This is a genomic window from Nocardiopsis sp. NPDC055551, assembly GCF_053619415.1.
Map to the genome: position 1 here is coordinate 384,425 of NZ_JBSHJJ010000001.1, position 113,859 is coordinate 498,283.

General features: G+C 69.5%; 102 protein-coding genes and 1 pseudogene (2 of these 103 only partly in view). 60 read left to right on the top strand and 43 right to left on the bottom strand.

Annotated features, from left to right (window positions below):
- Together ACWGSK_RS01510 and ACWGSK_RS01515 are read right to left on the bottom strand one after the other, a co-directional pair.
- Positions 1–3,046, bottom strand: partial view of a WXG100-like domain-containing protein gene (locus ACWGSK_RS01510; protein ID WP_452454946.1) — the start only. The gene continues 8,687 nt to the left of window position 1, outside the view; the window shows 3,046 of its 11,733 coding nt (coding positions 1–3,046); its start codon is at positions 3,044–3,046; its stop codon lies beyond the left edge, outside the window.
- A 290-nt stretch (positions 3,047–3,336) separates the two neighbouring features.
- Positions 3,337–5,136 (bottom strand): BCCT family transporter, encoded by a 1,800-nt coding sequence (locus ACWGSK_RS01515; RefSeq protein ID WP_452454947.1) that lies wholly within the window; start codon positions 5,134–5,136, stop codon positions 3,337–3,339.
- 628 nt (positions 5,137–5,764) lie between these two features.
- Here ACWGSK_RS01515 and ACWGSK_RS01520 point away from each other — a divergent pair.
- Positions 5,765–6,004, top strand: coding sequence for a hypothetical protein (locus ACWGSK_RS01520; protein ID WP_358508027.1), 240 nt, complete (start codon positions 5,765–5,767; stop codon positions 6,002–6,004).
- Positions 6,005–6,267: 263 nt separating this feature from the next.
- Here ACWGSK_RS01520 and ACWGSK_RS01525 read toward each other — a convergent pair whose 3' ends face one another.
- On the bottom strand, positions 6,268–7,341 hold the full coding sequence (locus tag ACWGSK_RS01525; protein WP_358508029.1) for an FUSC family protein: 1,074 nt from the start codon (positions 7,339–7,341) through the stop codon (positions 6,268–6,270).
- Positions 7,342–7,426: 85 nt separating this feature from the next.
- Here ACWGSK_RS01525 and ACWGSK_RS01530 point away from each other — a divergent pair, with 85 nt between their 5' ends.
- Positions 7,427–8,293 (top strand): SMP-30/gluconolactonase/LRE family protein, encoded by an 867-nt coding sequence (locus ACWGSK_RS01530; protein WP_358508031.1) that lies wholly within the window; start codon positions 7,427–7,429, stop codon positions 8,291–8,293.
- Positions 8,294–8,506: 213 nt separating this feature from the next.
- Here the strand turns inward: ACWGSK_RS01530 and ACWGSK_RS01535 are convergent, their stop codons facing one another.
- Both ACWGSK_RS01535 and ACWGSK_RS01540 read right to left on the bottom strand, forming a co-directional pair.
- Positions 8,507–9,259, bottom strand: coding sequence for a helix-turn-helix domain-containing protein (locus tag ACWGSK_RS01535; RefSeq protein ID WP_358508033.1), 753 nt, complete (start codon positions 9,257–9,259; stop codon positions 8,507–8,509).
- A gap of 43 nt (positions 9,260–9,302) precedes the next feature.
- Complete coding sequence (locus ACWGSK_RS01540) at positions 9,303–9,710, bottom strand: MerR family transcriptional regulator (RefSeq protein ID WP_358508035.1); 408 nt, start codon at positions 9,708–9,710, stop codon at positions 9,303–9,305.
- Positions 9,711–9,859: 149 nt separating this feature from the next.
- On the opposite strand from ACWGSK_RS01540, the gene ACWGSK_RS01545 reads away from it, so the two are divergent.
- Positions 9,860–10,921: an esterase/lipase family protein gene (locus ACWGSK_RS01545; RefSeq protein ID WP_358508037.1), complete on the top strand. Its 1,062-nt coding sequence runs from the start codon at positions 9,860–9,862 to the stop codon at positions 10,919–10,921.
- A gap of 121 nt (positions 10,922–11,042) precedes the next feature.
- Complete coding sequence (locus ACWGSK_RS01550; RefSeq protein ID WP_358508039.1) at positions 11,043–11,510, top strand: MarR family winged helix-turn-helix transcriptional regulator; 468 nt, start codon at positions 11,043–11,045, stop codon at positions 11,508–11,510.
- Positions 11,511–11,567: 57 nt separating this feature from the next.
- Here the strand turns inward: ACWGSK_RS01550 and ACWGSK_RS01555 are convergent, their stop codons facing one another.
- Positions 11,568–11,768 carry a hypothetical protein gene (locus ACWGSK_RS01555; protein WP_358508041.1) on the bottom strand — a complete coding sequence of 67 codons (201 nt, stop codon included), beginning with the start codon at positions 11,766–11,768 and terminating at the stop codon, positions 11,568–11,570.
- A gap of 917 nt (positions 11,769–12,685) precedes the next feature.
- On the opposite strand from ACWGSK_RS01555, the gene ACWGSK_RS01560 reads away from it, so the two are divergent.
- Positions 12,686–13,987: an MFS transporter gene (locus tag ACWGSK_RS01560; protein WP_358508043.1), complete on the top strand. Its 1,302-nt coding sequence runs from the start codon at positions 12,686–12,688 to the stop codon at positions 13,985–13,987.
- Positions 13,988–14,226: 239 nt separating this feature from the next.
- On the opposite strand, the gene ACWGSK_RS01565 is transcribed toward ACWGSK_RS01560, so the two are convergent.
- The 5 genes from ACWGSK_RS01565 to ACWGSK_RS01585 all read right to left on the bottom strand — a co-directional run bounded on the left by ACWGSK_RS01565 (position 14,227) and on the right by ACWGSK_RS01585 (position 17,621).
- Complete coding sequence (locus tag ACWGSK_RS01565; protein WP_358508045.1) at positions 14,227–15,186, bottom strand: DUF5996 family protein; 960 nt, start codon at positions 15,184–15,186, stop codon at positions 14,227–14,229.
- 291 nt (positions 15,187–15,477) lie between these two features.
- Entirely contained in the window at positions 15,478–15,915 is a 438-nt protein-coding gene (locus ACWGSK_RS01570; protein WP_452454948.1) for a CoA-binding protein, read from the bottom strand.
- A 219-nt stretch (positions 15,916–16,134) separates the two neighbouring features.
- Positions 16,135–16,512 carry a hypothetical protein gene (locus ACWGSK_RS01575; protein WP_452454949.1) on the bottom strand — a complete coding sequence of 126 codons (378 nt, stop codon included), beginning with the start codon at positions 16,510–16,512 and terminating at the stop codon, positions 16,135–16,137.
- A gap of 65 nt (positions 16,513–16,577) precedes the next feature.
- Positions 16,578–17,129 carry an ATP-binding protein gene (locus ACWGSK_RS01580; RefSeq protein WP_304073965.1) on the bottom strand — a complete coding sequence of 184 codons (552 nt, stop codon included), beginning with the start codon at positions 17,127–17,129 and terminating at the stop codon, positions 16,578–16,580.
- A gap of 3 nt (positions 17,130–17,132) precedes the next feature.
- Positions 17,133–17,621 (bottom strand): hypothetical protein, encoded by a 489-nt coding sequence (locus tag ACWGSK_RS01585; protein WP_304073967.1) that lies wholly within the window; start codon positions 17,619–17,621, stop codon positions 17,133–17,135.
- 186 nt (positions 17,622–17,807) lie between these two features.
- Between ACWGSK_RS01585 and ACWGSK_RS01590 the strand changes: the two genes are divergently transcribed.
- From ACWGSK_RS01590 to ACWGSK_RS01600, 3 genes are all read left to right on the top strand, one after another.
- The gene (locus tag ACWGSK_RS01590) at positions 17,808–18,566 is read left to right on the top strand and encodes a Scr1 family TA system antitoxin-like transcriptional regulator (protein WP_452454950.1); all 759 of its coding nucleotides are present in this window, start codon (positions 17,808–17,810) and stop codon (positions 18,564–18,566) included.
- Positions 18,563–18,748 carry a DUF397 domain-containing protein gene (locus ACWGSK_RS01595; protein WP_452454951.1) on the top strand — a complete coding sequence of 62 codons (186 nt, stop codon included), beginning with the start codon at positions 18,563–18,565 and terminating at the stop codon, positions 18,746–18,748. Before ACWGSK_RS01590 ends, ACWGSK_RS01595 begins: the two co-directional genes overlap by 4 nt.
- An 86-nt stretch (positions 18,749–18,834) precedes the next feature.
- Positions 18,835–19,017 carry a DUF397 domain-containing protein gene (locus tag ACWGSK_RS01600; protein ID WP_452454952.1) on the top strand — a complete coding sequence of 61 codons (183 nt, stop codon included), beginning with the start codon at positions 18,835–18,837 and terminating at the stop codon, positions 19,015–19,017.
- A gap of 69 nt (positions 19,018–19,086) precedes the next feature.
- On the opposite strand, the gene ACWGSK_RS01605 is transcribed toward ACWGSK_RS01600, so the two are convergent.
- Together ACWGSK_RS01605 and ACWGSK_RS01610 are read right to left on the bottom strand one after the other, a co-directional pair.
- Positions 19,087–19,227 carry a hypothetical protein gene (locus ACWGSK_RS01605; protein WP_452454953.1) on the bottom strand — a complete coding sequence of 47 codons (141 nt, stop codon included), beginning with the start codon at positions 19,225–19,227 and terminating at the stop codon, positions 19,087–19,089.
- Between the two features lie 100 nt (positions 19,228–19,327).
- Complete coding sequence (locus ACWGSK_RS01610; RefSeq protein ID WP_452454954.1) at positions 19,328–19,750, bottom strand: VOC family protein; 423 nt, start codon at positions 19,748–19,750, stop codon at positions 19,328–19,330.
- 141 nt (positions 19,751–19,891) lie between these two features.
- Between ACWGSK_RS01610 and ACWGSK_RS01615 the strand changes: the two genes are divergently transcribed.
- Together ACWGSK_RS01615 and ACWGSK_RS01620 are read left to right on the top strand one after the other, a co-directional pair.
- The gene (locus ACWGSK_RS01615; RefSeq protein ID WP_452454955.1) at positions 19,892–20,902 is read left to right on the top strand and encodes a helix-turn-helix transcriptional regulator; all 1,011 of its coding nucleotides are present in this window, start codon (positions 19,892–19,894) and stop codon (positions 20,900–20,902) included.
- Positions 20,895–21,467, top strand: a complete 573-nt coding sequence (locus ACWGSK_RS01620; RefSeq protein ID WP_452454956.1) for a YdeI/OmpD-associated family protein — start codon at positions 20,895–20,897, stop codon at positions 21,465–21,467. The genes ACWGSK_RS01615 and ACWGSK_RS01620 overlap by 8 nt, the downstream gene beginning before the upstream one ends.
- Before the next feature lie 35 nt (positions 21,468–21,502).
- Here ACWGSK_RS01620 and ACWGSK_RS01625 read toward each other — a convergent pair whose 3' ends face one another.
- Positions 21,503–21,886, bottom strand: coding sequence for a hypothetical protein (locus tag ACWGSK_RS01625; RefSeq protein ID WP_452454957.1), 384 nt, complete (start codon positions 21,884–21,886; stop codon positions 21,503–21,505).
- 101 nt (positions 21,887–21,987) lie between these two features.
- The gene (locus ACWGSK_RS01630) at positions 21,988–22,908 is read right to left on the bottom strand and encodes an AraC family transcriptional regulator (protein ID WP_452454958.1); all 921 of its coding nucleotides are present in this window, start codon (positions 22,906–22,908) and stop codon (positions 21,988–21,990) included.
- 124 nt (positions 22,909–23,032) lie between these two features.
- Between ACWGSK_RS01630 and ACWGSK_RS01635 the strand changes: the two genes are divergently transcribed.
- The 3 genes from ACWGSK_RS01635 to ACWGSK_RS01645 all read left to right on the top strand — a co-directional run bounded on the left by ACWGSK_RS01635 (position 23,033) and on the right by ACWGSK_RS01645 (position 28,046).
- Positions 23,033–25,162: an alpha-L-rhamnosidase C-terminal domain-containing protein gene (locus ACWGSK_RS01635; RefSeq protein ID WP_452454959.1), complete on the top strand. Its 2,130-nt coding sequence runs from the start codon at positions 23,033–23,035 to the stop codon at positions 25,160–25,162.
- 332 nt (positions 25,163–25,494) lie between these two features.
- Entirely contained in the window at positions 25,495–26,805 is a 1,311-nt protein-coding gene (locus tag ACWGSK_RS01640) for an ABC transporter substrate-binding protein (RefSeq protein WP_452454960.1), read from the top strand.
- A gap of 92 nt (positions 26,806–26,897) precedes the next feature.
- Positions 26,898–28,046: an L-talarate/galactarate dehydratase gene (locus tag ACWGSK_RS01645; protein ID WP_358508073.1), complete on the top strand. Its 1,149-nt coding sequence runs from the start codon at positions 26,898–26,900 to the stop codon at positions 28,044–28,046.
- A 33-nt stretch (positions 28,047–28,079) separates the two neighbouring features.
- On the opposite strand, the gene ACWGSK_RS01650 is transcribed toward ACWGSK_RS01645, so the two are convergent.
- Positions 28,080–29,321, bottom strand: coding sequence for an MFS transporter (locus ACWGSK_RS01650; RefSeq protein WP_452454961.1), 1,242 nt, complete (start codon positions 29,319–29,321; stop codon positions 28,080–28,082).
- Between the two features lie 450 nt (positions 29,322–29,771).
- On the opposite strand from ACWGSK_RS01650, the gene ACWGSK_RS01655 reads away from it, so the two are divergent.
- The 4 genes from ACWGSK_RS01655 to ACWGSK_RS01670 are packed head-to-tail and all read left to right on the top strand — an operon-like array spanning position 29,772 to position 33,281.
- Entirely contained in the window at positions 29,772–30,548 is a 777-nt protein-coding gene (locus tag ACWGSK_RS01655; protein WP_358508077.1) for a class I SAM-dependent methyltransferase, read from the top strand.
- Positions 30,545–31,336: a Rossmann-like domain-containing protein gene (locus ACWGSK_RS01660; protein ID WP_358508079.1), complete on the top strand. Its 792-nt coding sequence runs from the start codon at positions 30,545–30,547 to the stop codon at positions 31,334–31,336. Before ACWGSK_RS01655 ends, ACWGSK_RS01660 begins: the two co-directional genes overlap by 4 nt.
- Positions 31,333–32,307 carry a GHMP family kinase ATP-binding protein gene (locus tag ACWGSK_RS01665; protein WP_358508081.1) on the top strand — a complete coding sequence of 325 codons (975 nt, stop codon included), beginning with the start codon at positions 31,333–31,335 and terminating at the stop codon, positions 32,305–32,307. Before ACWGSK_RS01660 ends, ACWGSK_RS01665 begins: the two co-directional genes overlap by 4 nt.
- A complete protein-coding gene (locus ACWGSK_RS01670) occupies positions 32,265–33,281 on the top strand; it encodes a pyridoxal-phosphate dependent enzyme (protein ID WP_358508083.1) in 1,017 nt (338 codons plus the stop codon). Before ACWGSK_RS01665 ends, ACWGSK_RS01670 begins: the two co-directional genes overlap by 43 nt.
- 47 nt (positions 33,282–33,328) lie before the next feature.
- On the opposite strand, the gene ACWGSK_RS01675 is transcribed toward ACWGSK_RS01670, so the two are convergent.
- Positions 33,329–35,266 (bottom strand): S9 family peptidase, encoded by a 1,938-nt coding sequence (locus tag ACWGSK_RS01675; protein WP_358508085.1) that lies wholly within the window; start codon positions 35,264–35,266, stop codon positions 33,329–33,331.
- A 167-nt stretch (positions 35,267–35,433) separates the two neighbouring features.
- On the opposite strand from ACWGSK_RS01675, the gene ACWGSK_RS01680 reads away from it, so the two are divergent.
- The gene (locus tag ACWGSK_RS01680; RefSeq protein ID WP_358508087.1) at positions 35,434–36,180 is read left to right on the top strand and encodes a helix-turn-helix domain-containing protein; all 747 of its coding nucleotides are present in this window, start codon (positions 35,434–35,436) and stop codon (positions 36,178–36,180) included.
- A 15-nt stretch (positions 36,181–36,195) separates the two neighbouring features.
- Here ACWGSK_RS01680 and ACWGSK_RS01685 read toward each other — a convergent pair whose 3' ends face one another.
- The 5 genes from ACWGSK_RS01685 to ACWGSK_RS01705 all read right to left on the bottom strand — a co-directional run bounded on the left by ACWGSK_RS01685 (position 36,196) and on the right by ACWGSK_RS01705 (position 41,939).
- Positions 36,196–37,515: a YjiH family protein gene (locus ACWGSK_RS01685; protein WP_452454962.1), complete on the bottom strand. Its 1,320-nt coding sequence runs from the start codon at positions 37,513–37,515 to the stop codon at positions 36,196–36,198.
- 131 nt (positions 37,516–37,646) lie between these two features.
- Positions 37,647–38,813 carry an RNA-guided endonuclease InsQ/TnpB family protein gene (locus tag ACWGSK_RS01690; protein WP_358508091.1) on the bottom strand — a complete coding sequence of 389 codons (1,167 nt, stop codon included), beginning with the start codon at positions 38,811–38,813 and terminating at the stop codon, positions 37,647–37,649.
- A 212-nt stretch (positions 38,814–39,025) separates the two neighbouring features.
- On the bottom strand, positions 39,026–40,027 hold the full coding sequence (locus ACWGSK_RS01695; protein ID WP_452454963.1) for an ABC transporter substrate-binding protein: 1,002 nt from the start codon (positions 40,025–40,027) through the stop codon (positions 39,026–39,028).
- Positions 40,024–40,806 carry an ABC transporter ATP-binding protein gene (locus tag ACWGSK_RS01700; RefSeq protein WP_358508105.1) on the bottom strand — a complete coding sequence of 261 codons (783 nt, stop codon included), beginning with the start codon at positions 40,804–40,806 and terminating at the stop codon, positions 40,024–40,026. The genes ACWGSK_RS01695 and ACWGSK_RS01700 overlap by 4 nt, the downstream gene beginning before the upstream one ends.
- A gap of 14 nt (positions 40,807–40,820) precedes the next feature.
- Complete coding sequence (locus ACWGSK_RS01705) at positions 40,821–41,939, bottom strand: FecCD family ABC transporter permease (protein WP_358508095.1); 1,119 nt, start codon at positions 41,937–41,939, stop codon at positions 40,821–40,823.
- Between the two features lie 109 nt (positions 41,940–42,048).
- Here ACWGSK_RS01705 and ACWGSK_RS01710 point away from each other — a divergent pair, with 109 nt between their 5' ends.
- A complete protein-coding gene (locus ACWGSK_RS01710) occupies positions 42,049–42,855 on the top strand; it encodes a helix-turn-helix domain-containing protein (RefSeq protein ID WP_452454964.1) in 807 nt (268 codons plus the stop codon).
- 404 nt (positions 42,856–43,259) lie between these two features.
- On the top strand, positions 43,260–43,871 hold the full coding sequence (locus ACWGSK_RS01715; protein WP_358508099.1) for a flavodoxin family protein: 612 nt from the start codon (positions 43,260–43,262) through the stop codon (positions 43,869–43,871).
- 112 nt (positions 43,872–43,983) lie between these two features.
- On the opposite strand, the gene ACWGSK_RS01720 is transcribed toward ACWGSK_RS01715, so the two are convergent.
- Complete coding sequence (locus ACWGSK_RS01720) at positions 43,984–44,595, bottom strand: TetR/AcrR family transcriptional regulator (RefSeq protein WP_452454965.1); 612 nt, start codon at positions 44,593–44,595, stop codon at positions 43,984–43,986.
- A gap of 139 nt (positions 44,596–44,734) precedes the next feature.
- Between ACWGSK_RS01720 and ACWGSK_RS01725 the strand changes: the two genes are divergently transcribed.
- The gene (locus tag ACWGSK_RS01725) at positions 44,735–45,631 is read left to right on the top strand and encodes an SDR family NAD(P)-dependent oxidoreductase (RefSeq protein WP_452454966.1); all 897 of its coding nucleotides are present in this window, start codon (positions 44,735–44,737) and stop codon (positions 45,629–45,631) included.
- Positions 45,632–45,889: 258 nt separating this feature from the next.
- Here the strand turns inward: ACWGSK_RS01725 and ACWGSK_RS01730 are convergent, their stop codons facing one another.
- Positions 45,890–46,081, bottom strand: a complete 192-nt coding sequence (locus ACWGSK_RS01730; protein ID WP_358509714.1) for a hypothetical protein — start codon at positions 46,079–46,081, stop codon at positions 45,890–45,892.
- A gap of 421 nt (positions 46,082–46,502) precedes the next feature.
- Between ACWGSK_RS01730 and ACWGSK_RS01735 the strand changes: the two genes are divergently transcribed.
- Entirely contained in the window at positions 46,503–47,627 is a 1,125-nt protein-coding gene (locus tag ACWGSK_RS01735) for a calcium:proton antiporter (RefSeq protein ID WP_452454967.1), read from the top strand.
- A gap of 7 nt (positions 47,628–47,634) precedes the next feature.
- Here ACWGSK_RS01735 and ACWGSK_RS01740 read toward each other — a convergent pair whose 3' ends face one another.
- Positions 47,635–48,483 carry an SGNH/GDSL hydrolase family protein gene (locus ACWGSK_RS01740; RefSeq protein ID WP_452454968.1) on the bottom strand — a complete coding sequence of 283 codons (849 nt, stop codon included), beginning with the start codon at positions 48,481–48,483 and terminating at the stop codon, positions 47,635–47,637.
- A 112-nt stretch (positions 48,484–48,595) separates the two neighbouring features.
- Between ACWGSK_RS01740 and ACWGSK_RS01745 the strand changes: the two genes are divergently transcribed.
- Genes ACWGSK_RS01745 through ACWGSK_RS01755 form a run of 3 tightly spaced genes read left to right on the top strand, consistent with a single transcriptional unit; the run spans position 48,596 to position 51,203 of the window.
- Positions 48,596–49,270 carry a response regulator gene (locus tag ACWGSK_RS01745; RefSeq protein WP_452454969.1) on the top strand — a complete coding sequence of 225 codons (675 nt, stop codon included), beginning with the start codon at positions 48,596–48,598 and terminating at the stop codon, positions 49,268–49,270.
- Positions 49,270–50,709, top strand: a complete 1,440-nt coding sequence (locus ACWGSK_RS01750) for an ATP-binding protein (protein ID WP_452454970.1) — start codon at positions 49,270–49,272, stop codon at positions 50,707–50,709. The genes ACWGSK_RS01745 and ACWGSK_RS01750 overlap by 1 nt, the downstream gene beginning before the upstream one ends.
- 20 nt (positions 50,710–50,729) lie before the next feature.
- Positions 50,730–51,203 carry a hypothetical protein gene (locus ACWGSK_RS01755; RefSeq protein ID WP_452454971.1) on the top strand — a complete coding sequence of 158 codons (474 nt, stop codon included), beginning with the start codon at positions 50,730–50,732 and terminating at the stop codon, positions 51,201–51,203.
- A 16-nt stretch (positions 51,204–51,219) separates the two neighbouring features.
- Here the strand turns inward: ACWGSK_RS01755 and ACWGSK_RS01760 are convergent, their stop codons facing one another.
- Positions 51,220–52,434: an acyltransferase family protein gene (locus tag ACWGSK_RS01760; RefSeq protein ID WP_452454972.1), complete on the bottom strand. Its 1,215-nt coding sequence runs from the start codon at positions 52,432–52,434 to the stop codon at positions 51,220–51,222.
- 251 nt (positions 52,435–52,685) lie between these two features.
- On the opposite strand from ACWGSK_RS01760, the gene mtr reads away from it, so the two are divergent.
- The 7 genes from mtr to ACWGSK_RS01795 all read left to right on the top strand — a co-directional run bounded on the left by mtr (position 52,686) and on the right by ACWGSK_RS01795 (position 63,421).
- Positions 52,686–54,095 carry a mycothione reductase gene (gene mtr / locus ACWGSK_RS01765; protein WP_358509549.1) on the top strand — a complete coding sequence of 470 codons (1,410 nt, stop codon included), beginning with the start codon at positions 52,686–52,688 and terminating at the stop codon, positions 54,093–54,095.
- A 271-nt stretch (positions 54,096–54,366) separates the two neighbouring features.
- Positions 54,367–57,798: a phosphodiester glycosidase family protein gene (locus ACWGSK_RS01770; protein ID WP_452454973.1), complete on the top strand. Its 3,432-nt coding sequence runs from the start codon at positions 54,367–54,369 to the stop codon at positions 57,796–57,798.
- Positions 57,799–58,007: 209 nt separating this feature from the next.
- A complete protein-coding gene (locus ACWGSK_RS01775) occupies positions 58,008–59,096 on the top strand; it encodes a hypothetical protein (RefSeq protein WP_452454974.1) in 1,089 nt (362 codons plus the stop codon).
- 398 nt (positions 59,097–59,494) lie between these two features.
- Positions 59,495–60,520, top strand: coding sequence for an iron-siderophore ABC transporter substrate-binding protein (locus ACWGSK_RS01780; protein WP_452454975.1), 1,026 nt, complete (start codon positions 59,495–59,497; stop codon positions 60,518–60,520).
- Entirely contained in the window at positions 60,517–61,563 is a 1,047-nt protein-coding gene (locus ACWGSK_RS01785; RefSeq protein ID WP_358509560.1) for a FecCD family ABC transporter permease, read from the top strand. Before ACWGSK_RS01780 ends, ACWGSK_RS01785 begins: the two co-directional genes overlap by 4 nt.
- On the top strand, positions 61,560–62,612 hold the full coding sequence (locus ACWGSK_RS01790) for a FecCD family ABC transporter permease (RefSeq protein WP_452454976.1): 1,053 nt from the start codon (positions 61,560–61,562) through the stop codon (positions 62,610–62,612). The genes ACWGSK_RS01785 and ACWGSK_RS01790 overlap by 4 nt, the downstream gene beginning before the upstream one ends.
- Entirely contained in the window at positions 62,609–63,421 is an 813-nt protein-coding gene (locus ACWGSK_RS01795) for an ABC transporter ATP-binding protein (RefSeq protein WP_452454977.1), read from the top strand. Before ACWGSK_RS01790 ends, ACWGSK_RS01795 begins: the two co-directional genes overlap by 4 nt.
- 70 nt (positions 63,422–63,491) lie before the next feature.
- Here the strand turns inward: ACWGSK_RS01795 and ACWGSK_RS01800 are convergent, their stop codons facing one another.
- From ACWGSK_RS01800 to ACWGSK_RS01810, 3 genes are all read right to left on the bottom strand, one after another.
- Positions 63,492–64,490, bottom strand: coding sequence for an iron-siderophore ABC transporter substrate-binding protein (locus ACWGSK_RS01800; protein WP_358509569.1), 999 nt, complete (start codon positions 64,488–64,490; stop codon positions 63,492–63,494).
- A gap of 102 nt (positions 64,491–64,592) precedes the next feature.
- Positions 64,593–65,387 (bottom strand): ABC transporter ATP-binding protein, encoded by a 795-nt coding sequence (locus tag ACWGSK_RS01805; RefSeq protein WP_452454978.1) that lies wholly within the window; start codon positions 65,385–65,387, stop codon positions 64,593–64,595.
- Between the two features lie 11 nt (positions 65,388–65,398).
- A complete protein-coding gene (locus ACWGSK_RS01810) occupies positions 65,399–67,801 on the bottom strand; it encodes an FtsX-like permease family protein (protein WP_452454979.1) in 2,403 nt (800 codons plus the stop codon).
- A gap of 374 nt (positions 67,802–68,175) precedes the next feature.
- On the opposite strand from ACWGSK_RS01810, the gene ACWGSK_RS01815 reads away from it, so the two are divergent.
- Positions 68,176–69,933 (top strand): ABC transporter transmembrane domain-containing protein, encoded by a 1,758-nt coding sequence (locus tag ACWGSK_RS01815; protein WP_452454980.1) that lies wholly within the window; start codon positions 68,176–68,178, stop codon positions 69,931–69,933.
- Positions 69,930–71,738, top strand: coding sequence for an ABC transporter ATP-binding protein (locus ACWGSK_RS01820; protein ID WP_452454981.1), 1,809 nt, complete (start codon positions 69,930–69,932; stop codon positions 71,736–71,738). Before ACWGSK_RS01815 ends, ACWGSK_RS01820 begins: the two co-directional genes overlap by 4 nt.
- Before the next feature lie 75 nt (positions 71,739–71,813).
- Here the strand turns inward: ACWGSK_RS01820 and ACWGSK_RS01825 are convergent, their stop codons facing one another.
- On the bottom strand, positions 71,814–72,113 hold the full coding sequence (locus ACWGSK_RS01825; RefSeq protein ID WP_358509580.1) for a WhiB family transcriptional regulator: 300 nt from the start codon (positions 72,111–72,113) through the stop codon (positions 71,814–71,816).
- A 360-nt stretch (positions 72,114–72,473) separates the two neighbouring features.
- The gene (locus ACWGSK_RS01830) at positions 72,474–73,136 is read right to left on the bottom strand and encodes a histidine phosphatase family protein (protein WP_452454982.1); all 663 of its coding nucleotides are present in this window, start codon (positions 73,134–73,136) and stop codon (positions 72,474–72,476) included.
- 141 nt (positions 73,137–73,277) lie between these two features.
- Here ACWGSK_RS01830 and ACWGSK_RS01835 point away from each other — a divergent pair, with 141 nt between their 5' ends.
- Together ACWGSK_RS01835 and ACWGSK_RS01840 are read left to right on the top strand one after the other, a co-directional pair.
- Positions 73,278–73,961, top strand: a complete 684-nt coding sequence (locus ACWGSK_RS01835) for a GntR family transcriptional regulator (protein WP_452454983.1) — start codon at positions 73,278–73,280, stop codon at positions 73,959–73,961.
- Between the two features lie 80 nt (positions 73,962–74,041).
- Entirely contained in the window at positions 74,042–75,352 is a 1,311-nt protein-coding gene (locus ACWGSK_RS01840) for an MFS transporter (RefSeq protein ID WP_452454984.1), read from the top strand.
- Positions 75,353–75,420: 68 nt separating this feature from the next.
- On the opposite strand, the gene ACWGSK_RS01845 is transcribed toward ACWGSK_RS01840, so the two are convergent.
- Entirely contained in the window at positions 75,421–76,515 is a 1,095-nt protein-coding gene (locus tag ACWGSK_RS01845; RefSeq protein ID WP_452454985.1) for a cytochrome P450 family protein, read from the bottom strand.
- Positions 76,497–77,822 carry a cytochrome P450 gene (locus ACWGSK_RS01850; protein WP_452454986.1) on the bottom strand — a complete coding sequence of 442 codons (1,326 nt, stop codon included), beginning with the start codon at positions 77,820–77,822 and terminating at the stop codon, positions 76,497–76,499. Before ACWGSK_RS01850 ends, ACWGSK_RS01845 begins: the two co-directional genes overlap by 19 nt.
- 209 nt (positions 77,823–78,031) lie before the next feature.
- On the opposite strand from ACWGSK_RS01850, the gene ACWGSK_RS01855 reads away from it, so the two are divergent.
- Positions 78,032–78,826, top strand: a complete 795-nt coding sequence (locus ACWGSK_RS01855) for an SAM-dependent methyltransferase (protein WP_452454987.1) — start codon at positions 78,032–78,034, stop codon at positions 78,824–78,826.
- Positions 78,827–78,995: 169 nt separating this feature from the next.
- Here ACWGSK_RS01855 and ACWGSK_RS01860 read toward each other — a convergent pair whose 3' ends face one another.
- Together ACWGSK_RS01860 and ACWGSK_RS01865 are read right to left on the bottom strand one after the other, a co-directional pair.
- The gene (locus ACWGSK_RS01860; RefSeq protein WP_452454988.1) at positions 78,996–79,253 is read right to left on the bottom strand and encodes a DUF397 domain-containing protein; all 258 of its coding nucleotides are present in this window, start codon (positions 79,251–79,253) and stop codon (positions 78,996–78,998) included.
- Positions 79,240–80,106 (bottom strand): helix-turn-helix domain-containing protein, encoded by an 867-nt coding sequence (locus ACWGSK_RS01865; RefSeq protein ID WP_452454989.1) that lies wholly within the window; start codon positions 80,104–80,106, stop codon positions 79,240–79,242. Before ACWGSK_RS01865 ends, ACWGSK_RS01860 begins: the two co-directional genes overlap by 14 nt.
- Positions 80,107–80,337: 231 nt before the next feature.
- Between ACWGSK_RS01865 and ACWGSK_RS01870 the strand changes: the two genes are divergently transcribed.
- Together ACWGSK_RS01870 and ACWGSK_RS01875 are read left to right on the top strand one after the other, a co-directional pair.
- A complete protein-coding gene (locus ACWGSK_RS01870; RefSeq protein WP_452454990.1) occupies positions 80,338–80,904 on the top strand; it encodes an ATP-binding protein in 567 nt (188 codons plus the stop codon).
- Positions 80,905–81,012: 108 nt separating this feature from the next.
- The gene (locus tag ACWGSK_RS01875; protein ID WP_452454991.1) at positions 81,013–81,453 is read left to right on the top strand and encodes a hypothetical protein; all 441 of its coding nucleotides are present in this window, start codon (positions 81,013–81,015) and stop codon (positions 81,451–81,453) included.
- A gap of 276 nt (positions 81,454–81,729) precedes the next feature.
- Here the strand turns inward: ACWGSK_RS01875 and ACWGSK_RS01880 are convergent.
- The 4 genes and pseudogenes from ACWGSK_RS01880 to ACWGSK_RS01895 all read right to left on the bottom strand — a co-directional run.
- Positions 81,730–81,930: pseudogene (locus ACWGSK_RS01880) on the bottom strand (hypothetical protein); the annotation flags it as partial.
- Positions 81,931–82,005: 75 nt separating this feature from the next.
- Entirely contained in the window at positions 82,006–83,970 is a 1,965-nt protein-coding gene (locus tag ACWGSK_RS01885; protein WP_452454992.1) for a caspase, EACC1-associated type, read from the bottom strand.
- Positions 83,967–84,359 carry an effector-associated constant component EACC1 gene (locus tag ACWGSK_RS01890; protein ID WP_358509611.1) on the bottom strand — a complete coding sequence of 131 codons (393 nt, stop codon included), beginning with the start codon at positions 84,357–84,359 and terminating at the stop codon, positions 83,967–83,969. Before ACWGSK_RS01890 ends, ACWGSK_RS01885 begins: the two co-directional genes overlap by 4 nt.
- 320 nt (positions 84,360–84,679) lie before the next feature.
- Positions 84,680–85,063 (bottom strand): winged helix-turn-helix transcriptional regulator, encoded by a 384-nt coding sequence (locus ACWGSK_RS01895; RefSeq protein WP_358509614.1) that lies wholly within the window; start codon positions 85,061–85,063, stop codon positions 84,680–84,682.
- Between the two features lie 113 nt (positions 85,064–85,176).
- Here ACWGSK_RS01895 and ACWGSK_RS01900 point away from each other — a divergent pair, with 113 nt between their 5' ends.
- Positions 85,177–86,034: an SDR family oxidoreductase gene (locus tag ACWGSK_RS01900; RefSeq protein ID WP_358509617.1), complete on the top strand. Its 858-nt coding sequence runs from the start codon at positions 85,177–85,179 to the stop codon at positions 86,032–86,034.
- Between the two features lie 57 nt (positions 86,035–86,091).
- Here the strand turns inward: ACWGSK_RS01900 and ACWGSK_RS01905 are convergent, their stop codons facing one another.
- Positions 86,092–89,469, bottom strand: coding sequence for a hypothetical protein (locus ACWGSK_RS01905; RefSeq protein ID WP_452454993.1), 3,378 nt, complete (start codon positions 89,467–89,469; stop codon positions 86,092–86,094).
- Between the two features lie 161 nt (positions 89,470–89,630).
- The gene (locus ACWGSK_RS01910; protein ID WP_358509622.1) at positions 89,631–90,152 is read right to left on the bottom strand and encodes a hypothetical protein; all 522 of its coding nucleotides are present in this window, start codon (positions 90,150–90,152) and stop codon (positions 89,631–89,633) included.
- Positions 90,153–90,620: 468 nt separating this feature from the next.
- Here ACWGSK_RS01910 and ACWGSK_RS01915 point away from each other — a divergent pair, with 468 nt between their 5' ends.
- The 19 genes from ACWGSK_RS01915 to ACWGSK_RS02005 all read left to right on the top strand — a co-directional run bounded on the left by ACWGSK_RS01915 (position 90,621) and on the right by ACWGSK_RS02005 (position 111,499).
- Positions 90,621–91,883 carry an ABC transporter substrate-binding protein gene (locus ACWGSK_RS01915; protein WP_358509625.1) on the top strand — a complete coding sequence of 421 codons (1,263 nt, stop codon included), beginning with the start codon at positions 90,621–90,623 and terminating at the stop codon, positions 91,881–91,883.
- Positions 91,880–92,863, top strand: a complete 984-nt coding sequence (locus ACWGSK_RS01920; RefSeq protein WP_358509628.1) for a carbohydrate ABC transporter permease — start codon at positions 91,880–91,882, stop codon at positions 92,861–92,863. The genes ACWGSK_RS01915 and ACWGSK_RS01920 overlap by 4 nt, the downstream gene beginning before the upstream one ends.
- Positions 92,860–93,729: a carbohydrate ABC transporter permease gene (locus ACWGSK_RS01925; RefSeq protein WP_358509631.1), complete on the top strand. Its 870-nt coding sequence runs from the start codon at positions 92,860–92,862 to the stop codon at positions 93,727–93,729. Before ACWGSK_RS01920 ends, ACWGSK_RS01925 begins: the two co-directional genes overlap by 4 nt.
- 261 nt (positions 93,730–93,990) lie before the next feature.
- On the top strand, positions 93,991–94,299 hold the full coding sequence (locus tag ACWGSK_RS01930; RefSeq protein ID WP_452454994.1) for a hypothetical protein: 309 nt from the start codon (positions 93,991–93,993) through the stop codon (positions 94,297–94,299).
- 232 nt (positions 94,300–94,531) lie between these two features.
- A complete protein-coding gene (locus tag ACWGSK_RS01935; protein WP_358509637.1) occupies positions 94,532–95,560 on the top strand; it encodes a Gfo/Idh/MocA family oxidoreductase in 1,029 nt (342 codons plus the stop codon).
- Positions 95,544–96,422 carry a sugar phosphate isomerase/epimerase family protein gene (locus ACWGSK_RS01940; protein ID WP_452454995.1) on the top strand — a complete coding sequence of 293 codons (879 nt, stop codon included), beginning with the start codon at positions 95,544–95,546 and terminating at the stop codon, positions 96,420–96,422. Before ACWGSK_RS01935 ends, ACWGSK_RS01940 begins: the two co-directional genes overlap by 17 nt.
- Positions 96,419–97,717, top strand: coding sequence for a M20/M25/M40 family metallo-hydrolase (locus tag ACWGSK_RS01945; RefSeq protein ID WP_452454996.1), 1,299 nt, complete (start codon positions 96,419–96,421; stop codon positions 97,715–97,717). Before ACWGSK_RS01940 ends, ACWGSK_RS01945 begins: the two co-directional genes overlap by 4 nt.
- Positions 97,714–98,850: an Ldh family oxidoreductase gene (locus ACWGSK_RS01950; protein ID WP_452454997.1), complete on the top strand. Its 1,137-nt coding sequence runs from the start codon at positions 97,714–97,716 to the stop codon at positions 98,848–98,850. The genes ACWGSK_RS01945 and ACWGSK_RS01950 overlap by 4 nt, the downstream gene beginning before the upstream one ends.
- Positions 98,847–99,767, top strand: coding sequence for a Gfo/Idh/MocA family protein (locus ACWGSK_RS01955; RefSeq protein WP_452454998.1), 921 nt, complete (start codon positions 98,847–98,849; stop codon positions 99,765–99,767). The genes ACWGSK_RS01950 and ACWGSK_RS01955 overlap by 4 nt, the downstream gene beginning before the upstream one ends.
- Positions 99,764–100,234, top strand: coding sequence for a DUF6917 domain-containing protein (locus ACWGSK_RS01960; protein ID WP_452454999.1), 471 nt, complete (start codon positions 99,764–99,766; stop codon positions 100,232–100,234). Before ACWGSK_RS01955 ends, ACWGSK_RS01960 begins: the two co-directional genes overlap by 4 nt.
- A 154-nt stretch (positions 100,235–100,388) precedes the next feature.
- Positions 100,389–100,919, top strand: coding sequence for an EF-hand domain-containing protein (locus tag ACWGSK_RS01965; protein ID WP_358509655.1), 531 nt, complete (start codon positions 100,389–100,391; stop codon positions 100,917–100,919).
- Positions 100,920–100,994: 75 nt separating this feature from the next.
- Complete coding sequence (locus ACWGSK_RS01970) at positions 100,995–102,200, top strand: DegT/DnrJ/EryC1/StrS family aminotransferase (RefSeq protein ID WP_452455000.1); 1,206 nt, start codon at positions 100,995–100,997, stop codon at positions 102,198–102,200.
- Complete coding sequence (locus ACWGSK_RS01975; protein WP_358509661.1) at positions 102,197–103,342, top strand: DegT/DnrJ/EryC1/StrS family aminotransferase; 1,146 nt, start codon at positions 102,197–102,199, stop codon at positions 103,340–103,342. The genes ACWGSK_RS01970 and ACWGSK_RS01975 overlap by 4 nt, the downstream gene beginning before the upstream one ends.
- A gap of 134 nt (positions 103,343–103,476) precedes the next feature.
- Positions 103,477–104,475, top strand: coding sequence for a UbiA family prenyltransferase (locus ACWGSK_RS01980; RefSeq protein WP_452455001.1), 999 nt, complete (start codon positions 103,477–103,479; stop codon positions 104,473–104,475).
- Positions 104,472–105,821, top strand: coding sequence for a protoporphyrinogen/coproporphyrinogen oxidase (locus tag ACWGSK_RS01985; RefSeq protein ID WP_452455002.1), 1,350 nt, complete (start codon positions 104,472–104,474; stop codon positions 105,819–105,821). The genes ACWGSK_RS01980 and ACWGSK_RS01985 overlap by 4 nt, the downstream gene beginning before the upstream one ends.
- Positions 105,818–107,428, top strand: coding sequence for a class I adenylate-forming enzyme family protein (locus ACWGSK_RS01990; protein WP_452455003.1), 1,611 nt, complete (start codon positions 105,818–105,820; stop codon positions 107,426–107,428). The genes ACWGSK_RS01985 and ACWGSK_RS01990 overlap by 4 nt, the downstream gene beginning before the upstream one ends.
- Positions 107,425–109,086 (top strand): CoA transferase, encoded by a 1,662-nt coding sequence (locus ACWGSK_RS01995; protein ID WP_452455004.1) that lies wholly within the window; start codon positions 107,425–107,427, stop codon positions 109,084–109,086. Before ACWGSK_RS01990 ends, ACWGSK_RS01995 begins: the two co-directional genes overlap by 4 nt.
- Positions 109,083–110,699: a class I adenylate-forming enzyme family protein gene (locus tag ACWGSK_RS02000; RefSeq protein ID WP_358509676.1), complete on the top strand. Its 1,617-nt coding sequence runs from the start codon at positions 109,083–109,085 to the stop codon at positions 110,697–110,699. The genes ACWGSK_RS01995 and ACWGSK_RS02000 overlap by 4 nt, the downstream gene beginning before the upstream one ends.
- Positions 110,696–111,499 (top strand): methyltransferase domain-containing protein, encoded by an 804-nt coding sequence (locus ACWGSK_RS02005; protein WP_452455005.1) that lies wholly within the window; start codon positions 110,696–110,698, stop codon positions 111,497–111,499. The genes ACWGSK_RS02000 and ACWGSK_RS02005 overlap by 4 nt, the downstream gene beginning before the upstream one ends.
- Positions 111,500–111,532: 33 nt before the next feature.
- Here the strand turns inward: ACWGSK_RS02005 and ACWGSK_RS02010 are convergent, their stop codons facing one another.
- Positions 111,533–111,979 (bottom strand): carboxymuconolactone decarboxylase family protein, encoded by a 447-nt coding sequence (locus ACWGSK_RS02010; protein WP_452455006.1) that lies wholly within the window; start codon positions 111,977–111,979, stop codon positions 111,533–111,535.
- Between the two features lie 72 nt (positions 111,980–112,051).
- Positions 112,052–112,996 carry a ketopantoate reductase family protein gene (locus ACWGSK_RS02015; RefSeq protein ID WP_452455007.1) on the bottom strand — a complete coding sequence of 315 codons (945 nt, stop codon included), beginning with the start codon at positions 112,994–112,996 and terminating at the stop codon, positions 112,052–112,054.
- Between the two features lie 238 nt (positions 112,997–113,234).
- Here ACWGSK_RS02015 and ACWGSK_RS02020 point away from each other — a divergent pair, with 238 nt between their 5' ends.
- Positions 113,235–113,859, top strand: partial view of a fatty acyl-CoA synthetase gene (locus ACWGSK_RS02020; protein ID WP_452455008.1) — the beginning only. Its footprint extends 896 nt past the window's final position; 625 of the gene's 1,521 nt are visible here — the first part of the coding sequence; the start codon lies at positions 113,235–113,237; the stop codon falls past the right edge of the window.

The window sequence follows — 113,859 nt, forward strand, 5'->3', positions numbered from 1 at the left end:
TCTCTTCTTGCCCGATGGGGTCGCCGTCCGGATCGACGGGGGAGGACTCCACGCCCCCCTCATCCTGCTCCTCCCGGATCGGGGTGAGCGGATCGCCGCCCTGCCGGGTGGGCGGTGCGCTCCGGTTCGCCACGTGCCCCTCTGGCCGTTCTCTCCCAAAGGACGGTGGCTCGGCCACGGGTGTGACAGGAGCCGGCGCCGGGGGAACGATCGTGCTCTCCGTTCGCGGCGTGGGCGTCTCGTGCGAGGTGTGCTCCGCCTCTCGTGACGTACCGACCGTCTCCGTGTCGACCGGACCGTCCACCACCTCGGGCGGGTCCGAAGGGGCGGACACGCCCTCGTCCGTCGGCGATTCGAAGCCATCCCTTTGTCCCGCTTCGTACACGCCTTCTCGGGAGGGGCCCGAGCCCGTACCCTCTTGCCGCCCTGACGAAGACGAAGACGCCGGCCCGGTCGCAGGGCCTGAACCGGACGGTTGCGGTACGGGAGCGGCCACCATCGGGGGTGGCACGGGAGCACCCTCGGTACCGCTCTCCTGTAGGTCGCCGTTCAGGGATCGGAAGAACTCCCCGGCGATGCCACCGGCCTCCGACCCGTGGGGTTCGGACCGACCGATCCCTTCGTTCGAAGTTGGAAATTCTCCTTCGGGGTCGGCTTCCGTGAACGTGTCTCGCCTCTCGCCGCCGCGTGATTCGCCTTCGGGCGAGGGTGAGGACGGAGCCTGGGGGGTGTGCTCCTCGAACCCCTCGGGCTCCCCGTGCTCAGGACCCGTGGGCGAAGTGATCGTCTCCGCCTCCGCCTCGGAACGTTCCAGGTCCCCACGAGGTGCCTGCCCGGAGTGCTCCTCGCCGGTCTCCTGCGCGGCGGGCGGTGGCTCCACCACGGTGGTCGGGGGTGCGGGCTCGGCCTCGTGGGTGGGTTCCCCACCCGTGGTGTCGCCTGTGGTGGTGTCGCCCGTGAAGGCATCCTCGTGGCCTGGTTCGGGCGCCGGGGCGGGTTGGGCGTCGGACCGTTCCCGACCGTCCCCGTCGGAGCCGCTCGTGTCGCCGGACCGTGCTGCGGAGTGCTCCCCGCCGCGTCCGACGGGATCGGAACCGGTCCCCGCACGAGGGGCCTCCGCCTCACGCCGGCCGGAGTTCTCGGCCGCCCCCGAACGTGTCTCGGAACCCTGCCCACCCTGGGACACCTCCCCGCCCCGCGAGGACTCCGCGTCACCCTGACGCGGTTCTTCCCCGCCCCGGGGGGCACCCTCCCCGCTTCCGGAGGATCCCCCTCCGCCCTCAGACGCCTCTTCCCCAGGCGGGGAGGGCGCCTCACCACCCCGAGACGATTCCTCCCCGCCCGCGCCGTCCTCCCCGCCAGGGTGGCCCGACAGGTCGATCGTCGTCGAGTCGTCGTCGCTCACGCCGTCACTCTCGAAGGACGAGAGACTCTCTCCACCGCCTCGCAGACGAGAGGGCCCGAAATCGGGCTCCAGGCCACGGTCCCCACCCCGCTCCGGGTCGGCCCCCGGCCCGGCACCACCGAACTCCGGTGCGGGCAGGTTGTTCAGGTCGCGCAGACCGTTGAGGGCGTCGATGCCCCTGAGACCGCCGCTCACGGCCAGGTCGTGGACCACCGAGCTGGAGGCCCCGGCGACCGCGGACATGCCCGACGCCTTCCACTCCTGCTCGGGCGAGAACCACAGGTTCGTGAGTCCCTCGCCCACGTAACCCTCGAACGCGCCGGAGGCGGCGCCGATGCCCAGGGACATGGCCCGGTCGCGCCAGCGGCTGCCGAAGTCGGCCACGGTACGGCCGAAGGCCTCCGGCACGTCCCGGGCCAGATGGTCCCGCGTGCTCTGGGGGAGCGGTGCGGAGCCCAACACCTCGTCCAGGGAGGACGTCATACGCGGCGTGTTCCACGTGCGCAGCATCGTCTCGGCGTAGTCGCGCCCCATGTTCCGGGCGGCGGTCTCGCCGATCGTCTCCCCGAAGTGCTTGGCGAACACGTCGCCGGACCTGTCCACGAACCGCCGGGCGTGGTCCATGCCCACGCTGGCGGTGTTGGGCCGCTGGGCCGCCCCGAGGAACTCGTTGGAGTTGCGCGCGAACAGGTTGACCAGGTCGCGGTTGAACTCCGGGGTGATGCTTCCGGGTGGCTGTGGGACGTGCCCCGGGGGCCCCTCGGGCCCGTCGCCGGGCTGGTCCCGAGGTGGCGGGGTCGGGGAGGCATCGGGGGTGTCCCGTGGCGTCGGGGTGGCGATCGAGTCGGGGTCCGGCCCCCGTACGGCCGGACCGGCCGGGGGATCGGGGACGATGTCACGGACGGGTGGTGGGGGCGTCGGCGGATCGGGAATGTTGTCGCCGAAGAGTTTGGCCAGCTGACCACTGAGGAACAGATCCGCGCCGAACGACAGACCCGCGCTGAGCAGACCTTCGACGAACGCGCCCGCGGCGGCCATTCGGGTGAGCTCCTTGTCCCACTCCTCCCGGTTGCCCTGGTCCATCTGGATCCGCTGGATGAGCAGGTCCATCGTCACGCCGAACATCTGCGCGATGAACAGGTGACTGAGCAGGTTCCACAGCAGTGAGTTGAGGATGCGCCGGATGACCACGTTCTTGATGAACTTGAACACCGGGATCATCTTCAGCGACGCGCCGAAGGTGAACTTGGCCGTCGCGATCGCCCAGGCGATCTCCAACGCCAACTGGATGAGCTGGCCGATGATCATCCACTTGGCGTACTCGACCTGGTTGGCCGCGTCCTTGGCGTACTGGCGGATCTCCCCGGCCAGCTTGGCGGACTCGCCGACGTAGTCGCGCTCTCCAGCGGTGAACTGGGCCAGGGAGTTCTCGAAGTACTCGGTGGTGCGGCTATCGAAGGTGCTCTGCACCTTGCGTCGCAGGACCACGATCAAATCGGGAAGTTCGGTGGCGAGGATGTACTCGACGGTCGCGTACGCGTCGGACATGTTCCGCAGACGGTCCTCGTCGACCTTGGGCCACTTGGTCCCGGTCAGCCCGTAGAAGAGATTGGCCAGATCGTCGGGGATCTCCATCCCCATGAGCGCCCTCGCGTCCTACCGCTCCGACTCGGTCAAAGGAACCGGGGGCGCACGGCCCACCGACGCGATGATCCTAGGGCCACAGACCGTTCACATCACCGGCCCCGAGCGTCCCTTCCCGAACTGTTCGCCGCCCGGTAACCACACCCGCACCGGCCCGTGACCGTCCGAGCCCCTGAGGCCCCAGACGTCACAACCCGGTGGAGGCGGCGGTCGGGGACCCCACCGGCGAGATCCCCGACCGCCGCCTCCACCCGGCCCGAGACCACCACGGTCCCGGAATGCTTCGCCTACTCGGAATCCTTCTCGGAATCCTTTCGGTCCTGGCGTCCGGACGGCGGCGGTTGATACCGCGGGTGGTCCTTGTGCCCGGTCGAACCGGTCCGCGCCGACAGTGTGCCGTGTGTTCCGGTGGTCCGGACCTGCTTGACGTAGGGGTCGCGCAGTACGGGCGGCTCATCGAGGGCTTCGGGCTCGACGACGGTTTCCGAGGTGTCGTGTTCGTCCTCGTCCTGGCGGCGTTCGTACTCTTCCGGTGGCAGGACCTTCTTCCACCTGCGCATCCGCACCTGCGGCAGCTCTCCGGCGTCCTCTCTCAGAGCTCGATACATCGCGTACATCTGGAAATAGCCCATGATGAAGAACGGCAGTCCGACGAGGACGATGATCTTCTCCAACGCCTCCAGACCGCCGGACCCGGAGAAGACCAGCAGGGTCGCGGTCACCACCGCGATGGAGATGGCCCAGAAGATCCGCTGCCCCAACGGGTTGAAGTCCTCGTGGCCATTGGCCATCGTGTCGGCGACCAGGGCCGCGGAGTCCACCGAGGTGATGAAGAAGACGACCACCAGGATGATGGCGATCACCGAGGTGACGCCGACAGCGGGGTAGTGCTCCAAGAACGCGAACAGGGCCCCGGGGACGTCCTCCTGTTCCACGACGCTTTCCACCAGTCCGCCGTCTCCGTGGAGTTCGATGTCGAAGGCGGAGAAACCGAAGACGCCGAACCACAGCACCGAGAAGCCGGCCGGAACGAGGAGCACCCCCGAGACGAATCCGCGAATGGTCCGTCCCCTGGAGATGCGGGAGATGAAGATGCCCACGAACGGGGACCAGCTGATCGTCCAGGCCCAGTAGAACACCGTCCAGTCGGCCTGCCATCCGGAATTGGCGAAGGTGTCGTTCCACAGGGCCAGTTCCGGCAGGTTCATCAGGTAACTGCCCAGTGACTCGATGGTGCCCTTGAGTACGAAGAGGGTGGAACCGGTGACCAGGATGAACACCAACATGGCGATGGCCATCCAGATGTTGACGTTGGACAGGATCTTGATTCCGCGGTCCAGACCCAACGCGACGGAGATCATCGCGACCCCGCCGACGACGCCGATGATGATCAATTGCCACATGGCGCTCTCGGGGATGCCGAACACCTGGTTGATCCCGCTATTGATCTGCAGGGCGCCCAAGCCGAGAGAGACCGCGATGCCGAAGACCGTTCCGACGATGGCGACGATGTCGATGAATCGGCCGATCGGTCCGTGGATCCCCTCACCGATGATCGGCTGGAAGATCGAGCTGACACGTGGTGGCAGGTTCCGTTTATGGATGAAGTAGGCGAAGCACAATGCCGGCAGCGTGAAGATGGCCCAGGTGTGCAGGGTGAAGTGATAGAACGTGAAGTTCATCGCGTCCGCCGCGGCACTCGGCGATTCCGGTTCGATGCCCAAAGAGGGTCCCCGCGGAGGGTCGCCGAAATGGCTGATGGGTTCGGCCACACCCCAGAACATCAGGATGCTACCGATGCCTGCGGCGAAGAGCATGGCGAACCACGCAGGTCCGGAGTGTTCGGGAGGCTCGTCGTGTGGTCCCAGTTTCACCCGGCCGAATCGACTCAGGGCGATAAAGATCAAAAATCCCAGAAACAGGGTGAGGCCGAGAATGTAGAACCAGCCGAGGTTGGCGTAAAGCCATTCCGAGGCGACGGTGACGGCCGCGTCGAGCGGCTCGGTGAAGACGATGGTTCCGACAACAAAGGCGATGATCACCGCGGCCGATCCGAAGAAGATCGGGGGTGAGGTACGCAGTCTCATGAAGTCGTGTAGACGGGTCAGCAAGTAATCTCCTCCTCATGCTTGACGCTGACTCAACGGGGTCATGGTCAGGTGACTCGGCCAGAGTACTGTTCCCGCCGACGTATTGCTCATATCAGCGAAACCATGGCGCCCTGTGTCCGTTTTTGGCGTTATGAGAATTACGTCCCGATAATGGTGTCGCGACGTGAAGATAGGAGTACGTCCGGGGGAGTGGCGGAGGGTGAGCACTCTCGCGGGACGTCCGCGGGCCGCCGGTCGGTGATCGACGATCGTTGGGCGCCACACTGAACTTTCGTTGCCCCACGGCGCGCGCACGTGAACGTTCGTCGGGGTCCGCTTCGTCCCCAAGGCGGAGGGTTCGCCGGTTTTCGTTTACTAGGTTGATCGGTGTCGGCGAGTAACCACTCGAACACACGCCGGTCGGAATCAGGGTGGTGGCCACGAGCAGGCTCTTCAGGACGGATCGGCCCGAGGGCCGACCTGGGCGACGACGTGTCCGATGACAGGACCTACCGGGCTCCCATCGGTGAGCCCGGGAAGAACCGACCGCCGCGAGCGGTCAGCACGGCCTCTCCCCGCCAAGCGCGGGGAGAGTAAACAGAAATCCACATTTTGGAGGAGACACATGTCCTTGTCGCAGCGCATCGCCACCGGACTCGCGATCGGAGCGGCGGCCCTGGCCCTCCCGCTCGCCGCGAGCCCCGCGCACGCGGCCGACTGGGAGGTCGTCGGTGGTGGCTTCGATATGCAGGCCGTCTGCCTCATCGATGCTTACAGCTACGTCGTCGAGGAGGACAACAACCACGACTTCACCGAGTACAAGTGCGTGTACAACGGCTCAACCTGGGACGTCTGGGTTCGCTGACCCCGGCCCGCCCCCTGACTCCCCCACACGGTGGTGCCGGATGATTCCGGCCATCCATCGTTGACATGGAGCTTCGCCCCACCGGAGACCCTCCGGTGGGGTCTTTCGCGTCGGGGCGTGAGTGTCGACCACCCGGGGAACGCCGACCCGCACGAACACCCCCGAACCGCCCAACGCCGCGGGCGGTCGACCATAGGGCCGCACTTCCTGGTGCCCCATCGGAGACGAACAGACCGGTAGGCGCCGCGAACCGGTGATGCGCCCTACTTCGCCGTTCGGCGAAGCGTGTCGCAGAGGATGTCGATGGCGCTGATCGCCGCGTCGGTCTCCGGACCCGAATCCTCCAGTCGCCTTCGGAGCCCGGGAAGGGTCTCGTGCAGCTCCTCGGCTCGCAGCGCCGCCGCGTCCCAGAAGGCCGCCGCCCCCCACGCGCCGTCGGTGGAACGGGCCTCGGCCACACGCGCGAACACGTCCGCGACCTCACGCACGACCGCGGCCAGGGCCGTCTGTGATTTCCCGGGGGCGGACAACACCGTCGTCGCCACGAGCGTGCACATCACGGCCACGCCCTCCAAGGGGCCGGCGGCCGCGACCCGCGTCCGGGTCCGTTGGCGCAGATACACCCCTCGGAGGGTGCGGTCAACGATGTCGAGAGCGGCTGATCGAGCCGATTCCAGGTCCGCGATGGCGGTGTGCGTCGAGACGAGCGCGTCCTGTACCTCGCTCTGCGCGTCGTCTCGCCGGTCGGCGACGTGAGCGGTCCTGACCAGCAGGCGGTGTAGATGGAAGACCAGCTCGTGCTCGGCCTGGGAGAGCAGGCGCAGCGGATGGGTGGGGAAGAGCAACTGGCTGAAGACCAGTGCCACGCCCGCGCCCAACGCGGCGTCGAACAGTCTTTGCGGTCCGCCATCCCCTCCGTAGGGGATGGTCACGGTGAGGATGGCGGCGGCCGCGGCCTGTGCGATGGTCACCCGGGCGGCGCCCACCGCGACGGCGACCAGCGTCGCGACCAGGGTCGCCACGACCAGCCCGAGACTGGGCGTGCTGATCAGCCACACCGCCGATGCGCCGACGATGATGCCGATCAGGGTGCCGGTGAGCAGGTTCACCGCCTGTACCCCGCGGACCCCGAAGCCGGTGTTGAGCGCGACCACGGCGGCGATCGGGGCGAAGAACGGATGATGGTCCCCCGCCACCAGCCACTCGGCCAGGATCCAGGCCAGTCCCGCGGCGGCCGACTGCTGGAGCACCGACCAGGCGTTGGTGCGCACCCGATTCCAGGCGGGACGCCAAAAGGACCTGGGTGTCGGACCTGACCGATCGGGTGCGGAACTCATGACCTCACGTATTGTAGACGATCTGATTACTGTGCGTGTTCATGTGGGAGATGTCGGCTACGATGCCTGGTCGGGGTCGGGTCGCATGACGAAGGGGGACGCGATCGTGAAGGTGGAACGGGTCACCGATCCGATCACCGAGCATGGCGAAGGGCCTTGCTGGTCACCGTCCTGGGGCGGGTTGCGCTGGGTCGACATGACCCGCGGTGACGTGTTGGGCCTGACACCCTCCGGCGACGTCTCCCGAAGGCACGTGGACGACGTCGCCGCGGTCGTGCGCCCTCGCGCCGGTGGGGGAACGATCGTGGGCGTGGAACGCGGGGTGGCGCTGTTCGACGATCAGGGCGAGGAACGGCGCCGGGTCGAGATCTGGACCGACCCGGGCATCCGCATGAACGAAGGCGGCTGCGCCCCGGACGGAACCTTCTACTGCGGATCGATGGCCTACGACAAGACACCGGGGACGGCCGCCCTCTACCGCCTCACGCCGGAGCTGGAGGTGACCACCGTGCTTCCCCACGTCACCGTCTCCAACGGCATCGACTGGTCGCCCGATGGCCGATTCGCCTACTACAACGACACCGACACCGGTTGCGTCGCCGTTTTCGACTGGGACTCCGACCGTGGCCTGACCGACCGCCGCGTCCTGGCCCGGATACGGGACGGTGGCCTGCCCGACGGCCTGGTCGTCGACGCGGAGGGCGGCATATGGACCGCGATCGTCAACGCCGGCCAGGTGCACCGCTACACCCCCGACGGTGACCTGGACGAGGTGATCTCGCTACCGGTCCAGAAGGTCACGGCGTGCACCTTCGGTGACGAGGACCTGGGCACCCTCTACATGACCACGTCCCGGGAAGACCTGGAACCGGACGAGGAACCGTTGTCCGGCTCGCTCTTCAAGATCCGCCCCGGCGTCCACGGCCGTCCGGTCCGGGCGTTCGCCGGATAGAGGGAGGTAGGCGACCCTGGTGCCGTCCGGGGAACAACACCGCCCGGCCGCGGGTGGGCGGGCCGAAGAACTCCTCGACGGCGATCGGCTTCGACGGGGCGGTCATGGTGGATCCCTCTGGTCGATGGACGCGAGCACGGTCCACTCAAAACTCCGACGCCGCTTCGGAGTCAAGGCCGTAGGGCATGGCCCGGACCACAGGGCTCGGTGGGGTCAGGACCCGGACGGTCGCCGTTCATGCTCCAACCGCTGTAGGACCTGGCGCAGCACCCGGTGCTGGACGGGTTCGAGGGACTGCTCGTACAGTTCGTCCAGCAGGGCCGAGGCCTTCGGGCCGGGCTCGGGCGTACCGGCCAGCCGCGCTGACAGTGGTTCCAGCCCGGTGACCCAGTCGTCGATCAAGGACACGACCTCGTCGTCCGGGGCGTCGGGGCCGAGGGCGTAGAACCGCGCCGTCAGCGGCTCCAGCCGCTCGATCATCTCCTTGTCCACCCCTGCGAGCAGGGTGGCGAGTCTCGCTGGGCCGTCCTCGCCGAGCAGGTGTCCGATCAGGACCAGCTGTTCGTGTTCGTGTCGGGCCATGTCCTCGGGCACCCCGGACTCGGGGGCGGAGCGCAGCATCGCCAGCTCCGGGGGAAGGTCGGGCGGGGAGCCGCTACTGCGCAGGGCGGCGATGTCGGCCCTTCGGGCGTTGAGTCGTGCGATCTCGGCGGCCGCCTGGCGGTCGAGCTCGTCCAGCAACTCCTCTACCCCCGCCGGATCATCCAGTACCGCCGGCAGTGCGGACAGGGGTACGCCCAGCGCGGTCGACCTCGTGATCCGCAGGAGCCGCACGAGGTCGCTCACGTCGTAGCGCCGGTAGCCACCGGTCGAGCGCGAGGGCTCGGGCAGCAAACCGATCTGGTGGTAATGGCGCAGCGTGCGGACGGTGACGCCGGCCAGTTCGGCGAGTTCACCACTGAGCATCGGATGACTCCTAGGAGTTCGGGCCGCGCGGCGCGCGGGACGATCACGTCCGGTGGACGGGAAGGTCGAGAGGTCGGCCCGCCTGGTTCCTCGGTAGCCGAGCGCGATGCTCCCGAGCGGTGTCCATCAGGGCGTCCAGGGCCTTTCGCGCCCGCAATAGATCCTCGATGTCGCTGGTGATGCGCAGGCGCTCCCGTGCCAGGCGTTCCATCGCACTGTCGAAGTTCTCCTCCAGGGGCGTGTCGAAGCAGGGCATCATCTCGGCGATGGCACGACTGGTCGCCCCCGCCGCGAGGAGCCGGCGCACGAACTCCACGCGTGGAACGGCGTCCTCCGTGAAGTGGCGCTGTCCGCCGGCGCTGCGGGTACTGCCGATCAGGCCCTTCTCTTCGTAGTAGCGCAGCAGCCGGACGCTCGCTCCGGTCCGTCGTGAGAGCTCCCCGATCCTCATCCCACCCCCTTGGTGAACTGCGACACATCGCTTGCCTCTCACATTGATGTGAGGTTTTAGCGTCGCCAACGTACCCGGTTCGGTCGCGATTCCGCGACCGTTCTCGACCGGGGCATCGTCACACCCACCACTGAGGAAGTTCTGTCGCCATGAACACCGAGGGACCGACCATCGACACGGAGCCTCTCCGTAAGAACCTGTTTCGGCGAGGGCGGATGAAGCGCGATCTCGCAGCGCTGCTGCTGGCGCTCGCCATTCCGCTGACGGGCTGTGCCGCGCTCGACATAGGCCAGGAAGCTTCATCGGACACCAGCGCCTCCGACAGCGGCCCGGAACTCACCGTGTCCGCCGATGAGCTCGCCGCGGCGTTCGCCTGCTTCGAAGGTCCAGGCGACGGCGAAGCGGCTCCCGTCCTGCTGATCCCGCCGACCCTGCTCACAGCGGACGAGACCTTCTCCTGGAACCACCTTCCCCGGCTGAACGAGTCCCGAACGGTCTGCACCATCGAGCCGCCCGAGAACTCCACCGCGGACATGCAGGTCTCGTCCGAGTACGTCACCCACGCCATCCGCGGCACCTACGAACAGCACGGTGAGGAGATCGACGTCCTCGGGTTCAGCCAGGGCGGGGTCCTCGGGCGCGCCGCCCTGCGTTTTTGGCCCGACACCAGGGACATGGTCGACGACCTGGTGACCCTGGGCTCGCCGCACCACGGCAGCACCGCGACCCACTGCACCACTGAGGTGGAGTGCCCGCCCGCGCTGTGGCAAATGGACCCGGAGGCGAGGTTCATCACCGAGCTCAACTCGCCGCGGGAGACCTTCGCCGAGGTCAGCACCACCAGCATCCTGAGCACGACCGACGACACCGTGCACCCGGCCACCACGGACGAGTCCGGGGCGTCCGTACTCGCCGGCGAGAACGTGCGCAACGTGGCCGTCCAGGAGCTGTGCGCGGACAACGAGTCCGACCACCTGATGCTCGGCACGACCGACCCCGTCGCCGCGGCCCTGGCCCTGGACGCCTTCGACAACCCGGGTCCGGCCGACCCCGAGAGGATCACCGACCAGGTGTGCGCCGCCGAAGTGCCCCAGGTCGACGCCGAGACCGCCGCCGAGGGTCTGGAACGGTTGGCGTCCGCCATCGGCGAGACCCTGACGGGAACGCCGACCGTGGCGGAGGAACCGCGGTTCGTCCTACCCACCGACTAGGACCGCTCGCGCGATGGTCGAGGCTCCGTGCGATCCACGGAGCCTCGACCTCCGGGGTTCATTGACGACGTCATGTGAGCTCTGATAGATGAAGTGTCAACAGTTTCGCTACACTGCGTCCATGTATGAGACACCGCGCAGGCTCGACCCGGACGAGCAGGCCGCCTGGGACGGTTTCATCCGCATGCAGGAAGTCCTCATAGGGCGGCTGACCCGTCTCGTTCGGGCCGACTCCGGGATATCCGCGTCCGATTACATCGTGCTCGCCAAACTCACCGAGGCCCCTGACGGGCAGATGCGCTTCCTGGAACTGGCCAAGCTCGTCGAGTGGGAGAAGAGCCGTATGTCCCACCAGGTCACGCGGATGGTGAAGCGCGGGCTCGTGGCCAAGAAGGAATGTCCCGAGGACGCGCGCGGAGCGTTCATCGTCGCCACTCCAGCCGGCTACGAGGCCATCCAGGACGCCGCGCCCGTGCACGCCGAGCACGTCCGCCGTCTCTTCATCGAGGCACTGACGCCGAACCAGCTCAACACGTTCGCCCGGCTCTCCCAGCGCGTCCTGGAGCACGCGGAGAAGCAGCCGGGCTGAACCGGCCACACGGCGTTCGTCCGGGCCGCCGGACCCTCCCAGGAGGATCACGGGTGATCAGCGATGTTCGGGATCGGCGTTGTCGGGACCACAACCGGCGTCCCAGGCCGCGCGCTGGTTTTCGTAGGCCGGGAAGCCGCCGGCGTGTCCGTAGTAGGCGTACCGGCCCTGCTCGTCGAGCACGCCGGAGCAGCCGTGGAGCCGGTCGATCACCCCTTGGGCGTGGCTGAGTTCCGGGGTCCGGCTAAACGGTCTCACCAGGGACGATGGTCGCGATAGTGACACCGCGTCATGTCCACACCCCTACGAACCTCATGCGGAGGAGTTGACGCGGCGGCACTCCCCGGCGAACGGCCCGACGGCTTGAATCGGAGTGCACCTGATCAGAGGCGACGCCGCGGAAGCAAGGACCGGAAAACATGGCACTCCCCAAGCTCCACACCATCGAGGACCTCTTCGGCTCTCCGCGGCGCCGGCGCGTCGATCTCTCCGGACGGCACCAGGATGGCGTTCCTCGGGCCCTGGAGGACCCGGCTCAACATCTGGGTCCGGGACCTCGAACCCGGATCCGAGCCCCGGCCCGTCACCGCCGACGAGACCCGCAGCGTACAGAGCTTCGAGTGGGCCGACGACCCGCGCCGGCTGCTCCACCTCCAAGATGACGGAGGGGAGCAGAGATGGTACCTGCACCGTGCCGACCTCGACACCCCGGGGTCGGAGGCGGTCGACCTCACCCCCTTCCCCGGAACCACGGTTCTGGGATTCGCCCCCTCCCCGGTCCGCCCGGGGAAGGTGACCCTGCTGCTCAACACTCGCGACCTCGGGACGTTCGACCCCCACGAACTCGACGCCCCGGTCCCGGCAAGGTCTGGGGCCAGGCCGGCGACGGTGCGTGGTCGTCGAGGGCGAGGGGCACGGGTTCGTGAACCCCGAGAACCAGATGGCCGTGTTCGAGGCCGCCGACCGCTTCATCGCCCAGTACCTGGGCGGACGGTCCGGGCAGAGCCGACCGCCGCACCACCAAGCGACTGGTCGCCTCGGACGGCCCCGCGACCGGTCCGCGGGGCTGACCGGTTCGTCCCGACGGCTCCGTACTTCACGGAGCCACCCCATCAGCTCGCGCGTGCCCGCCGTCCCGGGCACGCGCGACCGACTCCCTGAGGAGGTCGGCCACCGTGCGCCGCAGCCCGACGATCTACTTCACCTCCTACGCGCTGTCCTTGCTGGGAGCCGGGATCGCGAGCGTGGTGATCCCGCTCCTGGTACTCGACCGCACCGGAGACGTGCTCGCGGCGGGGATCATGGCGACCGTGGGTATGGCCGTGTCCGCGTTGACCGGGCTCTTCTCCGGGCTGCTCGTCGACCGGGTCGACCGGCGCGCGGTGTCGGTCATCGCCAACCTGCTCAACGCCCTGTCGATGGCGGCGCTGCTGTTCATCGACCTGACGTGGGGCCTGAACCTGGCCTGGTTCCTGGCCATGGCCGTGGTCGGGGCGTTCATCCGGGTTCCGGGGATGACCGCCCAGGAGACCATGCTGCCCACCCTGGCCCGCCTCGGTGAAGCCGAGCCGGGCCGGAACGGGCGCCCGGTCCGGCTGGACCGGCTGGTCGCGGTCCGCGAGACCGTGGGCAACATGCTCGTGCTGGCCGGCCCCGGCCTGGGCGGGCTGCTGGTCGCGCTGTTCGGCCTGTCCCCGGCGATCCTGCTCGCCGCCGCCGTGACCAGCCTGCTCGCCGCACTGAGCATGCTCGTTCTCGACCCGCGGGCCGGACGGATCCCGCCCCGGGACCCCGTCCCGGCCGATGCCGCGGGGGGCTCGCTGCGGCGGGCGGTGGCCGATCTGGCCGACGGGTGGCGGTTCCTGTTCCGCAACCGGCTGGTTCTCGGATCGACCCTGGTCACCGGGGTGTTCATCGCGGTTCTGAGCGTCCTACAGACCACCCTCATGCCCGCCTACTTCACCGAGCAGGACCTTCCCGAATTGACGGGTCTGACCCTGAGCGCGATCGCCGCGGGCAGTATCGGCGGCTCCGCGCTCTACGCCGCCTTCGCGCTCCGGGTCCGTCGACGGGTCTGGTTCGTGATCGGCATGCTGGGCGCGCTGATCGGGTTCGCCGCGGTGGGAAGTATGGCCTCCCCCTGGTTGGTGCTGGGCGGCGCGGCCCTGGCCGGGTTCCTCTTCGCTCCGGCCGGAGGCGTGCTCGGGGTGCTGACCATCGAGGCCACCCCGGACGCCATGCGCGGTCGTGTGCTGGGGGCGCAGAACACCGTGATGCTCTCCGCGCCCGCCCTGGCCGGCGCACCGCTCGCGGCGGTGGCCTCGATGGCCGGGTTGCCCGTGGCCGGGGCCGTGATCGCGGTCCTCGTCGGGGTCACCGCGTTGGCCGCCTTGGTCTCCCCGGCGTTCCGTGGGATCGACGACCTCGGCTCCGAGCCGGAGGAAGCGGACCCCGACCCTTCCGTCGTCGAAGCCTGACGTGAGGGTGCGCGAGCCGGGATCCTGTGTCACGTCACCGACGGTGAAGATCCCGAACTGCATCGCACCACCTCCATGTGGTTGTTGTGTCGACCGGCGTGGTGAACGAGATGCCGGGCCTGGTCACTCGCGTTCCTCGACATCGTCACCGTTCGATTGATGAATCGACTTCATGCTTGGGAAGTTCCTGTTGACCAGTCAACAGGATTTGCGCTTCCTCTCCGCCCGTGGCAGTCCGGTCAGGCCTCGCCGTTCCCCGGCGTCGCGGAGGTTCCGTGCCAGCGCAGAGGGTCGTCCTCCAGCGCGGGACGATCCCAGCGTCCGAGGTTCGCGGCGGCTTCGTAGGTGCTGTGCAAGAACTCGGCCACGGCGCGGTCGGGGTCGGGGGCGGTGCGGGCGACCTCATAGGGGAACAGGAACTGCTGGAACTCGGTGCTGTAGTGAGCGCCCTCGGGGCCGGGCGACTGCTCGGCGAAGCCCTCGGGTGCGGGGTAGGCGTAGGAGTAGAAGGCGCCTTCCTCGCCGCCGCCGGGCCAGAAGCCGCAGCTGGACAGTTCCCGGGAATAGCCCTCGACCATGACCCAGTCCCCGCAGTTGGGAACCCCGCCCGGGTGCTCGGGGGCCGGCCGCCCGGAGAAGCGGGTACAGGCCAGGTCCATCCCTCCCCAGAAGAAGTGCACCGGGCTGACCTTGCCGATGAAGTGCGACCGGAATTCACCGATCACCCGGTTGGCCTGTAGGAGCTGACGCCAGAACAGGGTGGCCGCCTCGCCATCGTAGGAGGCGTGCTCGTGGTCCTCGGCGAAGGGGATCGCCGGGTCGACCTCGTTGGGGATCGGCCGGATCGGCGCTGCGATCCCGAGTCGGCCGAGCAGGTCCAGGATCCGGGAGTAGAACGCGGCGACGGTCATGGGCCGCAGTGGGAAACCGTCCGTGTCGCCGTCACTGCTGCGGACCTCGATCCGGTGGCCGACGAAGTCGAACTCGATCTCGAAGGCCCCCGAACGGTAGGGGACGGTCGAGGTGGTCAGTCCGCGCGGGCTGACGTACAGGGGCACCTGCCACCAGTGGTTGACCAGTGGGGCGTGGGCCATGCGGATCTTGCCCACGATCTGGGTCCACATGTGCAGGGTGTCGCGGGTGTCCGTCCAGTCCGAGACCCGCAGGCTCGGCCAGTTCGTCGTCGAGGAGTCGCTCATCTGGTTCTCACTTCCTTTGTCGCGTCCCCGGAGAGGGAACGTGGCCTGGGGTGGAACCTCGCGTCCCCGTGCTCCCGGCTCGGCCCGGATCCCGGTGATGATCGATACGGCATCCAGATGGTAGATGATCAATCAACTTTATGGTGGGACCCGCCCTTGACCTGCGGTTCGAGGACTTCGAGGTCTACGCCGTCACCGACGTGTCGGAGGGTGTGTCGGTGACGGCGCACGAGATGGCCGTGCGGCGCATGCGTGATCCAGCCCGGGCGGCCCGGGCCTTCGAAACAGCGCTCAGGCGTCGCGCTTGCCCCACTCGATCGCGGGGCAGACGTCCATTACCATCGGCAGACCGGCATCCGTCGTACGCCGGAACGCCTCTTCGTCGACGACCCCCAGCGGGAACCAAACGCTGCCCGCTCCGATCGCGACGGCTTGGTCGGCGAACGCCCCGGCCGCATCTGAGCGGCGGAAGACGTCGACGACGTCGATGGTCCCGATCTCGGCGGCCGCCTCGGCGAGCGTCGCGTAGGCCTTTTCCCCGAGGACCTCCGCGCCCTCAGCGGCGGCCCCGGGGTGGATCGGAACGATCCTCTTGCCCTTGGCCTGCAACAACTGCGCGATCGGGTGGGCGGTACGCCCTGTGTCGTTCGACAACCCGACGATCGCCCAGGTCTCGGTGTCGTCGAGGAAGCGGTCGATGGTCTTCGGGTCCTGCCATGCCTTGGTCATGTCGGTGGAGAACAGCCCCGACGCACCGCCGATTCCCACTGTCGCGCGGACAGGGTGCCAGGGGAGCGGAACACGCCTCGCACACTCCGCCCGCCCGCGTCCCCATGTACGTCGGCGAAGGCCCTGGGCGCCCCAGCTCTGCGCGGACCGGTGTTCGGTCCCTCGTATGGGCGAAACCGCACGGCCTGGTCCCGGCGGAACTCGGCCCCGCGAAGGCTTTCAGTGGTGGGTCCACAGGTGGGTGAGTAGATCGTCGAGGGTTCGGGCCTCGACCATCCCCGAGGTCGAGGCCACCCAGAACGACTGAGTGGCTTCCCCGAAGAAGATCATCAGATGCGGGTTTGGATCAAGGCTGCGCCGAAGGTGTCCGTTGAGGGTGGTGGTGGGCGACGGGTGGGCCTGCATCTGAGCGGCCTGACGGTGTTCCGGGACGAACTCGGTGCGGTGCCCACCCAGACGGGGGAGCGTTCGCGCCCGTCCGGCGCGGCAGGTGCGGTGCGCGCAGGAAGCGCAGATCGGGCCGGGCGGGCCGGCCCGGAAGGGGTTCTTCGGGCGAGGGTCCAACGGGCGTCGGGGCGCGGGGATGGGATACGACATCGATCCTGCTCTCGGTAGGTCTGTGATTCGGGGCCTGTCGGGTTCTCAGAAGCGCCGGGGTTTGTTCAGGGCACGTCGTTCCAGGGCGAATCGGTCAGGTCGTACGGGAGGAAGAACCAGACCCGGCGCCGGGACACGAACCCGTCGTCACCCCATTGGGGCGCGAGGTGATCGACCAGTGCGAGGCCTCGACCGCCGTCCGACTCCGAATCGAGCCCGTGAGGGGCAGGGCGTAGGTGGTCGTGGGGGGTGGGGGAGGTGCCGGGGGTGCCTTGGTCTCGGCAGGTCAGGTGGAGTCCGGTGCGGCGGCGTTCGCAACGCAGGGTGTAGTGGCCCAGGGGGCGGCCGGAACGGGTGTGCCGGAGGGCGTTGGAGGCAAGTTCGCTGCCCAGGAGGGTGAAGAGGTGGCGGAAGTCGGGGTCACGGTGCCCGGCGGCCGTGTTCAGAAACGCACGGACCAGTGGCATCCACTGAGGTGAGGAACCGAACTCGTAGCTGCGGACCCGGTAGGCGGCCCGGGTCGGGTCGGGCTGGAAGTAGTGCCGGTACCTGGCCGGGACCAGTTCACCCAGTGGGAGGGTGACCTCGGGCAGGCGTGGCGTCGCGATCGTGGTCATGGATCAGAGGGCCCTTCGGGAGTTCTGGTTAGTGGTGTCGAGGACGACCTGCATGGTCAGCGCGCGTATGCGGTGTCCGTCCCAGGTCCAGGAGAAGTCCCAGTACACGGAGAGCCGTTCGACGAGGGCGAGACCGCTGTGCGGGGCGTGGGTGAGGCGGTGCGGGTAGCTGATCAAGGGGTCGTCCGGGCGCGGTCCTTCATCGGTCACGTACAGGTGAGGCAAGAGGGGGAAGGTCTGGTCGAGTACGACACGGACGGTGCCGCCGGGTAGCCCTGAACTTGAGTGCTGGTGGGCGTTGTCGACCAGCGCTCGGGTGATCTGGATCAGCGGCGCGGCGTGGTGGGGGAGTGTGGTGCGACACCAGGTGAGTAGGGGAGCGGGGGCGAGGGTGTGCCCCAGGAGGATTCCGGACCGGCGCGAGTTCGGGAAATGGAGAAATCGCGGATAGGGCTCGTCCGGTGTGGGCGGTCGGGCCTGGGTATCTTGCATTCTTCTCACCTCGGGTAATTTGGGGCGATTCACCTGGCCTCAGGGCTCTTCTGTGTCAGGTGCTGCCCGAGAATGCCTCGGTCTTCGGTGAGTCCAGGTTCCAGGCGCGATCTGAGATCCCATAGCTACTGTGAATTACTCGGGATCTTTGGTGTCTTGATGGAATTATCTGGGTACCGAAGTGGTATGACCCCCAATCCTTTCAGCGAGGCGCTGGCCCGATTTCGAGACCTGGCAGGGCTTACGCAGAAGCAGCTTGCGCAAAAGACTCATATGGCACATAGCAGCATCAACCGATGGGAGAAGGGAGGAAGTCTTCCGAAACGGGATCGCGTGGAAGCTCTGGATAAAACCCTGGATCTGAATGGGAAGCTGATCGCTGCTTGGCGCGCGGCACGGGGTGGCAACGGGCTTCCTGAGTGGGCACGGGACCTTGATGCCATCGAACGAGCTGCCAGGTGCGTCACGCTGGTCAGCCCTTCGCTGGTTCCGGGCATGTTGCAGTGCAGGAGCTATGCCCGCAAGGTCTTCCGCGCCGGGCAACCGCTAGCTCCGAAGGAGCAGGTCGACCAGTTGGTCACACTTCGATACGAACGCCTTGAGGCGTTGTCGGAGTTACAGGTCACGGCGGTTTTTCCTGCCGCAGCGGTGTCCGGACTTCCAGATCCGGTCCGTCGTGAACAGGCCTCTCATCTGCTCGACTGGGTAGCAACCGAACGCGTGACCATGCACTTGGTCCCGGAGGGCACTGTGATGCTCGCACCCACGTCGCCCCTCATGGTGTACTCAATGAGAGAAAATGAAATCGTGGTCGCGAGTGATCACGCCCTCGGTACCGTGATACACGCCGACGCCCACAACCGCGCTGAAGTTTTCAGCAGCGCCGCCCTGGGGGCGGCCCTCCCGCCCACTCTGTCGATTGACCTTCTGGAGAGCCTGACATGAAGCAGCACATCCCTGGCGAGTGGCACAAGGCTACGTACAGCGCGAATGGGTCGCACTGTGTGGAAGTACGTGAGCACGCCAGAGGCGCAGACGTCCGAGACTCACAGAACCGTGAACTCGGAACACTCGACTTCGATGCTCATGAGTGGAATGCCCTCCTGGGGTCCCTTCCTCACCACTAGTCACTCTGGAGTTTCGGAAGCAGGTTTGGGTGGCTCCTTCGGTCGCTCGGATATTGGAGTGAACGCCCGTTGAGGAGGGCTAGACAATGCCGCTGACGGAAACCTGGCACAAGTCGTCGTACAGCAACGGCACCGGCGGGAACTGCGTGGAAGCTCGGGCCATAGGCCAGGGCGCTGCTGTTAGAGACACACAGAACCGTAACCTGGGGAAACTCGACTTCTCTGCCAAGGAGTGGGCCGCTCTCCAAAACTCCCTGCGAGCCGGCTGACTCCGTACGGAAACGGGCCCCGCCAGGCGTTTTGGCGGGGGCCGAATCACCTCACCAGGTTCGGTGAGTTCAGGTGCCCATCGGGGTCAGCACGGCGATCTTCCAGGCCCCATCCGACCGGACCAACTGGTAGACGAACCTCTCCGCCTCCGTCCCGTCGTGGAACCACCTGACATCCGCCCACACGCTGTGCTCGGTCTCGGCGATCACGTGAACCTCGACCCGGACACGTTCTCGTCCCATCTCCGGGCGGGTCGCATGGTGCGTTCGGCGGAGAGAACCGACCGAACGCACCATCGCCCGAGTTCGATCAGGCCGTGGGGTATTCGACGGCGACGTCCAGCACCCAGGTGACACCGAAACGGTCGGTGAGCTGTCCGTAGAGCGGCGCCCACGGGGACGGGCCGATGGGCTGCTTGACCTCCGCCCCGTCGACGAGCTTGTCCCAGTAACCCTGAATCTCCTCAGGGGCGTTACCGCGGACGGAGACGAAGAACGGGTCCTTCCCCCGCTCCCACTCCAGGTGGGGATACACGTCGTAGGCCATGACGCTGAACCCGTTGTCGGCGGTGACCTGGCCAAAGGTCACGTGATCGGCGGTGGCGGGGTCGGTGTTGCCCATGTCGGCGTAGCTCGCGATGATCAGCTCACCGCCGAACACCGTCTGGTAGAACTCCAGCGCATCGCGCGCGTCGCCACGGAAGTTCAAGTGCGGCGTGACGTTGATGGTCATGTCGATGACTCCTCGAATCCCTCTTTTTTTGATGGAGCGGGCGCGGTTTCCCGGCCGCAGGAGGAGCCTCACAGGGGTACCGGTCACGGGGTGTCCGCTTCTTCGCGCATGATGACTGACATGGCCGGATCATCATCGAGAATGTTGAAGCTGCTGTCGTTGCTGCAGACCCGGCGCGACTGGCCCGGTCGGGTGTTGTCCGAACGGCTGGAGGTCAGTGATCGCACACTGCGCCGCGACATCGACCATCTGCGTGAACTCGGCTATCGGATCACCACGTTCAAGGGCCCTGACGGCGGTTACCGGCTCGACGCGGGTTCGGAGCTGCCGCCGTTGCTGTTCGATGAAGATCAGGCCGTCGCCCTGGCCACCGCCCTTCAGGTCGCCGCGGCCTCGGGCGCGGCGGACGGTGAAGCGGCGCTGCGGGCACTGACGACGGTGCGGCAGGTGATGCCCTCACGGCTGCGCCACAGGGTCGACTCCGTGACGTTCTCGACGCTGCCGTCCGACACCGAAGTGGTGGCCGAACCCGAGGTGCTCCTCGCGGTGAGTGCGACGGTCCGGGCGTGCGAGGTACTGCGGTTCGGCTACGTGTCGGTGAGAGACGATCCGGATGCCGAGCCGTCGCGGCGGCGCGTCGAACCACACCACGTCGTGTTCGGGAACGGGCGTTGGTACCTCGTCGCCTGGGACCTGGACGTCGATGACTGGCGCGTCTACCGACTCGACCGGATGAGGCCCCGCATTCCCACCGGACCCCGCTTCATCCCCCGAACAGTGCCCGGCGGGGACGTCCGCGACTTCCTCGCCGGGCGGTTCAAGGGCTCGGTCGGTGAGAACACGTGGCCCTGTACCGGCGAGGTCGTGCTGCACCTGCCGGCCCAGGAGGTGATCCCGTTCGTCACAGAGGGGACCGTCGAGGACCTCGGCCCCGACCGATGCCGGCTCAGGGTCGGGTCCTGGTCGTGGGTAGCACTCGCCGCCTCGCTCGGTCGCTTCGACGCCGCCCTCACCGATGTGGCACCACCCGAACTCGCCGACGCGTTCGCCCTGCTCTCGCGACGCTTCGCGGGCACGTCTATCCGGCGGCTTGACGGAGCGGCCGGACATTCTCAGAACGAACCCGATAGTAGGAGGAACACCGATGGATGACGGGTCTTTGCTGCTCGCGGACGTGGCGGCGTGGCGAGCCTGGCTCGACGTGAACGAGAACGCTTCGGATGGCGTGTGGCTGGTGATGGCGAAGTCGAGAACGGTCGTGCCGACTTCACTGACGTATGCCCAGGCACTCGATGAGGCGTTGTGCAGTGGATGGATCGATGGTCAGCGAAGGAAACGTGACGGCACGACGTTCCTCCAACGGTTCACGCCCAGACGAGCGAGGTCGATCTGGTCGCAGCGCAATGTCGGACTGGTCGAGGCACTGATCGCACAGGGGCGTATGCGCTCGCGTGGGCGGGCGGAGATCGAACGCGCCCGGCTGGACGGTCGCTGGGCCCGTGCCTACCCCGGCTCGTCGGCCATGGACGTGCCCGAGGACGTGGCCACGGCGCTCGCGGCGTCACCGCTCGCGACGCAACGGTTCGCCGAGCTGGACTCGGGTCGGCGATACGCCCTTCTGCTGTCGATCATCACGGCCCCACCCGAGCTCCGTGGACGCCGCGTGGCGGCCATGATCCGAAGACTTGAGGCTCCGGATCCCTCCCCTTCCCGATGACCGGGGCACCTGGCCCGAGCACCCGACCTCGCCGTTCAGCCGAGGTCGGTGTACTTCCTCAGGGCGTCGGCCTCCCGTCGAAGCCGCTCCGCGGCCTCGCTTCGTCCGTGCGAGTCATAGCGTTCGGCTTCGTTGATCCGTTCCTGGACCTGCGCTCGCAGCAGCGAGCGCACCTCATCGACCGACAGTGTGCGTCGCCCGGTCTCGGTGGAACCGACCCCGACCCCGACACCGGCGACGTGCTCGCTCACCGACTCCATCGGGGCGTCCGGTACCTCGATGGCTTCGGCGTTGTCCACTGCTGCGATCGCGGTACGCAGGGCGGAGACCACCTCGGACCGCCGAGCCTTCATCGCGATGACCAGGTCGGCGCGGAGCTCGGCTCGCAGCTCGTGGACGGTCTCGGGGTTCATGGCCATGCGGCTCTCCAAGGTTCAGGGCATCGGTCGGCGGCTCCGACCCGATCAGAATACTCCCCATCGCTCCCTGTGTGTCCAGATAATTTCCCTGTTGGGGAAGTTTAGGGATCATCTGTTCGGCGGTAGCGCAGGGGAGGCTCCCCGAAGGTGCGGCGGAAAGCGTGAGAGAACGCGAAGGGCGACCCGTAACCCACCCGGGCGGCCACCTCCTCCACCGCCAGTTCGGTGTCGCGCAGTAGCCCCTTCGCCCGGTTCATCCGCCACCAGGTCACATACCCCATCGGTGGCAGACCGGTGAGCGCCGTGAACCGGCGGGCGAAGGTGGCCCGGGACATCCGGGCTGTCTCGGCCAGGGCCGTCACCGTCCAGGAACGCGCCGGATCCCGGTGCACCGAGGACAGGGCGGCACCGACCCCCGGATCGGTCAGCGCCCGGGCCCAGCCTTCCGCCCGACCACCGGCGGCCGGCTCCAGGCAGGCGCGCAGCACGTACAGCAGCAACGCGTCCAACAGCAGGGGCAGCAGGGCGTCGCCGCCGGGCCGCGACCCTTCCGTCTCCTCGCCGAGCCCCGCCAGAATCCGGGCCAGACCCAGGTCACCGGCTCGAACGTGGACGTGCTCGGGCAGTCCGGTGAGCAGCGGGTGTGCCCGCTCTCGATCCAGCCGGTACCCGCCGCAGACGAAGACCGCCGTTCGGCCGTCGTCGGGGTCGCCGTAGGTGTGGCGGCCGAACCCGCCTTCGCCGGGACGGGCCTCCTCCAAGGTCAGCTCGGGCCTGACCGGATGGTCGGCCAACCCGTATCCGTCGCCGTGCGGGGAGAACACCACGTCACCGGAGCCCACGTGCATCGGCTCGCCGTCCCCATCTGGGAACAGCCAACACGTGCCCTCCAGCACCGCCATGAACCCGGCGACCTCGGGATCGCCGGGCAGGTACCAGCCCCAGGTGCCGTGCATCTCGACCCGGGCGGCCCCTGGGATACCCGCGCGCATCGAGGTGACCACGTCGCTCAACAGGTCCATGCGGGGAGCCTAACCGGATCGTCCTTCGGGCTGAGCGTTCGGCGAAGGAAAAGCAGTGAAACAAACATGGATCGTCTCGCCGGTGCTTTCTAGGGTCGACGGTGCGACCCGAGAAGGAGACACCATGTCCACCGCCGAAGAACTCTCCCGCACACCGCTACCCGAAGACCACTCCTGGCGCGAGCTGGTGGTCCTGCCGGATACTCCGCTCATCGAACCGGCCACCGTCACCGTCGAGGGCGACCCCGCCGGGGCGCCCGATCCGGACCGCCTGGCCGTTTCCGAGGGCCCGTCCTTGGTCCTGCGCACCACCGAACGCCACGGCACCCGGGTGGTGGTGGATCTGGGGCAGCTGGCGATGGGTCACCTGGAGGTGCGGGTCGAACGGATCTCCGGGACGCCGCTACGGGTGGCGCACGCCCAGTTCCGCGATCAGCTCACCCCCGAGGGCGACGGCATCGAGGCCTTCTTCGGCACCGACGCCGCGCCCTGGTCCAGGGTCGACCTGTTCGATCCTCGGGAGGGCCCCGCCACCCTGGTGAGCGAGGGCAAACGCGAGACGCGCTACCTGCTGCTGACCCTTGATGGCCCGGGTGAGGCCGTCATCGGTCACGTCCGGCTGCGCTCCACCGTCTACCCGGTGACCCGCGACGGCCACTTCCTGTCCAACGATCCGTTGCTCAACCGAGCCTGGCACCACAGCGCCCACACCGGTGACCTGGCCTCCGTCAGCGAGGACAGCGACCTGCCGGGCGCTCCCGAGGGGCCCAGTCCGTGGATGCTCACCACTCCGTTCGACCGAGTGATCTTCATGGGCGACATGCACATGCAGGCCCTGGCCGGGTACCAGCAGAGCAGCGACTATCGGTGGCTGGTGCGCAATTCGCTGATGCGGTTCGGCTGGGTGCAAAACCCCGACGGTTCGTTTCCCATGGCCGCCTCCCACCTGGTCCACGGCGACCCCGAACACCCGAACGAGCCGGGGCCGCCCAACGGCTGGCGGGTACCGGAGAACGGTCCCGACCCCGACCAGGCCCTGGGGTTCGTGGGCGAGGACATCTCGCTGTTCCACGACGCCACCATCCACAGCTTCACGGCCTTCTGGGTCGCCGCCCTGGCCGACCACCACCTCTACACCGGTGACACCGGGTTCGTGCGCCCGTTGCTGCCGGTCGCGCGCCGGGCCGTCGCCTTCCTGGAGAGCCGCACCGACGCCGACGGTCTCTTCCGGGAGGAGCAGGACCGCCGCACCGACCCGGACGCGTCCTCGGCCCTGGTCGCCAACTGGTCACCGCTGGACCTGGCCGCCGGGGTCGACTCCCTCACCAACGCCGTCCTGTACGACGCCCTCAAGGGGCTGGCGGCGCTGGAGCGGGATATCGTCGGCGACCCCGACACCGCTCGGCGGTTGGAAGGGCGGGCCGAACACCTGCGCGAGGCGCTCCTGGCCCGGCTCTGGGACGAGGAGACCGGCGCGATGGTCCTCAACACCGATGACCCCACCGGTGACCACAGCGGGGACGCCAACGCCGGGAACCTGGTGTTCGCCACCCTGGACCCTGAGCGGGTCCGCCGGACGATGGACTTCCTGGGCACGAAGTTGGCGACGCCGTACGGCACCCGCTCCAGCGAGTTCGAGGAAAACCCTTACCGGGCCTCGGACATCCAGGGCTACATCCAGGCCCTGGAGGCCCTGGGTCGCGTGCGCAACGGCGACACCCAGGGTTCCCTCGACCTGATCCGGCGCTGGTGGGGTCACATGCTCGACCAGGGGCCGGGAACCGGATGGTTCGCCTGGGAGAACGACGGCAGCCGCCCGCGCGGCGCCATCGCCGGTACCCCGTGGACCACCGCCGTGCCCGCCTTGGGCGAGGGGGTGCTGGGCGTGCGGCCCACCGCACCCGGGTTCGAGAACTGGCGGGTCGCGCCGAGGACGGCGGACCTGGAGTGGGCCCAGGGGCGGGTGCCGACCCCGGGCGGGGGGCTGGCCGTGCGCTGGTCCCGAGACGCGGACTCCGACACCTTCGTCCTCACGGTGGAGCCCTCCGAAGGCGTGGGCGAGGTGGTGGTTCCGCTGCTGGGCCGGTCACGCCGGGTCTCGGTGGACGGGGTGCTCCGCTGGGACGGCGAACGTTCCGTGAACGGTGTCGGCGCGGGTCTTGGGGAGCCGCGCCTCAAGGGCGATGATCTGCTGTTCCCCCGCACCTCCGGCGCCCACACTTTCGCCTGGTCGGGGGACGATCGTGAGGAGTAAGCGCTTTCCGTATTTCGGCCGGATCATGGTCGGGGTTGGGGTCAGGCCGCGTGGGTGCACTTGTCGACGTTCGGGGGCGTGCGCCCGTCGCACATCTTGTTGAAAGCGGCTTTCAACTGGTGTTTCAGTCCAGGCGAGGGAGGGGTTTCATCGATTCGTTCGGTGATGACCTCACGAGGGGGCACCATTGACACCCGTGAAACCCGATGTTAAAAATGTCGGAATCCATCGCTTGGATAGCGCTTACCAGGAAGATGGGAAACGCTTTCTTCACGCAACTTCACACGCGAGGTGGGCCGAGTCCGCCCTCGCCCCCGAAGGGAAGTCCCGGCATGCGCCAACCCCCCGGCCGATTCCGAACCCGCCCCGGACCGACGGCCGGCACGGCCGCCGCGGTCACCGCACTGGTCCTGGCGGTCTCCGCCTGTGGGGGATCGGGTGACGACGGTACCGTCCAGCTGCGTTTCTCCTGGTGGGGATCGGACGAACGCCAGTCCACCATGAACGAGGTCATCTCGAACTTCGAGGCGGACAACCCCGGCATCACCATCACCGGGGAGAGCACCGACTGGGGTTCCTACTGGGACCGCCTGGCCACCAACACCGCGGCCAACGACGCCCCCGACATCGCCATGCAGGAGGAGCGTTACCTGCGCGAGTACGCCGAGCGAGGCGCCCTCCTGGACCTCAACGAACTGGACGGCCTGGACCAGTCCGGTCTGGACCCGCTCATCGCCGAGAGCGGAGACCTGGACGGCAGCACCTTCGGGATCGCCAGCGGGGTCAACGCCTACGCCATCCTCGCCGACCCCGAGGCCTTCGAGGCGGCGGGCGTGGACATGCCCGACGACCAGACCTGGACGTGGGAGGACTACGTCGAGATCTCCGCCGAGATCACCGAGGCCACCGACGGCGAGTACGTCGGCACCCAGAGCATGGCCTACAACGAGGCGGGCTTCCAGGTCTTCGCCCGCCAACACGGGGAGAACCTCTACGCCGAGGACGGCTCACTCGGCTTTTCGAAGGGCACCCTCGCCGCCTGGTTCCAGATCACCCAGGATCTGGCCGACAACGGCGGCCAGCCCGGCGCCTCGGAGAGCGTGGAGATCCAGGCGGGTGGTATCGACCAGTCGGTGGTCTCCACCAACCGCGGCGCCATGGCGCACTTTTGGACCAACCAGCTGGTCGGCGTGAGCGAGACCTCGGGGAGGGAGATCCAACTGCTGCGGTACCCGGGAGAGACCGAGTTCGACCGCACCGGCCTGTTCCTCAAACCCGCCATGTACTACACGGCCTCCGCCGGGACCGACCACCCCGAGGAGGTCGCGCTCTTCCTCGACCACATGATCAACGACCCGGCCGCCTCCGAACTGCTCCTGGCCGACCTCGGACTGCCCTCCAACCTGGAGGTGCGCGAGGCGATCCTGGGCGAGTTGTCCGAGGCCGATAGCCAGACCGCCGAGTTCATGGCAGAGGTCGAGGGCACCATCGTGGACGGCAACCCGCCCCCGCCGATCGGCGCCGGCGAGGTCGTGGAGATCAGCAGTCGGGCCACCGACAACCTCCTCTTCGGGGACCTCACCGCGCAAGAGGCCGCCGAGCAGTTCATCACCGAGGTCGAGACGGCCACCGGCGGCGGCTGATCGGGTCACCGAGAACCCACCTTCGAAACCCCCGCGTGGGAGGGCGGTCCCCTTCGCCCTCCCGCGCCCCCGGACCACAGAACGGACAGTGGATGTCGACCACCACGCCCGGAACGGCCACCCAGGACCGCGTCACCCGCGTCCGGATCTCCTCGGTGACCCTGCCCCTGGAAACCCCCATCAGCGACGCCAAGGTCCTCACCGGACGTCAGCGCCCCATGACCGAGGTGGCGATGCTCTTCGCCGAGATCGGCACCGAGGCCGGCCACGAGGGCATCGGGTTCGGGTACTCCAAGCGGGCCGGAGGCCCGGGTCAGTTCGCGCACGCCCGCGAGGTGGCCCCCGCGCTGTTGGGGGAGGACCCCAACGACATCGAACGGATCTGGGACAAGCTCGTCTGGGCGGGCGCCTCGGTGGGCCGTGGGGGACTGTCCACCCAGGCCATCGCGCCCTTCGACATCGCCCTGTGGGACCTCAAGGCCAAGCGGGCCGGGCTCCCGCTGGCCAAGCTTTTGGGCGCCCACCGCGACTCGGTGCGCTGTTACAACACCTCGGGCGGGTTCCTGCACGCCTCCACAGAGGAGGTCCTGGCCAACGCCACCGCGTCACTGGAAAGCGGTATCGGGGGGATCAAGATCAAGGTCGGTCACCCCGACCGTGCCCGGGACCTGGCCCGGGTGGCGGCGGTCCGCGATCACCTGGGGGATGACTTCCCGCTCATGGTCGACGCCAATCAGCAGTGGTCACGGGCCCAGGCGCGACGGATGTGCCGGGACCTGGAACCCTTCGACCTGGTGTGGATCGAGGAACCCCTCGACGCCCACGATTTCGCCGGGCACGGGCGCCTCGCGGAGGTCTTCGACACCCCCATTGCCACCGGCGAGATGTTGACCAGCGTGGCCGAGCACGCCGAGTTGATCCGGCATGGCGGAGCCGACATCGTCCAACCGGACGCGCCCCGTATCGGCGGTATCACCCAGTTCCTCAAGGTGCTGGCGATGGCCGACCGGAACCACCTCCACCTGGCGCCGCACTTCGCGATGGAGATCCACGTCCACCTGGCCGCCGCCTACCGGCACGAGCCGTGGGTGGAGCACTTCGAGTGGCTGGACCCGCTCTTCGAGGAACACCTGGAGATCGCGGACGGTCGTATGCACCTGTCCGGTCGCCCGGGGCTGGGGATCACCCCGAGTGAGCGGATGCGCGAGTGGACCGTGGACACCCACGAGGAAGCCCTGTGAGCCACGGGTAGTGGACCCTCGCCCGGCACGGGTTCAGCCACGCCCGTGCCGGGTCCGGAAGTCCCTCGCCCCGGGTGCCAGCGCCGCCAGTGCCGGGACGACCACGCACAGCGCGGCACAACCCAGCAGCACCGCCTCGGCGCCGAACGCCTGGGCCGCCGGGGCGATCAGCGCCAGCCCCACGGGTGCGAACCCGTAGGCGAACAGGAAGTCCAAGGACGAAACCCGCGCGAGCTTGTCGGGGGCGACCTCGCGCTGGGCGGCGGTGAACCACGGGACGTTGAACAGTTCCACGCCCAGCCCCACCACCGCGTAGGCGGCGAACACCACCACCGCGCCGACCGGGAACGCCAGACTCAGCGGGGCCAAGGCGTAGAGCCCCAGTCCGAACAGCGCCCACCAACCCTGCGCGCGGGGCTTCCAGCGGGACACCAGGACCGCGCCGACCAGGGCGCCCGCGGTGTAGGCGGTCAGGGCGCCGGCGAGCACGGCCTCGGTGCCGTAGTGGTCGCGGCTGGCCAGCGGAAGCAGCACGTTGGTGGCCGAGTAACCGAGGGCGATGACGGTGGTCAGGGCGGCCAGCCCGGCCAGGAACCAGGGGTGGCGGCGGGCCTCGGTGAGCCCTTCGACGAACTCCACGTGGAAGGGGGCGCGCTCGCGCGGGGAGCCGGGGACGGCGTCGGCGCCGCGCGGCAGCAGGGCGGCGGCCAACCACAACCCGGCGGTGACCAGGAGCAGGGTCGCGGGCCCGGTGACGGTGGCGGCCAGCGCGGTCAGGCCGGGGGCGAGCAGGGTGACCACGCGCACCGAGAAGGTCATGGCGGCATTGGCCTGTTGACGGTCCTCGACGGCGACGACCTCGGCGGTCAGGGCCTGGAAGGCCGGCCGGCAGGCGCCCTGGCCCACGCCCACGACGACGGCGGCCACGGCCATGAGAGTGGTGGAGGTGCCCAGCCCGGCGGCCAGGACCGGGGTGGCCACGGCGGCGGCGAGCCCGGACCACAGCACCACGGCGCGGCGTGAGTGACGGTCGGCGAGTAGCCCACCGAGGGGTACGGCGACGAGGAATCCGGCGGTTCGGGCGGCCAGCACCAGGCCCAGGCCGACGGCGCTCAGTGAGCCGTGCAGGACGGCGAGTCCGAGGATGAACGGCATGGCCCAGGTGGCCATGCCGGACGCGGTGGTGGCGCACCACAGGCGTACGAAGTCCGGGCGCAGCAGGGGGGAGGGGCGCCGGGGCCCGGTCGTGTTCGGCGGCGACGTCGTCGAGGACACGGGTGGTTCTCATCTCTGGTCGGTTCGAGTGTGGTCGCGCACTACTCTAGTGAAAACGATAATCAGTTGCGCGCATCTTCGTGTGTATCACCTCGCCCGGGTCGCCGGGGCTTGGTCTCAGGCGATGCCCCGGCCCGCCGGCTCGCCCCGAGATGCTCCCGGTTTCGATGCGTAGCGGCCTTTCGGTGGAGGTCGCGTGCGGCTGACCTCGGGTGGCGGAAGGCCCATGGTGACCGGGGTTCGACGCTCCGTGGTGGGGGGAACGACTCGTGGGGGCGCGCGGGCGCCCGGCGTCCGTGAGCCGGTCCGGCGAGCGGGCCGACCGACCGATCCACTCGCCGATTCCATCCATTTGCGTGACAACGATTTTCATTGTCGTTATAGTCGCTCCCCGGAAGCCGTGACCCCCGCCCCGCCCATGTCCGATCCAGCCCCACCGAAAGGATCCGGGTGAACCCCTCCCTCCTCGACCAGTTGCCCCCACCGCTGCCCGCCGAGCAGATCATCGCCCTCAACAAACCCAAGGCCGACCTGCACACCCACCGCGCCTACACCTGGAACGGCTGGGAGTTCGACGTCCCCCCGGGCGTCTTCATCCCCGGCGCCACCAGCCGGATGATCCACCAGCGCGTCCTCGACGACGACATCGACGTGCGCGGACGCGTCTACGCGGCCATGGGCGTCGGGCTCGGCGTGGAGGCGATCGTGGCGGGTCTGCGCGGCGCCGCCCGCGTGCACGCGCTGGACGTCCACCCCGCCAGCGTCGCCGCCACCGAGGCCGGTTACCACCGGATCGTCGGCACCGACGGCGCCACGGAGTTCCTGCCCCGGGTCGGCGACCTCTTCGAGGCTCTACCCGACGGCACACGCCTGGACACGGTCACCTTCAACCCGCCCGCCGTCAGCCGACCGGTCAGCGACGATCCCGACATCGTCCGCAACGTGTGCGCGGGCACCCCCGTCACCGATGCCTTCTTCACCCAACTCGCCGAACGCGACCTCCTCGCACCCGACGGCGAGGTGTACTTCGTCGCCTCCAACACCGCCGACCTGCGCCACATCATCGGCCACGCCGCCACCGTCGGCTTCACCGCGAACATCCACCACCTGCACGACTGGGACGACGGGGTCCTCACCTACCTGTTCCGTCTGGCCCGAGAGCCCGGCACGATCTCCGAAGCCGCCACGACCGCGGATCCCGGACCGAACGTGGAGGCCGTCCGATGAGAGACCTCGAAGAACTCCGACAGTCCGTCCTGGCCACCCCCGACCTCCCCGTCGCCACCAGCGTCTTCTGGGTCCACCACGGCACCCGCCTGGCCGGCGGCGACGTCACCTACCTCAACCAGTACGTCCTGGTCCGGATCGGCCGGGCCTTCGGCGCGTGCGCGTTCGAGGCCGGCGAACTCGACCCGGCGATCTGCGCCGACCTGTCCGGCCGTCCCCTCGTCGACCTCCTCCAAGGGCCCGCACCCGTCCGCCTCGCCGCCCTGGACGCCTACCTCGGCCAGGCCACACCCCACCGCGAGGACCCGCGCGCCGAAGCCGTCACCCTTCCGTACGGAACCCCCGAGGAACGCGCCGTGGCCCGCGACCGCGCCATCGCCGGCCTGCTGCCCGCCCCCGACAACAGACGCGTCGCCCTCATCGGCGTCGTCAACCCCCTCGTCGCCGCCATCCGCGAACGCGGCGGCGAGTGCCTTCCCTGCGACCTCAACCTGCGCCGCACCCAGTGGGGCGACGAGGTCCACACCGACATGGAGGACGTGCTGGCCAAGGCCGACGCCGTCGTCGCCACCGGCATGACCCTGGGCAACGGCAGTTTCGACCGCATCCTGGAACGCTGCCGCGAACGCGACCTCCCCTTCGTGGTCTACGCACAGAGCGGCAGCGCCGTCGCCCGAGCCTTCCTGGGCTTCGGCGTCACCGCGGTGTCCGCCGAACCCTTCCCGTTCTCCCAGTTCAGCGCAGAACCGACCACTCTCTACCGATATCGCGAGGAGGCCGAGGAGTGACCCTCGGAACCGGACAGGCCAGTTGCCACCACGGCGAGATACTCCAGGGGATCTTCCTGGACGGGCGGGGCGAACCCACCCGTGGCCTGGTCACCCTGCCCATGGCCGAACCCGCCACCCACGCGGTGTTCACCCCGTTCTCCACCCGCGCCCCCCGGCGCGTGGTGGTGGACCCGCCCGACCGCGCCAAGGCGGCGCGCGCCGCCGAACTGGCCGTCGCCGAGTGCGTCCGCCGGGGCGACGTCGCCCCGGTCGGCGGTTACCTGAGCGTGCGGGGCGGTGCCGAGCCCGGGCTCGGCATGGGTTCGTCCACCAGTGACGTGACCGCCGCCGTGCGCGCGGTCGCGGACGGGCTCGGGGTGGAGCTCGCACCGTCGATCGTGGCGAGGGTGGCGGTGGCCGCAGAGGGCGCCAGCGACCCGGTCATGTTCGGGGAGCGGCCGCTGCTGTTCGCGCAGCGTCGCGGCCGGGTGCTGGAGGAGTTGGGCGCGGCGTTGCCCGAACTCGCCGTGGTGGGCTGCCTGACCGGTTCCGGTCAACCCGTCGACACCCTCGCCCTGCGGGGTACCGCACGGTCGGGGGACATCGCCGTCTACGAGAGGCTGCGTGCCGCGCTGCGCACCGCTATCAACGAACACGACCCCGCCGGGGTGGGGCGGGTGTGCACCGAGAGCGCCATCCTCAACCAGCGGGTGCTGCCCAAAACCGAGCTCGGCGCCCTACGGGCCGCCGCCCGCTCCTGCGGGGCGCTCGGTATCCAGGTGGCGCACAGCGGCAACGTAGCCGGACTCCTCTTCGACGCCGCCGAACCCGGACCCGAACTGCGTGCCCGCATCGACGCGGCCGTCGACCGGCTCGGCTGGGAGGGGCTCACCCCCACCCGTGTCTTCTCCACCTCCACGAGAACCCTCAGCACCGGGGAGCGATCTTGGACCACCACGTTTCCGAAGCCATCGCCCGACCTGATCTGATCGACCTGGGCGGCGGCCTGGCCTGCCTGCGCTTCGAGTCGATGAAGGTGGCCTCCGCCCTCGCGGCGGTGCGCCACCTGCTGGAGTCCGGGGTCGTCCGCCCCGGAGACACCCTCATGGACAGCTCCAGCGGAATCTACGCCTACGGGTTGGCGCTGGCCGCCCACCGCTACGGGCTGCGTTGTCACATCATCGGATCCACCACCATCGACCAACCCCTGCGCCTGCAACTGGCCGTGCTCGGCGCGACCCTGGAACAGATGCCGCCCTCCGACGACCTGGGCCTGGACCAGAACCGGCGGGTCCAGCGGGTAAGGGAGGTATTGCGCGAGCACCCCGAGTACCACTGGATGCGCCAATACCACGACGTCATCCACGGGCTGGGATACCGGGCGGTGGCCGAACAGATCCGCAAGGACGTGGGAGAGGAGCCCCTGACCCTGGTCGGTGGGGTGGGGTCGGGGGCCTCCACCGGGGCGCTCGCCCGCTACCTGCGCGAGAGCGACCCCGCCACCCCACTGGTGGGGGTGCAACCGTTCGGCAGCGTCACCTTCGCCAGCGACCACGTCACCGACCCACAGATCATCATCGCCGGCATCGGCAGTTCCATCCCGTTCGGCAACGTCGACCACACCCTGTACGACACCCTGCACTGGACCGGGTTCGACGCGGCCCTGGCGGGCAGCGTGGACCTGCTGCGCCGGCACGCGATCTTCGCGGGGCTCTCGACCGGGGCCGCCTACCTGGTGGCTCGATGGGAGGCGCGCACGGGACGAAGACGGGTGGTGTTCGTGGCCGCCGACACCGGGCACCGGTACGTGGACTCGGTGTTCGCCCGACATGAGGAGGCCCGCCCGGTCGCCGATCTCTCCCCCCGGGAGATCGACGATCCGGACGGGCTGGAACCACCCTGGTGCCGGATGGACTGGGACCGCCGCCCGGCCCCCGAACAGGCCGTGCACAGGGAAGGCTGAGTCGGTCGGGCCCCGGAGGAGGGGTTCTCCTCCGGGGCCCGACCCGGTCACCCGTCGTCGGTCTCGGGTCGACCGGTGTGGCCCAAGTGCTCGGCGAAGTGCCGCTCGATGGCGTACTGGAGCCGGATCTCGTTCTCGGGGTTGGCGAAACCGTGTCCCTCGTCCTCGGCGACGAGGTACTCGACCGGCACCCCGCGCTCACGAAGGGAGTCGACGATGCCGTCGGACTCCGAACGCATCACGCGGGCGTCGTTGGCGCCATGGGCGACCAACAGCGGCGTGGTGATCCTGTCGACCATGGACAGGGGTGAGCGCGCCGAGATCTCGTCGGCCCGCGCGGGGTCCTCGGGGTCGCCCACGTACGCGAACCAGTTGTTCATCAGGTAGGGACGGCTGAACGGCGGCAGGTCGCGCATAAAGCTCGCCAGGTCGGCGATCCCGACGAAGTCGACGGCCGCCGCGAAACGGTCCGGGGTGGCGGTGACACCCACCAGAGCCGCGTAGCCACCGTAGGAGCCGCCCATGATGGCGATCCGGTCCGGGTCGGCGTACCCCTGGTCGATCGCCCACGAGACGGCGTCGAGCAGGTCGTCCTGCATCGCTCCGGCGAACTCGCCGATCCCGGCGACGGTGTGCCGCCGCCCGTACCCGGTGGAGCCGCGAAAGTTCACCTGGAGCACCGCGTAACCCCGGTTGGCCAGGATCTGCGCCTGAGGGCTGTAGCCCCAGGTGTCGTGTGCCCACGGCCCGCCGTGCACGTTCAGCACCAGCGGCAACCTCTTCGGGGCCAGACCCACCGGAAGGGTGAGGAACCCGTGCACCGGCAACCCGTCGCGTGCGGCGAACCCGATGGGTTCCATCGGCGCGAGGTCCGCCGGGTCCAGGTGCGGGAAGGGCCGGAACAGGCGACGGCTGTGGCCGGTGGCGTGGTCGTAGAACCAGGCCACGGCGGGGTCCCGGTCATGGATGAAGGTGACGATCCACCGCTGCCCCGAGTCGTCCGAGGACAACGTCCCCACAACGCCGTCGGACAGGGCCGACAGCCGCGCGTAGACCTCGGCGAACCGTTCGTCGAGCACCTCGATGCCCGGGCGCGGTCCCACGAACCGGGCGGCGAGGACCTCGCCGGTGCCGCGTCGGGTGAACACCGTCGGGGGCAGCACGCCCGGGGCCATGCCGCCCATGGTGTCCAGGCTCCGCCCCTCCTGCGCGGCGATGACGGTTGTCGCACCGGTCTCGCGGTCGATGCGCACCAGTCGCAGGTCGTCCGAGTCGAGGTAGGCGCCGATGACCAGTCCCGTGCCGTCCGGGGTCACCAGTTGTGGATGGACGCCCAACGGATACTCGGCCCCGCCCACGCGCCTCAGGAGTCGGTGTTCACCCGAGACCGGGTCGATGGCCGAGAACTCGATCGTGCCGTCCTCGGTGAGTCGGGAGGAGAACGCCGGTTCGCCCTCGTGGTCCAACAGCACGCTCTGCGTGGGTTCGGTCTGCTCGTGGTGCGGGGTCGTCTCACCCGTGGCCACGTCGATCCGGAACAGGTCCAGGGCCGTCGGCCGCTTGTTCATCGTCACGAGCACGCTCCCCGCGCGTGCGGGGAACGACTCGACCGCGAACACCCGGGAACCGGGCGGCAAGGGTGTGAGGTCGACGGCCGGAGCGTTCGGGTCCTTCAGGTCCACCCGGTACAGGTGCCAGTCCTCGTTGCCATCGGTGTCCTGCAGGTACAACAGCCAACGCGAGTCGTCGGACCAGTGGTAGATCGTGACGCCTCGTCGCTCGTCGTGGGTGACGCGGAGGGCCTGTTCGTGGTCCTCGTCGATCCCGCGCACCCACACGTTGAGCCGCCCGTGGGCCGGCGCGAGGTAGGCCATTCGCGTGCCGTCCGGTGAGATGGTCGGGTTGGCGAAGGCCGGATCGGAGAAGAGCTCCTCGACCTCGACGCGTCGAGGACGGGGCCGGGGATGGTGTTCCTCGGTGGCCATGGGCGTGCTCCTTCGGTGTGGTCGTCGACACCGACATCCCAAACGATGCCCCAAGGGCATGGTCAAGCCCGGGGAGCGCGACCGCGCCGGGGAGCCGCCCCACCTTTGCCGTTCCGGCGCCCGATCACGGAGAATGGGGCCATGCCGAGCCCGAACCCCCTCCACTGATGTCTTGGAGCACCCGTGAGCTCGCCGAACTGGCGGGCACGACCATCAAGACCATCCGGCACTACCACGCCATCGACCTGTTGGAGGAGCCCGAGCGCGCCCTGAACGGCTACAAGCGCTACGGCACCGGCCACCTCGTACGGCTGTTGCAGATCCGGCGGCTGCGGAACCTCGGGATGTCGCTGGCCCGGATCGCCTCGATGGACGGGTCGGAGGACGGGTTCGTCGACACCGTGCGCGCACTCGACGCCGAGCTGGCCGCGTCCATCGAGCGCAGGCGGGCCATCCGCGCCGAGCTCGCCGACCTGCTGCGCCACCACGCGTCGGCGGACGTTCCCCCGGGGTTCGAGGCGGTCGCCTCGCACCTGACCGACGCGGACCGGGCGATGATCATGGTCTCCTCGCAGCTGTTCGTCGAGGAGTTCGTCCAGGACATGCGGGAGATGTCCGCCCGGCATCGGGAGGTGGACGCCGAGTTCAACACCCTGTCCGCGAACGCCGACGAGGACACCGTGCAGGCGGTCGCCGAGCACCTCGCGCCGGTGCTCGGCGCCATCCGCGAGGAGTACCCCTCGGCGGAGGACCCGGCGCCCTTCGTCCTGGGCCGGGAGCGGGACGCCATGGAGATCATCACCCGAGCACTGGCGGACCTGTACAACCCGGCGCAGATCGAGGTGCTGCGCCGGGCCCATCGCCTTCTGGCGGACGACCCCTCTCCGGAAGGGACGGGCGACGATCACCTCTGAGCGCGTGACCGGGGGTCACAGGCCGACCAGGAGATGGGCGAGGGGACCGGTGATGAGGATGCCCAGGATCACCCGTTGGAACCAGATCACCACCAGCCGCCCCACCGACAGGGGGATCTTCGTGGCCAGCACGCAGGGGACCAGGGCGGAGAAGAACACGATGGAGGCCACCGACACCACGCCCACCGTCAGGCGCAGCACCTGGTCGTCGGATCCGGCGGCCACGGTGGCGGGCAGGAACACCTCGGCGACGCCCACCGACAGCGCCTTGGCGGCCAGCTGCGGATCCGAGCTCCCCACCACCCAGGTGAAGGGCACGAACACGTACGAGAGCAGGTCGAAGACGGGGGTGTGCCGGGCCAGAACGAGGCCGATCGTGCCCACCGACATGATCGACGGCAGGATCGACATGGACATCCGCAGGCCGTCCATGAAGTTGGCGCCGACGTTGCGCGGCAGGGAGGGAGCCGCGCGCAGGGCCGCCTTCGCCTCCTCCCAGGCCCGGTGCAGGCGCCGGCCGCCCTCGTCGTCTTCCGGCTGTGGGGTCGCCTCGGGGTAGGGCACGTCGGGGACACTGCTCAGCGGGGGAACGCGCACCTGGATCGCGGTGATCGCGTAGGTGACGAAGAACGTCAGGAAGAAGTAGGTCAGCCAGACGTCCATCAGGTCGAGCGTGTTGGCGATGACCACCATGAACGTCACCGAAACGGTGGAGAACCCGACCGCGATGATCGCGGCCTCCCGCCCGGTGTAGCGTCCCGACCGATACACGCGGTCGGTGATGAGCAGCCCCAGCGAGTAGCTGCCCACGAACGAGGCCGCCGCGTCCACCGCGGACCGGCCCGGCACCCGCCACACCGGTCGCATCACCCGCTGCAGCAGCACTCCGACGAACTCCATCAGGCCGTAGCCCACCAGCATGGCGAGGAAGACCGCGCCCACCGGTACGAGTAGACCCACGTTGACGGCCACCGAGTCGAACAGGAACGGCGCCAGGTCCTCGTCCAGCAGCCAGGCCGGGCCCAGGTCGAACACCACCATGGACGCGGTGAGCAGACCGACCACGTTGAGCAGCGCGAACAGCGACTTCACGCGGGTGCCGCGCCATTCGCCGGTGGCGAAGGGGAGCACGGTCCCGGCGGCGATGAGCAGCAGGATGACGTAGGGGAGGGTCGGGCCGAGACCGGCCTGGATCAGCCGGACCAGGTGGTCCAGCGGGATGGCGTTCTCCCCGCCGATGGTCAACGGCACGAAGAACATGAGAACGCCGATGGCGCTGTAGACCACCAGACGCCAGATCTCGGGGGTCCTCTGGACGGTCTTGTGCTCGCTCACCCGTGTGCCTCCCGATCCACCGCCGAACCAACGAATTCCGGCAGTCAACTACCTGTGGCTGAAGTCCACGGGCTTGCGGGTAGGCGCCCATCTGGTGGATGGGTCGCACCTCCCGCGTCTTACACACCCAACTATCTGGTGGGTGTGGGGGCGGTTGACTGGCGCCCCGCGTTCCACGCGGCCTGGCCTCGGTGGGCGAGGTTGCGTGAAGCATTGACATCGGCGTGCAGCATCACACCACAGCTTTGGCACACGAACCGGTTCCGGGAGGGCCGGTTGCGTCTGCTGGTGTGGTCGCACTCCGAGCAGGTCTGGGAGGTGTAGGCCGGATCCACCACCAGGACCGGAACCCCAACCCTGCGAGCCTTATAGGTAACGAAGTCCCGCAACTGCGCGAAACTCCACGAATGCAACGCCGAGCGGTTTCTCTTGGCCTGCCGTACTCGGCCACGGATGCCCCGAAGGTCTTCTAGGACGATGCCGTGATCGGTGCGTTCGGCCCGCTCCACGATGCGCTTGGAAATCGTGTGGTTCACATCCCGTGCTCGCCGTGTTTCCCGGCGGCGCAGGCGTTTCAACACCCGTTTGGCGCTCTTGGTGTTCTTCCGTTGGAGTTTGGCTCGGAGTTCGTTCTGTTGCCTGCGCTGCCGGTTCAGGTGGCGTCCGGCGAACCGGTCCCCGGTGGAGGTGGTGGCGATCTCCACGATCCCCAGATCCACCCCCACGAACCCCACCGGATCGGGGTTCTCCACCCGTTCGGGCACCTCGCAGGTGGCCGCCAGGAACCATTGCCCGTCCTGGCAGAGCAGGTCGCTCTCACCCTGCCGGTACTCGGTCAACAGCTTCAGTTGATCGGGGGAGGTGGTGAAGTCCAGGTTCTTCATCCGCCCGGACACGGTCCAGATGGAGACGGTGCGGGCGTCCATCTGCCAGGACAGACATCGATCGTCGAACGGTTGTGCGGCATCGGAGCGGAAACCGATCGGAGTGGATGCCACCCGCTTCCGTCGCTGGGAGCCCTTCCGTCCAAGGTTGCCGGCTTTCAGGTTCGCGTGCCGGGTGGTGTAGGCATCGCACACTTTGCCGATGACCCGCACCGTCGGCTGCGCCGACAAACCGAACCGGCCCTTCAGCTCGTGGTAGACGGCCTTTTGTAGGAGGTACTTGTCCGTCGCTCCGGTGCTCTGAGCCACCTGGGAAGCGTGGTCGGCCGCCTCGTTGCAGGCGCGCAGGGTCGCTTGCAGTGCCTGCGCCTGTTCCGGCGAAGGCAGCAGCTTGACCCGCACCACCAGCTTCATGAGCCAACACGTTAATCACCCCCGACCGGGGCGTGGGGCCGAATCAGAGAACTTCTCCGTGTTTTTCCGGTCTTTGGTAGCCAGGAAGGGTGGGCTGGGGCGTTTCCTCTCGTCCCTGAAGGACCGGGCTTCCACACCTAAAACCTGGTGAATCAGGAGGTGACCCGGCCCTCACAGGGGTCAAAGCGAGGAACCGTCCGAGGTTTCGGACATCAGCCTCGGTTCTGGTCGAACTCGCGCAGGTACTCGGCGAACTTCTCCAGACCGTCGATGTTGCGCGGCCCCGAGATGCCCTCGTTGTAGTCCAGGACGAAGAAGTTCTCCTCCGCCACCGCCGGAACCTCGGCCATGGTCGGGGAGGAGGTGAGGAAGTCGATCTTGTCCTCGGCGGGCTGGTCGCCGTAGTCGAGGATGATGATCACCTCGGGCTCGGCCTCCACCACGGACTCCCAGCCCACCTGGGTCCAGCGTTCCTCCAGGTCACCGAAGATGTTCTCGCCACCGGCGTGGGAGATGATGTCGTCGGGCGGGACCTGGTTGCCCGCGGTGAAGGGCTGGTCGGTGCCCGAGTCGTACAGGAACACCGGGACCGGGTCGCCCTCGGGGGCCTGCTCGACCACCGTCTCCACGCGCGAGCGGTAGTCGGCCACCAGCTCCTCGGCGCGCTCTGGCACCCCGAAGATCTCGCCCATCCGCTCCAGGTCGGTGTACAGACCCTCGAAGGGCGTCACCCGCTCGGGATGACCGGGGTAGTTGAAGCAGGACTCGGTGTGCATGAAGCTCTGGACATCGAGCCCGTCCAGGATCTCCGGCGTGATGCCGCGCTCGTCACTGAAGCCGGAGTTCCACCCGGCCACGACCATGTCGGCCTCGGCGTCCACGACCAGTTCCCGGTTGAGCAGGTCGTCGCTGAGGAACTCCACGCTCGCGTAGTCGTCCGCCCACGGGGACTCCTCCACCGGCGGGTTGGCCGGCGGCATCACGTACCCGTGCACGTGGTCGGCCAGGCCGAGCGCGAACAGCTTGTCGGCGCTGCCCGCCTCGTAGGCCACCACCCGCTCGGGGGTGCGGTACTCCACCTCCTCGCCGCAGCGCTTGACGGTGGTGGTGTCCAGCGCCGCCTGGGAGGGCTCCTCGACCTGCGCGCCGCAGCCGGCGAGCAGGACCGTGGTCGCGGCCACGGGCAGGAGGACGGTGCGCTTCTTACGGTTCATCGGGGGCCTTTCGTGGAGGGGAGCCGGTACAGCAGTTGGGTGTCGCCGGTCAGGGGGTGGGCCACGACGGTGGCCTCCACCCCGAAGACCTCGCGCAGGGTGTGTTCGGTCAGGACCTTCTCGGGTGGACCGGCGGCCACCAGGGAGCCCTCAGCCAGCACCCCGACGACGTCGCAGGCCGCGGCGGCCAGGTTGAGGTCGTGCAGGACCACCAGCACGGTCACGCCCACCTCGCGCAACAGGGCCAACAGGTCCAACTGGTGGCGCACGTCCAGGTGGTTGGTGGGCTCGTCCAGCACCAGGACCCGGGGTTCCTGGACCAGGGCGCGGGCGACCAGCACCCGCTGACGTTCGCCGCCGGACAGCTCCAGCACCCCGCGCCCGGCCAGGTGGGAGACCTCCATGCGTTCCATGGCCCGGTGGCACAGCTCCCGTTCGCGGGCACTGAGCGGCTGGTTGCCGCGCAGGTGCGGGGCCCGCCCCAGGGCCACGAGTTCGGCGACGGTGAAGTCGAGATCGCTGCCGCTGTCCTGGGTCAGGGCGGCCACGTGGCGGGCGGCGTCGCGCAGCCCCATCGCGGTGAGGTCGTCCTCACCGACCAGGACCCGGCCACCGGCGGGCGTCAAGGCCCGGTAGACACAGCGCAGCGCGGTGGACTTGCCCGAACCGTTGGGGCCGACCAGGCCCACCACCTGACCCGCGGGAACGTCCAGGGTCAGGGCGCGCAGGATCGTTCGTCCGCCCAGGTCGACCGAGAGGTCGTCGAGTCGCAGGTCCATCGGTGTCGTCTCCATCAGCGTCCTCCGAAGAGGTAGCCGCGACGGCGCATCAGGACCAGGAACACGGGCACCCCGATGAGCGCGGTGATCACGCCCAAGGGGAGTTCGCGCGGTGCGACCACGGTTCGGGATGCCAGGTCGACCCACACCATCAGGACCGCACCCGCGAGCGGGGCGACGGTCAGCACTCGGCGATGGTCGGCGCCCACGAGGATGCGCACGATGTGGGGGACCACCAGCCCGACGAACCCGATGGCGCCGCTGACCGCGACCATCGCGCCGGTCATCACCGCGGTGAGGACGAACAACCACCGGCGCAGACGGTGGGCGTCCACTCCCAGACTCGCGGCGGTCTCGTCGCCCAGCGCCATGACGTCGAGCGGCCGGGCCAGGCCGCGCAACAGCACCACACCGACCAGGACGGTGACGGCCACGACCGGCAGCGAACCCCAGGTGGCGGCGCCGAAGCCGCCCATGGTCCAGAACAGGACGGTGCTGGTGGCCTCGTTGCTGGGGGCGAGGTAGACGATCACGCTCATGACCGCCTGGAAGCCGAAGGACAGCGCCACCCCGGTCAGGACCAGGCGCAGCGGGGTGACTCCGGCGCGGCCGTGCGCGATGACGTACACGAGCAGGGTGGCGACCAGGGCACCCGCGAACGCCCCGGCGGATACGGCGTAGATGCCCAGCAGGGAGAGTCCGCCGAGTGCTCCGACCAGCACGGCGCCCACGGAGGCGCCGGAGGAGACGCCGAGGATGTAGGGGTCGGCCAGGGCGTTGCGGACCATGGCCTGAACGGCCACACCGACGGCGCCCAGACCGGCGCCGACCACGGCCGCGAGCAGGACGCGGGGTGTGCGGATCTGCCAGACGACCTGGTAGCGGGTGACCTCCTCGGCGGAGATGGTGCCTCCGGTCAGGGCCGCCCACAGGTAGCGGGCGGTCTCGGCGGGCGGGACCACGGCCGTGCCCAGGCCGACGGCCAGGAGCGCGGAGACGGCCAGGAGGACCGCGAGCACCAGCGCGGTGGCCGCGGTCCCGGCGGGGGTGGCCAGGCGACGGCCCCGGGGTGGGGGAGAGGGGGCCGGGGGCAGGTGGGGTGGTGCGTCGGGGGGAGCGGTGGCGTGCCGCATCCGTCCTCGCTTTCCGGGGGGTCGTCCGAATCAGGTAATGAAAACGGTTTTCATTCTAAACATAGTTTCGCCCCACTCCGCCCCGATCGACGCCGCGTACCCTGGTGAGGTGCCCGTATCCGATCCCCGCACCGCCCGGCGCGCCGGTTCCGACAGCCGCAGACTGCCCCGCTACGCCGCCGGTGAGATCGACGTGCCCTTCGTGATGCGGGGCAGCGTCGAGGTCATCGCGCAGGACACCTTCTGGGAGGAGCACTCCCACCCCACCCACGAACTCCTCTGGAACGAACGGGGCGCCTCCTCTGCCACCGTGGGCCCGCGCCTGTGGTCCATCACCCCTTCGGTGGGGCTATGGATCCCGGCGGGCGTGCCGCACTCGGGATGGACCCCCTCGGGCACCTGGCACAGGGCCGCCCACTTCAGCGTCCGCGAGGTCGCGCCACTCTCCGACCGCCCGGTCGCGGTCGAGGTCACCCCGCTGCTCAAACTGCTGCTCGGCCGGCTGGGGGAGGAGGAGCTCACCCCCCAATCTCGCGCCAAGGCCGAGTCGATGGTGCTGGACGTGCTCGCCCCGGCCGAACACGAATTCCTGCTGCGCTTTCCGGAGTCCGGCCTGCTGCGGCCGATCGTCGACACCCTGCGCGAGGACCCGGCCGACACCACCACCCTGGCCGCCTGGGCCACACGTCTGGGGGTGAGCTCGCGGACCCTCACCCGAGCCTTCCACGCCGAGACCGGGATGGGTTTCGCCCAGTGGAGCGCGACCGCCCGCGCCCAGCACGCGATCGTGATGCTCGCCCGCGGGGAGGGTATCGAGGAGGTCGCCGAACGGGTGGGTTTCCGCTCGGCCAGTTCGTTCAGCACGGCCTTCAGGAGGGTCACCGGGATGAGCCCGGGACGCTTCCGGTCACAGTGAAGCCCTTGCGGCTTCGGTGCCTCAGGTTTCCCGGTGCGGTGCCGATCGAATGCACGAAGAGACCCACGCGCGGCATCGGACGAGAAGGTCCGGCGCCCTGGTGCCGTACCGCCCCCATCCGAAGCGTGATGCCGTCCCGTGCCACGGTCTGCCACCCGGTGTCGTCCCGGTCCAAAACCGCGGAGCACGAACGGAGCACCCACGGGTGGTCGGCGGTGCCCGATGACACCTCGTAGGGTCCTCGCGGGTCAGGGGCACAACCTGCCGCCGACCCCGGTAATGACTCATGGCTTCTTCCCGCAGGCCCGTCGACGAGGACTGATTGACACCACGTTTCCGTGAAATGGCCCGTCGAAGCGCCGCGCTTGCAGAAGAACAAGACCGGAGATGGGTAGGGTGCCGCCATGTCTTCCGATCTGCGGGCCCTCGCCCTGGTATGCAGTCTCAAGCCCACTCCGGACCCTTCCAGCAGTGAGTTGCTCGCCCGGCAAGTGCTCGACGAACTCTCCGGCCACGGCGTGCGGGGCGAGTCGGTGCGGGTCGTCGATCACCGGGTCAGCCCCGGTGTGGCGGTCGACATGGGGCAGGGCGATGAATGGCCGGGACTCCGGCAGAAGCTTGTGGACTCCGACATCCTGATCCTGGCCACGCCTACCTGGGTGGGCCACATGTCGAGTGTCGCCCAGCGGGTGCTGGAGCGGATCAACGCCGAACTCTCCGAGACCGACGACCAGGGGCGGCCGTCGATGTACGGCAAGGTCGCCGTGGTGGCCGTCGTCGGTAACGAGGACGGAGCGCACAAGATCGTCGCGGACTGCGTGCAGGCGTTGAGCGACACCGGGTTCACCATCCCCGCCACAGGGTCCACCTACTGGAACTCCGAGGCGATGAACCCGAAGGACTACATCGACCTCGACAGCACTCCGGAGGCCGTGGCGACCACCACGGCGACGGCGGCCCGCAACGCCGCGCACCTCGCGCGCCTGCTTCAAGCGCAGCAGTATCCGACCTCCTGAACGGCCGCGACCCGAGTGGCTCTTTCTCGAAAGTGGGCCACGGCGTGGGAGGTCGCCGAACACGGCCCCGTGTTCGCGGAATTCACGGTCGTTCAGGATCGTGTCATTCGGATCAGGAAGGTCGCGGACCGCGCAGGCCGTCGATGGTCACTGAGAGGAGGCGCGCGCGCTGGTCGGCGTCGAGGCCGACGTGTTCGTGCGCCCGAGACGCTCCGACCATCAGCGCGATGACCTCTGACGCGCCCACGTCCCGCCGGATACCACCGGTGTGCTGTGCCCGGGTGAGCAGAGCGCCCACGGCCTCGTGCAGCTTGCGCCCGACGTCCGGATGGGTGTCCCTGATCTCTTGCACATCGGTGCCGGAGCGAGAGAGTGCCCCCGCGAACTCGTACTTCGTCGCTGAGAGCTCGATCCAGCGATGGAAGAAGGTGAGGAAGGCCGCGTCCGCGTCCACGGCGTCGGCGAGCCGCTCGGCCTCCGCGGTCAGTCGCGTGAGCCGCCCGATCACGACCGCCTCGATCAGCGCCTCCTTCGTGGGGAAGTGCCGAAACACCGTTCCGATGGAGACCCCTGCCCGTCGGGCCACCTCCTCCGTGGAGGCGGCCGGGCCGAACTCGGAGAAGACGGCGTCGGCGGCGTCGAGGACTCGTTCACGGTTTCGGCGTGCGTCGGCGCGCAGCGACGTCCGCTGAGGGGCGGCGGTCGCCGGGGTCTGTCGTTCCATCGGTCTCATCTCGGACAAGCGGCTACCAGGGCCACTCACGTTACTACCGGGCCGCGGAGGCCTTGCTAAGTCGAGTCTCCACTCATTATATTAAGCGGAGTTCCCACTCAAGTTATTGCTGTAGCGAGGTGCGTCCCTGATGAGAACGATCGTGATGACCGGCGGAACATCCGGCATCGGAGAGGTGGCGGCGGGACAGGTCCTCGCCGCTCCGGACACACGCCTTCTTCTTGGAACGCGTGGACAGGCGCCGGACGGTGCCGAATCCCTCCCGCTCGACCTGACACGGCTAGCGGACGTGCGTTCCTTCGTCGACGGGGTGAACGACCGGCTCGGTGCCGGCGAGATCGACGCCCTGGTCCTCAACGCCGGTGAGAATCAGCCGAACGGCGACGGGCGCACGCCCGACGGGTTCGAGACGAGCTTCGTCGTCAACTACCTCGCCCATTACCTCCTGCTCCGGTTGCTGATGCCCCGACTGGCAGATGGCGCCGTGGTGTCGATGACCACAAGCGGTACGCACGACCCGGAGGAGAACACGATGCTCCCGCCGCCTCGTCACGCCGATGCCACCCTGCTGGCCCGTCCCGACCGCGACCCGGAGCGTGACGTCGAGCCGCGTGTAGCGGCCGGGAGGGCCTACTCCTCGGCGAAGCTCTGCACGATCTTGGCTGTGCGCGCTCTGGCGCTGCGGCCGGAGGTGGTGGCCAAGAACGTGACCGTCCTGGCGTACGACCCGGGCCCTACGCCCGGAACCGGGCTGCTTCGCAACGCGCCTGCGGTGGCCAACGTCGCCTGGCGGGTCTTCGGCGGCCTCCTCCGCCGGGTGGTGCGGCGTTACAACAGCAAGGAGGCGGGCGGGGCCCACCTGGGCGCGATCGCATTGGGGAGGGTGGACCCGCCCGCCGGGCGCTACTACGCGGCTGTTCGACGCGATGCGCTCACTTGGCTCGATCCCTCGAAACTCGCTCGCGACGACAAGGTGAGGGACGCTCTGTGGAGGGACAGTGCCTCACTGGTCGGCCTCCGGTCGTGAGGAGCGTGCTGGACGCACCGGTCGACCAGGGAAGGTCCGGCGGCGAGGGCCGAGTCGGATGGGGTTTTCGCGGGTGCTGCCGTGGTCGGGAGGCACAACAGGAGCGAACATGGCGTGAAAACGCCCCGAGGACCTCCTCGGAGGTCCTCGCGAACCCCGCCTGAGCCGGGGCGTCGAAGGAGGGCGGGTCCTCGGGGTGTCCGGGCGTCGGGACCCCGTTCCCGCTGTGCGCGGGACGACCGCCGCCCGGACGCGGCACTAGGCCCGCTGGTGCGCCTTCCATGACCGGTGGAGTTCACGCCGACGCTCGTACTCCCTCTTCAGGCGTTGCCGCGGATCGGTTTCAGTGCTCAACGCAGGCGGGCCCATGACGTGCAGGAGCGCGTAGTTGATGCGGAACCCCGTCCTGTACAGCAACGAGAACGAGTCTTTTCCACGCGGCTTGTCCATCGCCGTCCATTCACTGTTCGCCGGGATCGCGGAAGCGGGCCGCGAGGGTGTCATCGAGCAGGGAATCCATCGCCGTGAAATCTGCGGCCTTCCCCGTCCAGCAGCGTATCCGCCCGGTTCTCACCGTCCTGGTCGGCCCGTCCCATACGAGAGTCGAGCGGAGGACGTGGCGCGGGAAGGTGGCCGTTCCGGTGGTGTCCTGGCGGGGGACCCGACTGAAACGGGCTAGGGTCGGAGCACGGTTACACGACCCGACCACCGCGAGCGATCCGTGGGTGGGCCGGGTACCATCGGGCGTTGAAGAGCCCCGGTCGGGACGACCCACCGGTGATAGCGCGAGCAGGGACGACCCAGCAGAAACGGACACCTGTCTGTGTCTTTGTCTTTCACGGCTACTCTCCGCACCGTCATCACCCCCGGTGTGATCCTCCGCCTCCTCCTGGGCTGGGGCGCGTTCCTCGCCCTCCTGGTCGCGCGACCGTTGCTGTCCACACATCTGCCGACGCCGGTACTGGTGAGCGCGCTGGCGGCGATCATCACCGTGATCGTGGTGTGCGCCTTCGGTGTGGTCGGCGAGGCCGAGCACCTGGCACGCCGTCTGGGCGACCCGTACGGCACGTTGGTGCTGACGCTGTCGATCGTGCTCATCGAGGTCATCCTCATTTCCGCGGTGATGCTCGGCCCGGGTGAGCACGCCACCATCGCCCGCGACTCCGTCATGGCGGTGTCGATGATCATCTTGAACCTCGTCATCGGCGTCGGCCTGCTCGTCGGCGGGATGAGGCACCGCGACCTGCGCCCGAACCGCACCGGCGTGTCCGCCTACCTGTCACTCCTGGTCGTCCTCATCACGGTCGCCTTCGCGCTGCCCGGTCTCATCGGCGTCGACGGTGCCTACACCGCCGGGCAGGCGATCCCGATCATCCTGCTCACGGTGATCCTCTACGCGTTCTTCCTGTACCGGCAGATGGGCGCCCAGCGCGAGGACTTCCAGGAGGTCGCCCCCGGGCCGGGTCCTTCCGAAACCGTCGACCCCGCCGCCGGGCAGGTCACCGAAGAGCGCCCATCGGTGCTCGGTGTGATCTCCCGACACCGGGCGGAGGTGACCCTGCGAGCGCTCGTCCTGGTGACCACGGTGATCCCGATCGTGCTGCTCTCCCACGACATGGCCACGCTTCTCGACGACGGCCTCGATCGGGCGGGCGCTCCGGTCGCGCTCTCGGGCATCCTCATCGCGATGATCGTGTTCCTGCCCGAGACGATCACGGCGATCCGCGCCGCGCACATCGGGGAGATCCAGCGTGTGAGCAACCTCTGTCACGGTGCCCTCGTCTCCACGGTCGGGCTCACCATCCCTGCCGTGCTCACCATCGGTCTCCTGACCGGGAAGACGGTCGTCCTGGCGGAGAGCCCGGCCAACCTGGCGCTGCTCGCGGTGACGCTGCTGTTGACCCTGACGACCTTCTCGGGAAATCGAGTGACCGCGCTGCACGGCGCCGCCCACCTTCTGGTGTTCGTACTCTACGGGCTCACCGTCTTCGCTTGAGGGCCGGTCAGCACGCTCCGAACCGGTCGTCCGAGGCCCAACCGGTGTCGGCCCACTCCTCGGGCGCCGCCGGGGTGATGTCGGGGAATCGACCTTGCAGCTCGTCGAGCATCCAGTGGGTCAGCCGGGCGGCGCCCTGGGGGCACAGGTGGATGCCGTCGGGGTTGCGGTCGGGTTCACCGTCCCTGCTCGCCCGGTAGTCCTCTCCCCAGACCTCACCGGCCTCCAGGACCTCGGCCCGGCCCTCGGAGTCGGCCGCGACCGAGCGCGCCACCTCCGGGGCCCGGTCCAGGTCCTCCATGTGGGGTTCGTAGAACTCGTCGGGTTCGATCGGTGGCATGGTGACGAAGAGCAGCGTCGCGTCGACCTCGGTGACGGTGTCCACCAACTTCTCGTAGCCCTCCTGTTGCTCCTTTTCGGTGCCCCAGTCGTATCCGGTGATCTGGTAGATGACCAGGCCGGGTTCGGCGGTCTCGACCTCCTCGGGCAACGTCTCCCACTGTTCCTCGGAGAACGGCCCGACGACGTTGCCCCCGCCATCGGAGGCGAGTGACTCGAACTCGACCCCGCTCGCTTCGAAGGCCGCGTCCAAGGCGAGTGCGACGTCCTGGCCAACGGAGTCGCCGAGCAGGAGGACCTTGGGCGGTGCCGTCGTGGTCCGTGCGTCCGAGGCCGGGGGCGTGGACGGGGCGTCCGCTTCGGAGGAGCCGGTACAGGCGGTCGACGCCAGAGCCAGCGAAGTCAGGGCGGCGGTCGTGGCCAGGGCCGTTCGACCGCGGGGAGAGATGGAGGCGGGCCCGGTGATCGTCCCGGTCCGCGTGGGTGACGTCGTGTCGGGGTTCTGTGTCGTGGTCATGGCACCGATCCTCCCCAGGCGGTGTCCCGGTGCCTGCGCCGTCATGTCGCGGATGTGTCGCAGAACCTCCGCCGCCCCGCCCGGGAAGGTCACGACGACCCATACTGGACGCGTGACGGAGATCCTGCTCATCGAAGACGATCCGCTGCTACGACGCGGAATGCAGCTCGCCCTGTCCAGGCACGGCCACGAGGTCCGCACGGCGGACACGGGCGAGGAGGGGCTGCGCGAGTTCCGCGAGAGGAGACCGGGCATCGTGGTGCTCGACCTGATGCTGCCGGGCATGGACGGGTTCCAGGTCTGCCGTCGCATCCGGGCCGAGGGTGAGGTGCCCGTGATCATGCTGACCGCCCGAGGCGACGACTTCGACGTCATCGGTGGCCTGGAGGCGGGTGCCGACGACTACGTGGTCAAACCGGTCCAACCCACCGTGCTCGACGCACGCGTTCGCGCCGTGCTGCGACGCACGGTCGACGTGTCGAACGAGGTGCGGGTCCACCGCGACCTGCGAGTCGACACGGTGTCGGTGACGGTGACGGTGGGCGAGGCGCCCGTCATGCTGACCCCGACCGAGATGCGCCTGCTGCTCACCCTGTCCCGGTCGCCCGAGCGGGTGTACAGCAGGCAGCGACTGCTGGAGGAGGTCTGGGAACACGACTACCTCGGCGACTCCCGGCTCGTGGACAACTGTGTGCAGCGCCTGAGGGCGAAGATCGAGGCCGACCCCGCCGCGCCGGTGTACGTCCAGACCGTGCGCGGGTTCGGCTACCGGTTCGGGCCGGTGTGATGGGTCGCTGGTGGCCCCGAGGTCTGCGCTCTCGCCTGTTGGCGGGCTTCGCGCTGGTGACGGTACTGGGGTCGCTGGCCGCGACCTGGGCCATCACCGAATCGGCCGGCGAGGCGCTGGTGGCCTCGAACCAGCGGCGAATCTCGGAGACCGTATCCGCGCAGATCGGCGCGGTCGCCCACGAGGTCTCCCATCCGCCCGACCAGGCCGCGCTCGACCGTCTACGCGACAGCGTGGGCACCGACACCCTGGTGGTCTTCGAGGACCTGCGATCGGTCGACGGGACGGAGACCGACCTGATCACCGACGGGTTGCGCGAGGCGGTGCGGGAGGGGGACCGCGTCGTCACCCAACGCGTCGTCGACGCGGACCGACCATGGCTCCTGGTGGGCGCCCCCGTCATGATCACCGCGCCGGACGGTGAGCGCACCCCGTCCGGGATCGAGGTGTACGCCGTGCGGGACCTGTCGGCGGTGCAGGAGGAGGTCGACGCCCTGGTGAGGGCGGCGGCAGTCGCGGGCGCGGCGGTGCTTCTCCTGGCTGCCCTTTTGGCCCTCTTCACCGCACGTGGGGTGCTCCGCCCGGTCCGCGAGCTCCGAGACACCGCGCGGAGACTGTCCGCCGGTGACCTGGACGCGCGGACCGAACCACAGGGGGTGGACGAGCTGGCCGAACTCACCGTCACGATCAACGAGATGGCGGAGTCGGTCCAGGGCTCCATGGCGACCATGGAGAGGATGCGGGCCGACGCCAGGAGGTTCGCCGCGGACGTCTCCCACGAGCTGCGCACCCCGCTGAGCACGTTGACGGCGGTGACCGAGGTCCTGGCGGCCTCAACGGAGGACATGGCGGAGGACGCCAGGGAATCGGCGCGGATGGCCATCAGCGAGACCCGACGGCTGGTCCGATTGGTCGAGGACCTGATGGAGGTCTCCCGATTCGACGCCGGATCGGCCCACCTGCGAGAGGAGGAGGTGGACATGGTCTCGGCGGTCCGCGACACCCTGCGGGCCCGAGACCGGCTCGACCAGGTCGAACTCCACGCTCCTGAGGAGTTGCCCGTGCGCGTGGATCGTCGACGGCTGGACGTGATCGTGGCCAACCTGGTCGGCAACGCCCTGCGGCACGGGGAACCTCCTGTGCGGGTGGGCGTCTTCGCCGACCGGACCCATGTGAACCTCGTGGTGACCGACGGAGGACCGGGCTTGGCCGAACACGTGGTGCCGCACGTGTTCGACCGGTTCTTCAAGGCCGACGCCGCACGTACCCGCACCCCGGGCAGCGGGCTCGGACTGGCCATCGCGCTGGAGAACGCCCGCCTGCACGACGGTGACCTCACCGCCGGTAACGGTGACGATGGTGGTGCGCGTTTCGTACTGCGGCTGCCCAGAGCACCCGGGGACATCGATCCGGGCCGGGAGCGGGGGGTGCGGGGGTGAGATCGGACTTTTCTGCGACGGTGGTGTGTACGCTGGTGTCGGTGCTCCTGGTCGCCGCGGTGGGCTGCGGGGTCCGGCCCTCCGGTGTCTCCGACGCGGGTGAGGCGCCCACCGGTGTGGCCCCCGGGATGACGTTGTACTTCGTGGACGACAACGATGAACTCCGGCCCCAATTTCGGCGAACCCAGCGCCTGGGCACGGTTTCCGACGCGGTGTCGTTGTTGTTGACCGGCCCGGGCGATTCCGGGGTGCGAACGGAGATCGCGTCGACGTCGGTCACCAGCGTCGAGGTGACGACCCACCCCGAGGCGATCGAGTTGCGGGTGCCCCTGGACATCGGCGACGTGACCCCGATGGGCATCGACCAGATCGTGTGCACCGCGCGGACCTCTCATGTGCAGAACGGCGGATCCGAGCGAACGCGTGTACGGATCCGCTTCGTGCAGTTCACCCCCGAATCGGAGGTACACCGCACCTGCCCCCTGTACGAGTGAGCGCCGCGTCGGAGCGTCAATCCAGTTTGGTCACGTCCACCGTGGCCGGTGGGGGAGCGGGGAGGAGCACCCACAGCAGGGCGAGGGCGACCATGACGGCCGCGAACGCCACCAGGCCTCCGCGTCCCCTGGCCCATTTCGCGTGGAACCGGACCGGATCCTCGACGAGGTACTTCGACAGCACGGCCGCACCGATGGACACGGCGCTCACGACCAGGGTCCAGGTCCATCCGTGGAGCCCGGTCACCTCGGGGGAGAGCAGCACGATCACCGGCCAGTGCCACAGGTACAGGCTGTAGGAGATCAGTCCCGTCCACCGCAACGGCCCCCAGGCCAGGATCCGCGCGACGGTGGTCCGCGGCGCGTGCGCGATCACGGCGATCAGCATGGCGGCCACCATCGAGTGCGCGAACAGGCCGCCGGTGAACAACCATGGCGAGGTCGTGCCGTCGACCAGGACCCAGGACACACCGAGTCCGAGCGCCGCCACGACCAGTGCGGCTCCCGCCCATCGATCGACTCCTCGGGCCAGAGCGTCACGGACGGGAGGTGTGGCGACCAACGCGCCCAGCAGAACGGAAAAGGCCCGGGTGTCGGTACCGATGTACACACGGGTGGGGTCCGCCGGGTCGACCAGACAGATCATCAGGACGAGGGAGAGGGCCGAGCCCGCGGCGGCGACCCCCGCCACCCAACGGTCGGGAGCGCTGAGGAGCCGCGCGGCCACCAGCAGCAACACCGGCCACACCAGGTAGAACTGTTCCTCGACCGCGATGCTCCACAGGTGTTCGAACACGCGGGCCGAGCCGAAGGCGTCCCAGTACCCCGCCGACTCCGCGATCAAATGCCAGTTGAGGACGTTGAGCTGTACCCACGGTCCGTCCGCGAGCGTCGTGCGCACCATGTCGGGCGGCCCGAAGGACCAGACCAGCAGGGTGACCGTGGTGAGCATGACGACCAGGGCAGGTAGCAGTCGGCGGATCCTCCGCCCCAGGAACGCTCCGAGCGACACGTTCGCGCTCGCCCGGATCTCGCGCAGCAGCAGGTCCGTGATGAGGTAGCCGGAGAGGACGAAGAACAGGTCGACCCCGAGGAAGCCACCGGACAGGTGGCCGGTGTGGAACAGCAGCACCCCGATGACCGCCACGCCCCTGAGCCCGTCCAACGCGGGTACGTGTGTTCTGCGGGTGGGAGGGGCCGGGGAGCGCGCGGTGGTCGGGTTCCGAGTCATGTGGAGAAGGGTGTCCGGCGCCGATGTCCGCCTCGTCCCCGGGATGTCCCGACTCCGTCGCAGAGCCCCTCGGGTGGTCGGACGAGGGGCTCTGCGACGGATCGGAATATCGCCGTCCGGGCCGTCCTTGGGTACTCGTGTGCGCTCGGATCGGGTGTCGGGGTCCCTGAGACCCTGGGGTGTCCAGGGTGGGGCCGGGCATCGGGTCCACCCTGGACGCGCACGCGCAGAACCCGTAGTGAGGACATGACATGGACGCCCCTGCCAGTGACATCGTGGTGGATCACCACTACGACCTGGTCATCATCGGTACCGGATCGGGGAACTCGATTCCCGGCCCCGAGTTCGAGGACCGGTCGATCGCGATCATCGAGAAGGGGACGTTCGGCGGTACCTGTCTCAACGTCGGCTGCATCCCGACGAAGATGTTCGTCCACGCCGCCGACACCGCGCTGGAGACCGCCCAGGCCGGGCGGCTGGGTCTGAACGCCCGGGTCGACTCGGTGGACTGGCAGGGCATCGTCGGCCGGATCTTCGAGGACCGCGTCGACCCGATCGCCGCCGGTGGCGAGGAGTACCGTCGCGGCCCGAAGACCCCCAACATCGACGTCTACGACCAGCACGCCGTGTTCGTGGGCGAGCGTACCCTGCGCACCGGTCAAGGCGATGAGCAGAAGATCATCTCCGGTGACCAGGTGGTCATCGCCGCCGGTTCTCGACCCTTCGTCCCCAACGCCATCGAGGCCTCGGGGGTGCGCTACCACACCAACGAGGACGTCATGCGGCTGCCGGAGCCGCCGAAGTCGCTGGTCATCGTGGGCGGCGGCTTCATCGCGATGGAGTTCGCCCACGTCTTCGACGCGTTGGGCTCCGACGTCACGATCATCTCCCGCTCGGCGCTGATGCGCGGACTGGACAAGGACCTGGGCGAGCGGTTCAACGCACTGGCCGCGGAGCGATACCGCCTCATCTGCGGCCCCACCGCGATCGGCGCCGACGAGTCGGAGGGCGAGGTGACCGTCCGTCTCGACGACGGCTCCTCCGTGACCGGTGACGTGCTGCTGGTGGCCACCGGGCGGGTGCCCAACGGCGACCGATTGGACCTGGCCTCCGGCGGGATCGAGATGACCGACGAGGGAGGCGTCGAGGTCGACGAGTACGGCCGCTCGACCTCGGCGAAGGGCGTCTGGGCCCTAGGCGACGTGTCCTCGCCCTACATGCTCAAACACGTGGCCAACGCGGAGATGCGGGCGGTGCGCCACAACCTGCTCCACCCGGACGACCTGCGTAAGATGCCGCACGACCACGTTCCCGCGGCCACCTTCACCCACCCGCAGATCGCCACCGTCGGGATGACCGAGGCCCAGGCCCGCGAACGGGGCCACAACGTGACGGTCAAGGTGCAAAGGTACGGGGACGTCGCCTACGGCTGGGCGCTGGAGGACACCACCGGTATCTGCAAACTGATCGCCGACCGCGACACCGGCAAGTTGCTCGGCGCGCACTACATGGGTCCTCAAGCGGCCACCCTGATCCAGCAGATGATCACCGTCCTGGCCTTCGACCTGGACGTGCGCCGGGTCGCGACGGAGCAGTACTGGATCCACCCGGCGCTGCCCGAGGTCACCGAGAACGCCCTACTGGGCCTGGAGTTCGATTGATCGAGCGTTCCGACGGGTCGCGGTGACCGTTCCCGCGACCCGTCGGGCACGTGACGAGCACGCCGCGTCCAGGTGAAATCTGCCTGAGAGGCGGCCCGCCCGGCGGCGACGGTGAAGAGGCCTCTGTGCAGGTGCCCGGCGCATCGCCGGTCCGGGCCGAGGAGTCGATCGGAATTCGGGGTGCGTTGGCTTCCTACCCAAGAGGGTCGCCCGGTGGTAGGAAGTCAACGCAAAGGGTTCCCCCCGTACATCCCCCGCCCGGAGGCTTCCCATGGATCGCCGGTGGTCGATTCGTTCACGCACGCGTGCCATCGTGGCCGCGGGCTCCGCTCTGGCCCTCACCCTCACCCTCACCTCGATCGCGAGCGCGGACACCGATGATCCGCGCGAGCGCACCGGGTTCAGCGAGACCGTCGAGATCCCACCGGCCGGCTCGGTCACCCGGGCCGAGGACCCCGCGCCGAGACTGGAGACCTTCGACACCGAACGCCCGGTCGCCCCCGGTGTCACGCTGACCTCCTTCGACGCCTACGGGCCCGACGCCTACACCGGGACGCCGAACTGGTTGCAGGGCGACCTGCTGACCACCGACCTCACCGGCGGAGTCAGCGTGGACTACCTGTTCCCCGGGCAGGTGACCGAAACAGCGCCGGTGAGCGAGCAGGCGGACGAGGTCGAAGCGGTCGCCGCGGTGAACGGCGACTTCTTCGACATCAACGCCTCCGGTGCCTCGCAGGGCGTGGCCGTGCGGGACGGTGAACTGATCCAGTCGCCGATCGCCGGCGACTACCGGGAATCCGCCGCGATCTTCACCCCCGACGGGCTCGGCTCGATCGGCGAGGTGTTCTTCGAGGGCACCGTCGAGCTGCCCACCGGCGAGACACCGTCGCTGGACGCGATCAACAAGCCGGCGCTGGGCACGGGCGAGATCGCCGCGTTCACCCCGCTGTGGGGAAGCTACTGCCGTTGCCGGGCCACCGAGGACGCGACGCGGACGCTGGAGGTCGTGGTCACCGACGGCGTGGTCACCGAGATCGTGGACGAGCCGCGCGAAGGAGAGATCGCCGACGACGCCTTCGTCCTGGTCGGTCGGGAGGACGGCGCCCAGACCCTGTCCGCACTGGAGGTGGGCGACGCGGTCGGTATCGACTACGACGCGAGGGCCGCCCAGGACCAAGAGATCCACGCCGCGCTGAACGGCCGTCAGATGCTCGTCGTCGACGGGCAGGCCCAGGACGCGAGCGAGAACGACAACACCCCGGGCGCCCCGCGCATGGCCATCGGCTTCTCCGAGGACGGCTCGCGGATGTACCTGCTCAGCGTCGACGGTCGGCAGCCGTCCTTCGCCGAGGGGGTGGGCCTGGACGAGTTGGGTCGGATGATGGTCGAGGCCGGCGCGCACACCGCGGTCAACCTCGACGGCGGCGGCTCGGCCACCATGGTCGCGCGCACCCCCGGCGGGGACCGGGTCCAGGTCGAGAACCGCCCCTCCGACGGGGAGGAACGCTCCGTGCCCAACGGGCTCGCCCTGTTCGCCCCACAGGGCAGCGGCCGGCTCGACGGGTTCTGGGTGCGGACCCGGGTCGAACCCGAACGCGCCGAGGGCTCCGGCCACGTCGCGCCGAGCCGCCCCGACCGGGTCTTCCCCGGCCTGACCCGGACGCTCACCGCGGCCGGCCATGACGAGACCTACGCGCCGGTGGAGAGCGACCCGATCTGGCGCTCCGACGACAACGGGGTCGGCTCGGTGGATCGGGAGGGCGTGTTCACCGCCCACGCGGCCGGTACCGCCACCGTCACCGCCAGGGAGCGCGGCGCCACGGGCGACGTCGACCTGACCGTGCTGGGCGAGCTCACCCGGATCGAGACCACCCCCGAACGGGTGGGACTCACCGACGCCGAGGCCGCCACCGTGATCGAGGTCATCGGCTACGACGCCAACGGATTCACCGCGCCGATCGAGGCCGCCGACGTCGAAACGAGCATCGACGAGTCCGTCGCGGAGGTCTCGGTGACCGAGGACGGGAGGTTCGAGATCCGGGCCGTCACCGACAGCGGAGCGACGCTCGCCACGATCCGGGTCGGTGAGGTCGAGACGACCCTCGCGGTCACCGTCGGTCTGGACGAGGTCGTCGTCGCCGACTTCGAGGACGCGGCCGACTGGTCCTACTTCGGTGAGCGCGCCGAAGGGGAGGTCGCGGTGGCCGAGGGGCGGGAAGGCGACGGGGTCGGTCTGACCTACGACTTCACCACCTCCACCGGGACCCGTACCGGCGGCGCCCTGCCACCCGGTGAGGAACTACGGATCCCCGGCCGGCCGCGGGAGCTGCGTGCCTGGGTGCACTCCGAGGGCAACGGGGAGTGGGCGAGCATGCAGGTCTGGGACGGGACCGGCCAGTTGCTGCCCGCGATGCGCGCCGGATACCTGGACGAACCGGGCTGGCGGCAGGTGGCCTTCGAAGTGCCACCGGGCACGCGATACCCGATCTCACTGCGCCGGATCTACTTCGCCGAGACCGAACCCGACGCGAGTTATCACGGCGAGGTGATCGTCGACGACCTGACCGCGATGGTGCCGCCACCGTTGGACGTGCCGCCCACCGAACCGGTCGTCGACCCGGTGGTGGCGCCCGGCGAGACCGTGGCCGGGCAGGACTGGCGGTTCGCCGTGTTGTCCGACGCCCAGTTCGTCGCCCGAGACCCCGACAGCGAGATCGTCGCCAACACCCGGCGCGCGCTCCGCGAGATCCGAGAGAGCGACGCCGAGTTCCTCATCATCAACGGTGACCTCGTGGACGAGGCCGCGCCGGAGGACTTCGCGCTGGCCCGACGCATCCTCGACGAGGAACTGGAGGGTGAGCTGCCCTACCACTACGTACCGGGCAACCACGAGGTGTCCGAGGGGACGTTGGAGAACTTCCGGGACGCGTTCGGGGAGACCCGTCGGGTGGTCGACCACCACGGCACCAGGTTCATCCTCCTGGACACGGCACGGCTCTCCTACCGGGCCGGCGACTGGTCGCAACTGCCGCTGCTGCGCGAGGAACTCGACGCCGCGGCCGAGGACCCCGCCGTGACCTCGGTCGTGGTGGCCCAGCACGTGCCCTTCCGCGACCCGCTGCCCTCCAAGGCCAGCGAGCTGTCGGACCGCAAGGAGGCGACCACCGTCGAGAACTGGCTGGCCGACTTCCAGTCCGACAGCGGCAAGGGCGTGGCGTTCATCGGCGCGCACGTCGGCGTCTTCCACGCCGACCAGGTGGACGGTGTGCCCTACGTCATCAACGGCAACGTCGGCAAGAACCCTTCGGCCGGTCCTACGGACGGTGGCTTCACCGGCTGGTCGCTGTGGGGGATCGACACCGGTGGTGACCCCACGGCGGACTGGGTGACGACCCAAACGCGCCCCCACGTGGACGGGCTGGAACTGGACGCGCCGACCTCGGTCGCGGTCGGGGAAGGGGCCGAGGTCACCGCGACGGTGGACAACGACGGCACCGCGCTGCCGGTCACCTACCCGGTGAGCGCGGACTGGTCCGGTTCCGAGGACGTCCACATCGGGCCGGTCGACGAGGCCGACGCCGATCACGTGGCCGCCTTCGATCCGCGGACCGGCCGGTTGAGCGCGTTGGCAGAGGCGACCATCGAACTCGACGTCACCGTGAACGGCGTCACCGAAGGGGTCGTCATCGAATTGACGCCCTGACCTCGGGCTTGCACGGGAGCGCCTCAGGGCCGTCCGCCGGTAGGAGGAGACCCTGAGGCCCCCGGTCTCGGTTCGGCGCCTGTCGGCACCCAGGGAAAGCGCATACCCGCCAGGAAAGCGCACGTCATCCCCGCAGCGGAGAGAAGGCGCTTACCTGGGTCGGTCTCACATCGAGACGGGTTGTCGGCGCGAGCCCCTAGCCTCTCGCCATGACGCGATTGGTGTGTACCGACGAGACGATGTCCGGCGATCGTGAAGAGGCGCTGATACACGACTTCGACGGGTTCTACGAGTTCGAGACCGCGTTGGTGGCCACGATCGAACGGGAAGGCGCGCCGGCGGCGTGCGAAATGCTCCTCGCGGACAAGGAGGGGATCGGCACCTCGGAGAACCTGAGGAGACTTTCCGAGAACATCCGACTCCCGATGCTCGAAGCCTTCACGGACCTGTACGAATCGGCTGGTTCGGCGGCCCGACGCGAGTCCATTCTCCTCACGCACGCGTTGCTGTCGTTTTCCTCGGGCAGGCCGGATGATCGTTTGGCGAGCGCACGCCAGGAGGCTTTGAAGGCCGTTCCGAGAAGACGCCACGGTATCCACTTCGCAGTGGAAATGGCATGGGTCGAGCCGGCCTCCGGGCGGGGTGTCCCAGTGGACTTGGGCGCGGAAATGCGACGCGCGGACGCCGCCGGCAACTCCTTCAAGGTGAAAGAGCTGAAGAAGACCGTGCCGATGCTGGACGATCACCACCCGCCGCTCAACGAGGGCCAACCGTGGACGGATCGCGCGCTCGCCGAACTCGTGGAGTTGCCGGCCGCATGGACCGATCTGCTCAGGCACGCGGTCACCGCGAGGGCCCCTCGTCCCGGCGCGGCGTGGGAGAGGAAGGGTCGGGCGCTGCTCGCCGAGCTCGACGCGGAGGCGTTCCGGGACCGGTCCCTGGGCTGGCTGTCGTTGGCGAGCGATCCGCGCACGGTCGAGAATTTCGACGACCACAACCACTTCGCGACCCGTGGCCTGGTGTGGCTGCTGTCGTTCCTGCCGCAAGACCCACGGACGGTTCGCGGTCTGGGGTCGGTGCTGGAGGAGTCCTTGCGAAAGGCGCCGGGCATCGGGCCGGCCCTGCCCAAGCTCGCCAACGCCTGCGCGAACGCCCTGGGCGCGATGGAGGGACAGGCGGCTCTGGCCGAGCTCGCCCGGCTCACCACCCGGGTGACCTACAAGTCGACCCTCAGGCTCCTCGAAAAGGCTTTGGACGCGCGGGCTCAGGCCTTGAACGTGAGTCGTGAGGACCTCTAGGAACCGACCGTGCCGGCCTGCGCTGGTACAACGCCACCGGCAAGCGGGTGAAATCGGTTTCGGCCCCGGTCCGTGGTCGTGAGCGCCGTCGCGGCCACGGACTCGGCTGACCGGAACGTCGGCTGGAGCCGGTGTTCCGGGGGCCGAACGCTGCGATTTGTCCGTTTCGCGAATGTCTGTGTCACATCTGCGTGATTGCACGGTCGGGCCTTGCGCTCTAAGTTCGGTTAGGCAACCCTTACCTTTCGGGGTGGTCCTCGGTGCGCGCACCGAGCGGCCTTTCTCGGCGCATCCCCATGACCTCACCGAACGTCGCCGCGTCGAACCGATGAGTCATGCGCTCAAGGGCGGGTTGCGCCGACTCCAGGGGCATCTGGCCCCACAACCGAAAGGACACCATGCGCCACGTGACAAGGACGGTCGCCCTCTCCACGGCCGCGCTGTTGGCGGTCGGACTCGTGGCGTGCTCCTCGGACACCCCCGACGAGGAGGCCCAGGCCTCCGGGGACTGGACGCCGATCACCATCGAGCACGCCCTGGGCACCACCACCATCGAGTCCCAGCCCGAGCGCGTCGCCACCGTCGCCTGGGCCAACCACGAGGTCCCCCTCGCGCTGGGCGTGGTCCCCGTCGGTATGGCCGCCGCCAACTTCGGCGACGACAACGACGACGGTGTCCTGCCCTGGGTGGAGGAGAAGCTGGAGGAACTCGACGCCGAGACCCCCGTGCTGTTCGACGAGACCGACGGCATCGACTTCGAGGCCGTGGCCGACACCGCCCCCGACGTCATCCTGGCCGGCTACTCCGGCCTGACCCAGGAGGAGTACGACACCCTCAGCGAGATCGCCCCCGTCGTCGCCTACCCCGAGACCCCGTGGGGCACCGCCTGGCGGGAGATGATCGAGTTCAACAGCAAGGGCCTGGGCCTGGAGGAAGAGGGCCGGGAGCTCATCGGCGAGCTGGAGACCGAGATCGAGGCCACCGCGGCCGAGTACTCGCAGATCGAGGGACGGGCCACCATGTTCCTCACCCACGTGGACACCACCGACCTCAGTGAGGTCAGCTTCTACACCGCCCACGACACCCGGGCGATGTTCTTCGAGGACCTGGGCATGGCCACCCCCGGCAGCATCGCCGACGCCACCGCCGAGACCGACCAGTTCGCCCTGACCCGCACCGCCGAGCAGGCCGACGTCTTCGACGACGTCGACATCATCGTCACCTACGGCGGTGACGACCTGGTCGAGTCCCTGGAGGGCGACGAACTGCTGTCCCAGATGCCCGCCGTCGAGAACGGCGCCGTGGTGAACCTGCCCGGCGACGACCCCCTGGGCACCGCCGCCAACCCCACCCCGCTGTCCATCTCCTGGGTCCTGGACGACTACCTGTCGCTGCTGGCCGAGGCCGCGGACGGGGCGCAGTGACCTCGACCCTCACCCCGCCGCCCGCCGGGGACGTCGCCGCCGTGCGACGCCCCCGGCGGCTGCGGGCCCTCTGGCTGCCCGCCGTGGCCCTGGTCCTGGTCGCCCTGATGTTCGCCTCCGTGGCCGTGGGATCGCGCGAGGTCGGCTGGGCCGACATCGTGGCCGCCCTCGGCGGTTCGGCGGAGGGCTTCGACCAGGCCGCCGTCGCCAAGCGCATCCCCCGCACCCTGCTGGCCGTGCTCGCCGGCGCCGCCCTGGGCGTCGCCGGCACCGTCATGCAGGGCGTGACCCGCAACCCGATCGCCGATCCGGGCATCCTCGGTGTGAACATGGGCGCCTCCCTGGCCGTGGTCGTGGGCATGGCCACCTTCGGTCTGAGCTCGGCCGCCTCCTACGTGTGGGTGGCCATCGTCGGTGCCGGGGCCAGCGCCGTGTTCGTCTACGTGATCGGCTCCCTGGGGCGGGGCGGAGCGACCCCGCTCAAGCTGGCCCTGGCCGGAACGGCGACCTCCGCGGCCCTGGCCTCGTTCATCAGCGCCGTCGTGCTGCCGCGCAACGATCTGGCCGGAGGAGTGCGTTCCTGGCAGATCGGCGGGGTGGGCGGTGGAACCTACGACAGCCTGAACCAGATCCTGCCGTTCGTCGCGGTGGGCTTCGTGCTGTGCCTGTTCTGCGCGCGCGGGCTCAACATGCTCGCGCTGGGCGACGACCTGGCCGCCGGACTGGGCGAACGCGTCGCCGTGGCCCGCGGGACCGCGGCCCTGGGCGCCGTCGTGCTGTGCGGGGCCACGACCGCGGTCACCGGCCCCATCGCCTTCGTCGGTCTGGTGGTGCCGCACGTGTGCCGGCTGCTGGTGGGTCCCGACCACCGGTGGCTGGTCCCCTTCTCCGCCTTGGGCGGGGCCGCCCTGCTCACCGCCGCCGACATCGTCGGCCGGATCGTGGCCAGGCCCGCCCAGATCGACGTGGGCATCGTGACCGCGCTGGTCGGCGCCCCGTTCTTCATCTACATCGTCCGCCGTCAGAAGGTCCGTGCCCTGTGATTCCGTCCCTGCCCACCACCGGGTCCACCCTGGAGTCCGTGACCCGGGGCCGCCTGCGCCGCGCGCGCAGGCGGGGCACGGTCATCGTGGTCCTGGCCGTGCTCGTCGTCGCCGTGTTCGTCCTGACCCTGATGGTCGGCAAGACCTTCTACCCGCTCGGTGACGTGTGGCGGGTGGTCTTGGGCCAGGACGTGCCCGGAGCCTCCTTCACGGTCGGGCGACTGCGGCTGCCCAGGGCGGTGCTCGCCGTGGTGGCCGGGATGAGCTTCGGCCTGGCCGGTGTCACCTTCCAGACCATGCTGCGCAACCCGCTGGCCAGTCCCGACATCATCGGGATCAGCTCCGGGGCCAGTGCCGCCGCCGTCTTCGCGATCGTCGTGCTCGGCCTGAGCGGCACCGCGGTGTCGGTGGTGGCGATCGTCGCCGCGCTGGGCGTGTCCACCCTCGTGTACCTGTTGTCGTTCAAGGCAGGGGTGGCCGGGACCCGGCTCATCCTCATCGGCATCGGTGTGGCCGCCATGCTCGACAGCCTCGTCTCCTACATCCTGGACCAGGCGCCCGATTGGGACCTGCAGGAGGCCATGCGCTGGTTGACCGGCAGCCTCAACGGCACCGACTGGAACCAGGTTCTGCCGGTGGTGGTCGCCCTGGTCCTCATCGGTCCGGTGCTGTTGTCCCAGGCCCAGAACCTGGCCCTGTTCCAGTTGGGTGACGACACCGCCTCGGCCCTGGGCGTACGGGTGAACCGCACCCGGTTGCTGGCGGTCACCGCCGCAGTGGGACTCATCGCCTTCGCCACCGCCGCGGCCGGTCCCATCGCGTTCGTGGCGTTCCTGTGCGGCCCCATCGCCGCCCGCCTGGTGGGCCCCAACGGGTCCCTGCTGCTGCCCTCGGCCCTGGTGGGGGCGTTGCTGGTGCTGGTCGCCGACCTGGTCGGCCAGTTCCTGTTGGGCACGCGCTTCCCGGTCGGTGTGGTCACCGGCGTGCTCGGTGCCCCCTACCTCGTCTACCTCATCGTCCGTACCAACCGCGCCGGAGGATCCCTGTGACCACGGACCACTCGCTGATCGTCGAGGACCTCACCCTGGGGTACCAGGACCGCGTCGTCATCGACACCCTGGACCTGGCCATCCCGCCCGGCCGGATCACCGCGATCGTGGGCGCCAACGCCTGCGGCAAGTCGACCCTGCTGCGGTCGATGTCGCGGCTGCTGGCGCCCAAGGGAGGGCGGGTGCTGTTGGACGGCGAACAGGTGCACCGGATGCCCTCCAAGGAGGTGGCCCGCACGCTCGGTCTGCTTCCGCAGTCGCCGATCGCCCCGGAGGGCATCACCGTTGGTGACCTGGTCGGACGCGGTCGCCACCCCCACCAGCGGGTGCTGTCCCGGTGGAGCCGTGAGGACGACGAGGCCGTGGCGGAGGCCTTGGACGCCACCGGCATCGCCGACCTGGTCGACCGGCCCGTGGACGAATTGTCGGGGGGACAGCGTCAGCGGGTGTGGATCGCGATGGCCTTGGCCCAGCACACCGACCTGTTGTTGCTGGACGAGCCCACCACGTTCCTGGACGTCAGCCACCAGGTGGAGGTGTTGGACCTGCTCACCGACCTCAACCGGTCGCTGGGCACCACGATCGTGCTGGTGTTGCACGACCTCAACCTGGCGGCCCGCTACGCCGACCACCTGGTCGCCCTGGCGCGGGGGAGACTGCACGCGGAGGGGACGCCCGAGCTGGTGCTCACCCCCGAGACGGTGGAGGCGGTGTTCGGGCTGCGCAGTCGCATCATCGTCGACCCCACCTCCGGCAAGCCGCTGATGTTGCCCATCGGCCGACACCACGAGGTCGTGGAGGCCGGCTGACCCCGATCGGCGCACGAAGAAGGGGGCTCCCACCACGTGATGGGAGCCCCCTTTCGGTGTTCGCGGGGGATCAGTCCTCCAGGGACTCCTGGATCATCGGGACGACCTCGTCCAGGGCGTGGTGGACGCCCAGGGTGGAACCGCTGGAGAAGGCGTTGGCCAACTGCGGGTCGTCCAGGACGATCAGTCGGCCGTCCTCGGCGGCGGGGATGCCCTGCAGGACCGGGTCCTCGTTGAGGAAGTCGGCGGTGTCACCGATGGGGAAGACCACGGTCAGGTCGGCGTCCAGCTCCTCGACGAGCTCCGAGCTCAGGTCGACGTAGAACGCCCCGTCGGCCATCTCCTCCAGCTCGGGCTTGTACTCGAAGCCCAGCTCGGTGAGCACGTCCACGCGGGTGTCGCCGGGCACGTAGGCGCCGTACTGGCCGTCGAAGTAGGCGCCGACCGCGATGGTCAGGTCCTCGAACTCCGGGTTCTCCTCGCGCAGCTGCGCGAACCGCTCCTCCAGCTCGGTGATGAGTTCCTCGCCCCGCGGCTCCTCGCCCAGGACCTGGGCGACCTGGCGGGTCTGACCCTGCCAGGTGGTGCCGTAGGTGACCTCCACGTCGGAGGGAGGGCCGACCACGGGGGCGACCGGGGAGAGCAGGTCGTAGCGCTCCTGGGAGTTGTCGGATCGGGTGTCGAGGATGACGTCCGGCTCCAGGGAGGCGATGGCCTCCAGGTTCGGTTCCATGGTGCCGACCTCGGCCGGCTCTGAGTCGAGCAGCTCGGCGGCCCAGGGACCCACGTAGGGCGCTCCGTAGGCCTGCCAGTCGGCCACGCCCACCGGCTGCACGCCCAGGGCCAACGCGGTCTCGGCGTCCGACCAGCCCATCGCGACGACGTTCTCGGGATGGTCCTCGATCTCCACGTCACCGAACAGGGTATCGACGGTGACGGGGTATCCCTCGGCGGTGGGGCCGGAGGAATCGGAGGAGTCCGTGCCCCCGCCACCACAGGCGGCGAGCAGGACGGTGGACAGGGCGCCGGCGGCGATCATGCCGACACGAGTGGGCGGACCGGGGATCAATGGAACCTCGCTGAATGGCGTTTAGCTTAGCCTTGCCTAAGCGTGATTTGACCAGGTTATCGCCATTCCGAGGCCTATGTGAACACGGGGTCCACGGCCTGGTCAGAACCCCAGGCCACGCAGCCACGCGATCAGGTCGTCCTCGCGCTCACTCGCCCGTTCCGGACTCCAGGACCCCATCTCACGCGAGTCCACCAAGGCCCCGTCGCGCAGGTAGACCACACGATCCGCCCGCGCCGCGCAGCCCGGGTCGTGCGTGACCATGACCAGCGTCGTTCCCGACCGGTGCACGTCGGTGAGCGCGTCCATCACCTCCTCGGTCATCCCGCTGTTCAGCGCGCCGGTGGGTTCGTCGGCGAACAACAGGGACGGTTCGCACACCAGGGCGCGGCAGATCGAGGCCCGCTGCAACTGGCCGCCGGAGACCTGGGTGATGCCGTGCCGGCGCACGTGTGCGATCCCGAACCGCTCCAGCAGCGCGTCCACGCGGGCGATCGCCCCCTTCTTGTCCTTGGGGGCGGCCTGGAGGGCGGGCAACAGGATGTTGTCGCCGATGTTGAGATTGGCCAGGAAGTGCGCCTGCTGGAAGACGAATCCCATCCGCGTCAACCGGACCCGGCTCATCTCCCGGTCGTCCAGGGACGTCAGGTCCCGCCCCTCCAACAGCACGCTCCCCTCGGTGGGCCGGTCCATGCCGCTGATCGTGTAGAGCAGCGTCGACTTGCCCGAACCCGACGCGCCCATCACGACGAGGAACTCCCCGCTCGCCACGGACAGGTCGACATCGGCGATGACCCGGGTGGGCGGATCGGTGGAGTGGTAGGTCTTGGTCAGGCCCCGAGAGGCCAGCGCGATCCGCGCCCGCTCCATCAAGGGCTCTGTCGTGGGCTGTGTCATGGAAGGGCCTCTCAACCTCGGAGCCACGTGCTCTTGTCCACGCGGCGGAGCGGCGCGGTGAGCGCCACGGCGATCAGGTGTCCGGTGGTGATCAGGGCCAGGGGATAGGCCACGTACACCAGCCACGGGTTCGGCAGGAACTCCAGGTGCGCGAGCCCCAATCCCGCCGCGGACAGCAGCGAACCGACCATGGGTTCCCCGGCCGTGGCCGCGAACACCGTGCCCAGGACGGTGCCGACCACCACGGCGAGGAAGGTCTTGCCGCGCACCTGGGCGATGATCTCCCCGGTGGAGAAGCCGATCGCGGACAGTACGCCCATCCGCGTGCGCTCCCGCGTCAGGCGCAGCCGCAGGAACAGGCCGGTGATGAGCGCCGCGACCCCGAGCGCGAAGACGAAGGAGACCAGGGCGGCGCCCTGCAGGGCGCCGGTCACCTGCGACAGGGTCTGGCGCACGTACTCGCGCATCGGGATCACCGTGGCGGTGTCGAAGCGTTCGTCGTACTCCGTCGCGATCGTGGCGGCGTCGGTACCCGGGACCGTGTTCGCGTAGACCATGTGGCCCGCCGCCCCGGTGGCCTCCTCACCATGGGCCTTGGCGGTGAACCCTCCGCTGGTGACGTCCTGGTATACGCCGCTGACGGTGAGCGTGGTCTCCTCCCCACCTCGGCGCACGGCCAACCCGTCACCGATCGAGAGCCCGTACGCGTCCGCGTTCAGCACCGACAGGGCGATCTCGCCGGGGCCGGGGCTCCCGCCGCGCGCGTACGCGATCGCGTCGGGGTCGTGCTCGCCCACCTCCACCCGCAGGGTCTCCCACCCCTCCTCGCCCTCGGCCTCGTACAACAGGGTGGAGAAGGCGCGCACGTCGGTCAGTCGTTCGTCCTCGCGCATGCTCCTCAGCAGTTCGTCGCGGACCTCGTCGACGTCCTCGGAGAAGAGCAGGTCGGCGCGCAGGTCGCTCTCCGCGGCCCCCATATAGGTGACGAAGCGAGGGCTCTCGAAGGTGCCGAGCAGGTTGGCGGGCAGCGTCATCAACACGGTGGCCAGGAAGAACACGAGGGGGAGCAGTACCCACTGGCCGGCCTCGGCGCGCAGGTCCAGCAGGGCCAGACGGCCGTTCACCCCCAGCCCACGGGTCGAGGCGAGGGCGGTGCCGCGCACCCGTCGCGCCCGCCTCCGGTCCCGGCGCGCGGCCCGTTCCTCGTCCAGGACACTGCCATGGACCAGGGCGCCCACGACCTCGATTCGACGCACCCGGCGCAGGACGGCACGGCACAGCAGTAGGACGAACGCGTACACCAGGGCGAGCGCGGCCACCGGCGCCACGAACGAGGCGAGGCCCAGCGGCGCGTCGGCGTAGTCCACCCGCGCGCCCCGTGTGAGCAGACCCGTGGCCACGATCGCCGACAGACCTCCGAGGACACACGCCAGGGCGGTCAGGACGCCGTACTTGGTCAGGTACAGCCCGGAGATCGCCCGATCGGGCAGACCGATGGCCTTCATCGCGCCGATCTCGCGGACCTCGTCCTCCAAGGTCCCGCGGATCACGAAGCGCACGTTGAGCAGCGCGATCACGATGAGCAGCAGACTCACGAACACCAGCGCCACGGCGACCAGTCCGTCGCCGAACGCGTTGACCAGGCGGATCATCTGGTAGGTGACGGCCTGTCCGTTCTTGGGCAGCGCCTCATCGGCCTCATAGGCACGCTGGAGGTCGGCGGCCGAACCGGCGTCGTTCAGTCGGTACTCGACGATGCTCTCGGGGGCGCCGCCGCCCGCGTCCTCCAGAGTCTCGAAGTCGGCCTCGGAGACCACGAATCGGGTCGCCGAGGACAATGACGAGGCCATCTGCGCGTCGCGCACGAACCCGGCCACGCGCAGCTCCAGGGAACCGGAGTCGGTGGCGATCCGGAGCACGTCGCCGACCCGCAGGTCGAAGGCGGTGCGGTGGGCCACCGGGAGGTAGGTCTCGCCGGGGGAGGGGTGCGGGGCGGCGCCGGTCTCGTCCAGGAGGAGGTCGAACTCCTCGTTCTGGGTCGTGAAGAGTTGGTCGATGAGGCTGTCGGAGAGGTCGCCGGACTCACCGGTGGGGGAGCGCTCCCAGGACAGGGCCGCGCCGTCGAATCCGACCGCCTCGACGACATGCCAGGCCTCGATCTCCGGGTGCCGGCCGGCGAAGCGCTCCAGTGCGTCGGTGTCGATGTCGCCGACGTGCATCTGCAGGAAGTGGGGCGGTCTGGCCTGCTCGAAGAGTTCGTCGACCGACCCGAGCATGCGCTCCATGACCATGGCGCCGGTGGCCATGAGGAACGCGCTGAGCGTCAGGACCACCAGGAGCGCCAGGTGCACGCCCTTGTTCCCGGTCAGGTCGTTGTACGCGTAGCGCAGATATAAGGAGCCCTTCGTCTCCACCGTGATCTCCCTGCCTCGTCCGGCCGCTGGAGTACCGGTCCGTGGGTTCCGGGAAGGGAACCCGTCCGATCAACGTAGGCCGATGCGAGGGTCGGGCGCATCGGGGGAGGACCCCGCACTGTGACGGAGACAACCCCGATTATACCGAGGGTCCGTGCCCTGGTAAGGGTCCGGGGCCAGGCGGCTTCCCGGGCACGTCGACACCCACCGTGAGTGAGGTTAGGCTTACCGATGGTCTGCCGGGAGAAGCGGGCATACGGCGTCGAATCGCACATCCCATGGTCGGGTGTGCCACCCGACCCGGCTACCCTGCCCGAGGATCGACCACCCCGGGCGGCCACCGAGAAAACGACGATCAGGGACGACGGACGAACATGACCACAGCCGAGGGACGGGCCGCTCCCGAACCCGCCTCCCCCACCTCATCCGCACCCGTCCCCACCAGCGCGTCCGCCCTACGTTCACGCTCCCTGCGCCGGCATCGCGGCCGCATCACCCTCGGCGTCGCCCTGCTGTCCACGCACCAACTGTGCGAGGTGCTCGTCCCCGTCGTCATCGGCCTCACCATCGACACGGCCGTCGCCACCGGCGACATCACCGCCCTGCTGTGGTGCGTGTCCGGGCTGATCCTGCTCTTCACCTGCCTGGCCCTGGCCTACCGCACCGGCGCCCGCCTCACCCTGGGCGTCGTCGAACGCGAGGCCCACCTGCTGCGCCTGGAATCGGCCCGCCGCGTCCTGCATCCGCGAGGACAACGCAGCGGTCTGCGCTCCGGCGAACTACTGTCCGTGGCCACCTCCGACGCCGAACAGGCCGCCACCTACGCCCGCGCCTGGGCCGCGGGCATCGCCCAGGTCACCGCGATCGTGGTCACCACCATCGTGCTGCTCACCATCAACGTCCCGCTCGGTCTCGGAGTGCTCCTGGGCCTGCCCCTGATGCTCCTGCTGCTGCGTGTGCCCGCCGCACGCATCGCCCGACGCACCGAGGCCAAGCAGGCCACCGCCGCGCGCGCCACCGCCATGGCCACCGACCTGGTCGGCGGCCTGCGCGTGCTCATGGGCATCGGTGCCCGCCACAACGCCTCCCTGCGCTACGGCCGGTCCAGCGACCGCGCCCTGACCGCGTCGGTCGGCGCCGCCGCCAGCAACGGCGTCTACAAGGGACTGGTCACCGCGTCGGGCGCCGTCTTCCTGGCCTGCGTGGCCGGTGCCTCCGGATGGATGGCCCTCCAAGGACACCTCACCATCGGCGAACTCATCATCGTCGTGGGCCTGGCCCAGTTCCTCGCCGAACCCATCCAGGGGTTGGGGATGGTCGGCCAGATGTTCGCCATCGCCCGAGCCTCCGCTCGACGCCTGGTGCGGCTGCTCAACGCCCCCGACGCCGTCACCCCCGGCGAGCGAGACCTGCCCCAAGGCCCGCCCGAACACGAACCCCTGGTCGAACTCCGCGCGGTCGGCCACCGCACCCTGGACGGCGTCGACCTCACCCTGCGCCCCGGCGAGTTCCTCGGCGTGCTCGCCACCGACCCCCGCGACGCCGAGGCCCTCGTCGACCTCCTGGCCGGTCGCGCCGCCGACGCCCGCGGAACCACCCTGGTCGCCGGTGTCCCCCTCGCCGAACTCGACCTTGCCTCCCTGCGCGGTACCGTCCTGGTCGAGGAACACGGCAGCTTCCTGTTCGAGGGCACCCTGCGCTCCAACCTGACCACCGGCGACCTCGACGAGGACCACCTGCTCACCGCACTCGACGCGGCCGCCGCCGGTGAACTCGTCACCGGCCACCTCGACGGCCTCGACCGTCCCATCACCGACCGCGCCGGCAACCTCTCCGGCGGCCAACGCCAACGCGTGGCCCTGGCCCGCGCGCTGGCCGCCGCCCCGCCCGTGCTCGTCCTGCACGACCCCACCACCGCGGTCGACGCCGTCACCGAGGAGGCCATCGCCCAGGGCACCGCCGCGCTGCGCGCCGCCCACGGCGGCGGCACCATCGTCATCGCGAGCAGCCCGGCGCTGCTCGCCCGCGCCGACCGCGTCCTGGTCCTGCGCGAGGGTCGCGTGCGCGCGCAGGACACCCACATCCGACTGGCCGAGGACGACCCCCACTACCGCGAGGCGGTCCTGCGTTGAGCACCGAAACCATCCACCACGAGGTCGAGGACCCCCTCGAAGGCCCCCGAACCCCGACCGCGACCACCGAACTGCTGCCCACGGCCACGGCCCGCCGCACCTGGGCGGTGTTCCTCCAAGGGCTGCGCGCCCGCCCCGGAACCTCCGCCCTGGCGCTGCTCACCGTCCTTGCCGGCAGCGCCGCCGGACTCGTCGCCCCCTGGGTACTGGGCGGCATGGTCGACGACATCAACGACGGCGCCGGGGCCGAGGCCATCCTGCGCTCGGCCGCGCTCATCGCCGCCGCCGCGGCCATCGGTGGCGTCCTCGTCGGACTGGGGGCCTGGCAGGTCAGCCGGCTCGGCGAGACCATCCTGGCCCGCCTGCGCGAACGCGTCATGCGCCGCGTCCTGCACATGCCCGCCGTCCGTCTGGAACGCGTGCGCATCGGGGACCTGCTCTCCCGCGTGGGCGACGACGTCGCCGTGGTCACCAACGCCATCGCCCGCAACGGTCCGGAGGTCGTCACCGCCCTGGCCACCGTCGTGCTCACCACCGCGGGCATGGCCGCCCTGGACTGGCGTCTGGGCCTGGCCGGACTGGCCGCCCTGCCGTTCTACGTGTGGGCGGTGCGCTGGTACATGCCGCTCTCGGGCCCCTTCTACGCCCGCGAACGCGTGGCCATGGGCGAGCGTTCGCACGCCATGATGGGCGCCCTACGCGGACGCGACACCGTGCGCGCCTACCGGCTGGAGGCCGAACACGAGGAACGCATCGCCGACCGTTCGCTGAGCGCCATGCGGCTCACCCTGGACGTGTTCCGCCTGTTCACCAGGCTCGGAGCCCGCATGAACGGCTCCGAACTGGTCGGCCTGGGCACCGTGCTCGTCGTCGGGTTCTGGTTGGTGCGCGGTGACCTGGCCACAGTCGGGATGGTCACCGCCGCCGCCCTGTACTTCCACCGGCTGTTCGGACCCGTCGGGTTCCTGGTGATGACCTTCAACGACGTCCAGCAGGCGGGGGCGAGCCTGGCCCGCCTGGCCGGGGTGGTGGACCTGCCGGAGGCGGAGGACCCCGGTGCCGAGGAGGGGCCGGCCGGGTCGTCCTTGCACGTGGACGCGGTGAGCCACGTCTACGCCACCGACGCGCCCAAGGCCCTGGACCGGGTCTCGCTCACCGTCGCCCCGGGCGAGCGCGTCGCCCTGGTGGGGGCCAGCGGCGCCGGAAAGACCACCCTGGCCGCCGTGGTCAGTGGCCTGCGCACACCCACTTCGGGCACCGTGTACCTGGGCGGGATCCCCCTGGAGGAGATGGGGGAGCGGCGGGTGCGCGAGCACGTGTTCCTGGTCAGCCAGGAGACGCACGTGTTCGCCGGAACCCTCCTGGAGGACCTGCGCCTGGTCCGGGCCGAGGCCACCGCCACCGAGATCGAGGAGGCGTTGGAGACGGTGGGCGCCCTGGACTGGGTGCGCGCCCTGCCCGAGGGGATCGACACCGTGGTGGGCGAGGGCGGACACGCCCTCACCGCCGAGCAGGCCCAGCACCTGGCCCTGGCCCGGTTGGCGCTGGCCGACCCGGACCTGGCGGTACTGGACGAGGCCACCGCCGAGGCCGGCAGCTCCGGCGCCCGTCGACTGGAGGAGGCCGCCGTGGCCGCCACCAAGGGCCGCACCACCCTGGTGGTCGCCCACCGGCTCACCCAGGCGGCCACCGCCGACCGGGTGGTCGTCATGGACCAGGGCCGGATCGTGGAGCAGGGGCCGCACGAGGAACTGGTCGCCCTGGAGGGCCGCTACGCACGTCTTTGGCGCAGCTGGCAACGCTGACCCGTGTCGATACCGCTCCGGCCTCGCGCTCAACCGAGCGCGGGGCCGGAGCGTGGGGTAAGACCCTCCAAGGACTCAGGCGGCGTTGGCGCGGCGCAGACGACGGCGACGCTCGGAGGTGCGCTCGTCCTCGTTCTGGCCGCCCCAGGTGCCGTACTTCTCCGGGCGTGAGACCGCGTGGTCCAGACAGGAGGTGCGCACCGGGCACCCCGCGCAGACCTGCTTGGCCCGGCGCTCACGCATCTCGCGCTGTGGCCAGGACTCCTCTTCGGGACCGAAGAAGAGCGCGAGGTCCTCGCCTCGGCAGGCTGCGGCGTCCTGCCACCCCCAGCTCGGGGTCGGGAGCAACGCGGAACGACGACGGGGCCGGGACATGTGGGAACCACCTTTTCGAACAACACAGGCCAAGAGGGCGATTACGGGTCACCGATGGCTGATCGCCGTGCGCGATCGCCAATACGCCGAAGGACGGCCTACGGCGCGGATATCGTGCGATGTGCGGGTGCGGAGAAGGGCGACCGCTGTGGCAGGTGCGGTCGGCGGGGATTTCTCACGCGAATCGGCGGCGGAAGTGGTGACGGCTTCCGCCCGCCTCGTGCCCGTCATCATGCCACCATTGCTTCGTGCTGTCCGGTCAATGCGCGATGGGTCGACCGAACGTTATGGAAATCTGACCTCGTGTGTCGAGCGCGCGGTGACGAGTCGTATCAGGTCGACCGTTCCGGTCGATCGGGCTCAGGCGCTGACGGCCTCGCCGGTCGGGTCGCTGCCGTCCTGGTTCAGCAGGTGGGCGCCGCCGACCGGGCCGCTGCTCCAACCGAGAAGGCGCCAACCCGAGTCGGGGTCGCCCTCGATCTCGACCAGGCCGGTGTTGGCCAGCGGGGTGCGCGCGACCGAGGTGACGTCGACCTCGGCGACGCGTGCGCAGGCCCAGGAGCGGATCGCGGCGCCGTGGGAGACCACGACGACGTCCTCCCACCCCTGCTCGGCGATTCGACGCACCGCCTCGTCGTAGCGGTCGAAGAAGGCGCGCCCGTCCGAACCACCCGGCATACGCAGATCCACGTCGCCGCGGGCCCAGGCGAACACCGTGTCCACGTAGGTCCGGTGCGCCGCCGGATCCGCGCCCATCTCCAGTGCACCGGCCTCGACCTCGCTCACCCCCTCCATGATCACGGCCTCCTTGCCGAAGGCGTCGACCAGGGGAGCCGCGGTGAGGTGGGTGCGCAGCAGCGGAGAGACCACGAGCGCGTCGATCTCGCGTTCCTGGAGCGCGTTGGGCACCGCGGCGGCCTGGCGGTGGCCCAGGGTCGTGAGTCCGGGCCCCGGGGCGAGCGTGTCGAGGAGACCGGCGACGTTCGAGGGGGTCTGACCGTGACGAAGAAGGGAAAGGCGCATGCCCCCATGGTCGGCCATCGGCGCCGCGAAACCCGAGTGCGGGTGAGGTGGGTTTGGTCTCAGCCGTACGGTATCGATTCCACGGCCGGAAGCTCCTGGTGTACGACTAGTATCTATGTTGTATCCAACCTGGGAGGTCTCGTGAGCGCGAGTGGTGTCGAAGGGCAAGGGCCGGTGGTCGGAGCGGCCACCACCCCCGAATCGGCGGCCGGGAGGGCCTACACCGTGGTCCGCGACCGGATCCTCGACGGGGAGTACGAGGACGGCGGCATGCTCAGTGAAGGAGGGATCGCCACGGAACTGGGGATGAGCCGGACCCCGGTGCGCGAGGCCTTCCTGCAACTCCAGGCCGAGGGCTGGATGCGCCTGTACCCCAAACGCGGCGCCATGGTCCGGCCGGTGCCGCCGCACGAGTTCCGCGAGGTGCTCCAGGCGCGCCAGATCATCGAGTCCGCCGCGGTCCGGAGCGTGTGCGCGTCCAAGAGCGGTTCCAAGCGCCTGGTGCGACGCCTGCGCGAGGTGACCGAAGCGCAAAGGCGTGCCTGGGAGACGGACGACCTCGCCGCCTTCACCCGCGCCGACGTCGAGTTCCACCGGGAGGTGGTCGCGGCCGGCGGAAACTCGATCCTCCAGAACTTCTACCAACTCCTCCAGGACCGCCACCGGCGGATGACCACGCAGTCGATCAGCGATGACACCGACCGGGCGGAACTCGTGCTCGCCCAGCACGCCGGGCTGACGGAGCTCATCGAGGCGGGCGACGCCGAGGGGTTCGCCCAGGCCACCGCCGAGCACCTGAACGACATCCACGGTTCCACCGTGTGACCCCCGCCCCCTGAACCCTCGGACACGAATCCGACCCCGACCCCCTCCCTGACCCCGAAACGCAGGAGGAAACAGCGACCATGGCCACGATCGAGGCCCACAGACCCCGGCCCGCACGCGATCGAAGGAACGCGGACGGGACCGCCCGACGTCGACTTCCCGGGTGGCTCGCCGCCTGCGGGATGCTCGTCGCCGTCGCCTGGGGCGGCAACGAGTTCACGCCGCTGCTGGTCATGTACCGCCTCGACAGCGGCATGAGCGTGCAGGTCGTGAACATCCTGCTCGGCGCCTACGTGCTGGGGATCGTGCCCGCGCTACTGGTCGGTGGCCCGCTGTCCGACCGTTACGGGCGCCGCCCCCTCATGACCCCGGCACCGATCCTGTGCGTGATCGGCAGCGCCCTGCTGGCCTCGGGCCCTGACTCGGTGGCCCTGCTGTTCGCCGGACGCGTGTTCTCGGGACTGGCGCTCGGCCTGGTGATGGCGGTGGGCACGAGCTGGGTCAAGGAACTGTCCCAGGCGCCGTTCGACCCCGAGGCGTCGGCGGGGGCCGGGGCGGTCCGGGCCTCGCTCTCGTTGACCCTCGGGTTCCTGTTGGGGGCCGTGGCCGCCGCCGCCATCGCCCAGTTCTCCCCGTTGTCGGCCGTCCTGCCGTACGTGGTCAACATCGTGCTCACCGTGATCCTGGCGGTGGTCATGCTGGGCGCCCCCGAGACCCACTCTCCACGGGCGCGTGGAGACGGTGCCGCTTCGGGGCGTCTCCTGGACGACATGCTGGTCCCGGCCGCGCTGCATCGCCGGTTCCTACTGGTGGTCGTGCCCATGGCACCGTGGGTCTTCGGCGCCTCGGCCACCGCCTACGCGGTCCTGCCCAACCTGGTCGTCCACCGGGTGCCCGGCTACGAGGTCGGCTTCTCTGGACTGCTGTGCCTGGTGGCGTTGGCCTGCGGTGTCCTCAGCCAGCAGGCGGCCAAGTGGGTGGACAGCCCGCACTCCTCCCGGGCGGTCGTGCTCGCCCTGGGACTGACCGCGCTCGGCATGGCCCTGGCCGTTCGGGCGGCGAGCACCCTGACCGTCCCGATGGCGCTGGTGGCCGCCGCGGTGCTCGGCGCCGCCTACGGACTGCTGCTGGTCTCCGGTCTCCAAGAGGTCCAGCGCATCGCGGGGCCCGACCGGTTGGCCGGGCTCACCGCCGTCTATTACTCGCTCGCCTACCTGGGCTTCTTCGTCCCCGCGGTGCTGGCGGGGCTGGCCCGCCGGTTCGACTACCCGACCATGTTCGCGGTCGGGGTCGCGCTCGCAATCCTGAGCGTCGTGGTGGTGGCGTTGTCGTGGCGCCGCCACCTGCCCACCGCGCTCGACCCGGTGGACCTTCGAACGTCCCGGGTCTGACCCGGTCGGGTGTGGACGACCCCGGGCCGATGGACACATGGTCGCGTCCCCGGCCCAGGGCCGGGGGTTCAGGAGGTGCGGACGGGCAGGACGGACCAACCACTGGCCACGATGGAGGGCTCGCGCACGGCCTCCCCGGACAAGGCCAGACCGGGGAAGCGCTCGAAGAGCATCTCCAGGGCGGTCGTCCCCTCCAGACGGGCCAGACCCGCGCCCAGGCAGAAGTGCGGCCCGTAGGAGAACGCCAGGTGGCCGCGCTGCTCGCGGGTCAGGTCGAACCCCTCGGCGTCGGCACCGTGGTGCTTCGGGTCACGCCCGGCCGGGCCGAAGCCCATGAGCAGGGCCTCCCCGGCCGGCACGGTGACGCCGCCCAGGGTGACCTCCTCGGCGGTGTAGCGCAGCGGCAGGTACTGGATGCTCGCGTCCCAGCGCAGGGTCTCCTCCACCACGTCCGACCACGAGGCCCGGCCGGAGCGGACCAGTTCCAGCTGGTCGGGGTGGGTGAGCAGCGCGTGCACGGAGTTGCCGATGAGGTTCATCGTGGTCTCGTAGCCCGCGCCGATCATCAAGATGAGCGTCCACACCAGTTCGCTCTGGGAGAGCCGCTCCTCGCCCTCGGCCCGCGCCGCCAACAGGGCGCTGGTCAGGTCGTCACCGGGGTTCTTCGCCTTGGCCGCGGCCAGGTCGGCCAGGAACGTCTGCATCTCGCCGTGGAGGCGGACGGCCTCTTCGGGGGTGGTGCTCGCGTCGAAGACCGTGTGCATCATCCGGTGCAGGACGTCCCGGTGCTCGGGGGCCACCCCGAACAGTTCGGAGATGACGGTGATGGGCAGTGGTAGGGCCAGTGCCTCCTTCAGGTCCACCGTCTCCGTCCCGGCCGCCGTGATCTCCTCCAACAGCTCGGAGGTGATCTCCCGGACCCGAGGCCGCAGCGCCTCCACCCGGCGCGGGGTGAACGCCTGAGAGACCAGTGTGCGCAACCGGCGGTGCCGGTCACCGTCGGCGGTGAGCATGTTGTCGGGCGCCACCCACGACACCAGCGGCCAGTCCATGGGGATCTCGCCGTCGTTCCACGCCCGCCAGTGCCGCAGCTCCTTGCGCACCCCGGGGTGGGCGAGCGCCTCGGTCAGCACCGCGTGGTCGGTCACCGCCCGAACAACCACCCCACCAACGATCTCCACCTCGACGACGGGTCCGAGCTCGCGGAGGCGGGCGGCCTGTCGGGGGAGGTCCTGGGGGAGGAGGACGGGGCGCTGTTCTGCCATGACGGGGTTCCCTTCGAAATGCCGGGTGTGAAGGTGACGGGCAGGGTGGACAGGGCTCGGGCGAACGGCGAGACCCGCCAGTGCGGGGTCGGATCGCTCGGCCGGAGTCGGGGCAGGCGCTGGACCAGTGACTGGACGGCGACCTCGGCGATGGCCTGGCCGAACCCGCGCGCGGGGCAGCGGTGCGGACCCACACCGAAGGCCAGGTGGGCACGGTTGTGCCGTTCGACGTCATCGGAGGCGCCGGCCATCGCGTGGTGCGCCGCGGCGTAACCGAGCAGGATCGGTTCTCCGGCCCTGATCACGCCGCCGCGCTCGACGGGAACGTCCCGGGTCGGGTACAGCACCGGGTAGTTGGTGATCGGTGGTTCGCGCCACAGCACCTGGTCCACGAGCTCGGCCACACCGACCCGGGTGCCGCCGAGGGCACTCGCGGTCTCGGGGTCGGTGAGCAGGACGTGCACGCTGGAGGCGACGAGGTTGGCGGTGGGTTCGGCGCCCGCACCGAAGGTCACCACCATCTGGTGCAGGATCTCCTCGTCGGAGAGCCCCGCCCGGTGCTGGAGAAGCCACGTGGTGATGTCCTCGCCGGGTTCGGCGTGCTTGGCGGAGACGGCGTCGGACAGGGCCCGCTCGTACTCCTGGTTGGCGCGCAGGACGTCGGTCCCGTCCCACAGTTCGCTGATGGAGGTGAGGACCCGTTCGGCCACGTCCCTGGAGAAACCGAACAGGTCGGCCATCACCATGAGGGGCAGCATCCGGGTGTACTCGGCGACCAGGTCGGCCTCGCCCCGTTCGACGAAGGCGTCGATGAGCGCGTCGGCGTGTCGTCGCGTGACGTCACCGACTCGGCTCTCGGGCACTCGCCCCAGGGAGTCCACCACGACCCGCTTGAGCCTGGCATGCTCCTCGCCGTCGGCGTACAACAGGTTGGGGCGGTGGGCCATCATCGCGGCGACGGGGGAGTCGTCGGGGACGCGGCCTTCCCTCCAGTCGCGCCAGAGCCGTGAATCGCGGCGGAAGGTCCGGGTGTCGCGGCACCAGGCCGTGATGGTGGCGTAGTCGGTGACGATCCATGCGTTGACGCCGGGGGCGATCTCCGCGGGATGAACGCCGCCGTGCTCAGTGGTCAGGTGACGGTGGATCGTGTGGGGGGCGGCGTGGTACTCGGGATCGAACAATCGAGCGTGGGGGCAGGTGGTCACACGTGTCCTGAACTACGTGGGCGGCTGGTGGGCGGGACAAGTGTAAAGGGAGTTTCGGGATTTTTGTCCCATCCCGCGGGTGGTCCCGGAACCGGACACCACCCGTTCCGTTCGATGCGTTGGAATCCCTTGCGGCGTAGGGGTTTGCGTGTGGTGCAGGGTCCGTAGGATCGGAACATCCATGACACGCCGACCGACGATGGGACGCGATGAACGAAAAGGACACGGACATCGACACCACGGTTCCGCATTCGGCCCGGGTGTGGAACTACTGGCTCGGAGGTAAGGACAACTATCCGGTCGACCAAGAAGCGGGGGACCGGTTCCTGAAGGTCTTCCCCGGTATCGCTCGCATGGCGCGCTCCTCACGGTCCTTCCAAGGGCGCGCCGTCCGTCACCTCGCCGGTGAGCGCGGTATTCGCCAGTTCCTGGACGTGGGTACCGGGCTTCCCACCGCCGAGAACACCCACGAGGTGGCCCAGGCGGTGGCTCCGGACGCCCGGATCGTCTACGTGGACAACGACCCGCTCGTCCTCACCCACGCGCGCGCCCTGCTGACCAGCACGCCCCAAGGGCGGACCTGGTACGTGCACGAGGACCTGTACAAGCCCGAAGCCATCCTCGAACAGGCCGGACGACTGCTGGACCTGGAACGGCCGGTGGGCCTGATGCTGATGGGGGTCCTGGGGCACGTCCAGGAGTACGACGAGGCCGTCTCCATCGTGCGCCGGCTCTTGGCGGGCCTGCCCCCGGGCAGTCACCTCACCATCAGCGAGGGCAGCAACGTGCACAGCCAGGAGAACGTTCAGGCCCAAGACGAGTACAACGAGGGCGGCGCGGTCCCCTACATCCCGCGCAGCCCCGAACAGATCGCCGGGTACCTGGAGGGTCTGGAACTCCTCGATCCGGGCGTGGTCTCGGTGACCCGCTGGCGGCCCGCCCTCACCGGCGAAGAGGAGCCGGTCGAGGTCGACCAGTACGGGGGCGTGGGCCGCAAGGTCTGACCGCTGTTCGGGGAGGGGGACGACCCGGCGGGGGTTCCGTCCTAGCGGTGGCCGGCTCTGGCGCCCTTTGGCGACGACCTTGCTCGTAGCGCCCATTTGGGCGCCCGAATGGGCGCTACAAGCAAGATCATCGCAGTTCAGAGCCGGATGTGGGCGGGGTCAGGCCGGGTCAGGACTGAGGGGCGCGGGCGGTGGTGAGGAAGGCGTCCCACTCGGAGGAAGAGAAGGGGATGTGGCCGTTGGCGGGGTGCTTGGAGTCGCGGATGACTGCGCCGCAGGGGAGTTCGGCCACCTCGACGCAGTTCTGGCCAGCGCCGCTGTAGCTGCTCTTTTGGAATTTGGTGGGGGTGTGTGCAACCTCTACGCACTCCGCGCGGTCGCCGCTGTAGCTGGACTTGAAGAAGGTCAGATCGTCAGTCGTGGACATGCTGTGTGTACGACTCCAGGGTCTGCTGTAGGAACTGAATACTCTCCGCTGGGCGGTGAGCGGCTGCGTTCAGGTTAGAGAAGATCGTTACATATCGCTGTACTGAGGCACTCTCTTGGACAAAGAGGCTGTCCGTCGAGGTCTCGGTGTAGACGATGCTCGGATCGGGCTCGCTAGGGAAGTCCAGGAGAAAGAACGACCCGGATAGCGCTGCATGCATACCAGCCTGAAACGGCAAGACCTGGATGTTCACGTTATGACGCATCGCCATGTTGATCAGGTGCTGAAGTTGTTCCTGCATCACGGACAGGTCGCTCACCTGCCGGTGGAAGGCTGCTTCGTCGATCACCGCCCACAGGTGTAGCGGATTGTGTCTGGAGAGAACGTGCTGACGCTGGATACGAGCGTCGACATGGCGCCTGACTTCTTCATCTGTGTAGGTACCTCCGCCACGGAAGACGGCTTCAGCGTAGTCCGGCGTCTGAAGCAGGCCGGGGATGACCTGGCACTGATACATGCGGATCATCGAAGCCTCAACCTCGAAGTCTGGCAGGGCGTTACCGCCGAACACATCCTTGTACTTTGACCACCAGCCCTTCTCCTTCGACTCCTGAGCCAGTTCTTGGAGGGCGGCGCGTATGTCAGCGGAAGCTCCATAAAGCTCAGCGAGTGCATCGATGTCGCGGGGCTTGACGCGGCGGGCTTCAGCGGACTCGATGTTGCTCAGTGTGGAGGGAGGGACGGAAGCTTCCTTGGCGGCTGCGGAGAGTTGGAGGCCGCGATCCTCTCTCAAGCGGCGGAGCTCCCGGGCGAGCCTTCGTCGTCGCACGGTGGGACTGATCGGATGGTTCATGGGGGAAGCCTATCCAGAAAGTTTTCGTATATCGAGTTTTGACATTGACAGCATGTATATCGCGCTTCATGATGGGGGTGTAGTCAGTGACGGGTGTATCACTCAGGGTTCATCTGTCCAGGCTATGCCTTGCCCGTTCCGCGCATCACGGCCTCCGTGAGACTCCTCCAACGGGCGCTTCGCACGATCCCCCGACTCATGTGTCCAGCCATGCCAAGGAGTGTGTTCGTCATGCCCGAAACCGTCTTCGCGCCCACCGCCCCGGTCCCGGTTCGGGGAGAAGCCACGGTGCCGTTGGCCAGCTTCATCCGGCCCTTCCAGCGCCACTACTTCTCCGGTCTCCCGGAGCGTCCCAACTACCGGGCGCGCAGCTACGACTTCGCCGGCGTCCCTGCCCTTATGCCGCTGGTGCGGGCGTTCCTGGACACCTGCGCAGCCACCGAAACAGGCGACTACCGGTACCTGTTCACCCTGCTGGGCAGCGAACTCGCCAACAACGCGCTCCGCCACAGCCTCTCCGGGCAACCCGGCGGCACCTACACCCTGCGGGTGCACCGCGACAAGGAAGGACTGCGCCTGGCCTGCCGCGACCGAGGCGGACTGTGCACCCGTAACACCCGCCTCATCCCGAACCCGGGCGGCCTGAACCTGGGAGCCGAATCCGGGCGCGGTTTGGCGATGGTCGATGCCTTGGCCACCACCTGGGGCGACAACGGCAACGCCGAGTACCGCACCGTCTGGCTCTACCTGGCCTACGACCTGACCGCCGGCGGCTGGAACACCGCCGCCCACAACTGATCGACGTGTCGCAGACATGAGACGGGCCCAGGAGAGCGCGCCAACGCTCTTCCGGGCCCTGAACCCCCGAACACCCAAACGTTGCATAGTAAGGAAAACGAGGATCTGATGAACCACTCTATCCCCGCACCCCGTCGCCCCGTGGACACCCGCCCCACCCACTCCACCGGCACGACCTTCACCCCCACCCCACCGCGCCCGACACCCACCACCGGCCCGGCCTGCGCTACCTGTACCCACCGCACCTGCCGCACCCAACGCGCCCGCACCCTGCCCCGCCTGGGCGGACACCGCTCCGAGTACGCCCGCGAACACGCCCAAGCCGCTCAGATCCAGGCCCAGAACAGCCACCTGCTCATCTACTTCGGCGAAGCCACCCAGTCCTTCTGGATCGCCACCCCCTCCGGCCTGGCCGAGGTGCCCGACGCCGCGACCCTCGCCCGACTTCTGACCCCCGAACCCGAACCGGAACCGCACCCCGAACCGACCCCGTTCCTACGGCCCTACCTGAATCCGACGAACCCGAACCTGAACCCGGTCCTGATCTGACCCTCCCCGTACCCAGGCCGGGCGATGCCGGCGCGCATCACCTGGCCTGTGGACAACCCGGGGCACCCCGTTGTGCCGGCTACCATCTCGCACCCTGAATCAGGGTGCCGTCAGAAGCAGCCCAGATATGGGACGACCTCACGAGGCCAACAGCAGGCGGCCCTGATCTCGCGGTGGTTTCGTGATGCCACGGCCATCGATGCTCTGTCCAGGGACAACCACATCTCCCAAGCCACCGGCTACCGCTGGATCGTTGATGGAGGTTTGGTGTCCTGGTCAGTCGTCGTAGGCGATCAGCGACCGCTTGACCGGGGCACCGGTCAGCCAGTTGTGCCAGATCGATGCGTTTAGCGCGCAGATTTTCTGGCACACCCGGGCCCACAACCCCTCGGTGGTCCGGGCACGGTGCCGCTCCAGGCCGAGCTGGTCCTTCAACGTCTAGATGATCGCCTCGATGCACTGGCGTAGCCAACCGGGAACCCCCCGAAGGGACCTGACCACGTTTCCTCTCCGGCCCCAGAACCCGGTCACCTACCCGAAGGGCTTTCGGGATCAGCCAAGACTGACGGCGAGCGAGTAGAGGCGGGTCGTCTGAGCGTCGCGCCCGTTGTTGTCGGAGACGAGATAGAGGGTGCGCCGGCCCTTGTACGGCCCTTCCTCCACCTCAGGGCCCAGAGCCATGCCCTCGACGTTGTCCAGGATCTGGTTCGGCTGGGTCTGCTTGGAGACGATATCGCCCTCGGGGCAGTCAGCCATGTCGAAGAGGAGTTTCTTCTGCGTGAGTAGGTCGACGGTGTCCTTGCGCAGAGCCATGCCGGTCACGTCTGGTGACTCGCCGAGGTCCACTTCATAGACGCGGATGCTACTCCCAAGCCCGGTGAGGTGGCCACGTTCGAGGGCGAGCAGGCGGTTCTCGTTGATCGCGACCAGCTCCACGAGATAGAGGCCCACTTCTGTCCGGTATCCGTACTGGCTGTCGAGCTCGTATTCGCCTCCGGGCTCACCCCGATAGCGCTGGATCCGTAGTTGGTGGCGTCCGTGTACGTCTTCGTCACTGAGTAGTGGGCCCTCCAAAGCCGTGTACAGGTAGTTCCCGTCGGGGGTAACGGTGAGGGATTCGAGATTGCGCCCGCGCTGCGCTTCTCCATCCGGGGCGGGACGGAAACTTTCTGGGAGAGGGAGCTGGTCGCCGATCTGCTTGCCGTCATCGATCCCGAACCGGCGGATGGAGGGTTGGCCCTCCGCGGCGACCAGGATGGTTTCGCCGCCATTTTCGATGACCAACCCCTCGCCGTCGAATTCGTCGAACTGCTCGCCGTCCGGCCCGTACAGCGCCGTCATGCCGGTGACAGTGGGCTCCAGGTCCTCTGCGTCTCCGAGTGTGAGGGTGAAGAACTGGGCGGGCTCATTGTCGCGGAGGACGAGTGCCTGGGAGTCGTCCCCTGTGAGGGCGAGGGCGGAGAGGCCTGCGACCGGACTCCCCATGTACTCGTTCTGGGGTGGCTGATCGAGTTCATCCGAGACAGCGAGGAGTTGTGCCCGACCCTCCTCATCACAGGGGCCGGGGATCGGTGCGGTACCGGAGAGCGGATCGTTCCATTCGCGCACTTGATAGCCGCTCACAACCCCAAGAGCGAGACCGAGGAGCAAGGCGGTGGTGGCTGCGATGAACATCGTGCGGCGTGACGCGGTCGCGGCGGGCTGCGGGCCGGGAGGCGGGTTCTGCCGGTTGCGGACGAAGAATAGGTTTCCAACACCGTTCTCATCCAGTCGTTGTGGCTCAGGAAGGCCTTTCTTGAGCAGTCTCCTTTTGAGCAGGGCATAGACCTGGTTGAGAGTGAGTAGTTCTTCTTGCCTGACCTCAGGATCACCGTGGGCGAGAACATCGATGAGTGCCCCGGTGAAGGCGGTGTGTACAGATCGCGGAGGAGCCTCGGCCTTCTCCTTGTCAGTGGTGGAGGTCAGTACGTAAGAACCTTCGATCTCGACCTGCCGTTTGTCCGGAACGGTCGTTCCGGCGCCGGCCATCGCTCCGTCCAGCGCTTTGCCGCTGTAGCAGCAGTCAAGGATCACGATTCGCCGTTTGACGCTTTCTCTGGAATCCCTGAGAATCTCGCGGAGTACCCCATATGCGAGCGAGGTTTCCCTGTGACCGTGCACCGAAGTCGTGAGTGTCAGAAAGAGTTGGTCGTCACCGAACTCCAAGAGACCGTGTCCGGCGTAGTAGACAAGTAAGGTGTCTTCGGCCTGCTCTGCGGCTTCACGCACGGGACCGGTCAGATCGCCCGCTCGGGAGGGGTTCCGCACCACCCAGATCCGATCATTGGGGATTCCCCAGATGTCCGGGTCCGTCAAGATGCCTTTGAGGTCATCCAGATTCCGTTCCACGGACCTCAGGATCGGCAGATCCTGATAGTCATCGACTCCGATCAGGATGCACGCCGACCGTGTCGGATCCAGCCGACCTGGCCCGTTCTCCGCCGTGTCCAGCGGCTCCGAGGGCGTCTGTGCCGTCATTCCTCTTCCTCCCCTTCCTCCCCGGGGTCGTCCTCCTCGCTCAGTTCTTCGAGGGCACGTAGAACCGTGGACATGTCACGGAGCTCTACCTCGGTGAGGGTGATCTTGATGTCACCTCGCTCAAGCGTGAACGAGCAACGCGAGGGGTAGGCGCGGCGCCAGGACGCGATCGCCACGGCGAGCGCACCGTATTGGGCCACGGCGTCGAAGGCGAACTGGACAATTTCAAAGGTACCGCCCATGGTGTCCGGTCGTTCGGGGGTTTCGACCGTTTGTTCCATCGCGATGCCCGCGGTGCGCAGTTCTCCCCCCTTCGCCTTCAACCAACGATGTAGCGATGTGAGCTCGGTGATGTTGTTCGGACCGTGAACTGACAGTTGGACGTTCATGCCGTACCCCATGGATTCTGGTTCGGTGCTGAGTGTCTACATCGCTGGTCTGAGCTGGACCAGGGCCGAAAGTGGGAGGGCTGAGGTGGAAGCTGCCGGAACCGATGGCTACCTTCACAACGAAGGAGGCCGTACCTACGTTCCCTGACTCCAGGATACGGAGAAACAACGCGGGAATCGGATCCTTCATGAAGGAGAGTGATAGAAATTGGCGTGCGGCTGTTTTGGTTCTATTGTTTGAGTGCTTCTTGGGGTCCGTAACGGAAGGAGTGGTCCGAAAAATCTCTTGTGAGTCAGGGGGCTCATGTGTAAGCCGTTGTTCACTCCTCCCGCTGCTCGGAGTACTCGCCCGCCCATTCCAGGAGGGGGATGAGCAACGCGGTCACCTCTTCGCCGGGGGCGGTCAGTCCGTACTCCACGTAGGGCGGGACCACCGGGCGCGAGTCACGATGGACCAGGCCGTCCGCCTCCAGGGTGCGCAGCGTCTGGGCGAGCATCTTCTCGCTGATGACGGCGATGCCGTGGCGCAGTTCGCTCCACCGGCGCGGCCCCTCGGACAGGGCGACCAGGACCAGCAGCCCCCACTTGCCGGTGACGTCGCGGATCAGGGCGCGGGAGGGGCAGTCGCTGCTCAGGATGGGGCCCCCGATCAGGGGAAGCGCGCGCCGGCCCACGGCCTCTTCTTCGGTTTCCGTTCGACTCATGATCACAACTTACCAAAAGGTGCGTACCCCACCCAAGGAATGTGGTGTCGGCCGGTGCCGTTGTCGATCGACAGGACACACCGTCCCCAACCGTCACAGAACAGAGGAACAGCATGTCCGTCGTCGTCACCGGTGCCACCGGCCACCTGGGCCGCCTCGTCGTCGAATCCCTCCTGGAGCGCGGCCTGCCCGCGGGTGAGATCACCGCGACCGGCCGTGACACCACCAAGCTGGCCGACCTGGCCGAGCTCGGTGTCGCCACCGCGCGCGCCGACTTCGAGGACCCCGCCTCCCTGCGCGCCGCCTTCGCCGGGGCCGACACCCTCCTACTGGTCTCCGGCAGCGAGGTCGGCGAGCGCGCCCGCCAGCATCGCAACGCCATCGAGGCCGCCAAGGAGGCCGCTGTGGGCCACATCGCCTACACCAGCGTCCTTCGGGCCGACCGGAGCGCACTGTCCCTGGCCCCCGAACACAAGGCGACCGAGCAGATCCTCGCCGAGTCCGGTCTGCCCCACACGCTGCTCCGCAACGGCTTCTACAGCGAGGTCTACGTCAATCAGTTGGAGCAGGCGCGCGAGCACGGTGCCGTGGTCGGCAGCGCGGGTGAGGGACTCCTGTCCAGTGCCTCGCGGGCGGATTACGCCGAGGCCGCCGCCGTGGTCCTGCTCGACCCCGCCGCGCACGCCGGCGCCGTATACGAGCTGGCCGGTGACCAGGCCTGGACCTACACCGACCTGGCGGCGGCCATCGGGGAGGTCCTGGGTCGTGAGGTCGCCTACAACGACCTGAACGAGGAGCAACACCGCAAGGTGCTCACCGGAGCGGGCCTGGACGAGGCCACGGCGGAGTTCGTCGTCGGCCTGGACACCTCCGCCCGGGAGGGTGAGCTGTACGGCGAGCCGGGCCATCTGTCCAAGCTGATCGGCCGGCCCACCACCCCGATCGTGGACACCCTGCGCGCCGGCGCCTGATCCACGTCGGCCTGACCGGGGCCGCCCAGGAACGACGTCCTTCCGGAGCGGCCCCGGTCAGGCGGGGGAGGGGACCTCGGTGCGGGAGCGGTGGAGTTCCAACAGGAGCCGGGTGGTGTCGGCGTCGCGCTCGACCCCCGGGCGCCCCCGTCCCCGCAGCAGGTCGATGGCCTCCTCCACCCGTCCCGACTCGGCCAGGTGGCGGGCCAGACGTCGTCGGGCCCTGGCGTCATCGCGGGCCAGGCGTCGCAACCGGTGCACCCGCCCCAGGCGCGCGTAGGCGTCGGCCAGCGCGGCGCCGATCTCCTCGGCACGGTGATCGAAGCCCAGTTCGAGGGTGCGCAGCGCGCGATCGGGGTGCCCATCGGCCGTCTGGGCGTCGGCCAGGGTCAACGCCGCGCCCGCGTCACCCTGCTTGGCGCGCCGCTCCAACTCCTGCCACCGGCCCAGGTCGCACAGGACCACGGCGAGCCGGCGCCCGGCCCACTCGCGCCCACGGTCGGCCTGACGACGCAGCTCCGGTAAGGCCGCCTCCGGCCTGCCATCGCCCAGGTGCAGATCGATGATCTTGGCGTCGATGCTCCACAGGTGCGTGCCGACCTGTTCGCGGTGCCGGTCCTTGATCTCCTCCAAAACCTGGACGGCCTTCTCGGTGTCGCCCGCGCGGGCGTACAGGTCGGCCTGGCCCAGGAACGCCCAACAGTGCTCCCTGACCTGGTAGGACTCCAGGACCCGGGCGGCGCCGGCCAGGTCCCCGCGGGCGATGAGCGCCGGGGCCAGACGCTGGGCCGACCACCAGTCACCCCGCTCCGCACGGGCGGTTAACGCCGACAGGTTCCCCTCCTTGGCGAGCGAGGACGCCAACCGTTCCGAACTCCACCAGTCGCCCTCGGCCGCACGTACGGCCAGCCCCTCCAGGTCGCCGCGCTCGGCCAGCAGCGCCGCCAGGTTGTGCGCGGCGTGCCAGCGGGGCGCGTCGGCCAGGGCCGAGGTTCCCAACCGCTCCAGCGCGTGCGCGGCGGTCCACAGGGCTCCGTCCGGCACATGGTGCAGGGTCGGCAGCCGCGCGACCTGGGCGGCCGGGTCCTCCCACCCGCCGCGGTCGGCCATGGTGGCCAGTTCCCCGGTGGCGCCACAGGCGGACAGGGCGTCGGCCAGCCGTTCGGTGACGGTGTGGTCGCCGGTGGCCGCCAGCAGGCGCACCTGGTCGAGTTCGCCACGTTCGACGAGGTCGTCGGCCCACCGAATGCGTGCCGGGCGACTGCCGCCGCGCGCCAGTTCGCACAGCCGTTCGTGGTCGCCGCCTTCGGTGAGCACGTCGGCCAACCTGACCTCGGCGGTGGAGCTCTCCCGTTCGGTGACCAGCCGATGCAGCGCGTCCACGTCACCGCGTTCGGCGTACAACTCGACGAGGTTGTGCAGCTCCACGCTCTCGTCCAGGCGCCGCCCCTGGGGGTCGCCGCCCTGCCCCGCCGCCCCGTACAGGCTCTGGACCTGGGAGGTGAGCCGGGCGATCTCGACGTCGTCGGCGAGGTGGTCGCGAACCAGGGGGTGATGGAACCACCAGGTCGACCCGTGTCCGCGCACCAGGCCGGCGTCGCGCAGTCGGTCGACGAAGAGGTCCAGCCGTCGGGGCAGCCGTCCCCTCGCGGCCAGGAGCAGGTGGCTCACCCGGAAGCGGAACCAGGGCCACAGCCCGAACGGGTGGGCACAGGTGAGCGCGCACACCAGGAACGCCGAACAGGCGACCGACAGGGGACCGGCCACGCTCGGGACGGCCCAGGCGGCGACCGCGAAGCACACCCCGCCGAACAGACCGAACCCGAGACCGAGCCGCAGGGCGGCGGCCGGCGCGTCGCCGGGACCGACGTCGATCGGAGGACCGTTGCGGGGCCGGTTCAGCAGGCCCTGGACGAACCCGAGCACGACACCGAACAGGGCACCCAGCAGCGGCCCCATCGTCCCGCCGACCACCGCGACGCCGACGAGGGTTCCGTACGTCAGGGCCGAGAGCGCGTGCGCGGGGCGATCCCACTCCATCCCCCGGGTGTTGTCCTTCGGATGCCCCTCGGTGCACAGGTCGGTGTTGCGCCACAACGGGGAGAACACGCCAAGGGCACTGAGAACGAGGAGCGCGGCCAGCGCGAGCGGAGACTCGGGGGAGGCGCCGACGGCGCCCGTGCCCAGGACCGGGGCGGCGAGCGCGGCGATGGTCACCGCCGTCAGGGCGGGCAGCAGGGCGTGGGTGAACCACCGGGGCACCAGCCCGACGTGCATGCGCCACCAGTGGAAGCGCTGCCGCCCGGTGAAGTACAGGTGGTAGGCCAGGTGCGCCGCCCACCCGCGGGCGCGCCCCGGGTCGATGTCGTCGTCATCGAAGGCCTGTCGGAGGCGTTCGTGGACCAGGTGGCGCAGCGGGGAGGAGCGTTCGGCGACCTCCGCCAGTTCGGCCGGTTCGGTGCCCGGTGAGCGATGGACGACGCGGGCCAGGTCCAGGGCCAGGGGCGAGCGCAACGCGTGGGCGAGGGGGCCGCGGCGGTGGTGTTCGAGCCGCTCCACGACCGGTGCCCACCGGGGCTCGTCGACGGCGATGCCCGGGGCGGGTTCGGTGTCGATGAGGAGGTCGAGCGCTTCGGAGGGCTCGACCGGGGCGAGCGTGATCCGGGCGAAGCCGGGCAACGCGTGGGGCGAGAGCCGTTCGAGGGCCGCGAACTCCCGTGTACGACAGGTGAGGACCACAGGGGCGCCGAGGGCGCCGAAATCCTCGATCGCGGCCAGGGCGGTGGGACGCCAGGCCGGTCGGACCCGGTCCAGTCCGTCCAGAACCACGAGGACGCGCCCTTGGTGGATGAGCGTGTGGAGTTCCCGCTCCGAGGGCGGATCGGTGCCGGGATGGAGCCCGCGACGGGTGGTCCGGGCGGCGTGCAGGGCCACGTCCTCGTTTGCCTCGGGGTTCCAGACACCCAGGTCCAGGACGAGCGCGTGCCGTTCGGGGTCGCGTCGGGCGAGCCGTCGGGCCAGGGTGGTGGCCAGGTAGGACTTGCCGGAGGCGGGTTCGCCCAGCACGAGCAGGTGGGGACGATCGAGGTCCTCGAACACGGCGTCGATGTCGTGGAGGGAACCCTCGCGGGCGGATTCGTCCGGAGAGGTGAAGACGGAACGGAGCGGGTGGGCCGGTGCGGGCCCGGGATGGTGCGGCCCGAGGCCTTCCGGCTCTCGTGGGCGGTCGTCGGTATCGGCACCGGCCCGCGGCGACCGGCGCGGGCCCACGACGGCCCAGGCCGTGTAGGCCGCCACCGCGGCCGCGGCGACCCACACGGCGGGTTCGCCACCGGGTGTGATGGCCTCCCCCTCCAAGAGGAAGGGGCCGGCCGTGAGGACACCCGCGAGGATCGCGCCGAAGGCGATCCGGGTCTTCTTCCCCGCTTCGCGCATGGGGCACATTATGTACCGATCGAGGCGACCCTATCGGGGTGGTTCCGATTATTGGTCGCACAATCGCGACCTAGCGTGGTGCGGAGGTCATGGGTGGGACTTCTGGGGCGCGAGTTCCCTTTTCGGCGGTGGACGATGCTTCGTCCGAGGACGTTTCGGACTCAGCACTCCGGTGGAAAGTCGTCGGGGCTGATGACGGTTCCCTCGTCGCTTTCGTGGGTGCCCAGGAGCACCCCGTCCTCGGCGGCCAGGGTGTCGGTGTCGAAGCGCAGGGACGCGATGTCGTTCTCCCGGTCGTCCTCCGCCCCCTTCGCCGAGGTCACGCCCAAGGTGTACTCGGTGTCCGCGCCCTCGGGGACGACCCGGTAGGCGGGAGCCCCTGATTCGTCGGTGATGTCCCAGGCCTCGCCGGGGGCGGACAGGTCCACCTCCACCGGGCTCTCCGAGAACTCCTCGTTGGCGGTCAGCCGCCACCGGTGATCCTCCGAGGACAGGTCGATGCGCGCGGGAGGGCTCTCCCCGCACCAATCGATCAGGATGACGGGGAAGTGGTGGCGGGCGGAGAAGTGGCCGGTGGCCACGGCCCCCACGGCACCGCCGTCGGCGCCGCACGAGGTCAGCAGCAGGGCGGTCAGCGGCAGGGCGGCCAGTCGTGGTGTGGTGGCTCTGTCGATGGCGGACATGCCGCGATTGTGCCAAGGTTCGTGCCCCCGAGGTGGGCCGGTTCCGGCGCGCGGTGCCGCCCTCGCGAGGGAGAGCACAGGTCAGGGTGGGCCTGGGTGCCGTTCGTGATGTGGGGTCGGCTTCGGCGTGTCTTCCGGAGACCTTCCCGGCCATGCCCTTCCGTGTGCCCGGGGAAGACGTGAACGAGAAAAGGATATTCGGTATTTTGTGGGTCGAATGTCCAATAATTCGGACTGAGTGGTCCGATGTTCTGATCCGGTCGATCGGAGCGTTATCGAAAGGTCGCGTGAAGTTTTGTCTCGGTGATCGAGTCTCCTGTCAGGTCACGCCTCGGATTCGGATTCGTCCGCCTCTTGACCCTGATCGACCTGGATGCGAAAGATGGCACCGCAGTCAACTTCTGTGATGTGGGACACGAGGGGCGGGAAGCGGTCGTGGGACGGCCCGCCTCTACGAGAGGACAACTCATGCGTGCACGAGGGTGGTCGGTCGCGGCGGGGGCACTGGGTCTGGTGCTCATGGCTTCGGCGTGTGGCGACGGCGGTGATGGCGGCGGTGCCCAGGTCGAAGTGTTCTCCTGGTGGACCGGCGGCGGCGAAGAGGCGGGCCTGAACGCCCTCATCGAGCAGTTCGAGGAGGACAACCCCGACGTCGAGTTCGTCAACGCGGCGGTGGCCGGTGGTTCGGGCACCAACGCCCAGGCGGTCCTGGAGGGGCGCCTGCAGAGCCAGGACCCGCCGGACTCCTTCCAAGGACACGCCGGAGCCGAACTCCAGGACTACATCGAGGCCGGATACCTGGCCCCGATGGACGACTTCTTCGACGAACAGGGGCTGCACGACGCGCTTCCAGACCAGCTCGTCGAACAGATCACCTACGACGGGTCCGTCTACTCGGTGCCGGTGAACATCCATCGCTCCAACGTCATGTGGTTCAACCCCGGGGTGCTGGAGGAGGCCGGGGTGGACGCCCCGCCCGAGACCCTGGACGAACTCCTCGAAGCGCTGGAGGCGGTCTCGGAGGAGACCGACGTCATCCCCATGGCGGTGGGCGCGCAGTGGACCGTCTCCCATCTGCTGGAGTCGGTGCTGCTGGCCTCGCTGGGCCCCGAGGGCTACAACGCGCTGTGGGAACCCGGCGCCTCCTGGGACACCCCCGAGGTCGCCGACGCCCTGGGCACCTTCGAGGAGATCATGGAGTACACCCAGGAGGAGTCGGCGGCCGAGGACTGGCAGGAGGCGGCGCGTCGCGTCTCCGACGGCGAGGCCGCCTTCAACATCATGGGGGACTGGGCCGCCGGTTACTTCGACGAATTGGGAGCGCTCCCCGGCGAGGACTACGACTGGGCCGCGTCCCCGGGCACCGACGGCACCTACATGTGGCTCTCCGACAGCTTCACCCTGCCGGTGGGGGCGCCCAACGAGGAAGCGGCGATGACCTGGCTGGAACTGGTCGCGAGCCAGGAGGGCCAGGACACCTTCAACCCGCTCAAGGGTTCGATCCCCGCACGCGAGGACGCCGACCCGGCCCGCTACGCCGACAGCCCCTACCTGGAGTCGGCGCTGGAGGAATGGCAGTCCGGCCCCGAACTCGCGGGCTCCTTCTGGCACGGCGTGACCGTCGGCAATCGCTGGAAGAACGACATCGACACCGCCGTCGGCCTGTACCTCGGCGACGGTGACACCGAGGCGTTCAACGCCGCACTGAACGAGGCCGCGCAGTCCGAATGAGCAACTCGAACAACCCGCCCGGGGTCGCACCGCGCGACCCCGGGCGCACCACCGCGCCCGCGCGCCCGAGCAGGGTCCGTCGGGCGTTGACCCGTGCCCGCACCTGGCTGCCCGGACTCCTGCTGGTCTCCCCGTCGATCCTGCTCATCGGGGTGTTCGTCTACGGCATGATCGGGTGGAACACCCGGTTGGCGCTCAGCGACAAGCACGCGCCGATCCAGGACGGGGAGTTCGTCGGTCTCGTCAACTTCGTGGCCCTGTGGCAGGAGGCCCGTTGGCCAGCGGCCGTGGGCAACGCGATCGTCTTCACCGTGGTCTTCGTCGGCGGCGCGCTGTTCATGGGCTGGCTCCTGGGGCTGCTCCTGGACAAGGGCATCCGCGGCGAGGCGGTCTTTCGCACCCTGTTCCTGGCACCGATGGCGGTTTCCTTCATCGCCACCGGTGTGGTGTGGCGCTGGCTGATGAACCCCGCGCCCGCCGAACGCGCCACCGGGCTCAACGCGCTGTTCGTCCACTTCAACCTGGACTTCCTGGTCAACGACTGGTGGACCGCGCCGGACCTGGGCATGGCGGCCATGGCGCTGCCCGCGATCTGGCAGTTGGCCGGGTACATCATGGCGTTGTTCCTGGCCGGCTTCCGCGGTGTTCCCGAGGACCTGCGCGAGGCGGCCCGCGTCGACGGATGTTCCGAATGGGGCGTGTACCGGCACGTGGTCATGCCCCAACTGCGGCCGGTCCTGCTCAGCGCGATCATCATCCTGGGCCACATGTCGTTGAAGGTGTTCGACCTGATCATCGCGATCGCCGGGCAACAGATCATCGCCGACGTCCCGGCCGTGTACATGTGGGCGATGGTCTTCGAGGTCCGTGACCCGGCCAAGGGAGCCACCATCGCCTCCTACCTGTTGTTCGCGGTGGCGGTGTTCGTCATCCCCTACCTGGTGTGGACCGTGCGCAAGGAACGGAGCGAGGGCCGATGACCCAGAGCGCACCCGAACGGGTGATCGCGCCCGGAGGCGGGGTCGCCGGCACCACGCGGCGCGGACAGGCGGTCAAGTTCACCGTCCTGTTCGCCCTGGCGGTGCTGTTCCTGCTGCCGATGTACGTACTGCTGGTGACCGGGTTCAAACCCTTCGAGGAGGCCACCGCGGCCCGGGCCTGGTCGCTGCCGCAGGTCTGGAGCGTCGAGGGATGGGCCACGGCCTGGGAGGCCCTGGCCCCGGGGATGTACAACAGCGTCCTGGTGGCGGTGCCCAGCGCCGCCATCTCGGCGGTGTTGGGCTCCATGAACGGGTTCGTCATGGCGCGCTGGCGGTTCCCCGGCGCGGACACGGTGTTCACGCTGTTCCTGTTCGGGATGTTCATCCCCTACCAGGCGGTGATGATCCCGCTCCAACAGATGTTGGTGAGCGCGAACCTCATGGGCGGGGTGCTACCGCTGATCCTGGCGCACACCGTCTACGGCATCCCGATCTGCACGCTCATCTTCCGCAACTACTACGCGAGCATCCCCCAGACGCTCATCGAGGCGGCCAGGGTGGACGGCGCGGGCATGTTGCGCACCTACGCGTCGGTGGTGCTGCCGGTGTCGGCGCCGGCCTTCGCGGTCACGTTGATCTGGCAGTTCACCTCCGCCTGGAACGACTTCCTGTTCGCGGTCTTCCTCACCGGTCCCAACAGCTGGCCGGTGACGGTGCAGCTGAACAACGTGGCCGGGTCGATGGTGGTGCCCTACAACCAACAGATGGCGGCGGCGGTCCTGGCGTCGCTGCCGACGTTGATCGTCTACCTGGTCCTAGGCCGCTACTTCATGCGCGGTCTGATGGCCGGGGCGCTCAAGGGCTGATCCACGCACGGGCGTCGTCTCCGATCATGGGAGGCGACGCCCGTTGTCCTTTTCGGTGGAAAAAAGGGGAATGTGAATTCCCGTGTTCGTGCCATTGTGGTTTTATTCGTCGCTGATCGGTGGACCGAAACCGTCCGTTCGAGTATCGGTCTTGCGCGGGACCCCTGCTTCGGAGAAGATCTTCCTGATCATCCTCCGTGTCGCGCGTGAGGGAGGGGATCGTTTCCGTGAAACGTGCACGAAATGCGAAAGGAAGGTGGAATGAGGATTCCTTCCGCCATGGCCGCGCTGGTTCTGGGGAGTCTCCTTCTGGGCGCGGCGCCGGCTCACGCCGCCACCGGTGAGGTCGTGGTCTTCACCACCGAGTTCGAGGACCTGGTGCGCTACGCCGAACCCGCGTCGGGTGACTGCGTGCGCCTCCCCGCCACCGCGCACGTCCTGGTCAACCTGACCGACACGGACGTGAGCCTGCACGCCGGACCCCGGTGCGGCGGGCCCGGGGTGACCGTGGAGCCGGACCGTGGATGGCACGCGCCGCCCAGCGGACTGTTCAGCTTCTCGGTGGCGTGACCTTCGCAACCGAAGAAAAGGGACGGAACGCACTATGGGTCCATAGCGTCTTTTGTCCCTTTGTTCTCGGCCGATTGGGTATGCGCTCCTCCGAGTTCGGGACATGAGGGTCCGTTCTCGGAATTGACGCCCTTTCCCGCAGTGCACCAAACTGGCTCCTCGTTCGATGGTTCCGTTCGTCCGGAAAGGACACGGACCAGGGGAGCGAAGAACGGAAAGGTGCCCTCCCTTCATGCTGCACACCCTCATCGTGGGTCTGGGGAGAGCGGGACGAGGACTGCACGCGCCGTCGCTCGCCAAGGTGCGGGCGGCGGCCCCCGCCCTGTTCGCACCCGGGCCGGTCATGGGTCACGACCCGCACGCCGCCGAGGTCGACGGCATCCTCCCGTTCTCCCGTCTGGACGACGCGGCCCGTCATCGACCACCACGGGACACCGTGGTCCACCTGTGCACCCCGCCCCGGCTGCGGGCCCGGACACTGGAGCGACTGGCCCGACTCGGCTACCGCCGGATCATCGTGGAGAAACCCCTGGCCCCGGACCTGGTGGAATTGGCCGCGATCGCCCGGCTGCGCCGCCGTTGGGACCTGGACCTGACCGTCACCACCCCTTGGTCGGCCAGTACCCTGAGCGCCCGTCTCATGGCGGTCCGCCGCTCCCACGACTTCGGAGCCCTGCGCGCCATCACGGTGTTCCAGCACAAACCCCGGTTCAGCCGGACCCTGGAATCCCCCGCACACCCCACCGCCTTCGACATCGAGGTGCCCCACGCCCTGGCCATGGCCGTCACCCTGGCGGGCGGGGCGGACGTGGTCGCCGCCGAACTGGACGACATGGTCCTGGGCCGCACCCGGCTGCCCGGCCTGGGCGGGGCGCGGCTGGATCTGCTGCACCACACGGGTGTGCGCACCCGCATCGAATCCGACCTGACCGCGCCCCTGCGCGAGCGGCGCATCGTGCTGGAGTTCGACGAAGCCGTCCTGACCGGCCACTACCCGTGCAGCGAGGCCGACCACACCGCGCAACTGATGGTGGCGGTGCCCGGCCGGGAACCGGTCCGTTCGATCTTCGTCGACGACGCCCTGCCCGAACTCCTGCACTCCTGTTACGCCCGCTACTCCCGGCATCGACGGGAACCGGGCGAACTACCCGTCCACGTGGAGGCGGTCCGACTGCTCTCCGAGGCCAAGAACCGCTGTTCCCTCCAGCCGTACTCCCCGCACACCACACGATGGGAGGTGGCCGATGTCGTCGGCGCCTGAACGACCTCGCCTGGCCGGAATCGGTGACGAGGCCGCCCCCGGACTATCGAGTCAGCTCACCGCCGTGCGCGAGCTCGAATGGGACCTGTTGGAGCTGCGCACCCTGGACCGCGTCCCCCTCGCCGCGTTGTCCGAGGCCGACTTCGCGTCGGCGGCCGAACGCATCCGGGCGGCCGGTGTGGAGGTCGTCGCCGTCGCCGCCAAGATCGGTGACTGGTCGCGTCCCATCACCGGTGACTTCGCGCTGGACGTGGCCGAACTCGACGTACTGGCCCGACGCTGCGCGGTCCTGGGGACGCGCACGGTGCGGATCATGTCCTATCCCTCCGGCGGGTCGAACGAACCCGAGTGGCGCCGCGAGGTGCGTACCCGGGTACGTGAACTGGTCCGCCGCGCCGAGGACGCGGGACTGGTCCTGGCACACGAGAACTGCGCCGGTTGGGCCGGAGAGGACGCCGACCGTGCCCTGGACCTGATCTCCCACGTCGACAGCCCGGCGCTACGGATCCTGTTCGACACCGGTAACGGGGTCGCCCACGGCTACGACGCGGCCGCGATGCTGCGCCCGCTCGTGGAGTACGTGACCCACGTCCACGTCAAGGACGCCATCGCCGCTCCCGACGGCGAAACCGCCTACGTGGCGCCCGGGGAGGGCGAGGCCGGGGTGGAGGAATGCCTGGCGATCCTGGCCGGCCACGGCTACCGGGGCGCCCTTTCCATCGAACCCCACCTGCGTCTGCGCCCCCACCTGGGAGCCCAGGGCATCGACCCCGGTCGCGGGGAGGAGGCCGCGTTCGTCGAGTACGGACGGACCCTGGAGAAGTTGGTGGACCGGGTCTGGCGCGGGGAGGTGATCCGATGACGCTGACCGACCGGGACCACTCCCTCCTGCTGCGCTTGTTGACCACCCCCACCGCGGGCCCACTGGAGGTCGGCGCCACCGGCCCGCCTCCCCGGCTGTGGCGGGCCCAGCACGACTACGCCGAGGCCGCGGCGCGGATCGGTTTCCGCGTGGTGCGTCACGCCCCCGCCGACCACACCGACCTGAGCGTCCCCGGTGTGCCCGAAACGGTACGCGAGGCCGCGGCGGACCCCGACTTCCTGACCTGCCAGCCCAGCCTGGTCCTGCGGTTGGGTCCCGACACCGTGCCACCCGAGCGCACCGTGATGTTCAACGTGCACCTGGACACCGTCGCGGGCGGGCCCCCGGTCCACTTCGACGGCGAGGTCTTCCACGGCCGGGGCGCCATCGACGCCAAGGGCCCCGCCGTGGCGCTGCTGGCCGGGGTGCGCGCGGCCCGGGAACGTTCGGCCGCCCTGGGGCGGGACAGCGCGGTGATCATCCAGGCGGTCGCGGGCGAGGAGGGCGGTGCCATGGGTGTGCTGGGCACCCGACCGCTGGTGGAACGCGGACACGTGGGCCGCCTCAACGTGTTCTGCGAACCCACGTCCGGGCGCTTCCTCACCCGCTCGACGGCGTCGATGACCGCACGGGTGTCCGTACGCGGCGACGACGCCATCGACGATCGCCCCCACACCGGGCACAACGCCTCGGTCCTGTTGGGCTTCATCGCCCAGAGCATGGGCCGATCCCTGGACGGGCGCGCCCACGACGGGGCGGTGTGCGTGGCGGGCCTGCACACCGGGGACCTGCACAACCGTGTCTACGGCACGGGTGACCTGCTGCTCAACCTGTCCTACGCCGAACCCGAGGCCGGTCGAGCCCTGGAGGCGGCGGTCACCGACGCGTTCGAGATGGCCCTGAAGGAGTTCACCGACCTTTTCGGCGACGGAACCCTGTTCGCCCGCACCGCGGCGGACGCCCCGCACATCACCCGACTGACCTGGCCCAAGCGGGGCCTGCCGGTCCTGGACGACCACGATCGATGGGGCCACGACCTGTTGCGGGGGATCGGCGTGCCCACCTGGCCCGCCGACGAGGCCGCCTTCACCTGTGACGCCATCTGGATGGCGGGGATCGCCGGCACCTGCACGGTCGTGCTGGGACCGGGAGACCTGGCCGCGGACGGGGCCCACGGGGACGACGAGCGCGCCCACCTGAGCGACCTCGACGGGTTCGCCGACACGGTGGCCCGCATCCTCGCCGCCTTCACCGACGAGGCCGGCGAGCCGGACGAGACCTACGGAGGACCGTGACCACACTGCCCGCACCACCGGAACCCTCCCCGACACGAGAGAGGGTCCTGGTCGACCACGACGCCCTGCTGGACTTCCTCACGGAGATCCTCGTGGGCCGGGGCCTACCCCGAGCCCGTGCGCGCGAGGCGGCCCGCGCCCTGTGCCACGGTGACCTGACCGGGATGGACTCCCACGGCGTGGCCAACCTGGCCCGTCTCTACCTGCCCCTGCTCGACGAGGGGCGGGCCGACCCCGACGCCGAGCCCCGGGTCATCACCGACCTGGGCGCGGCCGTGCTGATCGACGCCCGCCGCGCCCTCGGGCTGTGGGCGGCCTCGGAGGCGATGGACCTGGCCGCGGAGCGGGCCGAACGCCACGGGGTCGGGCTGGTGGCGGTGCGCGACGCCACCCACCTGGGCTGCGCCGGACACCACGCGCTGCGCGCGGTCGAACGCGGCATGGTCGGCGTGGTGACGAGTAACTGCGGTGGTCAGCGCATCGCCCGACCACCCGGTGGCACCGTGGCGGTCCTGGGCACCAACCCGCTCAGCGCGGCGGCGCCGGCCGGTTCGCTTCCCCCGTTCCTGCTGGACATGAGCACCACGGCCGCGCCCACCGGGCGGATCCGGCAGGCGGCCCGGGAGGGGCGGTCGATTCCGGAGGGGTTGTTGCGCGACGACCGGGGCGCACCGGTCACCGATCCGGCCGCCTTCGACGCCGGCCTGGCGCACCTGATGTGGCTCGGTGGCGAGGTGGGTCGGTTCAAGGGGTTCGGGCTCGGTGTGCTGGTGGAGGTGCTCTCCGCCGTGGTCTCCGGATCCGGCCGGGGACCCCACCCGGACGCCCTGACGGGGGATGGCGGGCCCCACGGGCGAGATGACGACATCGGCTTCCTGATGTTGGCCATCGCCCCCGACGCCTTGCGGGAGGGCGCCCGCACCGACGCCGAGGAACTGTTCGGGGTCCTGACGGACTGCGAGCCCGTCGACCCCGACCACCCCGTGCGCTACCCCGGCTGGCACGAGTACCACCTGGCGGCCGAGCGCCGTGTACGGGGTGTGCCACTGCACGTCGACCTGTACGAGGAACTGGTGGAGACGGCCCGCCGGGCCAAGATCCGAGCCCCCGCGACCCTGGAGGAGGAGCGATGAGGACGTTGCGCGTGGGAGTGGTCGGCCTGGGGGTCATCTCCCGCTTCCACCTGAGGGCGCTGGCCGCCTCCCCGGACTGGGACCTGGTGGCGGTGTGCGACCTGGACCCGAACGAGGTCGCCGCGCCCCCACCCGGCGCGACCGGCTACACCGACCACGCCCGGATGCTGGCGGAGGCGGACCTGGACGCGGTCGTGGTCACCGCCCCCAACGACGCGCACGTCCGGATCTGCGCGGATGCCATCACGGCCGGGACCGCGGTGTGCGTGGAGAAACCGCTGGCCCTGGACCTGGCGGAGGGGGAGGCGTTGAGCGCCCTGGCCCGGGACCGGGGGGTGCCCCTGTTCACGGCCTTCCACCGCCGGTACAACTCCGAGTTCGAGGCGTTGCGGGAACAGGTCGCGGACAGCACGGTGACGGAGGTGACCGTGCGCTACCTGGAACGGATCGAGGAACACGCGGGACGGGACACCTGGTACCTGGACCCGGCACGGTGCGGGGGCGGATGCGTGGCCGACAACGGCCCCAACGCCTTCGACCTGGTGGAAACGCTGCTGGGTCGGACCGAGGTGTCCGGGGCGCGGGTGGTGTGCGACGAGGCGGGTGTGGACCGGTGGGCGGAGATCGCGTTGACCGGTGGCACGGGCCGGGCCCGGGTGGTCCTGGACTGGTCCCACCCGGGGGAACGCAAGGACGTTCGGGTGCGCACGGCCGACGGTCGTGAGCTGACGGCGGACATGCTGGCCGACCGACCGGCCTTCAAGGAGTCGCTGTGGCACGAGTACGAGGGCGTGGCCGCCGACTTCGCCCGGCGGGTCCGTCAGGGCCGGGTCGAGGACGGGGGCGGGACGTCCGCGTTGCGGTTGGTGGGCCAGGCCTACCTCGCGGCGGCCGACGGAGAGCGGGTGGGACGGTGAATCCGCACGAGGACGGGGCCAAACGGGAGGTGACCGCGACCCTGGTCAAGGTGCTGAGGCATCGTAGGACAGAACGGGGGATGCGGTTGGAGCCGTTCGCGAGCCGGTGCCTGCGCGCGGGCGAGGTCCACGAACTGGTCGCCACCGAGCACACCGAGACCGCCGAGGGGACCCGGATCGACCGGGTCGGTTTCCTGGGGTTCGCCGAGATCACCGCAGCCGGGGTCGTGGATCGAGGGGACCAGGTATGGATCGGTCCGCGCCGGGTGGGGGTGGTGCTGGGGTTCGACGCCTGCCACACGCCCAACCACTACAACGTGCTGATCCACGCCGCCCCGATGCCCACCGGAGGCGACCTGGGGTTGTGCCCGAACGAGCCCGTGGTGTTCCGGCAGGGGAGCGCGGACATCGTCGCCGAACTTTTCTCCACACCATACATAAACAATGTCGGAGAATGTCCGATATAAAACTAGAGTAGTCTCGGTGATTTTCCCTGTGAGGTCATTGTCGGGCGCTCGATATTGGTAGGCTTCGAGTCGAGGGGGCGATTCAAGAATCGCCTTTATATTCCCCGCCCGGGGAGCTCCTTGTTTTCTCGCATTCATTATTGAAGGAGAACAGATGACGACTGCCGTCAAGGCCAACGACCGTCTCGAAGAGCGCTTCCGTCTCTGGGACCACAACAGCAACGGCGTGATCGAGCGCTCGGACTTCGAGCAGGAGTTCGAGGGCATCATCGAGCGCTTCGGCGTCGACGCCTCCGCGCCCGGTGCCGCCGCCCTCCGGGCCGCCTACCAGGGCCTGTTCGACCGTCTCGCGCAGGCCGCGGGTACCGAGGAGATGTCCAAGGAGGACTTCATCCGGGCCGCCGAGAGCGAGATCGTCAGCAGGGGCGACGCCGGCTTCTCCGAGGTCCTGCAGCCGACCATCCAGGCGATCACGACCATCATCGACACCGACGGTGACGGCGAGATCAGCCCGGTGGAGATGCAGCGGTGGTTCTCCGCCATCGGCCTGACCCCGGAGCAGTCCGACGAGGCCTTCCGCGAGATCGACACCGACGGTGACGGAACCCTCACGGTCACCGAGCTGGTCGCCGCGGTCCGCGACTACCACCTCGGCAAGAACGACATCCCCCTCCTGGGAGTCTGACACCCCCCGCGGCGTCGACCCCCTTCAGTCCGGCCGCGTCCCGCGCGGCCGGACTCCGCCCCAAGGAAAAATGACATGAAGACGACATTCTCCTCCCCGGCCCCCAGAAAAAGGGGCGGGGAGCACACGGGTGTGCCCTTCTTCGACCAGTCCGAGTCCTTTCGAAGACTGTGGCCGGAGATCGAACACCACTGTGTCCGCGTCATGGACGACGGTAAATTCTCCCACGGCGCCATGGTCGCCGAATTCGAGCGCGCCCTGGAGGATTTCACCGGCGCCCGACACGTCGTCGGCGTCAACTCCGGAACCGACGCCCTCGTGCTGTTGCTGCGCGCCGCCGGGCTGAGCCCCGGCGATGAGGTGATCGTCCCCGCCTACACGTTCGTCGCCACCGCCACCGCCGTCGTGCACGCCGGTGGCGTCCCCGTCTTCGCCGACATCGAGGAGCACGGCTACGGCATAGACCCCGACTCCGTCGAGGCCGCCATCACCGAGCGCACCCGCATGGTCATGCCCGTCCACCTCTTCGACCGTCTCGCCGACATGGACGGTGTGGGCCGCGTCGCCCGCGCCCACGGGCTCACCGTGGTGGAGGACAGCGCCGAGGCCATCGGTATGCGCGCGAATGACGTACACGCCGGCCTGCTCGGTGCCGGCGGTGTGCTCTCCTTCTTCCCCACCAAGACACTGGGGGCCATCGGCGACGCGGGTGCGCTGCTCACCGACGACGACACCATCGCCGAGACCGCTCGGATGCTGCGCCACCACGGCCGGTCCGGGCGCACCCTGGCGGCGTTCCCGGGGATCTCCAACCCGACGGTCGTCACCGGCGGCAACAGCAAGATGGACGACATCCAGGCCGCCGTGCTGCTGGCCAAACTCGCCCGCCTGGACGTGGACATCGCCCACCGCGCCGCGCTCTCGCGCCGCTACGACGACCGGTTGCGCGAACTGCCGGGGGTGCGGGCCGTCCCCGGCGACACCCCCTCCCGCCCCGGCGAGGAACGCGTGGTCTACGTGTACCTGATCGAGGTGGAGGACCGCGACGGCCTCGTCGCCCACCTGACGGCCGCGGGCATCGACACCGAGGTCTACTACCCGCGCCCGCTGCACCTGCAGCCGTGCTTCGACGATCTGGGATACCGGCCCGGCGACCTGCCCCGTGCCGAGTCGGTGTGCGGGTCGGCCGTGGCGCTACCGCTGTACGCCGACCTGACCGGGGACCACGTCGACCGGGTCTGCGACGAGATCGAACACTTCCTCACCGGGAGGACGCGATGACCGTCACCGCCGAACAGACCATCCCCTTCTTTCCGGCCGACCTGTTCGAAGCCGATCGCGAAGCCCTGCTGGGGGCGCTGCATGAGGTCGGTACCGACCCCGAGCAGAAGTTCATCCTGGGTCGGCGCACCGCGCGGTTCGAGGACGCGCTGCGCGCCCGCCTGGGGGCCTCCGACGTCGTGGCCTGCTCCAGCGGCACCTCCGCCCTCACCCTGATCCTCTCCGCCATGGGCATCGGGCCCGGTGACGAGGTCGTCGTGCCCGCCTTCGGGTGCGCGCCGCTGGCGAGCACGGTCCTGTCCCAGGGCGCGACCCCCGTGTTCGCCGACATCGACCCCCGCACGCTGACCATGGACCCCGAGCACGCGGAGGCCCTGGTCACCGACCGGACGCGGGCGTTGATGCCCGCGCACATGTTCTCCGTCATGGCCGACATGCCGCGTCTGCGCGCTCTGGCCACCAAGGTCGGGGTACGGCTCGTGGAGGACTCCGCGCTCGCCCAGGGAGGCGTGCTCGCGGGCCGTCCGGCCGGCCGGTGGGGCGACGCCGGTGTGTACTCCTTCGTTCAGGTCAAGGTCTTCGGGATGCCGGGTGAGGGCGGCGTGGTCCTCACCGACGACACCGACCTCGCCGAACGGGTGCGTATGTCGCGCAACCACGGTCAGGACGGCCGCAACCGCTTCCTGCACCACCACGTCGGCCACAACAGTCGCTTCGACGAGGTGATGGCCGCCTTCCAGCAGCACCGCCTGGCGGGCCTCACCGAACGGATCGACCGCCGCACCGCGATCTGTTCGTACTACTCCGAACGCCTGGCCGACCTGGCCGACGCCGGGATCGTCGCGCCGCCCGTGGGCGGGGACGGCCGATTCCCCTACGTCTACACGCTTCTGTGCGAGGACCGTGAGGGACTGCGCGACCACCTGGCCGCCGAAGGGGTCGCCGCCCACGTCTACTACCCGCGGATCCTGCCCGAACAGCCGGCCTTCGCCCCCCACGCCCGACCCGACGGAACCTGGCCCCGGGCACGGGAGGCGGCTCGCCGCAACATCTCCCTGCCCCTGTACCCGCACCTGAGCGACGCCCGCGTCGAACACGTGGTCGAGGCCGTTCGGTCGTTCGTCCACACGCGGAACCGCTGACGGGATCCACCCCCACAGGAGGCCCCTCCGATCGGAGGGGCCTCTCCGCGGACATGCTCCGGAGCCCACACCAGCAAGAAGGAGGCAGGGGCGCCCTCCCCGGCCCACGCCGGAGTGGTCGCCCCGAGAACACGATGACCGACCAAGTGAGCGCGCCCTCCGAGTCGCCCACCCCCGAAACCCTCACCGGTTCGGCGGCCCCGCCAAGGCCCACCCTGGGGACCTACGCCCGGCTGGCCAAGCTCGACATCGTCGACTACTACATCGGTCTGCCGTTGGTGTTCGCCCTGACGCTGCCCCTGTTGGGCATGCGCGTCGACACGATCGGGTTCCTCCTGCTGATCCTGGTCGCCGAGATCGCGGTGGTGGCCGCCATGGTCGCCTTCGACGACGTCACCGGCCACCGGGACGGTTCCGACGCCGCCAACTACGGTTCCGACGCGGCCCGTCGCCGACTGGCCCGCAAACCCCTGGTCGCCGGGACGCTCACCGAGCCCCAGGCACTGCGCTTCGGGCGGGCGGCGACCGTCGCGAGCGTCGCCCTGTGGACCCTGGTGGTGGCGCTGGCCCCGCACCGGCCGCTGTGGGCCGTCATCGGCGCCGCCCTGTGCCTGGTCGCGTCGGTCCAGTACTCCTGGGGACTGAAGATCAGCTACCGGGGTTTCCAGGAGATCTTCCTCGTCGGCCTGGGCGTGGGATGGATCCTGGTGCCCTACGGGCTGCTCATCGGGCACGTCGACGGGTTCGTCGTCGTCCAGGCGTTGATCTTCGGTGGCGGCCCGATGATCTTCGGCCTGTACTCCAACACCAACGACGCCGACGGGGACCGGGCCGCCGGACGGATCACCGTCGCCACGATGGTCTCGCCGCGCGTCAACTCGATCTTCATCATCGCGCTCACCGCGGTGGAGACCCTGCTGGTCACCGCATCGCATCTGGTCGGCATCGCGCCCTGGTGGTTCCCCCTCGCCCTGCTGCCCGTCATCGCGCTGCGCGTGACCCAGCTCTTCATCGGGTTCGTCCTCGGCGACATCCTGCGGGCGCGACGCATGGCCATCCACACCCACCGCGTCACGGTCGTCCTGCTCATCGGCGCCAACCTGATCGCCGCCTTCCTCATGGGGGCGTCGTGAACACACCGATCGACGTGGCGGTGGTAGGCGCCGGTCCCGCCGGGTTGGCGACGGCGCACCTGTTGGCCGGGGCGGGGCGCGGCGTCCGGGTCCTGGAGTCCGCCGACGCCGTGGGCGGACGGACGCGCACCCTGCGCACCGAGGGCCACCTCATCGACACCGGCGCCGAGATGATTCCGTCGGCCGACGCCTACCCGGCGACCTGGCGGCTCATCCGGGCGATGGGGCTCGACGGCGACCCCGAGGCGATCCCCCTGGTACGCGACGCCCTGTCGGTGAGGTGGAGGGGGCGATCCCATCGGCACGCGGGGCGCCCCCTGGGATTGCTCACCGGGATGGGCCTGTCCCCGCGCGCCCGCTGGGACCTGGCGCGTCTGCAACTGAGCCTGGGCCGGGCCGGCCTGGACCCCGAGCACCCCGAGAGGGCCGGACCGGGGGAGACGACCATCGCCGACCTGCTCCGCCCTCATCACCCGCAGTTGCGCGAACGGCTGTTGGGTCCCCTGGCGGCGGGGTTCTTCGGCTGGCCCGCGGACCGGGCGGTGGCCGCGCCCTTCGCCGCACACCTGGTGGCCTCCGGAAGCACCGCGACCTGGCGCACCTACCGGGACGGGATGGACACCCTTCCCCGGGCCCTGGCCGCCCGGCTCGACGTGCGCACCGACCACCCGGTCACCGCGGTGGCCCCCGGCCCGGACGGGGTACGCCTGGACTCACCGCGAGGCGCGCTCACCGCACGGGCGGTCGTCCTGGCCGTGCCCGCCCCCGTCGCCGCGCGCCTGTACCCGGACGCGCCCACGGTCGAACACGAGTACCTGGCGGCCTGCGGGTACGCGCCGATGCTCCGACTGTCCCTGATGTTGGACGCCCCACTGTCCCCGCGCGGTGCCCGCCGAGGCTTCGCCCACCTGGTGCCCGACGACCCCCTGATCGGGGTGGTCACCATCGACCACGCCAAACATCCCGGACGGGCGCCGCGGGGCCGAGGCCTGATATCGCTGATCGCCACCCCCACGACGGCGCGGGACCTGCTCGACGCCCCCGACGAGGAGGTGACCCGGCGATTCCTGGCAAGGGTCGAACGCTACCTGCCCGGCGCGGGGGCGCGCGTGCGCGGGGCGGTCACGCACCGTTTCCGGCACGGTCTGCCCCTGCCCGAACCACGAACGATGTCCGCGCGCCCCGCCTTCGTCGACCGTCCCCTGGCGGCCGTCGACTACGCGGGGGACTGGATCTCCTCTCGACCCTGCAGTGAGGGGGCGGTGGCGTCGGCTTACACGGCGGCCGAACGCGTCTTCGCCTTCCTCACCGCGACCCGCGAACCCACTCCGATCGAGGCAACGTGATACCGAGCAAACCCATCCACCTGGGCACCCTCTTCGACGACCTGACCATGCGCGGGTCCACCACCGCCGTGCGCCTGAGCCGGCCCCTGGACATCGCCCCGGAAGCGGGCGTCGAACTCGACGTGCCGGGCGCTCGCACCCTGGTCCATCGGATCTGTGGATGGTTCGCCCAGGCCGGGGTCCGGTCGGGCGACCGCGTCGCCATCGCCAAACGCAACCACTGGGACTACGTCCTGCTCGCCTGCGCCGCCGCGCGCATGGGAGCGGTTCCCATGTCGCTGTCGGCCCACCTGGCGCCGTCGGCCCTGGCGACCCTGCTCCGGAGGTCGGAACCGGCGCTGCTGGTCACCGACACCGCCCTGCTGCTCGGCGCGAGGGACGCCGGACACGACCCCTCGCTCCACGCCGCCCGGACCCTGGTGGTGGACGGGGACGTCGAGGGCGCGCTCACCCTCGACGACGTGCGAGGGGGCACCGCGCCCCCACCGCGCCGCCCGCACCTGGACGCCCCACTGACGATCATGCACACCTCCGGCACCACCGGTGTACCGAAACTGGCCGTGCACTCCACCCGAACCCTCATGCGCAGGTTGGCCGGGTTCGAATCCCACCGGTGGCCGATCCTGGGCAGCCGCCGCGACGACACCGTCACCTCCTCGATCTCCTTCGCCCACGGCCGCGCCCTGGCCTGGACCGCCGGGGTGCTGTGGCTGTTCCCCGACGCGCTCTCGGCGATCACCTCACCGGACCTGGAGGAGGCCGGGCCCGCGCTGCGCCTGCACCGACCCACCGTCCTGGAGGCCCAACCCGCGACCCTGGCGCGCTGGCAGCGCCACCTCGGCCAGGAGGGACCACGGGAGGGGCTACGACGGGTACGGCTGTTCGTCAGTACCTTCGACGCCGTGCATCCCTCCACCGTCCGCACGTTCCTCGACGCCAGCGAACGCCGGGTCCCGGTGTGGATGCAGGGATGGGGCCAGAGCGAGACGGGACCGCTGACCTTCCGCTTCTTCACCCGCCGGTCGCTGTCCCGACGTCAGGGTGTCGGCGCCACCACCCGCGACCTGGGGCGACCGATCCCGGGCCGGACCCGGTTGCGCGCCGTGGACCCCCGCACCCTGCGCCCCCTCCCGGCAGGGGAGGAGGGCCTGCTGTTCTGCCGTACCGAAGCCCTGTGCCTGGGCTACGTCGGGGAGGAGGGGCGCTGGCGGGACAAGCTCGTGGGCTCTTGGTGGAACACCGGCGACATCGGCTCCATCGACCGCACCGGCGCGGTCCGCCTGGTGGACCGTGAGGTGGACGGCCTGACCGAGGGGGGTTGCCTGGAGATCGAGGACGTCGTCGACGAGCGACTCCCCCGGGTACTGGAATGCGTCGTGCTCGGTGTCGCCGAGGGGCCGCCCGTCCCGGTGTTGGCCACCGAGGACGGGGCCCTGGACCCGGGGGAGTGGAAGAAGGCCGTCGAGGACCTGCCGACGATGGCCGACCCGATGGTCCTCACCTGGGACGAACTGCCGTGCACCGGGACCGGCAAGGTACGGCGGGGCGCGTTGCGGGAGAAACTGGGCCTGTCCTTCGGAGGCCGTGGGACGGGGCGGTGGACGTGACCGCGACGGCGGTCGTCGCGGCACCGTTGACGGGGACCACGGTGCGGGCCGTGGGCGACACGGTGCCGGTACGCGTGGCGATCTCCCGGTTGCGGGAACTGGGCTGTGCGGTCGAACGGGTGGGCGAGGCCCCGCCCGACCCCGGGTCCGCCGGACGGATCGACCTGCTCCCCGGCCCCGCAGGCCCCGCGGGACCGCCTCCGGGCTGCGACATCACGTGGTCGACCCCTTCGGTGCCCCTGTACGGCGAACGCGACGTCCAGGCCGCGTGCGGTCTGGCCCACCTGCACGGCCGTGCGCGGGGCCGCGACCGGTTCCTGCCGATCGACTACGCGTCGGTGTGCGCGGGCGTGCTCGCGGTGCAGGCGGTGCTGGCGACGAAACTGACCCTGGAGCGCGGTGGACCGGTGCTGCGGGGGTCGGTGTCGGTGGCCGGGGCGGCGTTGATGGCAGTCGCCCCCTATGTCGCCGAGGCCACCGCGACACGGGGTACAGCGCCAAAGGAGCACACGGGACGGACACCGCCGTTCCGTTCCTCGGACGGGGTCCGCTTCGAGGTCGAGACCCTCGATCCCGAGGCGTGGCTCCTGTTCTGGCGGACGTCGGGCGCACCCATGGAGGCGATCGCCGCAGGGTGGGCACCATTCCAACGACGCTTCGCCACCGCGGTGTGTCCGCTGCCCGAGGCGCTGTTCGACACCCTCGCCGCACGGTCGTTCGCGGTCGTGCGCGACATCGCCCGAGAGTGCGCGGTGGGGGCCGTCCCCTTGCGCTCACCGGGGGAGAACACCGAGGAGGGACCTTCCTCACCCGGCCGACTACGCGACCTGGACGCGATGCCCGGCACGCCCCTGCCCTCGTGGCCGGGCAACGGGACCGCGCCCCTGTCCGGGCTGCGCCTGGTGGAGGCCACCAACCGGGTCCAGGGCCCCTTGGCGGGGCTGGCGCTGACCCTATTGGGCGCCGAGACGGTGCGCGTCGAACCGCCGGGCGGTGATCCCATGCGCGGGGTGCCACCCCTGGCGGGAGGGGTCTCGGCCCGCTTCGCCGCGTTCAATCGGGGCAAGGACGCGGTCGAGTGCGACCTGAGGAGCACCGAGGGCCGTCGCGCGGCGGGCGAGTGGGCGGCGCGGGGGCACGTTCTGCTCTACAACTGGCCACCCGGCCGGGCCGAACGGTTCGGGCTGGGCGTCGACGACCTCACGGCTCGTGCCCCGGGTCTGGTGCACATCCACGCCGAGGGTTGGGCCGGTGAGGAACCCGACCCGGGGGCTCCGGCCACCGACTTCTCGATCCAGGCCCACGGCGGGATCGCCCACCTGCTGGCCGACGACGACACCGGCCCCGCCCCCTCCCTGGTCACCCTCACCGACGTGCTCGGCGCCCTGCTGGCGGCCGAGGCCGCCCTGGCCGGACTGTTGCTACGTGCCCGCACGGGTGCCGGTGTCGCCGGCCGCACGGCGCTGGTCGACGCCGCCCGCCTGCTCCGGTGGGCCGGTCGCGGCCGTGCCGGTTCGACCGGGCACGGCACGCCGCCGGTCGCGGACCCGGAAACCGTCGCCCGGAACTTCCCCGAGGCGTTCACCCGGGAGCACGGGGTCGCCCTGCCCCGCGCGCCCTGGACGTTCGCGCCCCTGGACGGGGAGGCGCCGCGATGACCTGGACCTCCTCGGCGGGCATGACCCTGCCCGACCTCGTACCCGCCGGCCTCCGTGAACGATGGGTCCAAGAGGGGACATGCCCGGGACGGGACCTGTACTCCCTGTTCCTGGACACCGTGCGTGCGGACCCCGGGCGCGAGGCGATCGTGGACGCCCACGGCGCCCTGGACCGCGCGGGGCTGGCCGCGCGGGCCGGCCGGGCCGCCGCGGCCCTGACCGTTCACGGGTGCGGTGAACGCGACGTCGTCGCGGTGCTGCTGCCCGACGGCCGGGACGCGATCGCCGTCGAACTCGGCATCGCCGCCCTGGGCGCGGTCGCCCTCCCGATCCCCTACGGGCGCTCCCGGGCCGACGTGCTCTCCCTGGTGGAGCGGTCCCGCGCAAGGCTGGTGGTCACCGACACCGGTCGGGTCGACGACCTGGGACGGACCTCCCACTGGTGCGTCGACACCGGGGGACTGGACACGAACGGCCCGTTCGCGCACACGCCGGTTCCCGAACCGGCGCGGCCCGACTCCGACTCGCCCGCCCGCATCCTCGTCTCCTCGGGATCGGAGGGCGCACCGGGCATGGTCGCCTACTCCCACGACGCCATGGCCGGGGGACGGGGCAACTACGCGCGGGCGCTACTGGGCGGCGCCGGCCCCGTCCGAGCGCTGATCCCGGTCCCCCTGGCCTCGTCCTTCGGTTCGTTGGGCATCGTGTCCCTGATCCGGCTCGGGGCGACCCTGATCGTTCCGGGACGCTTCGATCCCGTGGCCGCGCTGCGCTCCATCGAACGCCACCGGCCCACCCACGTGATCGGCGTGCCCACGATGCTGCGCCGCATCGCCCTGGTGGAAGAGGGCGTCGATACCTCGTCGCTGCGGGCCCTGGTGGCCAGCGGGGCGCCTCTGCACCGGGACGTTCTGGACCTGTGCCGGGAGCGCTTCGGCCGGCCCGTGATCAACGTCTACGGCTCCACGGACGGGGTGAACTGCCACACCGCGCACGACCCCGACCGATGGGAACCGGGCATGGCCGGTCGACCCGACCCCGAGGTCACCGAGATCCGGGTGTGCGATCCGCGAGGGCGTCCCCTGCCGGCGGGGCGGGACGGCGAGATCCTGGCCCGGGGGCCGATGACGCCCCTCTGCCAGGTCGGCGCACCCGAACTCCACGCGCGCGGGCGCACGGCCCACGGTTGGGTCCGCACCGGCGACGTCGGTCGTCTGGACGAGGACGGCACCTTGTGGGTCGTGGACCGGCTGCGCCGCACGGTGATCCGGGGTGGTGTCACCCTCTTCCCCGCACAGGTGGAGCGTGCCCTGGTCGCCCATCCCGCGCTGGCCGAGGCGCAGTGCGTGCCCGTACCCGACCCCGACCTGGGCGAACGCATGTGCGCCTGCGTCTGCTCGCTACCCGGCGTGGATCCGCCCACGCCCCGCGAACTGATCCTCCACCTGCGCGACCGGCACGGGATGGACGTTCGGGCTCTGCCCGAACACGTGCTGTTCCTGCCCGCGCTACCGCTCGGCCCGACCGGGAAGACGTGCACCTCCACCCTGACCCGGATGGCGGCCGACGCGGTGCGAGACCGACCGACCGTACTCTCAGGAGACCCCAAGTGACACAGACCGTTCCCGCCGAAGCCGGTTACGTCTTCGACAACCACAACGAGAACGCCGGCGACCAACACCGGTTCCTGGCCGCCGCCTACGACCCCCTGACCACCCGCAGGCTCGCCGAGACCGGGGTCGGACCCGGATGGCGCTGCCTGGAGGTGGGCGCCGGGGGAGGCGGTGTCGCCCACTGGTTGGCTCGGCGGGTCGCCCCGGGCGGTGAGGTCGTGGCCACCGACATCAAGCCCGACCACATCGCCCCCGCCGAAGGACTGCGGGTCCTGCGGCACGACGTCACCCGCGACCCGCTGCCGGAGGCCGCCTTCGACCTGATCCACTCGCGTCTGGTGCTGTTGCACCTGCCCGAACGCCTGGAGGTGTTGGACCGGTTGGTGCGCGCCCTCAAACCGGGCGGGGTACTGCAACTGGACGAATTCGACATCGACTACGGGCCGTCCCTGCTCATGCCGGACTCCGAGGCCGGGGCGCTGTACGAGAGGTTCCTGGCGGCGAAGGTCGCGCTGATGCACCGGGCCGGCGCCGACCCGGCCTGGGGGCGCCACGCCGGTGAGGCGATGCGCCGGGCCGGCCTGGTCGACGTCGATCCGCGCCCGCACGTGGAACTGTGGGACGCCGGTTCCCCGGGCGTGCACCTCATCTCCCACCACACCCGGCACCTGCGCGACGCCTTCGTGCGCGAGGGCATGACGGACGAGGACCTCGCCCGGGTGCGCGAGCTGTTGGCCGATCCCACGTTCCGGGCCTGCTCCTGCCTGACCTACTCCGTGCGGGGGCGCCGGCCCGCGTGAGCGGGGCCGCCGGCCCCGCCGGACGCCCCGGTGTCAGCGAACGGGCGGGGTCAGCGCGGTGCCCACCCCCAAACGGTTGTAGAGGTTGATCAGACCGACGGCGGTGATGAGGGCGACCATCTCCCGCTCCGAGAGATGCTCGGCGGCCCGCGCGTAGACATCGTCCGCCAGACCGTTCTCGCCGAGCCGGGTGAGGGCGTCCACGACCTCCAGGACGGCGCGTTCGGCCTCGCTGAAGTGGTCGCCCGCCTCGCGCCAGGCGGCGACCAGGGTCACGCGTTGCGCGGACACGCCGGCCTTCAGCGCCGTGTCGGTGTGCATGTCGACGCAGAACGCGCAGCCGTTGAGCAGGGAGGCGCGGAGGTCGACCAGGGCGTGCAGTTCCTCGTCGAGGGCGGCGGCGACGGTCGCGCGAAGCCGGCCCAGGTCGGCGTGGATCTCGGGCAGGTGCTGTGCCGACTGTGCACGGGGCGTACCCAATGGGGTCATCCTCTCCTCGGAGCGTCCGGGCGGGGTGCGCCGAACAGAGGAAAACTACCAAGGGTGACGCCGTCAGTGCTGTGGGTTCGCGAAAAGGTCGCCACGGCCGGCCGAGTACACGCTCAGGTGCGTGTGGGCCAGCGAGAACAGTGGAGTGGGCACACCCAGTTCCCGGCCCCGCCCCACCAGGTCACCGACGATGTGGTCGCCCTCCACCGGGTTGTCATGGGTCAGGTCCCAGTACATGGACGTGGACGTCTCGCGTTCGGTGTCACCGATGGTCTTCTCGGCGAAGGCCCGGATGTGTTCACTCGGTGGGAATCCGGCGGCGGTGGCCACCGCCATCGCCTCGGCGAACACCGCGGCACTGAACTCCGCGCCGCCCGGGGCCCGGTTGACCCGGCCGATGGGGGCGCGCATCAGGCAGGTCGCGGCGCCCAGACTTGCCAGGAACACCCACTTGTCCCACATCCGTTGACGGATGTCCTCGGCCGCCCGAGCGGTGAAACCGACCCCGTCCAGGGCCTTGTGCACCTGGTCGAGTCCCACCACGGGGCTCGACCCCAGCGGACCGTAGATCAGCTCGCCCATCTTGCCGACCTCGACGATCTCCCCGGCCTCACCCAGCCGGGTCATCACCATGCTCACTCCGCCGTAGACACGGTCCTCGCCGAAGCGTTCGGTGAGCACGTCCAAGTGCCGCATGCCGTTGAGGAAGGGCACCACGACGGTCCGCGGCCCCACCGCCCCGGCCAGGTCGGCCACGGCCCCCTCCAGCCCGTAGGACTTCACCGCCAACAGGACCACGTCGTACTCGGGGTTGAGCTCGGCCGCGGTGACGGCGCGCACGGGCACGCTCTCGGTCTCGCCCTCCACCGTGCGCAGCACCAGACCCCGCGCGCGGAGCACCTCGGCTCGGGCCGGTCGCACCAGGAAGTCGACGTCCCGCCCGGCCTTGACCAGCCGAGCACCGAAGTACCCGCCGACCGCCCCGGCGCCCACCACAAGGATCCTCATGCCGCTCCCACTCCGTCGAACCCGCTGAACCAGGCAAAAAGGTATGACGATGGGACACCCCACCGCAAGAGCGAATGTCCCGCCTGTGGACGACCCCGTATCAGGCGAGCCGGGCCCGTTCCGAGGTCGGAGCGTCCTGACACCTCGACCCTTGCGAACGGGGTCGGGGGGACAACAGGATGGGGTCCGTGCCGACGGCCCCGACCCTCGGGCCGCGACCTTGGGAAGAGCAGGTGCCATGACCACTTCGACCACCTCCAGCCGCGTGGACGACATCCTCCACCGCAGTGCCGCGAGAACCCCCGACCGCACCGCCCTGGTCTTCGAGGACCGTACCTGGACCTACACCGAACTCGACGACGCGGTCACCCGCGCCGCCGCCCGCCTCCTGGGCCTGGGCGCGACCAAGGGCGACCGGATCGCCGCCTACGGGCGCAACTCCGACGCCTACCTCATCGGCTACCTGGCCTGCGCCCGTGCCGGCTTGGTGCACGTGCCCATCAACTTCGCCCTCCAAGGCGAGGAACTGGCCTACCTGCTCGAACAGTCCGGCAGCGGCATGGTGCTGGCCGACCCGGCGCTGCGCTCCGCGGTGGACGGGCTGCGTGCGCGCACCGGGATCGAACAGGTGCTGGAGCTGCGCGGCGGTGCCGGATCACTGCTGGCCGACGCCACGGAGGGTCCGGTCCCGGTGTTGGACGTGGAGGTCGTCGACACCGACCTGGTGCAGTTGCTCTACACCTCCGGGACCACCTCACGGCCCAAGGGCGCCATGATGACGCACCGCGCCCTGGTCCACGAGTATCTGTCGTGTCTGGTCGCCCTGGACCTGGACGCCGACGACGACCCGCTGCACGCGATGC

Excerpts from the sequence above, each read along its gene's own strand:
- ACWGSK_RS01815 (WP_452454980.1), top strand. The coding sequence starts at position 68,176 with ATGACCACAGCCGAGGGACGGGCCGCTCCCGAACCCGCCTCCCCCACC.
- ACWGSK_RS01805 (WP_452454978.1), bottom strand. The coding sequence starts at position 65,387 with ATGACACAGCCCACGACAGAGCCCTTGATGGAGCGGGCGCGGATCGCG.
- ACWGSK_RS01780 (WP_452454975.1), top strand. The coding sequence starts at position 59,495 with ATGCGCCACGTGACAAGGACGGTCGCCCTCTCCACGGCCGCGCTGTTG.
- ACWGSK_RS01635 (WP_452454959.1), top strand. The coding sequence starts at position 23,033 with ATGTCCACCGCCGAAGAACTCTCCCGCACACCGCTACCCGAAGACCAC.
- ACWGSK_RS01930 (WP_452454994.1), top strand. The coding sequence starts at position 93,991 with ATGAGGATTCCTTCCGCCATGGCCGCGCTGGTTCTGGGGAGTCTCCTT.
- ACWGSK_RS01690 (WP_358508091.1), bottom strand. The coding sequence starts at position 38,813 with ATGAAGCTGGTGGTGCGGGTCAAGCTGCTGCCTTCGCCGGAACAGGCG.
- ACWGSK_RS01910 (WP_358509622.1), bottom strand. The coding sequence starts at position 90,152 with ATGTCCGCCATCGACAGAGCCACCACACCACGACTGGCCGCCCTGCCG.
- ACWGSK_RS01570 (WP_452454948.1), bottom strand. The coding sequence starts at position 15,915 with ATGACCAAGGCATGGCAGGACCCGAAGACCATCGACCGCTTCCTCGAC.
- ACWGSK_RS01885 (WP_452454992.1), bottom strand. The coding sequence starts at position 83,970 with ATGACGGCACAGACGCCCTCGGAGCCGCTGGACACGGCGGAGAACGGG.
- ACWGSK_RS01935 (WP_358509637.1), top strand. The coding sequence starts at position 94,532 with ATGCTGCACACCCTCATCGTGGGTCTGGGGAGAGCGGGACGAGGACTG.
- ACWGSK_RS01660 (WP_358508079.1), top strand. The coding sequence starts at position 30,545 with ATGAGAGACCTCGAAGAACTCCGACAGTCCGTCCTGGCCACCCCCGAC.
- ACWGSK_RS01705 (WP_358508095.1), bottom strand. The coding sequence starts at position 41,939 with ATGCGGCACGCCACCGCTCCCCCCGACGCACCACCCCACCTGCCCCCG.
- ACWGSK_RS01975 (WP_358509661.1), top strand. The coding sequence starts at position 102,197 with ATGACCGTCACCGCCGAACAGACCATCCCCTTCTTTCCGGCCGACCTG.
- ACWGSK_RS01925 (WP_358509631.1), top strand. The coding sequence starts at position 92,860 with ATGACCCAGAGCGCACCCGAACGGGTGATCGCGCCCGGAGGCGGGGTC.
- ACWGSK_RS01540 (WP_358508035.1), bottom strand. The coding sequence starts at position 9,710 with ATGAGGATCGGGGAGCTCTCACGACGGACCGGAGCGAGCGTCCGGCTG.
- ACWGSK_RS01750 (WP_452454970.1), top strand. The coding sequence starts at position 49,270 with ATGGGTCGCTGGTGGCCCCGAGGTCTGCGCTCTCGCCTGTTGGCGGGC.
- ACWGSK_RS01865 (WP_452454989.1), bottom strand. The coding sequence starts at position 80,106 with ATGAACCATCCGATCAGTCCCACCGTGCGACGACGAAGGCTCGCCCGG.
- ACWGSK_RS01590 (WP_452454950.1), top strand. The coding sequence starts at position 17,808 with ATGACCCCCAATCCTTTCAGCGAGGCGCTGGCCCGATTTCGAGACCTG.
- ACWGSK_RS01545 (WP_358508037.1), top strand. The coding sequence starts at position 9,860 with ATGAACACCGAGGGACCGACCATCGACACGGAGCCTCTCCGTAAGAAC.
- ACWGSK_RS01680 (WP_358508087.1), top strand. The coding sequence starts at position 35,434 with ATGTCTTGGAGCACCCGTGAGCTCGCCGAACTGGCGGGCACGACCATC.
- ACWGSK_RS01595 (WP_452454951.1), top strand. The coding sequence starts at position 18,563 with ATGAAGCAGCACATCCCTGGCGAGTGGCACAAGGCTACGTACAGCGCG.
- ACWGSK_RS01895 (WP_358509614.1), bottom strand. The coding sequence starts at position 85,063 with ATGAGTCGAACGGAAACCGAAGAAGAGGCCGTGGGCCGGCGCGCGCTT.
- ACWGSK_RS01585 (WP_304073967.1), bottom strand. The coding sequence starts at position 17,621 with ATGCAAGATACCCAGGCCCGACCGCCCACACCGGACGAGCCCTATCCG.
- ACWGSK_RS01580 (WP_304073965.1), bottom strand. The coding sequence starts at position 17,129 with ATGACCACGATCGCGACGCCACGCCTGCCCGAGGTCACCCTCCCACTG.
- ACWGSK_RS01875 (WP_452454991.1), top strand. The coding sequence starts at position 81,013 with ATGAACCACTCTATCCCCGCACCCCGTCGCCCCGTGGACACCCGCCCC.
- ACWGSK_RS01775 (WP_452454974.1), top strand. The coding sequence starts at position 58,008 with ATGACGCGATTGGTGTGTACCGACGAGACGATGTCCGGCGATCGTGAA.
- ACWGSK_RS01980 (WP_452455001.1), top strand. The coding sequence starts at position 103,477 with ATGACCGACCAAGTGAGCGCGCCCTCCGAGTCGCCCACCCCCGAAACC.
- ACWGSK_RS01515 (WP_452454947.1), bottom strand. The coding sequence starts at position 5,136 with ATGAGACTGCGTACCTCACCCCCGATCTTCTTCGGATCGGCCGCGGTG.
- ACWGSK_RS01520 (WP_358508027.1), top strand. The coding sequence starts at position 5,765 with ATGTCCTTGTCGCAGCGCATCGCCACCGGACTCGCGATCGGAGCGGCG.
- ACWGSK_RS01840 (WP_452454984.1), top strand. The coding sequence starts at position 74,042 with ATGGCCACGATCGAGGCCCACAGACCCCGGCCCGCACGCGATCGAAGG.
- ACWGSK_RS01615 (WP_452454955.1), top strand. The coding sequence starts at position 19,892 with ATGTTGAAGCTGCTGTCGTTGCTGCAGACCCGGCGCGACTGGCCCGGT.
- ACWGSK_RS01525 (WP_358508029.1), bottom strand. The coding sequence starts at position 7,341 with ATGAGTTCCGCACCCGATCGGTCAGGTCCGACACCCAGGTCCTTTTGG.
- ACWGSK_RS01890 (WP_358509611.1), bottom strand. The coding sequence starts at position 84,359 with ATGAACGTCCAACTGTCAGTTCACGGTCCGAACAACATCACCGAGCTC.
- ACWGSK_RS01550 (WP_358508039.1), top strand. The coding sequence starts at position 11,043 with ATGTATGAGACACCGCGCAGGCTCGACCCGGACGAGCAGGCCGCCTGG.
- ACWGSK_RS01535 (WP_358508033.1), bottom strand. The coding sequence starts at position 9,259 with ATGCTCAGTGGTGAACTCGCCGAACTGGCCGGCGTCACCGTCCGCACG.
- ACWGSK_RS01915 (WP_358509625.1), top strand. The coding sequence starts at position 90,621 with ATGCGTGCACGAGGGTGGTCGGTCGCGGCGGGGGCACTGGGTCTGGTG.
- ACWGSK_RS01945 (WP_452454996.1), top strand. The coding sequence starts at position 96,419 with ATGACGCTGACCGACCGGGACCACTCCCTCCTGCTGCGCTTGTTGACC.
- ACWGSK_RS01700 (WP_358508105.1), bottom strand. The coding sequence starts at position 40,806 with ATGGACCTGCGACTCGACGACCTCTCGGTCGACCTGGGCGGACGAACG.
- ACWGSK_RS01730 (WP_358509714.1), bottom strand. The coding sequence starts at position 46,081 with ATGGACAAGCCGCGTGGAAAAGACTCGTTCTCGTTGCTGTACAGGACG.
- ACWGSK_RS01905 (WP_452454993.1), bottom strand. The coding sequence starts at position 89,469 with ATGCGCGAAGCGGGGAAGAAGACCCGGATCGCCTTCGGCGCGATCCTC.
- ACWGSK_RS01600 (WP_452454952.1), top strand. The coding sequence starts at position 18,835 with ATGCCGCTGACGGAAACCTGGCACAAGTCGTCGTACAGCAACGGCACC.
- ACWGSK_RS01870 (WP_452454990.1), top strand. The coding sequence starts at position 80,338 with ATGCCCGAAACCGTCTTCGCGCCCACCGCCCCGGTCCCGGTTCGGGGA.
- ACWGSK_RS01610 (WP_452454954.1), bottom strand. The coding sequence starts at position 19,750 with ATGACCATCAACGTCACGCCGCACTTGAACTTCCGTGGCGACGCGCGC.
- ACWGSK_RS01830 (WP_452454982.1), bottom strand. The coding sequence starts at position 73,136 with ATGCGCCTTTCCCTTCTTCGTCACGGTCAGACCCCCTCGAACGTCGCC.
- ACWGSK_RS01725 (WP_452454966.1), top strand. The coding sequence starts at position 44,735 with ATGAGAACGATCGTGATGACCGGCGGAACATCCGGCATCGGAGAGGTG.
- ACWGSK_RS01970 (WP_452455000.1), top strand. The coding sequence starts at position 100,995 with ATGAAGACGACATTCTCCTCCCCGGCCCCCAGAAAAAGGGGCGGGGAG.
- ACWGSK_RS01575 (WP_452454949.1), bottom strand. The coding sequence starts at position 16,512 with ATGTCGTATCCCATCCCCGCGCCCCGACGCCCGTTGGACCCTCGCCCG.
- ACWGSK_RS01695 (WP_452454963.1), bottom strand. The coding sequence starts at position 40,027 with ATGAACCGTAAGAAGCGCACCGTCCTCCTGCCCGTGGCCGCGACCACG.
- mtr (WP_358509549.1), top strand. The coding sequence starts at position 52,686 with ATGGACGCCCCTGCCAGTGACATCGTGGTGGATCACCACTACGACCTG.
- ACWGSK_RS01565 (WP_358508045.1), bottom strand. The coding sequence starts at position 15,186 with ATGAGCGACTCCTCGACGACGAACTGGCCGAGCCTGCGGGTCTCGGAC.
- ACWGSK_RS01940 (WP_452454995.1), top strand. The coding sequence starts at position 95,544 with ATGTCGTCGGCGCCTGAACGACCTCGCCTGGCCGGAATCGGTGACGAG.
- ACWGSK_RS01900 (WP_358509617.1), top strand. The coding sequence starts at position 85,177 with ATGTCCGTCGTCGTCACCGGTGCCACCGGCCACCTGGGCCGCCTCGTC.
- ACWGSK_RS01675 (WP_358508085.1), bottom strand. The coding sequence starts at position 35,266 with ATGGCCACCGAGGAACACCATCCCCGGCCCCGTCCTCGACGCGTCGAG.
- ACWGSK_RS02015 (WP_452455007.1), bottom strand. The coding sequence starts at position 112,996 with ATGAGGATCCTTGTGGTGGGCGCCGGGGCGGTCGGCGGGTACTTCGGT.
- ACWGSK_RS01530 (WP_358508031.1), top strand. The coding sequence starts at position 7,427 with ATGACGAAGGGGGACGCGATCGTGAAGGTGGAACGGGTCACCGATCCG.
- ACWGSK_RS01740 (WP_452454968.1), bottom strand. The coding sequence starts at position 48,483 with ATGACCACGACACAGAACCCCGACACGACGTCACCCACGCGGACCGGG.
- ACWGSK_RS01760 (WP_452454972.1), bottom strand. The coding sequence starts at position 52,434 with ATGACTCGGAACCCGACCACCGCGCGCTCCCCGGCCCCTCCCACCCGC.
- ACWGSK_RS01770 (WP_452454973.1), top strand. The coding sequence starts at position 54,367 with ATGGATCGCCGGTGGTCGATTCGTTCACGCACGCGTGCCATCGTGGCC.
- ACWGSK_RS01965 (WP_358509655.1), top strand. The coding sequence starts at position 100,389 with ATGACGACTGCCGTCAAGGCCAACGACCGTCTCGAAGAGCGCTTCCGT.
- ACWGSK_RS01625 (WP_452454957.1), bottom strand. The coding sequence starts at position 21,886 with ATGGCCATGAACCCCGAGACCGTCCACGAGCTGCGAGCCGAGCTCCGC.
- ACWGSK_RS01855 (WP_452454987.1), top strand. The coding sequence starts at position 78,032 with ATGAACGAAAAGGACACGGACATCGACACCACGGTTCCGCATTCGGCC.
- ACWGSK_RS01715 (WP_358508099.1), top strand. The coding sequence starts at position 43,260 with ATGTCTTCCGATCTGCGGGCCCTCGCCCTGGTATGCAGTCTCAAGCCC.
- ACWGSK_RS01630 (WP_452454958.1), bottom strand. The coding sequence starts at position 22,908 with ATGGACCTGTTGAGCGACGTGGTCACCTCGATGCGCGCGGGTATCCCA.
- ACWGSK_RS01825 (WP_358509580.1), bottom strand. The coding sequence starts at position 72,113 with ATGTCCCGGCCCCGTCGTCGTTCCGCGTTGCTCCCGACCCCGAGCTGG.
- ACWGSK_RS01720 (WP_452454965.1), bottom strand. The coding sequence starts at position 44,595 with ATGGAACGACAGACCCCGGCGACCGCCGCCCCTCAGCGGACGTCGCTG.
- ACWGSK_RS01620 (WP_452454956.1), top strand. The coding sequence starts at position 20,895 with ATGGATGACGGGTCTTTGCTGCTCGCGGACGTGGCGGCGTGGCGAGCC.
- ACWGSK_RS02000 (WP_358509676.1), top strand. The coding sequence starts at position 109,083 with ATGACCTGGACCTCCTCGGCGGGCATGACCCTGCCCGACCTCGTACCC.
- ACWGSK_RS01640 (WP_452454960.1), top strand. The coding sequence starts at position 25,495 with ATGCGCCAACCCCCCGGCCGATTCCGAACCCGCCCCGGACCGACGGCC.
- ACWGSK_RS01955 (WP_452454998.1), top strand. The coding sequence starts at position 98,847 with ATGAGGACGTTGCGCGTGGGAGTGGTCGGCCTGGGGGTCATCTCCCGC.
- ACWGSK_RS01920 (WP_358509628.1), top strand. The coding sequence starts at position 91,880 with ATGAGCAACTCGAACAACCCGCCCGGGGTCGCACCGCGCGACCCCGGG.
- ACWGSK_RS01860 (WP_452454988.1), bottom strand. The coding sequence starts at position 79,253 with ATGTCCACGACTGACGATCTGACCTTCTTCAAGTCCAGCTACAGCGGC.
- ACWGSK_RS01645 (WP_358508073.1), top strand. The coding sequence starts at position 26,898 with ATGTCGACCACCACGCCCGGAACGGCCACCCAGGACCGCGTCACCCGC.